At 72.2% G+C, this 115343-nt stretch carries 106 protein-coding genes (2 of these 106 cut by a window edge); 63 read left to right on the forward strand and 43 right to left on the reverse strand.

Going from position 1 to position 115343, the window contains the following annotated elements:
• Positions 1 to 379, reverse strand: partial view of a LacI family DNA-binding transcriptional regulator gene (locus tag AC5L30_RS01665; protein ID WP_494864760.1) — the 5' end (the start) only. It extends 680 nt beyond the left edge of the window; the window shows 379 of its 1059 coding nt (coding positions 1-379); the start codon lies at positions 377 to 379; its stop codon lies beyond the left edge, outside the window.
• Between the two features lie 109 nt (positions 380 to 488).
• On the opposite strand from AC5L30_RS01665, the gene AC5L30_RS01670 reads away from it, so the two are divergent.
• From AC5L30_RS01670 to AC5L30_RS01695, 6 genes are all read left to right on the forward strand, one after another.
• Positions 489 to 1436 carry a LamG-like jellyroll fold domain-containing protein gene (locus AC5L30_RS01670; protein ID WP_494864762.1) on the forward strand — a complete coding sequence of 316 codons (948 nt, stop codon included), beginning with the start codon at positions 489 to 491 and terminating at the stop codon, positions 1434 to 1436.
• Positions 1437 to 1473: 37 nt separating this feature from the next.
• Positions 1474 to 3576, forward strand: a complete 2103-nt coding sequence (locus AC5L30_RS01675; protein ID WP_494864764.1) for a PQQ-dependent sugar dehydrogenase — start codon at positions 1474 to 1476, stop codon at positions 3574 to 3576.
• Between the two features lie 102 nt (positions 3577 to 3678).
• Complete coding sequence (locus AC5L30_RS01680; protein WP_494864766.1) at positions 3679 to 4149, forward strand: molybdenum cofactor biosysynthesis protein; 471 nt, start codon at positions 3679 to 3681, stop codon at positions 4147 to 4149.
• 94 nt (positions 4150 to 4243) lie between these two features.
• Positions 4244 to 4942, forward strand: coding sequence for a nucleotidyltransferase domain-containing protein (locus AC5L30_RS01685; RefSeq protein ID WP_494864768.1), 699 nt, complete (start codon positions 4244 to 4246; stop codon positions 4940 to 4942).
• 20 nt (positions 4943 to 4962) lie between these two features.
• The gene (locus AC5L30_RS01690) at positions 4963 to 5721 is read left to right on the forward strand and encodes a nucleotidyltransferase domain-containing protein (protein ID WP_494865304.1); all 759 of its coding nucleotides are present in this window, start codon (positions 4963 to 4965) and stop codon (positions 5719 to 5721) included.
• Between the two features lie 92 nt (positions 5722 to 5813).
• The gene (locus tag AC5L30_RS01695) at positions 5814 to 6341 is read left to right on the forward strand and encodes an SUKH-4 family immunity protein (protein ID WP_494864769.1); all 528 of its coding nucleotides are present in this window, start codon (positions 5814 to 5816) and stop codon (positions 6339 to 6341) included.
• A 1-nt stretch (position 6342) separates the two neighbouring features.
• Here the strand turns inward: AC5L30_RS01695 and AC5L30_RS01700 are convergent, their stop codons facing one another.
• From AC5L30_RS01700 to AC5L30_RS01710, 3 genes are all read right to left on the reverse strand, one after another.
• A complete protein-coding gene (locus AC5L30_RS01700; RefSeq protein ID WP_366633930.1) occupies positions 6343 to 6720 on the reverse strand; it encodes a nuclear transport factor 2 family protein in 378 nt (125 codons plus the stop codon).
• A gap of 104 nt (positions 6721 to 6824) precedes the next feature.
• Positions 6825 to 7244, reverse strand: coding sequence for an ATP-binding protein (locus tag AC5L30_RS01705; RefSeq protein ID WP_494864770.1), 420 nt, complete (start codon positions 7242 to 7244; stop codon positions 6825 to 6827).
• 228 nt (positions 7245 to 7472) lie between these two features.
• Entirely contained in the window at positions 7473 to 7805 is a 333-nt protein-coding gene (locus tag AC5L30_RS01710) for a nuclear transport factor 2 family protein (protein WP_494864771.1), read from the reverse strand.
• Positions 7806 to 7988: 183 nt separating this feature from the next.
• Between AC5L30_RS01710 and AC5L30_RS01715 the strand changes: the two genes are divergently transcribed.
• Positions 7989 to 8375, forward strand: coding sequence for a DUF2267 domain-containing protein (locus tag AC5L30_RS01715; RefSeq protein WP_494864772.1), 387 nt, complete (start codon positions 7989 to 7991; stop codon positions 8373 to 8375).
• A 56-nt stretch (positions 8376 to 8431) separates the two neighbouring features.
• Here AC5L30_RS01715 and AC5L30_RS01720 read toward each other — a convergent pair whose 3' ends face one another.
• Positions 8432 to 10837: a ricin-type beta-trefoil lectin domain protein gene (locus tag AC5L30_RS01720; protein WP_494864774.1), complete on the reverse strand. Its 2406-nt coding sequence runs from the start codon at positions 10835 to 10837 to the stop codon at positions 8432 to 8434.
• A gap of 246 nt (positions 10838 to 11083) precedes the next feature.
• Complete coding sequence (locus AC5L30_RS01725) at positions 11084 to 11929, reverse strand: copper resistance CopC family protein (RefSeq protein ID WP_494864775.1); 846 nt, start codon at positions 11927 to 11929, stop codon at positions 11084 to 11086.
• Between the two features lie 124 nt (positions 11930 to 12053).
• Between AC5L30_RS01725 and AC5L30_RS01730 the strand changes: the two genes are divergently transcribed.
• Genes AC5L30_RS01730 through AC5L30_RS01740 form a run of 3 tightly spaced genes read left to right on the forward strand, consistent with a single transcriptional unit; the run spans position 12054 to position 14681 of the window.
• Entirely contained in the window at positions 12054 to 12530 is a 477-nt protein-coding gene (locus AC5L30_RS01730) for a cupredoxin domain-containing protein (protein WP_494864776.1), read from the forward strand.
• A gap of 5 nt (positions 12531 to 12535) precedes the next feature.
• Entirely contained in the window at positions 12536 to 13876 is a 1341-nt protein-coding gene (locus AC5L30_RS01735) for a hypothetical protein (protein ID WP_494864777.1), read from the forward strand.
• Positions 13877 to 13913: 37 nt separating this feature from the next.
• On the forward strand, positions 13914 to 14681 hold the full coding sequence (locus AC5L30_RS01740) for a nucleotidyltransferase domain-containing protein (protein WP_494864779.1): 768 nt from the start codon (positions 13914 to 13916) through the stop codon (positions 14679 to 14681).
• Positions 14682 to 14708: 27 nt separating this feature from the next.
• Here the strand turns inward: AC5L30_RS01740 and AC5L30_RS01745 are convergent, their stop codons facing one another.
• Together AC5L30_RS01745 and AC5L30_RS01750 are read right to left on the reverse strand one after the other, a co-directional pair.
• The gene (locus tag AC5L30_RS01745) at positions 14709 to 15245 is read right to left on the reverse strand and encodes a GNAT family N-acetyltransferase (protein WP_494864781.1); all 537 of its coding nucleotides are present in this window, start codon (positions 15243 to 15245) and stop codon (positions 14709 to 14711) included.
• A 9-nt stretch (positions 15246 to 15254) separates the two neighbouring features.
• A complete protein-coding gene (locus AC5L30_RS01750; RefSeq protein WP_494864783.1) occupies positions 15255 to 16472 on the reverse strand; it encodes a helix-turn-helix domain-containing protein in 1218 nt (405 codons plus the stop codon).
• 221 nt (positions 16473 to 16693) lie between these two features.
• On the opposite strand from AC5L30_RS01750, the gene AC5L30_RS01755 reads away from it, so the two are divergent.
• Positions 16694 to 16981 (forward strand): hypothetical protein, encoded by a 288-nt coding sequence (locus AC5L30_RS01755; protein WP_494864785.1) that lies wholly within the window; start codon positions 16694 to 16696, stop codon positions 16979 to 16981.
• A gap of 312 nt (positions 16982 to 17293) precedes the next feature.
• Here the strand turns inward: AC5L30_RS01755 and AC5L30_RS01760 are convergent, their stop codons facing one another.
• The 3 genes from AC5L30_RS01760 to AC5L30_RS01770 form a co-directional block, all read right to left on the reverse strand.
• Positions 17294 to 18688: a dihydrolipoyl dehydrogenase family protein gene (locus tag AC5L30_RS01760; RefSeq protein WP_494864787.1), complete on the reverse strand. Its 1395-nt coding sequence runs from the start codon at positions 18686 to 18688 to the stop codon at positions 17294 to 17296.
• Positions 18689 to 18947: 259 nt separating this feature from the next.
• Positions 18948 to 20660, reverse strand: a complete 1713-nt coding sequence (locus AC5L30_RS01765; protein WP_494864789.1) for a coiled-coil domain-containing protein — start codon at positions 20658 to 20660, stop codon at positions 18948 to 18950.
• A gap of 236 nt (positions 20661 to 20896) precedes the next feature.
• Positions 20897 to 22471 carry an FAD-dependent oxidoreductase gene (locus AC5L30_RS01770; RefSeq protein WP_494864791.1) on the reverse strand — a complete coding sequence of 525 codons (1575 nt, stop codon included), beginning with the start codon at positions 22469 to 22471 and terminating at the stop codon, positions 20897 to 20899.
• Between the two features lie 76 nt (positions 22472 to 22547).
• Here AC5L30_RS01770 and AC5L30_RS01775 point away from each other — a divergent pair, with 76 nt between their 5' ends.
• The 13 genes from AC5L30_RS01775 (at position 22548) to AC5L30_RS01835 (ending at position 34525) form a co-directional block, all read left to right on the forward strand.
• Positions 22548 to 23144: a helix-turn-helix domain-containing protein gene (locus tag AC5L30_RS01775; protein WP_112589922.1), complete on the forward strand. Its 597-nt coding sequence runs from the start codon at positions 22548 to 22550 to the stop codon at positions 23142 to 23144.
• A gap of 216 nt (positions 23145 to 23360) precedes the next feature.
• Positions 23361 to 24344 (forward strand): zinc-dependent alcohol dehydrogenase, encoded by a 984-nt coding sequence (locus AC5L30_RS01780; protein WP_494864793.1) that lies wholly within the window; start codon positions 23361 to 23363, stop codon positions 24342 to 24344.
• A 2-nt stretch (positions 24345 to 24346) separates the two neighbouring features.
• Complete coding sequence (locus AC5L30_RS01785; protein WP_494864795.1) at positions 24347 to 24745, forward strand: 6-pyruvoyl trahydropterin synthase family protein; 399 nt, start codon at positions 24347 to 24349, stop codon at positions 24743 to 24745.
• Positions 24742 to 25788, forward strand: a complete 1047-nt coding sequence (locus AC5L30_RS01790) for a glycosyltransferase family 4 protein (RefSeq protein ID WP_494864796.1) — start codon at positions 24742 to 24744, stop codon at positions 25786 to 25788. The genes AC5L30_RS01785 and AC5L30_RS01790 overlap by 4 nt, the downstream gene beginning before the upstream one ends.
• Complete coding sequence (locus tag AC5L30_RS01795) at positions 25785 to 26603, forward strand: class I SAM-dependent methyltransferase (protein WP_494864797.1); 819 nt, start codon at positions 25785 to 25787, stop codon at positions 26601 to 26603. Before AC5L30_RS01790 ends, AC5L30_RS01795 begins: the two co-directional genes overlap by 4 nt.
• Positions 26604 to 26670: 67 nt before the next feature.
• A complete protein-coding gene (locus AC5L30_RS01800; RefSeq protein WP_494864798.1) occupies positions 26671 to 27609 on the forward strand; it encodes a lysylphosphatidylglycerol synthase transmembrane domain-containing protein in 939 nt (312 codons plus the stop codon).
• Between the two features lie 59 nt (positions 27610 to 27668).
• On the forward strand, positions 27669 to 28361 hold the full coding sequence (locus AC5L30_RS01805; protein WP_494864800.1) for a GTP cyclohydrolase II: 693 nt from the start codon (positions 27669 to 27671) through the stop codon (positions 28359 to 28361).
• On the forward strand, positions 28358 to 29116 hold the full coding sequence (locus AC5L30_RS01810) for a RibD family protein (protein ID WP_494864801.1): 759 nt from the start codon (positions 28358 to 28360) through the stop codon (positions 29114 to 29116). Before AC5L30_RS01805 ends, AC5L30_RS01810 begins: the two co-directional genes overlap by 4 nt.
• A gap of 90 nt (positions 29117 to 29206) precedes the next feature.
• A complete protein-coding gene (locus tag AC5L30_RS01815) occupies positions 29207 to 29749 on the forward strand; it encodes a DinB family protein (protein ID WP_494864803.1) in 543 nt (180 codons plus the stop codon).
• 42 nt (positions 29750 to 29791) lie between these two features.
• A complete protein-coding gene (locus AC5L30_RS01820; RefSeq protein WP_494864805.1) occupies positions 29792 to 30604 on the forward strand; it encodes a TetR/AcrR family transcriptional regulator in 813 nt (270 codons plus the stop codon).
• 10 nt (positions 30605 to 30614) lie between these two features.
• A complete protein-coding gene (locus AC5L30_RS01825) occupies positions 30615 to 31073 on the forward strand; it encodes a GNAT family N-acetyltransferase (protein ID WP_494864807.1) in 459 nt (152 codons plus the stop codon).
• 103 nt (positions 31074 to 31176) lie between these two features.
• Positions 31177 to 33915 carry an Hsp70 family protein gene (locus AC5L30_RS01830; protein WP_494864809.1) on the forward strand — a complete coding sequence of 913 codons (2739 nt, stop codon included), beginning with the start codon at positions 31177 to 31179 and terminating at the stop codon, positions 33913 to 33915.
• A gap of 37 nt (positions 33916 to 33952) precedes the next feature.
• On the forward strand, positions 33953 to 34525 hold the full coding sequence (locus tag AC5L30_RS01835; protein ID WP_494864811.1) for a nucleosidase: 573 nt from the start codon (positions 33953 to 33955) through the stop codon (positions 34523 to 34525).
• 2 nt (positions 34526 to 34527) lie between these two features.
• Here the strand turns inward: AC5L30_RS01835 and AC5L30_RS01840 are convergent, their stop codons facing one another.
• Positions 34528 to 35712 carry a low temperature requirement protein A gene (locus AC5L30_RS01840; RefSeq protein ID WP_494864813.1) on the reverse strand — a complete coding sequence of 395 codons (1185 nt, stop codon included), beginning with the start codon at positions 35710 to 35712 and terminating at the stop codon, positions 34528 to 34530.
• A gap of 172 nt (positions 35713 to 35884) precedes the next feature.
• Between AC5L30_RS01840 and AC5L30_RS01845 the strand changes: the two genes are divergently transcribed.
• The 4 genes from AC5L30_RS01845 to AC5L30_RS01860 all read left to right on the forward strand — a co-directional run bounded on the left by AC5L30_RS01845 (position 35885) and on the right by AC5L30_RS01860 (position 42538).
• A complete protein-coding gene (locus AC5L30_RS01845; protein WP_494864815.1) occupies positions 35885 to 36736 on the forward strand; it encodes a S1 family peptidase in 852 nt (283 codons plus the stop codon).
• 94 nt (positions 36737 to 36830) lie between these two features.
• On the forward strand, positions 36831 to 37853 hold the full coding sequence (locus AC5L30_RS01850; protein WP_494864816.1) for a sugar kinase: 1023 nt from the start codon (positions 36831 to 36833) through the stop codon (positions 37851 to 37853).
• Between the two features lie 67 nt (positions 37854 to 37920).
• The gene (locus AC5L30_RS01855) at positions 37921 to 38538 is read left to right on the forward strand and encodes a bifunctional 4-hydroxy-2-oxoglutarate aldolase/2-dehydro-3-deoxy-phosphogluconate aldolase (RefSeq protein ID WP_494864818.1); all 618 of its coding nucleotides are present in this window, start codon (positions 37921 to 37923) and stop codon (positions 38536 to 38538) included.
• A gap of 286 nt (positions 38539 to 38824) precedes the next feature.
• Positions 38825 to 42538, forward strand: a complete 3714-nt coding sequence (locus tag AC5L30_RS01860; protein WP_494864820.1) for a S8 family serine peptidase — start codon at positions 38825 to 38827, stop codon at positions 42536 to 42538.
• Positions 42539 to 42635: 97 nt separating this feature from the next.
• Here AC5L30_RS01860 and AC5L30_RS01865 read toward each other — a convergent pair whose 3' ends face one another.
• From AC5L30_RS01865 to AC5L30_RS01885, 5 genes are all read right to left on the reverse strand, one after another.
• Positions 42636 to 43193: a GNAT family N-acetyltransferase gene (locus tag AC5L30_RS01865; RefSeq protein WP_494864822.1), complete on the reverse strand. Its 558-nt coding sequence runs from the start codon at positions 43191 to 43193 to the stop codon at positions 42636 to 42638.
• Positions 43183 to 45201, reverse strand: a complete 2019-nt coding sequence (locus tag AC5L30_RS01870; RefSeq protein ID WP_494865306.1) for a penicillin acylase family protein — start codon at positions 45199 to 45201, stop codon at positions 43183 to 43185. The genes AC5L30_RS01865 and AC5L30_RS01870 overlap by 11 nt, the downstream gene beginning before the upstream one ends.
• A 95-nt stretch (positions 45202 to 45296) precedes the next feature.
• Positions 45297 to 46121 carry an ABC transporter ATP-binding protein gene (locus AC5L30_RS01875; protein ID WP_091398778.1) on the reverse strand — a complete coding sequence of 275 codons (825 nt, stop codon included), beginning with the start codon at positions 46119 to 46121 and terminating at the stop codon, positions 45297 to 45299.
• A gap of 29 nt (positions 46122 to 46150) precedes the next feature.
• A complete protein-coding gene (locus AC5L30_RS01880; protein ID WP_494864825.1) occupies positions 46151 to 47179 on the reverse strand; it encodes a FecCD family ABC transporter permease in 1029 nt (342 codons plus the stop codon).
• Complete coding sequence (locus AC5L30_RS01885) at positions 47176 to 48288, reverse strand: FecCD family ABC transporter permease (protein ID WP_494864827.1); 1113 nt, start codon at positions 48286 to 48288, stop codon at positions 47176 to 47178. The genes AC5L30_RS01880 and AC5L30_RS01885 overlap by 4 nt, the downstream gene beginning before the upstream one ends.
• Positions 48289 to 48361: 73 nt before the next feature.
• On the opposite strand from AC5L30_RS01885, the gene AC5L30_RS01890 reads away from it, so the two are divergent.
• The 7 genes from AC5L30_RS01890 (at position 48362) to AC5L30_RS01920 (ending at position 56222) form a co-directional block, all read left to right on the forward strand.
• A complete protein-coding gene (locus tag AC5L30_RS01890) occupies positions 48362 to 49393 on the forward strand; it encodes an ABC transporter substrate-binding protein (protein ID WP_494864829.1) in 1032 nt (343 codons plus the stop codon).
• Between the two features lie 4 nt (positions 49394 to 49397).
• Positions 49398 to 50258 (forward strand): siderophore-interacting protein, encoded by an 861-nt coding sequence (locus tag AC5L30_RS01895; protein WP_494864831.1) that lies wholly within the window; start codon positions 49398 to 49400, stop codon positions 50256 to 50258.
• A gap of 99 nt (positions 50259 to 50357) precedes the next feature.
• Complete coding sequence (locus tag AC5L30_RS01900) at positions 50358 to 51896, forward strand: pyridoxal phosphate-dependent decarboxylase family protein (protein WP_494864833.1); 1539 nt, start codon at positions 50358 to 50360, stop codon at positions 51894 to 51896.
• A 35-nt stretch (positions 51897 to 51931) separates the two neighbouring features.
• A complete protein-coding gene (locus AC5L30_RS01905; RefSeq protein ID WP_494865308.1) occupies positions 51932 to 53209 on the forward strand; it encodes a lysine N(6)-hydroxylase/L-ornithine N(5)-oxygenase family protein in 1278 nt (425 codons plus the stop codon).
• The gene (locus AC5L30_RS01910; RefSeq protein ID WP_494864834.1) at positions 53206 to 53829 is read left to right on the forward strand and encodes a GNAT family N-acetyltransferase; all 624 of its coding nucleotides are present in this window, start codon (positions 53206 to 53208) and stop codon (positions 53827 to 53829) included. Before AC5L30_RS01905 ends, AC5L30_RS01910 begins: the two co-directional genes overlap by 4 nt.
• Positions 53826 to 55673, forward strand: a complete 1848-nt coding sequence (locus tag AC5L30_RS01915) for an IucA/IucC family protein (protein ID WP_494864836.1) — start codon at positions 53826 to 53828, stop codon at positions 55671 to 55673. The genes AC5L30_RS01910 and AC5L30_RS01915 overlap by 4 nt, the downstream gene beginning before the upstream one ends.
• A gap of 48 nt (positions 55674 to 55721) precedes the next feature.
• Complete coding sequence (locus AC5L30_RS01920) at positions 55722 to 56222, forward strand: anthrone oxygenase family protein (protein WP_494864838.1); 501 nt, start codon at positions 55722 to 55724, stop codon at positions 56220 to 56222.
• A 33-nt stretch (positions 56223 to 56255) separates the two neighbouring features.
• Here AC5L30_RS01920 and AC5L30_RS01925 read toward each other — a convergent pair whose 3' ends face one another.
• Positions 56256 to 56729, reverse strand: a complete 474-nt coding sequence (locus AC5L30_RS01925) for a MarR family winged helix-turn-helix transcriptional regulator (protein ID WP_494864840.1) — start codon at positions 56727 to 56729, stop codon at positions 56256 to 56258.
• 138 nt (positions 56730 to 56867) lie between these two features.
• Here AC5L30_RS01925 and AC5L30_RS01930 point away from each other — a divergent pair, with 138 nt between their 5' ends.
• Positions 56868 to 57428, forward strand: a complete 561-nt coding sequence (locus AC5L30_RS01930) for an NADPH-dependent FMN reductase (protein WP_494864842.1) — start codon at positions 56868 to 56870, stop codon at positions 57426 to 57428.
• Positions 57429 to 57484: 56 nt separating this feature from the next.
• Here AC5L30_RS01930 and AC5L30_RS01935 read toward each other — a convergent pair whose 3' ends face one another.
• Positions 57485 to 58423 (reverse strand): SDR family NAD(P)-dependent oxidoreductase, encoded by a 939-nt coding sequence (locus tag AC5L30_RS01935; protein ID WP_494864844.1) that lies wholly within the window; start codon positions 58421 to 58423, stop codon positions 57485 to 57487.
• Positions 58424 to 58573: 150 nt separating this feature from the next.
• On the opposite strand from AC5L30_RS01935, the gene AC5L30_RS01940 reads away from it, so the two are divergent.
• Positions 58574 to 59479: a LysR family transcriptional regulator gene (locus tag AC5L30_RS01940; protein ID WP_494864846.1), complete on the forward strand. Its 906-nt coding sequence runs from the start codon at positions 58574 to 58576 to the stop codon at positions 59477 to 59479.
• A 116-nt stretch (positions 59480 to 59595) separates the two neighbouring features.
• Complete coding sequence (locus tag AC5L30_RS01945) at positions 59596 to 60876, forward strand: MFS transporter (protein ID WP_494864848.1); 1281 nt, start codon at positions 59596 to 59598, stop codon at positions 60874 to 60876.
• A gap of 48 nt (positions 60877 to 60924) precedes the next feature.
• On the opposite strand, the gene AC5L30_RS01950 is transcribed toward AC5L30_RS01945, so the two are convergent.
• Positions 60925 to 61410 (reverse strand): GNAT family N-acetyltransferase, encoded by a 486-nt coding sequence (locus tag AC5L30_RS01950; RefSeq protein ID WP_494864850.1) that lies wholly within the window; start codon positions 61408 to 61410, stop codon positions 60925 to 60927.
• A gap of 132 nt (positions 61411 to 61542) precedes the next feature.
• Here AC5L30_RS01950 and AC5L30_RS01955 point away from each other — a divergent pair, with 132 nt between their 5' ends.
• Positions 61543 to 62205 carry a fasciclin domain-containing protein gene (locus AC5L30_RS01955; protein ID WP_494864852.1) on the forward strand — a complete coding sequence of 221 codons (663 nt, stop codon included), beginning with the start codon at positions 61543 to 61545 and terminating at the stop codon, positions 62203 to 62205.
• Between the two features lie 53 nt (positions 62206 to 62258).
• Here AC5L30_RS01955 and AC5L30_RS01960 read toward each other — a convergent pair whose 3' ends face one another.
• Both AC5L30_RS01960 and AC5L30_RS01965 read right to left on the reverse strand, forming a co-directional pair.
• The gene (locus AC5L30_RS01960) at positions 62259 to 63278 is read right to left on the reverse strand and encodes a phosphotransferase family protein (RefSeq protein WP_494864854.1); all 1020 of its coding nucleotides are present in this window, start codon (positions 63276 to 63278) and stop codon (positions 62259 to 62261) included.
• Positions 63275 to 64348: a LacI family DNA-binding transcriptional regulator gene (locus AC5L30_RS01965; protein WP_494864855.1), complete on the reverse strand. Its 1074-nt coding sequence runs from the start codon at positions 64346 to 64348 to the stop codon at positions 63275 to 63277. Before AC5L30_RS01965 ends, AC5L30_RS01960 begins: the two co-directional genes overlap by 4 nt.
• Positions 64349 to 64441: 93 nt before the next feature.
• On the opposite strand from AC5L30_RS01965, the gene AC5L30_RS01970 reads away from it, so the two are divergent.
• The 13 genes from AC5L30_RS01970 (at position 64442) to AC5L30_RS02030 (ending at position 78534) form a co-directional block, all read left to right on the forward strand.
• Positions 64442 to 64786, forward strand: a complete 345-nt coding sequence (locus AC5L30_RS01970) for a cupin domain-containing protein (protein ID WP_091398731.1) — start codon at positions 64442 to 64444, stop codon at positions 64784 to 64786.
• Complete coding sequence (locus tag AC5L30_RS01975) at positions 64779 to 65495, forward strand: cupin domain-containing protein (protein WP_494864857.1); 717 nt, start codon at positions 64779 to 64781, stop codon at positions 65493 to 65495. The genes AC5L30_RS01970 and AC5L30_RS01975 overlap by 8 nt, the downstream gene beginning before the upstream one ends.
• Before the next feature lie 165 nt (positions 65496 to 65660).
• A complete protein-coding gene (locus AC5L30_RS01980) occupies positions 65661 to 66632 on the forward strand; it encodes an ABC transporter permease (protein WP_494864859.1) in 972 nt (323 codons plus the stop codon).
• A 23-nt stretch (positions 66633 to 66655) separates the two neighbouring features.
• Positions 66656 to 67660 carry an ABC transporter substrate-binding protein gene (locus AC5L30_RS01985; protein ID WP_494864861.1) on the forward strand — a complete coding sequence of 335 codons (1005 nt, stop codon included), beginning with the start codon at positions 66656 to 66658 and terminating at the stop codon, positions 67658 to 67660.
• Between the two features lie 43 nt (positions 67661 to 67703).
• Positions 67704 to 68459, forward strand: coding sequence for an ABC transporter ATP-binding protein (locus tag AC5L30_RS01990; protein ID WP_231394252.1), 756 nt, complete (start codon positions 67704 to 67706; stop codon positions 68457 to 68459).
• A gap of 38 nt (positions 68460 to 68497) precedes the next feature.
• Entirely contained in the window at positions 68498 to 69649 is a 1152-nt protein-coding gene (locus AC5L30_RS01995; protein WP_494864863.1) for a Gfo/Idh/MocA family protein, read from the forward strand.
• Positions 69646 to 70797 carry a dihydrodipicolinate synthase family protein gene (locus AC5L30_RS02000; RefSeq protein ID WP_494864864.1) on the forward strand — a complete coding sequence of 384 codons (1152 nt, stop codon included), beginning with the start codon at positions 69646 to 69648 and terminating at the stop codon, positions 70795 to 70797. Before AC5L30_RS01995 ends, AC5L30_RS02000 begins: the two co-directional genes overlap by 4 nt.
• On the forward strand, positions 70794 to 71597 hold the full coding sequence (locus tag AC5L30_RS02005; RefSeq protein ID WP_494864866.1) for a sugar phosphate isomerase/epimerase family protein: 804 nt from the start codon (positions 70794 to 70796) through the stop codon (positions 71595 to 71597). Before AC5L30_RS02000 ends, AC5L30_RS02005 begins: the two co-directional genes overlap by 4 nt.
• The gene (locus AC5L30_RS02010) at positions 71590 to 72774 is read left to right on the forward strand and encodes a purine-cytosine permease family protein (protein WP_494864867.1); all 1185 of its coding nucleotides are present in this window, start codon (positions 71590 to 71592) and stop codon (positions 72772 to 72774) included. Before AC5L30_RS02005 ends, AC5L30_RS02010 begins: the two co-directional genes overlap by 8 nt.
• A 357-nt stretch (positions 72775 to 73131) precedes the next feature.
• Positions 73132 to 76203, forward strand: coding sequence for a S8 family serine peptidase (locus AC5L30_RS02015; protein WP_494864869.1), 3072 nt, complete (start codon positions 73132 to 73134; stop codon positions 76201 to 76203).
• Between the two features lie 152 nt (positions 76204 to 76355).
• A complete protein-coding gene (locus AC5L30_RS02020; protein WP_494864870.1) occupies positions 76356 to 76592 on the forward strand; it encodes a hypothetical protein in 237 nt (78 codons plus the stop codon).
• Between the two features lie 28 nt (positions 76593 to 76620).
• Entirely contained in the window at positions 76621 to 77583 is a 963-nt protein-coding gene (locus AC5L30_RS02025) for a hypothetical protein (RefSeq protein ID WP_494864872.1), read from the forward strand.
• Between the two features lie 12 nt (positions 77584 to 77595).
• Positions 77596 to 78534, forward strand: coding sequence for a hypothetical protein (locus tag AC5L30_RS02030; protein ID WP_494864874.1), 939 nt, complete (start codon positions 77596 to 77598; stop codon positions 78532 to 78534).
• Positions 78535 to 78627: 93 nt separating this feature from the next.
• Here the strand turns inward: AC5L30_RS02030 and AC5L30_RS02035 are convergent, their stop codons facing one another.
• A complete protein-coding gene (locus tag AC5L30_RS02035) occupies positions 78628 to 82092 on the reverse strand; it encodes a ThuA domain-containing protein (RefSeq protein ID WP_494864876.1) in 3465 nt (1154 codons plus the stop codon).
• Between the two features lie 197 nt (positions 82093 to 82289).
• Between AC5L30_RS02035 and AC5L30_RS02040 the strand changes: the two genes are divergently transcribed.
• On the forward strand, positions 82290 to 83168 hold the full coding sequence (locus tag AC5L30_RS02040) for an SAM-dependent methyltransferase (RefSeq protein WP_494865310.1): 879 nt from the start codon (positions 82290 to 82292) through the stop codon (positions 83166 to 83168).
• Positions 83169 to 83189: 21 nt separating this feature from the next.
• On the opposite strand, the gene AC5L30_RS02045 is transcribed toward AC5L30_RS02040, so the two are convergent.
• Complete coding sequence (locus AC5L30_RS02045) at positions 83190 to 83663, reverse strand: hypothetical protein (protein WP_494864878.1); 474 nt, start codon at positions 83661 to 83663, stop codon at positions 83190 to 83192.
• 321 nt (positions 83664 to 83984) lie between these two features.
• Here AC5L30_RS02045 and AC5L30_RS02050 point away from each other — a divergent pair, with 321 nt between their 5' ends.
• Complete coding sequence (locus tag AC5L30_RS02050) at positions 83985 to 84803, forward strand: hypothetical protein (protein WP_494864880.1); 819 nt, start codon at positions 83985 to 83987, stop codon at positions 84801 to 84803.
• A 31-nt stretch (positions 84804 to 84834) separates the two neighbouring features.
• Here AC5L30_RS02050 and AC5L30_RS02055 read toward each other — a convergent pair whose 3' ends face one another.
• Complete coding sequence (locus tag AC5L30_RS02055; RefSeq protein ID WP_494864882.1) at positions 84835 to 86388, reverse strand: NAD(P)/FAD-dependent oxidoreductase; 1554 nt, start codon at positions 86386 to 86388, stop codon at positions 84835 to 84837.
• 175 nt (positions 86389 to 86563) lie between these two features.
• Here AC5L30_RS02055 and AC5L30_RS02060 point away from each other — a divergent pair, with 175 nt between their 5' ends.
• The 4 genes from AC5L30_RS02060 to AC5L30_RS02075 all read left to right on the forward strand — a co-directional run bounded on the left by AC5L30_RS02060 (position 86564) and on the right by AC5L30_RS02075 (position 89362).
• Positions 86564 to 87790: a hypothetical protein gene (locus AC5L30_RS02060; RefSeq protein ID WP_494864884.1), complete on the forward strand. Its 1227-nt coding sequence runs from the start codon at positions 86564 to 86566 to the stop codon at positions 87788 to 87790.
• 34 nt (positions 87791 to 87824) lie between these two features.
• Positions 87825 to 88265, forward strand: coding sequence for a hypothetical protein (locus AC5L30_RS02065; RefSeq protein WP_494864886.1), 441 nt, complete (start codon positions 87825 to 87827; stop codon positions 88263 to 88265).
• Between the two features lie 80 nt (positions 88266 to 88345).
• Positions 88346 to 88906, forward strand: coding sequence for a GNAT family N-acetyltransferase (locus tag AC5L30_RS02070; protein ID WP_494864888.1), 561 nt, complete (start codon positions 88346 to 88348; stop codon positions 88904 to 88906).
• A gap of 42 nt (positions 88907 to 88948) precedes the next feature.
• Positions 88949 to 89362: a type II toxin-antitoxin system Phd/YefM family antitoxin gene (locus AC5L30_RS02075; protein WP_494864890.1), complete on the forward strand. Its 414-nt coding sequence runs from the start codon at positions 88949 to 88951 to the stop codon at positions 89360 to 89362.
• Positions 89363 to 89374: 12 nt separating this feature from the next.
• Here the strand turns inward: AC5L30_RS02075 and AC5L30_RS02080 are convergent, their stop codons facing one another.
• The 6 genes from AC5L30_RS02080 to AC5L30_RS02105 form a co-directional block, all read right to left on the reverse strand.
• Positions 89375 to 90442: an ABC transporter ATP-binding protein gene (locus AC5L30_RS02080; RefSeq protein ID WP_494864891.1), complete on the reverse strand. Its 1068-nt coding sequence runs from the start codon at positions 90440 to 90442 to the stop codon at positions 89375 to 89377.
• Positions 90439 to 91254: an ABC transporter permease gene (locus AC5L30_RS02085; protein ID WP_494864892.1), complete on the reverse strand. Its 816-nt coding sequence runs from the start codon at positions 91252 to 91254 to the stop codon at positions 90439 to 90441. The genes AC5L30_RS02080 and AC5L30_RS02085 overlap by 4 nt, the downstream gene beginning before the upstream one ends.
• On the reverse strand, positions 91251 to 92066 hold the full coding sequence (gene modA / locus AC5L30_RS02090) for a molybdate ABC transporter substrate-binding protein (protein WP_494864894.1): 816 nt from the start codon (positions 92064 to 92066) through the stop codon (positions 91251 to 91253). The genes AC5L30_RS02085 and modA overlap by 4 nt, the downstream gene beginning before the upstream one ends.
• Positions 92063 to 92482, reverse strand: coding sequence for a TOBE domain-containing protein (locus AC5L30_RS02095; protein WP_494864896.1), 420 nt, complete (start codon positions 92480 to 92482; stop codon positions 92063 to 92065). Before AC5L30_RS02095 ends, modA begins: the two co-directional genes overlap by 4 nt.
• 232 nt (positions 92483 to 92714) lie before the next feature.
• Complete coding sequence (gene smpB / locus AC5L30_RS02100; protein ID WP_494864897.1) at positions 92715 to 93206, reverse strand: SsrA-binding protein SmpB; 492 nt, start codon at positions 93204 to 93206, stop codon at positions 92715 to 92717.
• A 25-nt stretch (positions 93207 to 93231) separates the two neighbouring features.
• Positions 93232 to 95472: a hypothetical protein gene (locus AC5L30_RS02105; protein WP_494864899.1), complete on the reverse strand. Its 2241-nt coding sequence runs from the start codon at positions 95470 to 95472 to the stop codon at positions 93232 to 93234.
• 152 nt (positions 95473 to 95624) lie between these two features.
• Between AC5L30_RS02105 and AC5L30_RS02110 the strand changes: the two genes are divergently transcribed.
• On the forward strand, positions 95625 to 97283 hold the full coding sequence (locus AC5L30_RS02110) for an NAD(P)/FAD-dependent oxidoreductase (RefSeq protein ID WP_494864900.1): 1659 nt from the start codon (positions 95625 to 95627) through the stop codon (positions 97281 to 97283).
• Between the two features lie 30 nt (positions 97284 to 97313).
• Positions 97314 to 98768 carry an ATP-binding protein gene (locus AC5L30_RS02115; RefSeq protein WP_494864901.1) on the forward strand — a complete coding sequence of 485 codons (1455 nt, stop codon included), beginning with the start codon at positions 97314 to 97316 and terminating at the stop codon, positions 98766 to 98768.
• Here AC5L30_RS02115 and AC5L30_RS02120 read toward each other — a convergent pair.
• The 6 genes from AC5L30_RS02120 to AC5L30_RS02145 form a co-directional block, all read right to left on the reverse strand.
• A complete protein-coding gene (locus tag AC5L30_RS02120; protein ID WP_494864902.1) occupies positions 98752 to 99261 on the reverse strand; it encodes an NUDIX domain-containing protein in 510 nt (169 codons plus the stop codon). The two genes, AC5L30_RS02115 and AC5L30_RS02120, sit on opposite strands and share 17 nt — an antisense overlap.
• 99 nt (positions 99262 to 99360) lie before the next feature.
• Positions 99361 to 100002 (reverse strand): SRPBCC family protein, encoded by a 642-nt coding sequence (locus AC5L30_RS02125; protein ID WP_494864903.1) that lies wholly within the window; start codon positions 100000 to 100002, stop codon positions 99361 to 99363.
• On the reverse strand, positions 100002 to 100367 hold the full coding sequence (locus tag AC5L30_RS02130; protein WP_494864904.1) for an ArsR/SmtB family transcription factor: 366 nt from the start codon (positions 100365 to 100367) through the stop codon (positions 100002 to 100004). The genes AC5L30_RS02125 and AC5L30_RS02130 overlap by 1 nt, the downstream gene beginning before the upstream one ends.
• A 28-nt stretch (positions 100368 to 100395) precedes the next feature.
• Complete coding sequence (locus AC5L30_RS02135; RefSeq protein ID WP_494864905.1) at positions 100396 to 102492, reverse strand: xanthine dehydrogenase family protein molybdopterin-binding subunit; 2097 nt, start codon at positions 102490 to 102492, stop codon at positions 100396 to 100398.
• Positions 102489 to 103472, reverse strand: a complete 984-nt coding sequence (locus AC5L30_RS02140) for an FAD binding domain-containing protein (RefSeq protein WP_494864906.1) — start codon at positions 103470 to 103472, stop codon at positions 102489 to 102491. The genes AC5L30_RS02135 and AC5L30_RS02140 overlap by 4 nt, the downstream gene beginning before the upstream one ends.
• Complete coding sequence (locus tag AC5L30_RS02145; protein ID WP_494865312.1) at positions 103469 to 103966, reverse strand: 2Fe-2S iron-sulfur cluster-binding protein; 498 nt, start codon at positions 103964 to 103966, stop codon at positions 103469 to 103471. Before AC5L30_RS02145 ends, AC5L30_RS02140 begins: the two co-directional genes overlap by 4 nt.
• Positions 103967 to 104091: 125 nt before the next feature.
• On the opposite strand from AC5L30_RS02145, the gene AC5L30_RS02150 reads away from it, so the two are divergent.
• Positions 104092 to 104700, forward strand: coding sequence for a nucleotidyltransferase family protein (locus tag AC5L30_RS02150; RefSeq protein WP_494864907.1), 609 nt, complete (start codon positions 104092 to 104094; stop codon positions 104698 to 104700).
• Here the strand turns inward: AC5L30_RS02150 and AC5L30_RS02155 are convergent.
• From AC5L30_RS02155 to AC5L30_RS02175, 5 genes are all read right to left on the reverse strand, one after another.
• Positions 104660 to 105328, reverse strand: a complete 669-nt coding sequence (locus tag AC5L30_RS02155; protein WP_494864908.1) for a TMEM175 family protein — start codon at positions 105326 to 105328, stop codon at positions 104660 to 104662. The two genes, AC5L30_RS02150 and AC5L30_RS02155, sit on opposite strands and share 41 nt — an antisense overlap.
• A 109-nt stretch (positions 105329 to 105437) precedes the next feature.
• Positions 105438 to 106814, reverse strand: a complete 1377-nt coding sequence (locus tag AC5L30_RS02160; RefSeq protein ID WP_494864909.1) for a GH1 family beta-glucosidase — start codon at positions 106812 to 106814, stop codon at positions 105438 to 105440.
• A gap of 29 nt (positions 106815 to 106843) precedes the next feature.
• Positions 106844 to 107683, reverse strand: coding sequence for a carbohydrate ABC transporter permease (locus AC5L30_RS02165; protein ID WP_203122170.1), 840 nt, complete (start codon positions 107681 to 107683; stop codon positions 106844 to 106846).
• A complete protein-coding gene (locus AC5L30_RS02170; protein WP_494864911.1) occupies positions 107676 to 108668 on the reverse strand; it encodes a carbohydrate ABC transporter permease in 993 nt (330 codons plus the stop codon). The genes AC5L30_RS02165 and AC5L30_RS02170 overlap by 8 nt, the downstream gene beginning before the upstream one ends.
• A 70-nt stretch (positions 108669 to 108738) precedes the next feature.
• Positions 108739 to 110037, reverse strand: a complete 1299-nt coding sequence (locus tag AC5L30_RS02175) for a sugar ABC transporter substrate-binding protein (RefSeq protein WP_494864912.1) — start codon at positions 110035 to 110037, stop codon at positions 108739 to 108741.
• A gap of 237 nt (positions 110038 to 110274) precedes the next feature.
• On the opposite strand from AC5L30_RS02175, the gene AC5L30_RS02180 reads away from it, so the two are divergent.
• Positions 110275 to 111474: an ROK family transcriptional regulator gene (locus tag AC5L30_RS02180; protein WP_494864913.1), complete on the forward strand. Its 1200-nt coding sequence runs from the start codon at positions 110275 to 110277 to the stop codon at positions 111472 to 111474.
• A gap of 228 nt (positions 111475 to 111702) precedes the next feature.
• Positions 111703 to 114336, forward strand: a complete 2634-nt coding sequence (locus tag AC5L30_RS02185; protein WP_494864914.1) for a pectate lyase-like domain-containing protein — start codon at positions 111703 to 111705, stop codon at positions 114334 to 114336.
• 109 nt (positions 114337 to 114445) lie between these two features.
• Here AC5L30_RS02185 and AC5L30_RS02190 read toward each other — a convergent pair whose 3' ends face one another.
• Positions 114446 to 115343: the 3' portion of a flavin monoamine oxidase family protein gene (locus AC5L30_RS02190; protein ID WP_494864915.1), read on the reverse strand. Its footprint extends 407 nt past the window's final position; only the last 898 of its 1305 coding nucleotides appear in the window; its start codon lies off the right edge, out of view — the gene reads right to left on this strand; its stop codon occupies positions 114446 to 114448.

Here is a 115343-nt window from a genome sequence, read left to right on the forward strand (position 1 = left end):
CGATCAGGTGGCGCAGCTGTTGCAGTTCGTAGCCGGGGTCGCGGCCGGACTGGCAGATCTGCACCAGCAGCCCCTGCTCGGCGGCGAGCTGGATGACCCCGGCGGCGATCTCGGAGAAGTACGGGTCGTCGACCTGATGGACGATCAGCCCCACCGTGGAGATGGCCCCGCTGGCCAGGGTGCGGGCGTACGGGTTGGCCACGTAGCCCAGCTCGCGGGCGATCCGCCGGATCCGGTCGGCCACCTCGGCGCTGACCCCGGCCCGGCCGGCGAGCGCGCGGGAGGCGGTCGCCAGCGAGACGGCGGCGTGTTCGGCGACGTCCACGAGGCGCGGCCGCTGGCTGGCCCTGGGCATCCGCAACCCTCCGGAAACATCCATGTCTCCCGATCTATTGCGAGCGACATTGATCGAAGCCTAGGGTACGTAAGCGCTTTCGTAAGCGCTCACGTGACCGGCATCCGGCATGCCGCGAAACGAGGTGACAGCCATGTCCAGGGCCCGACGAGCGGCCGTCTCCCTCCTGGCGATCGGCGCACTGACCGGCGCCGGTACGCCACCGGCGCAGGCGGATCGAAGCCCCACGCACGACGTCCACCCGGCGCTGCGCGCGCACCTGGTCGCCGCGTACGACTTCGACCATCCGGTGCCCGGCGACCCCGCCCTGGAACGCGACCAGGGACGTTCCGGCACCGAGATCGAGCTGATCAACGGCGGTGCCGCCATGCGGGTGCCGGACCGCGCCTACCGGGGCAGCCGCAACGCGGTGCAGACCCGGCAGGTCGCCCCCACCGTCGCCGGCAACGACGACTGGAAGGCCGGCACCTGGTCGGCCAGCGGGGTGCGGACGCTGCGCGCCTTCAACGCCACCGCGGGCACCACCGTCATGGGCTGGTTCAAGCTGAACATGGACAGCCCGTTGCCCAACTCCACCACCGCCGACCCGGACGACCGCTACAACGCCATCGGGCTGGCCGGAGTGCTGACCGGTGACTCCGACGGCCACGGCGTCCGCGCCCTGCTGGAGCTGATCGACGTCGACGGGGAGTTGCGTCTCGTCGCGCTCGGCCGGCGGCTCGACGGCGGCAACTCGCAGACCTTCGCCGCCACCCAGGACTGGCGCGAACTGCTGCCGGTGGGGGAGTGGGTGCACCTGGCCGCCACCTTCGACTTCGGCACCGGCGCGCTCGCCCTCTACCGCAACGGCGAACCGGTGGACGGCTTCTACACCCGTACCGACGACCCGTGGCTGGTGTCCGGGCCCGGCCCGCACGTCACCACGGCGTCCGACCCCCGGGGCATCAAGATCGGCGGCAGCTTTCCCCAGGACACCCTGGAACGCAACCCGTGTGACTGCCGGATGGACGGCCTGATGTTCCTCGACAGTGTGGTCTCCGCGAACGACGTGCGGAGGCAGTACCGCCACCTTGCCCGCTGACCACCCTCGGCACCGTCCCACCGAGAAGGAGACACGCGTGCGCACCCTGCACCGCCGCGCCGGCACAGTCCGCCGGCCCGCCCTGAGGGCCGGCCTCACCGCCCTCGTGCTGATCCTGTCCGCCCTGGTCGCCACGCCCGCGCGGGCCGCCGACGCGGTCGACGACCCGATCCCCGACATGCCGACCCAGTCCCGCCTCGGGCTGGTCCTCAGCGAGTACGCCAGCTTCCCGCAGTCGTACCCCACGCCGGCGCCGACCGATCCGCGGCTCATGCGTACCGCACGGATCAACACCATCATGGAGGTGCCCGACGGCTCCGGCCGGCGGGCGGTGCCCGACCTCAACGGCAGCCTCTACCTGGTCGAGGGCGGCGTGCCGCACGTCTACCTGGACGTGGCCGCGACGTTCGCGCCGCGGTTCTTCTCCGGTCGTGGGCTCGGCCAGGGCTTCGGGTACGTCGCGTTCCACCCGGAGTTCGGGGTGAACGGCCGGTTCTACACCATCCACACCGAGTTGGCGTCGACGACGACCGTCACACCGGACTACGCCCAGCCCAACACGCTCTTCCACGGTGTCATCACCGAGTGGACGGCGACCGATCCGGCCGCCGCCACCTTCGCCGGCACGCACCGGGAGGTGCTGCGCATCGGCTTCGGCGGCCAGGTGCACGGCATCCAGGAGATCAACTTCAACCCCACGGCCAAGCGCCACGACCGCGACTACGGCCTGCTGTACCTCGCCGTCGGCGACGGTGGCCAGGGCGCCCGCAACACCGACCCGCAGAACCTGGCCCTGCCGCACGGCAAGCTGCTGCGGATCGACCCCCGGGGCACCAACTCCGCGAACGGGCGTTACGGCATCCCACCCACGAACCCGTTCGTCGGCCGGGCCGGCGCGTTGGGCGAGCTCTACGCCGTGGGTCTCCGGGACCCGCACCGGTTCAGCTGGGACCGGGCGACCGGCCGGATGTACCTGGGGCACATCGGTGAACACGCCGTCGAGGCGATCTACGAGGTCCGCGCCGGGGATAACTTCGGCTGGAGCGAGCGCGAGGGCTCGTTCGTCTTCGACAAGTCGGCCACGAACCCCTGCGACCGGCTGCTCCCGCTGCCCGCTGACGACGACAGGTACGGCTACACCTACCCGGTCGCCGCGTACGACCACGACCCCGCCGCCGGCTGGAACTGCACCGACGACGTCGGTGTCGCGGTGGCCGGCGGCTTCGTCTACCGGGGGCGGGCGCTGCCCGCGCTGCGGGGCAAGTACGTCTTCGGCGACCTGGTCGACGGCCGGGTGCTCTACACCGAGGCGAACGAGATGCGCCGGGGCCGGGAGCTGGCCACGATCCACCAGTTCGCACTCTTCGACGCGGCGGGCACCCCGGTCCGGATGCGCGACCTGTCCGCACCGGGTGCGCCCGGTGATCCCAACCGCGTGGACCTGCGCTTCGGCACCGACGCCGCCGGTGAGCTGTACGTTGTCGCGAAGGCCAACGGGAAGGTCTGGAAGGTGACCGGTACCAGGGAGTTCGCCAGCGGTGACGTCGGGGACGTCACCCTGCGTCGCACCGCGGGGGCCGCGAACTGGGCGCCGGTGACGCCGGCGAAGTGGCAGTTCACCCGCGACCAGGTCGTCCTGGCCGAGGCCGGGGAGAGCCGGCCGGGCCCGCGCCGGCCCTTCGAGTACGCCGTGCTGACCGCCGGCCCGGCGTGGTCGTCGGTGCAGGTCGACGCTCAGGTACGACTCGACACACCGGTGGAGGTCACCAACCGGGACGTGATCATCGTCTTCGGCTGGCGTTCGGACACCGAGTTCTACTACGCCCACCTCTCCACCGACAACACGATCTATCCGCACAACGGCATCTTCAAGGTCGACAACGCCGACCGGGAGCGCATCGACCACCAGTGGAACGGCCGGTCCCGGGGCGCCAACCCGGCGATCACGGATGACAAGTGGCACCGGGTCCGGGTGGTGCACCTGCCGGCGACCGGCGAGATCGCCGTCTACGTCGACGGGCACCGGGATCCGCTGCTGACCGCGAAGGACACCACGTTCGGCTCGGGACGCGTCGGCTTCGGCTCGTTCGACAACGTGGGCCGCCTGCGCAACCTGACCGTTGCCGGCACGCCGGCCTGAACCGGGCCGCGGTGGGGACGGCGGCGGTCACGCCGACGTCCCCACCGAGTCATCCCTCGACCTGCCCCCGGAGGACCCGGTCCGGTTCGTAGAATTCCTGCCATGCCGGAGATCGTCGAGTTGCTGGCCTCGCCCGTGCACCGCTTCCTGGGCCGGCCCGCGGACGGCCCGGCCCCGGCCCCGCCCGGTGAGCTGGTCGACGCGGTCCGGATCCGAGCCGGCCTCGGCATCGTCGGCGACCGGTACTTCGGCCAACAGGCACACCGCGACGCCAGCGTCACCGTCATCGCCCAGGAGTCGCTGCCGGTCGGCATCGGCCTGGCCGAGGTGCGGCGCAACATCCTCACCACCGGGATCGCCGTGGACGAGCTGATCGGCAGGGTGCTGGTGCTGGACTCCGGCGACGGCCCGGTCAGCCTGCGGGTCAACCGGGCGGCCCGGCCGTGCGCCTGGATGGACGTCACCGTCGGGCCGGGGGCGTGGAAGGCGCTGCGCACCACCGGCGGCATCCGCTGCACACCCCTCAACGACGGCACCCTACGCATCGGCCCGATCGACGCCGTCGTGAGCTGAGGAAAGGGCTCGACGTCAGCACTCCCGGACCGGCATGGTGTGCACCGGACAACGGCCGCCCGGGCGGCCGGCGCAACGCTCGGGGGAGGCAGCGGTGGAGCACACACTGACGGATCAGCTGGTCAACGACCACACGATCTTGCAGGTGGTCGTCGGTTCCCGCGCGTTCGGGCTGTCCAGCGCGGCATCGGACACCGACCGACGTGGGGTGTACGCCCTGCCGGCCTCGGCGTTCTGGGGGCTACGGAAACCTGCGCGCCACCACGACGGCCCGCTCGACGAGCAGGTGCGGTGGGAGGTGGAGCGGGTCTGCACACTCGGGTTGGCGGCGAATCCCACCGTGCTGGAAGTGCTGCACTCTCCGCTGGTCGAGACGTGCACCCCGCTGGGCGCGGAACTCCGGGAGCTCACGTCGGCCTTCCTGTCCCGGCGGGTGGCCGACACCTACCTGCGGTACGCCACCGCCCAGTTTGGAAAGGCCGAGCGGGGGATAGCCCGCACTGGCGTTCCGGCGTGGCGGCACGTGATGCACCTGATCCGACTGCTGACCGCCGGGGGTGACCTGGTCCGCACCGGCCGCCTGATGCTGGACGTGGGAGCCGACCGAGACCGTCTGCTGGCGATCAAGGCGGGTGAGGTGCCCTGGGGCGAGATCGTCGCCTGGCGGGACCGGCTGGTGAGCCGGATGACCGCAGACCTGGCCACCAGCCCGTTACCCGACCAGCCCGACGAGGCAAGGGTCGAGCAGTGGTTGATCTCGGTCCGGGAACGCTCCGTGCGGTGCTCCGCGTGACGGCCTGGGAGGCTGCGGGTCTGCCGGTCGGCGTCGACCTGACCGGCATCGTCGCCGAGCAGCCGCACCCGCTGGTGTTCGCCACCGTTTCCGGCGCCCACCTGTACGGGTTCCCGTCCACCGACTCGGATGTCGACCTGCGCGGCGCGCATCTACTTCCGGTCGAGGACCTGATCGGGCTGGCGCAGCCGACCGAGACCCGTACGGTTATGACCGACCGCGAGGGCGTGGAGCTGGACCTGGTCACCCACGACCTGCGCAAGTTCGTACGGCTGATGCTGCGGCGTAACGGCTACGTGCTCGAACAGCTGCTGTCACCGCTGGTGGTGCACACCACCGCGGTGCACGCCGCCTTGGTCGAGTTGGCACCGCTGGTGCTGACACGGCACCACGCGCACCACTACCGCGGTTTCGCCGCCACCCAACGGCGGCTGTTCGACACCACCGGCGAGCTGAAACCACTGCTCTACACCTTCCGGGCGCTGCTTACCGGCGTTCACCTGATGCACACCGGCCGGATGCTGGCGCACCTGCCGAGCCTGCTGCTCGCCGAGGCGGCGCCGGCGTACCTTCCTGAGCTGATCGCGGCCAAGCGGTCCGCCGAACACGGCGGGCTGGACGGCCTGGTCGCGGGCCCGGTCCTGGGCCGGGACCTCGCCGAGCTGGCGTCGCGGCTCGACGAGGCGCACCAGGACAGCCGGCTCCCGGAGCAACCCACCGGGTCGGCCCAGCTCGACGAGCTGGTGGTGACGGCCCGGCTGGCGAATTCGGCGAGGTGACGTCCCGACGGGCCGGCGCGTGGTAGAACCAAACCGCGCATCGGCAGCCGGGGCATTGCCGGACGGGACCTCATCCGAACAGAGGTGGTGCAGTGAACCTCGAGCTGCGGCAGCTCATCGAGGAGCTGCGGGCTGAGCTGGCCGATCTGCCGGAGAGCCTGGCGTACGCCGAGTTCGGCGAGGGGGCGGCCCTCGACGCCGTACCGGCGGGGATCCCGGCTGACCTGCGGGATCTCCTGCTGGTGGCCGACGGGCTGCGGGCGGGTCGGGTCGAGCTGGCGTCCTCGTCGACCCTCGCCGGGCTCCAGTACCACCTGGACTACGCGCCGGACTTCTCGTCCATCCCGCAGGACCGGGCGGGCTGGCTGGTGGTCGGCGTCCGCAGCGACGAGCCGATCTTCATGGATCGCGGCACGGGAGCGATCTGGTACTTCCCACCGACCGGCACCGAGTGGTTCATGTCCGACGCGTTCGAGGAGCTCGCCCCCGACGTGGAATCCTTCGTGGACTACTACCTGCTCGGGCCGGGCTACGCCGACCTGACCCCCGCCGACGACCGGTGGTTCGCGTTCCTCGACGAGCAGGGCCTGCTCGACGAGGACGACGAGGAGGAGAGCTGAGTCAGACCGGGCTGATGTGTGCGGCCAGGACCCGCCAACCGTGCCGGTCGTCGTGGACCCACGTCCGGGTGTAGCGCAGCCGCGCCGCGAACGGCGCGCCCTCGAAGACGCCGGACACCCGGCCCAGGAAGAACGTCACCCCCGTGGCACCGACGACGAGCAGGTCCAGCTCCTCCTCCACCAACTCCTCAACGACCGAGCGGCGGTCCCGGTGGGCGGCCAGGTCATCCTGCTTGGTGTGGGTACGCCCGTCCGGGCCGATGGCGATCAGCTGGTCGACCAGCAGCTGATCGAGAGCGGCGACGTCGCCGGCCCGTTGGGCGGCCTGCAGGGTGCGCTCGGCGTCGAGCAGCTCAGCCTCGCGTGCGCTGTCCGGCATCGTGCCGTCCTCCCGTTCCGGTCCGACCCGGTGTCACCGTCGCCCGGGCTGTCCGCATTGTGGCAGCCAACGTGGCCCGGTCGGGCAAGGATCGCCGCCGAGGTTCACAGACTCAGGCGAATCCGTACGACGGTCTCGCCGGGACTGGTGAGCACCGCCACCTCGTCACAGACCTGCTCCACGATGGCCAGCCCGCGACCCCGTACCGAGTCGGCGGCCGGCATACTCCGGCCGAACGCCCGCGTCGGCCCCTGGTCGACCACGTCGCAGAACAGCTGACCCGGCTCGGCCCAGAGCCGGACCCAGCCGCCGCCGGTGGTGTGCTGCAACGTGTTGGTGGCCAGCTCGCTGACGGCTAGGGTCAACAGCTCCACCCGCTCGGTCGACAGACCTCGGGCCAACGCCCCGGCGCTGACGAACGCGCGCAGCGCTCGAACGTCGGTCGCGACCTGATACGCCATGGTGTCCGCGGCGTGGTTGGGAACACCCTGCTCGGCCACGGTTTCTCGTCGCTCGCCCGGCATCAGCCCACCCGGTGCGGCTGGCCGGTCAGCGGCACCGCGATCCACGCGGGTGTCGTGGACGTGCCAGCCTCGAAGTGCGCCATCGGGCAGCGGGAACCCTTCTCGTAGCGACAGCTGTGGTCGCCACATCATGTCACCCGCCGACCTCTTGACTGTCTCGTCCGTTCGGCGGTTGATCACCTGCGCGCCGGCCCGACCAGCCTCGCCGCTCGGCAGCGGAAATCGCCGTCAGGGACGGATGTCCAGGGCGCCGATCAGCCCGTCGCGCAGCGTGAACCGGTACCGCAGCTCGATCGGGCTGCCGGGAAAGTCGCCAGACACCCGGGTGAGCGCCAGGTACGAATCGCCCGCCTGGGGTGTGACCTGGACCGGTTCGGCGGTGTACGAGTAGGCGTCCATCGTCTTCTGCCGCCACGCGCGGATCGAGGCCCGCCCGTCGTACAGCCGGTCCTCGTCGGCGACGCTCGCGGTGTCCGCGAAGCAGGCGACGAAGGCGTCCAGGTCCCGGTCGTTGACGGCCCGGAAGTACCGGTCGATCACGTCGGGCAGGTCGAGGGCCATCTGCTCCTCCTGCGGCACGGGCCGCCGTCGGGCAGCCGTCGGGTTCCCGGTCCGCCCCCACCGTACGAGAAGCGGACGGCTCCGCGCGGAGCAACGAGCAGAACCATCCCGCCCCGGCGGCCGGGGTTTGCTGCCGGTCAGCCCGGGTAGCCACGCGTTTTCCGACAGCCGAAGGGCGGGACCATGGCCGAGCTGGGGTTCGTCGACAAGGTGGCGGCACGGGCGGGTGTCTCGCCGGAGCAGGCCCGCCCACTGACCGAGGCGGTTCTGCGGACCCTCACCGAGCGGCTCTCCGGCGGTGAGGCGGGCGCGTTGGCCCCCCACCTGGCCGACGAGTTGAGCCCGCTGCTGATCAAGGCGGCCGAGCCGCCGGAGGCGTTCGGCTACGACGAGTTCCTGCGCCGGGTGGCCGACCGCGCCGGGATCGACCGGCGGGCCGCCGAGCGGGGCACCCGCGCGGTGCTCCAGACGATGCACCGGGTGGTCGGGCACCGGGAGTTCGAGGACGCACTGGCCCAGCTCCCGGCGGACCTGCGGACACTGGCGCAGCCGCTGCCACACGGCCCCTGACCGACGCCGGGGCGTGGTCTGACCTGTCGGTCGGACCACGCCCCCCTCGTCCGAGGTCAGCCGGTTACCCCGCTACTGACCACCCACTTCTGGTGTGCGCCGCCGGCGTACGTGCCGAGCTGGATCTGGGTGCCGTCGGCGGTGCTACCGCCGGCGGCCTCCATGATCTTGCCGGACTGCGGGTTGCGGATCGACCCGTCGCTCTGCGGCTGCCAAACCTGAGCGCCGGTGCCGTTGCAGGTCCAGAGCTGGATCTTCGTGCCGTTCGCGGTGCCGGCATTGTCCACGTCCAGGCACTTGCCGAGCACGCGGTACGTGTCGCCGACCCGCGTCCAGGACTGCGCGGCGGTGCTGTTGCAGGTCCAGAGCTGGATCTTCGTGCCGTCCGCGACGCCCGAGTTGTCGACGTCCAGGCACTTGCCGCCGACGCCGGTGATGGTGCCGCCGGTCGGCGGTGGGGGACTGCCCGGGATGGAGTTGAGCGTGTACCACGCCTCGGTGCTCCACAGTGACTGGCCGCTGGTGGAGGTGAACGGGCGCGGCGAGCGCAGGTGCACCACCCGGCCGGCCTTGCGACCGGCCACCGCGAGGTTGACCTTCTTCCCGTCCGCCGAGAGGGTGGCCGAGGTGACGGTCAACGTCTCCTCGTCGACCTTCGGCCCGCCGTAGTTCGACGTCGCCACGTACCGCCATTGCTTGATCTTGTAGCGCGCGGCCAGCTCGACGGCGGTGGCCGCCGAGACGGGCTGGGTGTACTCCACCTCGAAGCCGGTCGTGGTGGCCCGCATCGCGAGCATCTCGAACGTGGTGGCGGTGTTCGGGGTGAGCTTCTGCAGGCCGTACGACAGTTTGCCGGTCTGGCCCCAGTTGCCGCCCGCGCCGAGCCCGCCGACGTAGATCGCGCCGTCCGGGCCGACGTTGACCTCGGAGACGCCCGCCTCCAGGCCCTGGGTGAGCCGGAACAGCGCGCCCTGGTACTCGCCGTTGACCTTCTCCACATTCGCCCGTTGCAGGCCGCCGTACGTCACGTCACCGATGACGAACTGGCCGGCGTAGCGACCACTGGTCAGGTACATCGGCGTGCTGGGCGAGTTGGCGATCTCGTTCTGCGGCATCCAGAGCACCGGCTGGGTGACCAGAGCGGTGTCGAACGGCCCCGCCGGGTTCGTGAAGTGGTTGAAGAACCGGCCCTGCTTGACGTGCACCAGCTTCGACGAGGGCAGCCAGCCGCCCTGGTTGTCGGTGACGAAGATGCCGCCCTCCGGGCCCCAGCCGATGCCGTGTGGCGTACGCAGGCCGCCGGCGACGTAGCTGACCGCGCCGGTGTCCTTGTTGACCTTGAGGGTGGTGCCCCGGTTGGTGGCGGGCTGCGGGTTGGTGGTGGCGCCGCCGGAGTTGATCGACACCGACAGGTTCAGGTAGAAGTACCCGTCCTGGTAGAGCAGGCCGAACGCGAACTCGTGGAAGTTGCCGCCGTACGGCCAGGTGGCCACCGTCTCCAGGCGCTCGGCCACCTCGTCACCGCCGGTGTTCACCAGTCGGGTCAACCGTTGCTTCTCCGTCACGTAGACCACCCCGTCGACGACCTTGAGCCCCATCGGCTCCTTCAGGCCGCCGGCGATCTTCTTGGTGGTCACGGCGCCCGGCGTGGTCGATCCGCCGGTGTTGCCGAGGAGCCAGACCTCGCCGTCCTGGGAGGTACCGGACTGGTCGCTGCCGCCCCAGGTGCTGATGACCAGCCGGCCGTCGGCCAGCCAGTCCATGCCGGTGACCTTCGGCTGGAAGCCGCTGGGCCGCAGGTTGGTCAGCGTGTAACCGGGGTGCACGCCGGTCAGCGGCAGGCCGTCACCGGGGGTGTCGGCGACCCCCTCGCACTCCTTGCGCCCGGGTGCGGTCACCCGGACCACGCCGGCGTCGGTGCTCAGCGCCGAGTTCGGTACGACCGCGAAGGTCGACGAACCGGGGGTCTTCCACTCCAGGGTGATCTGCTGCCCGCCCCCGCGCTCGAAGTGGTCGATGCGCAGCGGGTGCAGGCCGGCGGTGAGGGTGACCGTGCCCTCCTTGGGCGGGGTCGCGCCGTGCAGACCGTCGTGGTTGATGACCACGGCGTTGTCGATCGACAGCTTGGAGCCGTCGTCACTGCTGAGTCGGAACGTGTAGCTGCCGGCCTGGGTGGTGGTGATGTTGCCGAGCACCTGCGAGACGAAGTTGTCCTCGAACCCGAAGTCGGCCGCCGAGGTCCAGTTGATGGTGGACATGAGCTTGTCCACGTTCGGGGTCTGGGCGGGCTTGAGCGTGCACAGCTCGGACAGCGGCACCTGCACGTCGAAGACGCGCAGCGTGACACCCGGTTCCTGCGCGGGGGCGGCGGTGGCGGGGACGGCCCAGAGGCCGGTGGCGAGGACGAGTGCCAGCGCACCCAGGACGGGATGGTGGAGTCGGCGTAGCAGGCGTGTGCCCATCGTTCCTCCAGGAGGCAGTGGAGTGTCCGACGGCCGGCGTGGATCAGCGGTGAGGATGACCGTCGGCCCGGCTCCGTAACGTCCTCGACGCCGACGAGTGACGTTGCGGAAACACCGGGTGGATGGGTCGGAACATTAAGGGGTTTCGATTGGGCTGTCCATGGCTTCGCCTCGATACATCAAAAGTTCCCTATGTCCGTGCGAAAGTTCGAGGCGGTACGCGGAGAATGCCCGGTCCTGCGGGGGCTACCGCCGTCCGCGCCGCGCCGGACCGCCGGTCCGATTGCCGGTCTTCCGAGTCGGTTTGGCGGACGTGCGTGTTGCGGCGCCGCCTCGGCCCGCTGCGCCGGCGGACCGGCGGTCCGCAGTGGATGCTCCGCGCGCCGCAGGCCGACGGCGAGCCGCCACCAGCACGATCGCCGACACCACCACGACGATCAGGGCCGGAACCAGCCAGGCCGGGAAACCCCCACCGGATTGCTCCTCCGTGGCGCCGGCCGGATTACTCGCCGGAGCGCCGGTAGGGGCGACCGGGCTGCCTGTGGCCCCGGGGTTGGTCGAGCCCTCGCTCTCAGCCTGCGCGACCAGCGCCGGATCCGGCCCCGCCGTGGGCGCCGACCAGCCGGCCGGCGCCGCCGTGCCCGGCCCCTGGTAGTCGAAGGTCACGGTGCCCCGCACCGCCTCACCGTCGGAGGCGACGGAGAGATAGCTGGCGGTGTAGCGGCCCTTCGCCGGCCAGTGCGCGACGGTCACCATGGCCGGGAAGCCGGTGTGGTACAACCGCGGCTCGAACACGCCGTTGACCATGAAGTACTCGGTGACCGGCTTGTCCAGTCGCTTCGGCTCACCGTAGGACCAGCCATTGTCCACTCGCGACCCGCTCGGCCCGGTGATGGCGAAGTGCGCGTTCGAGGCCGGCTTCTCGGTGAAGTACAACGCCAGTTGGGTCAGCGGCTCGCGGACGACGGTCCCGGTCAGCGGGGTGGAGGTCGCCAGCTGACCGTGCGCGGACGCCGGGGCGACCGGCAGCAGCAGACTCACCACCAGGGTCGCCGCCAGCGCCGCGGCGGCACGACTCAGGACCTTACGCACAGTGACCAGCCTCGATCGCATCCGTTCATCATGGTCATTTCCCCGGCACCGAACAAGACGTAGAGTTCTCCTCCCCGACGATCAACCCGACACCCGCCCCCCTCGCGTCGTTCGGAGTCCGCCCGTGTTCGTCCGTACCCCCGCCGCCCGCACCTCCGCCGCCCTCGCCGCCGCCGCTCTCGCCGCCCTGCTTCTCGCCGGTTGCGGGCAGGACGAGGACCCCTCCGTGGCCACCCCCTCGACGGCGCCCACGTCCGCCGCCCTGCCAAGCGCCACCACCACCGCGCCGACCCCGACGGCCACCAGCACACCCAGCGCCTCCGCCAGCACCGCGGCGGTGGACCAACAGATCACCGTGACGATCACGAAGAAGCGGGTCGATCCGCCGACCGGACGGGTCACCGTCAGTAAGGGCCAGCTGGTCCGAGTCACGGTCACCTCCGACGTGGCAGACGAGTTGCACGTGCACGGCTACGACCTGGGCGCTCGACTGCCGGCCGGCACGCCCGGCTCGGTGGAGTTCCGGGCCGACAAGACCGGGCTGTTCGAGGTGGAGACGCACGAGTCCGAGCTGGTGCTCTTCCAGCTCGTCGTCCGCTGAGCGGCATGACGGCCGCTCCCACGCTGCTGGCACACGGCGTCGGTGGTCGTCAGGACCTGCCGATCACCCTGCCGCAGCTCGTCGTCGCCGCCGCGCTGACCCTCGTCGTCACGTTCGTGGCGCTGGGTCTGCTCTGGCGCGAACCCCGGCTCGACCGGGACGCCACCGGCGGTCGCCCGGTGCCGCGCTGGCTCGCCCAACTCGTCGACGCGCCCGCGTTCCGGTGGGCGCTGCGCGGGTTCGGCCTGCTCGCCGCCGCCTGGTTCTGCCTCGGTCTGCTGGGTGGGCCGGACACCGCGGACAACCCGACCGCCGGCGCGCTCTACGTGCTGCTCTGGGTCGGGCTGGCCCCACTGTCGCTACTGCTCGGCCCGATCTGGCGGGCGGTCAACCCGCTGCGCACGGTGCACCTGATCGCGGCGCTGGCAGCGCGACGCGACCCCAACCGTGGGCTCCGTGAGCTGCCCGACGGCGTCGGCTGGTGGCCGGCCGCCGCCACCCTGTTCGGGTTCGTCTGGCTGGAACTGGTCGCCCCCGACCGGGCCACCCTGCCGGTCATCACCGCCTGGCTGGCCGGGTACGCGGTGGTCCTGCTGGTCGGCGCGGTGGTGTTCGGCGCCGGCTGGTTCGACCACGCCGACCCGTTCGAGGCGTACAGCACCCTGATCGGTCAGCTCGCCCCGCTCGGCCGGGCCGCGGACGGCGTGCTGGTGTGGCGCAACCCGCTCGACGGGATCGCCGGCCTGCGACCCCGCCCCGGGCTGGTCGCCGTGGTGATCGTGCTGCTCGGCTCGACCATGTACGACAGTCTCTCCAACGCGCCGGCCTGGTTGCGCTTCAGCCAGGAGAACGGCCTAGACCCGGCCGCCACCGGCAGCGCCGGTTTGAGTCTCGTCATCGCCGCCGTCGCGGTGGCGTACCTCGCCGCCACTGGCGCCGCCGCGCGCATCGGTCGCGCCGACGCGGCCGACGCCCGTGCGGTGCCGGGCGAAATAGCCCACTCCATCGTGCCGATCGCGGTGGGGTACGTGGTGGCGCACTACTACTCGCTGCTGATCCTGGAGGGCCAGCGCACCGTCGCGTTGCTCTCCGACCCCCGGGGCACCGGCGCCAACTGGCTCGGCACCGCCGACTGGGAGCCGCACACCGGGCTGGTCACACCCTCCGGGGTGGCGACCCTCCAGGTCACCGTCATCATCCTCGGGCACCTGCTCGGCACGCTGCTCGCCCACGACCGCGCCCTGTACCTGTTCCCGCGGGCCCGAGCGGTGGCCGGCCAACTACCCCTGCTGGCACTGATGGTCGCGTACACCGTCGCCGGTCTGCTGCTGCTCTACGCGGGGTAGTCGCGCCTGGCTCCGACCCCGTGCGCCATGATGGCCCGTGGACTCCGATCTTCAGCGCTACCTCGATGACCTCGTCAGCACAGCCCGGGACGTGCTCGGCACCGACCTGGTCGGCGCGTACGCGGCCGGCTCGGTGGGGCTCGGGGCGTACCAGCCCGGCCGCAGCGACGTGGACGTGGCGCTGCTCAGCGCCGGGCCGCTCACCGAGGCCGCCAAGCGGACGTTGGTCGCCCGGCTGCGACACGAGGCGCTGCCCTGCCCCGCACGCGGACTGGAACTGGTCGTCTACGACCGGGCGGTGGCCGCCTCCGGCACCCCCGAGCCCGGCTTCGAGGTCGAACTGAACACCGGGGCCGACATGCCGTTCCGGCGTACCCTCGACCCCGCCGACCGCCCGGTAGCCGACGGCCGATTCTGGTACGGCCTCGATCGCAGCATCCTGCACCAGAGTGGACTCCCACTGCTCGGGCCGCCAGCGGGGGATGCCTTCGCCGACCTCGCCCCGGCCGACCTGCGCCGGCTGCTCATCGAGGCGCTCTCCTGGTGGCTGGCCCTGCCCACACCGCCGGCCGACCAACCCGCGCCCGGCACCGAGGACGCCGTACTCGGCGCCTGCCGGTCGCTGGTGCGCCACCGCGACGGCGTCTGGCTGGCGAAGGTGGCGGCCGGTGAGCGGCTGATCGACGCCGGCGACCGCGCCGAGGTGATCCGTCAGGCGGTCGCCGCGCGGCACGGCGGGCCGCCGCCCACCGGGGCGCAGGCCCGCGCCTTCCAACAACGGGTACGCGACGAGATCGCCGGATAGCGGTCGCCTGGGCGGGCCCTGCGGCGCTCAGCGGACCGGCTTCGGACCAAGGTCGAGGAGGAGGAGGTCCATGGGCGGACCCCAGGGCAGGACTGATGCGCCGACCTGCCGCCACCCGTTGCGCGCGTACACTTTCCGTGCCCGGGAGCGTGGGTCCGAGGCGAGAGTCGCGTACCGCTCCGACCGGTCGGCGAGCAGGCGGCGCATCAGCTCCGCGCCGACGCCCTCGCCGCGGCGGTGAGGGTGGACGATCCACTCCATCACGGCCAGTTTCGCCGCCGCACGGATCTCGGCGGGCGGGTCGGCGTCGGCCCGGGACCACCAGTCGCCGGCCGACATGGTCCACCCGTAGGCGGCACCTACCAGCGACGAGTCCACGGCGACGGTGACGAGAGTGAAACCGGGTCGGTCGGCCTCCCCGGCAAGGCGGTCGCGGAAACGGACCACCTGGTCGGGGCCTTCCTCGTACGGCGGCTCGGCGTACACGCACTCGTACAAGTCGACAAGCGGTCCGAAGAAGCGGGCCGCGTCCCGGCCGTGGCTGGTGGTGTAGATCAAGCCCATGCCCGGATGCTAGACGCGTACCCGATCTACCAAATCGCCGTAAACCGGCCGGTGTCGCTCGGCGTCGGGAACTGCGGCGGCAACCTGCCGGGCTACTGCCCGTACGAGTTCGTTGTGCTGTTCGGCGGGTAGCTGGTCGAGCAGGTCCGCGGCGAGGCGTAACCCGTCGGGGATGTACCCGGTGCGGCACAATGCCGCCGCCCGGTGCAGCTGCACCTGCGTTCGTAGCCGCTGCTGCGACGGCGGGTACAGCTCCAGGGCGCGCTGCTGTGCGGCCTCGGCGGCGTGCTCGTCACCGGCGTGGGCATACACCCACGACTCGGTGTGCCGTAGCCGGTGCTCTGGCCATCCCCACAGCGACTCCACGTCGGCGGTCACCGTGGCGGGCAGCTCCTCCACCCGGTCGGCGAGGGCGCGCACGCAGGCCACCGCCTCGGCGTGTCGGCCGCCAAGCGATAGTGCCTGCGCCCGGCCCGCGAGCAGCCCGCACGTCGCCGCCGAAGGCGTACCGTCGGTCAGCGGCAGCACCTGGTCGGCCAGCGCTATCACCGTGGTCGGTGCCCGACCGTCGTAGCAGCCGTTCACCACGTCCCACGCCCGGGTGAGCACCCGCGTGTTTGCGTCACCGGATTCGTCGGCGATGCGCTTCGCGCTGGCCCGCCACCTGCCGGCCAGCACGGTCTGCCCGCACGCGTTCAGGCTGAGCGCCACGATGACCGACAGGCGGCCAGCGGCGCGTAGCAGCAATGGACGATGGTGCTCGTCGTCGGCGGCGATCTGGTGCTGCAACACGGCCAGGTCCCGCCCGAGTTGGGCCATGAGTTGGTCGTGCGGTTGGCGGTAGTAGCCACGTCCGTAGTCCGCGACTATTTCGGTCCACTCATCGAAGTCGATATCGACGGCGGCGCCGAGCCCATGCCGCAGGGCCTCCCATCCCACCAGCCGATCCACTGCGGGCACCGCAGCGAGCGCGCCCATTGCCTGGAGTATCGACCGTCTGCGCACGTCCTTGTCGCCTGCCTGCTTGCTTCCGTACGCCGTCTCCAACGCACCGCCAGCCGACAACGCGCGGTCGTAGGCGGCCACCACCGCTGGGTTGGTGGGGCGGTCGCCCCGTTCGATCTGCCCGAGGTAGCCGAAGTCGTACGCCGTCAGCTCGGCGAACTTCCGCAGCGACCAGCCGGCGGCTTTGCGGTGCAGTCTGAGTGTGTTCCCGAAACCGTCCATCTCACCCCCGGCCTGTGGGCTCTCGTGTGGGCCCACTGCTCACGGCTGTCACACTCCGCAGCGTAGCGGCCACGCTACCCATGTCGGTCGATCTCGGGCGGCGTGAATAGGCGCGGCGGATCGCTGCCGGACGGCGTGGTCTGTCGTAGCCGCTGGTTGTGGTGGCCGACCGGAATATCGCTCTTGTCGGCCATCACGCACAAGCCTTGGGGGTGGCCGTCATGAACTGGATCGGGAGAGCGTCGGCCGTGGATGTCGACGTGGAGGTCCCCGCCGGAACCAAGCTGCTCCTCCTGGCCGGGGAGTGGCTGTGCGAGCCCACCGTGCCCGCCCGACGGGACGAGGTGGTGATCGTCGTGGCCATCTGTCAGGGGGCGACCAGCGGCTGGGTGTGGGTGAGAGGGCACGTGTGCCGCCGGCAGGACCCTCCGGACTGCGGCACCGGGTCCTGCTTCGAGCACCAGGTGCTCGCCTCGGCGATCCGCCTGAACCTGGCCGGCCAGCGGTGAGCGCGGATCAGCCCCTGGAGGTTGACACGGAGCGGCACGGACTCACGGCCCACCCGGTGCACGACGGCGAGAGCCACACCCCGCTGCGCCCGGTGGCGTTGCCGGGTGGACGGCCAGCAGTGGCCCTGCCACGACGCATAGCTGCTGCTCAGGGCGGAGTTCGATGACAACCCGTCGGGATTGACCATCTACCTGGCAGGCATGTTCTATGAGGCCACCCAGGATCTTCACTACCTCAACCCCTACGACGGACCCAGCCCGCGCGAGTTGTACGACCGCTTCGTGGCCTGGGGTCGGCGGGCCTCGCGGCGCTCAGCGGACCGGGCGGGACTCCAGCGAGGCGAAGAGCAGGTTGAGACCTTCGGTCATGGTCGGGTGCGTGATGACCGCGTCCCGCAGTGCGGTCCACGGCATCCCGGCGAGCATGGCCAGCTGCACCGAGGTGATCACCTCACCGGCCTCGGCGCCGAGCAACGACGCACCGAGGATCCGGTCGGTGCTGGTGTCGATGACCGCCTTCCACATGCCCTGGGTCTGGCGCAGGGTGCGTGCCCGGGGAATGGCGGCGACCGGCAGGTGGGCGACCTGGATGTCGTACCCGGCGCGGCGCGCCTCCGTCTCGGTCAGCCCGACTCGCGCCAGTTCCGGGGTGGTGAAGACGGTGTACGGGATGAGCCGGTCGGCGGTGCTGCGCCGGCCTCCGGCGAGGTTCGCCCGGATGATCCGGTAGTCGTCCAGCGAGACGTGGGTGAACTGTGGGCTGCCGGCGACGTCCCCGGCCGCCCAGGTGCGCTCGGCGCTGGTGCGCAGGTGATCGTCGACCTCCACGAAGCCCCGCTCGCTGAGCCGCACGCCGGCCACGTCCAGGCCGAGCCCGTCGGTGACCGGTTCCCGGCCGGCCGCCACCAGCACGTCGTCCCCGACCACCACGCTGCCGTCGTCCAGCGTCACCCGCAGCGAACCGTCGGGCTCCCGGTCGACCCGCGCGACCGCGACACCCACCCGTACGTCGATGCCGTCATCGAGGAAGACGCGCATCACCGCGTCGCTGATGTCGGGATCCTCGCGGGTGAGCAGCCGTGGACCACCCTCGACCAGGGTCACCGCGCTGCCGAACAGCGCGAACATCTGCGCGAACTCCACCCCGACGGTGCCGCCGCCGAGCACCACCAGCCGGGCCGGCAGCCGGTCCAGGTGCAGCAACTCGTCGCTGGTGAGCACCCCGGCCTCGGCCATCCCGGGCACCGACGGCAGATGGGGGCGGGTGCCCGTGTTGATCACCACGTCGCTGCCGCGCAGCAGTCGCTCGCCGCCGTCGGCGAGGGCCACCCGTACGGTTCGTGGGCCGACGAACCGGGCCTCGCCGATCACCAGGTGCAGACCGGAGTCGAGGAACTGCTGCCGGTTGGCGGCGACCATTCCCTCGACCACGTCCTGCTTGTGCGCGCGCAACAGGTCGATGTCGACCCGGCCGCCCTGCACCGTCAGGCCGAGCGCCGACGCGTCCCGCAGTTGGCGGGCGGCTCGCGCGCTGGTCACCAGCGCCTTCGTCGGGATGCACGCGACGTTGATGCAGCTGCCGCCGATCATGCCGCGCTCCACCATGGCGACTCGCTGACCGGATCGGGCGACGTCCATGCTCAACGTCTTGCCGGCCTTGCCGCCACCGACGACGAGCAGGTCGAACTCCTCCGGTTGGTCGGTCACCGGGCGCTCCTCTCGGTCACCGGTCAGGCCGGCGGCCACCGCTGGTGCGCGGCGGCCAGCCCAGCCTGCCAGCTCAACCGGGTACGGCGACCCGGTTCCGCGCAGAATCCGCCCCGGCCACCACCCGTCCCTTGATCAGGTGATGAGAAGTAGGTCTGCGGACTTTCTACGACCTACTTCTCCTCGCCTGATCACCGCCGGACGGTCGGCCCGGGCCCGTGCGGATCCGCGCCGGGCCCGGGTGCAACCGCGGCTGAGGTCAGTGTCGGGCGGCGCCGTTCTCGCTGACCGGCTGCCCGAAGGCCAGGAACGGTACGGGCGTCGGTGCGTCCGTGCCGATGTGCCGAGGGAAGGTCCGCTCGGCGTCGTCGGCGCCAACCTCCCGGGCCGCCGTACGGTCGGACGTCGTCGACTCGTCCGCCACCGCCGGTGCGTCGGCGTGCTCGTCGTTCGCCCGCTCCGCCGCGGCACTGTCGCCATTGGCCTGTTCCACCGGGGTCAGGTCGGCGTAGCCGTTCTCGACCGGGCTCCGGTCGGCGGGTGCGGCGTTGAGCGGGGCGCGGTCGGAAGTGGCGCGGTTGGCGTCCGCATCGTCCACGGCGGGACGCTCCGCGGAGAGCCGGTCGACACCGACGCGGTCGACGGTGAGCCGCTCGACGCCTACCCGCTCGGGAGCGGGCCGGTCGGCGCTGGGGCGGGAACCCACCATCGGGTATTCGGCGGTCTCCGTACCGCCGGCTGCCGCGGCCATGACCGCGGCGGCGGCGAGGTCGGCCACTCGCTTCGCCTCCCGCTGTACGCGGGCGCGGACCTCCTTGGCGTGCCGCTCGGCGGAGTCCCCAGCCCGGCGGGCCTCGTCCAGCCGGGCGCTTTCGGCGGTCAGGTCCCGGCGGACCTCGTTGAGCCGCTGCTGCATCCGGGACAGCTCGTTCTCCAGCGTCTCGCCCTCCTGGCGGATCTCGGCGAGCTGTTGGCGGCCGGTGTCCAGCTCGGCGTGCAGCTCGGTGGCCTCCTGCCGGCGCTCCTCGAGCTCCTTCTGCAAGGCGGCCAGCTGCTGCTGATGGCTGGCGGCCTGCTCGTCGGCGCGGTTGCGCAGCTCGGTCACGTGCTGCTGCGCCTCGGCCAGCAGCGCGGCGATCTGCTGCTCGGTGGCGCTGCGCTCCTCGGCCAGCTCCTGCTCTGCGGCAGCCTGCTGTTCGGCGATGTCCTGCTCGGCGGCGGTACGCCGTTCGTTGACCTCTCGCTCCACGTTGGCCTGCCACTGGGCCATCTCCTGCTGGTGCTTGGAGCGGGCCGACTGGAGTTCCTGCTGGATCTGGGTACGAGCCGACTTCATCAGCGCGTCGGCGGCGACCCGGGTCTGGTTGAGCTGCTGCGCGCTCTGCTCGGTGATCCGCTTGGCCTCGTGCTGAGCGCGCTCGTGCGCGGCCTCACCGTCGGCCCGCAACTGCTCGGCGTGCTCGCGGATCGCGCTCAACTCGGCCTCGGCGAGGGCGCGCCGTTCCTCGTGCGCCTGCTCCTGCTCGGCCCGCCGGGCGGCCAACTCCTCGGCCAGGTCCTGACGCGCCTGCGCGGCACGCTCACGGGTGTCGGCGAGGATCCGCTCGGACTCGCTGCGCAGCTCGTTCGCCCGGTCGGTGGCCGACTCGGTGATGATGCCAGCCTGCTTTTCGGCGAGTGCCATGATCTCGCCGACCATCGGGCCGAGATCGTGGAACGAGGCGCGGTCCACCTGCACGGGTTGCTCCTGAAGTTCAGCCAGTTCGGCACGCAGCCGCTGCACCTCGGCGGTCAGTTCACGGACGCGGACGGCGGAGCGGCCGTGCTCCCCGCTGAGCATGGCGATCTGACCGTCGAGCTGCTCCAGGTGCCGGTCCACCTGGCGTTTGTCGTATCCGCGCAGGGCGAGCTCGAAGCTCGGCCGGGAGGCCGCATCGTCGCGTGCTGCGTGCGGCTCAGCGCCGATGGACATGCACCATCCTCCGTACGATCGGGGCGTCAGGGTCGGCGGTCGCCTGCCCCACGGGCCGTCAGTGTGGCGCAACGCTACCGCCGAGCGGACCTCATGCGAAGTCCTGCCCCACCACCTCTCACGTTGCCGCCCCGCGTTCCCCCGTTCCCGCGCCGATCGTGGACTCGTGCTTCAGCACAACTCCATGATCGACGCAGGTCAACGTGGGGGACGCGGGGCAACGTGGAACGCGGGGGTCAGCGCCGGCGGGCGACCAGGACCGCGTCGTGGAAGGTGCTGTCCTCACCGTTCGGGTTGGTGGCCTGGCGGGAGCGTTCCTCCGCCGTCAGCACCTCCCAGTGGGCAGGTTCCAGCTCGGCGGCCACGTCCTGCGCGGTGTACATCGCGTCCGGCATGTGCATCCGGTGCGCCGACCTCCACAGATCCGACGGGTGGTGCCCGACGATCAGCAGGACGCCGCCGGGTGCCACCGCCGCGGCCAGCCGGCCGAACAACTCCCGCCGCTCCGCCTGTGGCAGGTGCATGAACTGCGCGGACACCAGGTCGTACGCCTCCTCGGTGGGCGGCTTGTCCCGCAGGTCGGCGTGGGTGAACTCGATCCGGTCGCCCACGCCGGCGGCCTCGGCGTGCGCGGCGGCCCGGCTCAACGCCGTGGTGGAGATGTCCACCGCCGTCACCTGCCAGCCGCGCTCGGCCAACCACACCGCGTCGGCGCCCTCGCCGCTGCCCACGTCCAGCGCGCGCCCCGGGGCCAGGTCGGCGACCTCGGCGACCAGCTGCGGGTTCGGCCGGCCACTCCACACCGAGGGCCGGGACTGGTAGCGCTCCTCCCACGCCGGCTCCTCGAACGTCGTGGCCACCAACTGCCGGTACGCGGCCACCGCGTCGCGGGTTTCCTCGGCGATGAGATCAGCGTTGATCGCCGCCGCCGCGGTCAGGCCGGCCCCGGCGGACGTGATCACCTGGCCGCGGATGTCGGCCACGTTGCCCGCCACCCAGACACCAGGGACGGTCGTCGCACCGGTGGCGTCGGTCGGGATCTGGGCGCCGATGACGTGCTCACCCATCATCACCTCCTCCGGAGCCAGACCCAGCCCCACCAGCACGTCGGCGCGGGGCGTCAGCCGCGTCGCCACCACGATCGCGTCGAGCGCCACCACCCGGCCGTCGGCGAGCCGTACGCCGGTCAGCGCGTCGTCGGTCACCTCCACCGCGGCGACCGAACCGGGCACCACCGCGATGCTCCGGGCGGCGAGCCGCTCGGCGGTCTCCGCGTCCGGCGCCGGGGCGTCGTGCAGCAGGAGCAGCACGCTGGGGCTCCACTGTCGCCACATCTCGGCCTGGTGCACGCTCAGCGGGCTGGTCGCCAGGACGCCGATCCGGCGGTCCCGAACCTCCCAGCCGTGGCAGTACGGGCAGTGCAGCACGTCGCGGCCCCACCGCTGCGCCAGGCCGGGCACGTCGGGCAGCTCGTCGGTCAGACCGGTGGTCACCAGCAACCGCCGGGCCCGCACCGACTCCCCGCCGTCGAGGCTCAGCCGGAACCCGTCGTCGTCGCGGGTCGCGGCCTGCACCCGCCCGGTGCGGAACTGCCCGCCGTATTCGGCCACCTCGGCCCGCCCGATCGCGAGCAACTCGCCCGGCGGCGTCCCCTCCCGGCCGAGGTAGTTGTGAATCCGGTCGGCCGGCGCGTTGCGCGGCTCACCGGAGTCGATCACCAGCACCGACCGTCGGGCCCGGCTCAGCGCCAAAGCTCCGCTGAGCCCTGCGGCGCCGCCGCCCACCACCACCACGTCGTATGTCTCGTCCACCGGAATCCCCCTCGTGCTCTGTCGGCTGCGCCCACCATCCGTCGCCGCCGGCAAGGTGGCAACTATCCTTGCCGTTATGGCAAACGAGGACAGCGCCGCGCTGGCGGCCGTCGGCCCCCGGCTGCGTGCCCTGCGTCACCAACGCGGGACCACGCTGACCCAGCTCGCCGACCTGACCGGCATCTCGGTGAGCACCCTGTCCCGGCTGGAGTCCGGTAGCCGTCGGCCCACCCTGGAGCTGCTGCTCCCGCTGGCGAGGGCCTACCAGGTGGCGCTGGACGAGCTGGTCGACGCCCCCGCCACCGGCGACCCCCGGGTACGCCCCAAACCGATCGTCATCCACGGCGTGACGTACCTGCCGCTGACCCGCCGACCGGGCGGTGTCCAGGCGTTCAAGCAGATCTTCCCGCCGGACCCGTCCGCCGGGGGCCGAATCCCGCAGGCCCACGAGGGGTACGAGTGGCTCTACGTGCTCTCCGGCCGGCTACGCCTGCTGCTCGGCGACCGTGACCTGACGCTGACCCCGGGCGAGGTGGCCGAGTTCGACACCCGCATTCCGCACCTCTTCTTCAACCCCGGCCCCGGCACCGCCGAAGCCCTCAGTCTCTTCGGGCCGCAGGGGGAGCGGCTGCACGTCCGGGCCCGCCCGGCCACGCCCGACAAGCAGCAGTGATCAACTCGGCTTCCATGACGTCGGGCCGTCCCGCCACCGGGACACCCCGAGTTCGCTGACCTCGTAGCCGCAGGTGCCGCGAGGGTCGACAGCGGTCCTGCCGGGCGGGCTTCGAACTGTGCGCGCCGTACCTCCGTGTTTATGATCGACAACCCCGACCGGGGGACCCCGACATGGCCGATCGGTTGGCCCGGAGCAGAGGTGAGGTGCGCGACGGTGATCCGCGAGGCGTACGCCTGCTGGGTGCGTGAACCCGGCGCGGCCGAGATCCGGCCGGTGGCGCTGACCGCCCCGGGCCCCGACGAGGTGCTGGTCCGGGCCAGTTACTCCGGGGTCAGCCGGGGCACCGAGACGCTGGTCTTCGCCGGCCGGGTGCCCACCGACCAGTACGCCGCGATGCGCGCGCCGTTTCAGGAGGGCGACTTCCCCGGCCCGGTGAAGTACGGCTACCTCAGCGTCGGTGTGGTCGAGCAGGGCCCGCCGGAGCTGCTCGGGCGCACGGTGTTCTGCTTGCACCCGCACCAGAGCGCGTACGTCGTGCCGGCGAGTGCCGTGGTGCCGGTGCCCGAGGGGGTGCCGGCCGCCCGAGCGGTGCTGGCCGGCACGGTGGAGACCGCCGTCAACGCGTTGTGGGACGCGGCGCCGCTGGTCGGTGACCGGGTCACCGTGATCGGCGCGGGCATGGTGGGCTGCTGCGTCGCGGCGCTGCTCGCCCGGTTCCCCGGCGTTCAGGTCGAGCTGGTCGACACCGACGCGCGGCGGGCCGGCGTGGCCGGGGCGCTCGGCGTCGACTTCGCCAACCCGGCCGACGCCCGCGGTGACCGGGACCTGGTCGTGCACGCCAGCGCCACCGCCGCCGGCCTGCAACAGTCGCTGGACCTGCTCGCGCCGGAGGGCACCGTCATCGAGCTGAGTTGGTACGGCGACCGCCCGGTGCAGGTGTCGCTCGGCGGCGCGTTCCACTCCGGTCGACTCACCCTGCGCAGCAGTCAGGTCGGCATGGTGGCGCCCGCCCGACGGGGACGGCGCAGTTACGCCGATCGGCTGGCGCTCGCCCTGGACCTGCTCGACGACCCGGCCTTCGACGCCCTGATCACCGGCGCGTCCCGCTTCACGGAGCTGCCCGACGTGCTCGCCAGACTGAGCTCGGGTGACCTGCCCGCCCTCTGCCACCTCATCACCTACGACGACGGGGAGTGACAGTGTTCAGCGTGACCGTTCGGGACCACATGATGATTGCCCACAGTTTCCGAGGCGAGGTGTTCGGGCCCGCCCAACGCCTGCACGGCGCGACATTCGTGGTGGACGCGACGTTCCGCCGGCCCGACCTGGACGCCGACGGGATCGTGGTGGACATCGGCCTGGCCACCGAGCAGCTGCGGGCCGTGCTGGGCGAGCTGACCTACCGCAACCTCGACGACGAGGCGGCCTTCGCCGGGATGAACACCACCACGGAGGTGCTGGCCCGGACGATCGCGGACCGCCTGGTCGAGCGGGTGCACGCCGGTGAGCTGGGCGCGGGGGCGCGCGACCTGACCGGCATCACGGTCACCCTGCACGAGTCGCACATCGCCTGGGCGAGCTACGAGCGGTCGCTGTGACCGATGCGGGCCGGGCGGTGCACGTCGTCCTGCCCGGTGACATCGACGACCCGACCACACCCAGCGGCGGTAACTCCTACGACCGGCGGATCTGCGACGGGCTCGTCGAGCGCGGCTGGTCGGTGCACGAGCACCCGGTGCCGGGCGCGTGGCCGCACCCCGACCCGGCCGACCGGGCGAGGCTGGGTGGGGTGCTCGCCGCCGCGCCGGACGACGCCGTGGTGCTGATCGACGGCCTGATCGCCTCGACCGTGCCGGACCTGCTCGGCCCGCACGCCCGTCGGCTGCGCCTGGTGGTCCTGGTGCACCTGCCGCTGGACGACGAGCGGGAGGCCCGCGCGCTGGCCACCGCCCGGGCCGTCGTCACCACCAGCCTGTGGACCCGCCAGGCCCTGCTGGCGCGTCACCCGGCGCTCGCCGACCGGATCCGGGCCGCGCCGCCCGGGGTGCGGCCCGCGCCGCCCGCAGCCGGCTCGGCGGCCGGCGACCGGTTGCTCTGCGTCGCGGCGGTCACTCACCACAAGGGGTACGACGTGCTCTTCGACGCGTTGGCCACGCTGGTCGGCCGGCCCTGGACGATGGTCTGTGCGGGCACGCTGGCCCGGGAACCGGACCTCGTGCACCGGCTGCGCGACCGGTTGACCGGAGCGGGCCTCACCGAGCGGGTGCGGCTGGCCGGCCCGCTGACCGGCGCGGCGTTGGACGATGCCTACGCCGCCGCCGATCTGCTGGTGCTGCCGTCGAGGGGCGAGACGTACGGCATGGTCGTCACCGAGGCGCTGGCCCGCGGCCTGCCGGTGTTGACCACCGAGGTGGGCGGGCTGCCGGAGGCGCTCGGCCACGCGCCCGGCGGCGACCGCCCGGGACTGCTGGTCCCGCCCGGCGACCCGGCGGCGCTGGCCGCCGCGCTGATCCGCTGGCTGGACGACGACGCGCTGCGCGCCCGGCTGCGGCGTGCCGCTCTCGCCCGGCGCGACACCCTGACCGACTGGCCAGTGACCACCGCGCTGCTGGCCGGCGTGCTGAAGGAGGTGGCGGAATGACCGTCGAGGAGACCCTGCCGTTCGCCGACTGGCTGCGGTTGCGTGAGCCGGCCGACGCGGCGGCGCGCGCCGAGGACCTGCTGGACGCCGTTCGAGCCCGGCTGACCGGGGACGCCCCGACGGTGATCCACGACCTGGGCAGCGGCACCGGCTCGATGAGCCGTTGGCTGGCCTCCCGGCTGCCCGGACCACAGCACTGGGTGCTGCACGACCGGGACGCCGACCTGCTGGCCCGCGCCGCCGAGGGCATGACCGGGGTGACCGCCGCCGACGGGGCCCCGGTCACCGTGCGCACCCGCTGCGGCGACCTCACCCGGCTGACCGCCGCCGACCTCGCCGACGGTTGCCTGGTCACCGCGTCTGCGCTGCTGGACATGCTCACCGCGGATGAGATCGAACGGGTGGTGACCGCCTGCGTCGGCCGGCCCGCCCTGTTCGCCATCTCGGTGACCGGTCGGGTCCGGTTCACCCCGACCGACCCGCTCGACGAGGCGGTCGAAGCAGCATTCAACGACCACCAGCGGCGTACCGTCGAGGGCCGGCGGCTGCTCGGCCCGGATGCCGTCGCCGCCACCGCCGCCGCGTTCACCCGGCGCGGCATCGACGTGCGGGAACGGCGCAGCCCGTGGCGTCTCGGCCCGGAGCAGGCCGACCTGGCCGCCGAGTGGTTCCGCGGGTGGCTCGGGGCGGCCTGCGAACAGCGCCCCGACCTGGCCGGTCCCGCCCAGGCGTACGCCCGCCGTCGGTTGGCCGACGCGGCGGCCGGCCGACTCACCGTGCTGGTCGAACACACTGACCTCCTCGCCGGTGGATGAACCGTTCACGCCCTGGGTACGTGCACTAGGGCAAGTGGACGATCTTCAAAGGGGAGGGCCGGCGCCGATGTTCTGGGCCTGGGCACGAGTGGTCGGCGGGGTGGGTCTGCTCGCCGTCCTGCTGTGGCAGGTGGGCAGCGGCCCGTTCCTCGCCGGAGTACGACTGATCGACGCGCCGGCGTTGGCTGCGGCGCTGGTCATCGGGGTGCTCACCACGGTCTGCGCGGCGTGGCGGTGGAGCCTGGTCGCCGGCGGCCTCGGCGTACGCCTGCCACTGGCGACCGCGGTGGCGCACTGCTACCGGGCCGTGTTCCTCAACGCCACCCTGCCCGGCGGGATGCTCGGCGACGTGCACCGGGCGGTACGCCACGGCCGCGACGCCGGTGACGTCAGCCGGGGCATCCGCGCGGTGGTCTGGGAGCGTACCGCCGGGCAGGTGGTGCTGCTCGGGGTCGCGCTGGTGGTGCTCGCGGCCTTCCCGTCGCCGGTTCGGCCGTACCTGCCGGTCGCCGCCGCGCTGCTCGTCGCCGGCGGACTGGTCGCCGTGCTACTGGCCCGGGTCCTTCCCAACGGCGGCGAGTCGCGCTGGGCGACGGCACTGCGTACCGCCGTGGCGGACGTGCGGTCGGGGCTGCTGGCCCGGCGCACCTGGTTCGGTGTGCTGGTCGCCTCGGCCGTGATGGTCGCCGGTCACCTGGCCACCTTCCTGGTGGCGGCGCGCACCGCCGGGTCGGACGCCCCGCTGTCCCGACTGCTGCCGTTGACGCTGCTCGCCCTGCTCGCCATGGGGCTGCCGTTGAACGTGGCCGGCTTCGGGCCGCGCGAGGGGGTGGCGGCGTGGGTGTTCGGCGCGGCTGGCCTCAGCGCGGCCGAGGGTGTCGCCACCGCCACCGTCTACGGTGCCCTGGTGTTGGTGGCCAGCCTGCCCGGCGCCGCCGTGCTGCTGGCCCGTCGACGTCGAATTCCGGTCGCCGCCCGGGAAGCCGCCTCCGGCGGCGGCTGTTGAAGTCGGTTGTGAGACGGTACACGTCGCCGGACGGCGGTGACGCCGGACGAAGGAGTCCCATGCCCGAAGCATTGCCGGTTGCCACGATCCGCACACAGGTCACGGTGCCGCTGGCGTTTCCCGATGGCTACACCACGACCGCCCGGGTCTTCACCTTCAAGGGCCTGGTGGACGGTCGGGAGCACCTGGCCCTCGGCCTCGGCGACTGGGCGGGCGCTTTGGACCGGCTCGCCACCGGGGGAGAGGCCCCGCTGGTCCGTCCGCACAGCGAGTGCCTGACCGGCGACGTGTTCGGCAGTCAACGCTGCGACTGCGGGCCGCAACTGCGCGAGGCGGTGCAGCGGATCGCCGAGACCGGAGGTTTCCTGCTCTACCTCCGCCAGGAGGGCCGGGGCATCGGCCTGTACGCCAAACTGGACGCGTACGCGTTGCAGGACGCCGGGTTGGACACCTACCAGGCCAACGTCGCGCTGGGCCGGGGCGAGGACGAGCGGGACTACACCGCCGCCGCGCAGATGCTGGTCACGTTGGGCGTGCCCCGCATCCGACTGCTGAGCAGCAACCCGGACAAGTCCGAGCAGTTGACCCGGTTGGGCGTGGAGGTGGCCGAACGGGTGCTCACCAGCGTCTTCCTCTCGCCGGCCAACGCGGACTACCTGGCGGCGAAGGCGGCCAAGGCGGCGGAGGTCGAGGCAGCCGAGGCGGCGGACGTGCTCGCGGGTCGTACTCCTGAGCGGCCCCTTACCCGATGAGTTGGCGGCCGGAACCGACGCGGCCGTACGTGCTGCTGAGCTGTGCCGCTTCCATTGACGGCTACATCGACGACGCCTCCGAGCAGCGGTTACTGCTGTCCAACGAGGAGGACCTGGACCGGGTCGACGCGGTCCGGGCCAGCTGCGATGCCATCCTGGTCGGCGCCGGCACCGTCCGACGTGACGACCCTCGGTTGCTGGTGCGCTCCCCGAGCCGCCGGGCCGAACGGGTGGCAGCCGGTCGACCCGCCTCGCCCACCAAGGTCACCCTGACCGCCCAGGGTGACCTCGACCCGACGGCCCGCTTCTTCACCGCCGGTGATCCGGCCCGGCTCGTCTACTGCGCCACCGGTGCGCTGGAGAAGACCCGGGAACGGGTCGGCCAACTGGCCACCGTGATCGACGCGGGTGAGCCCGTCGACCCGGGCTGGCTGCTGACCGACCTGGCCGGGCGGGGCGTACAGCGGTTGATGGTGGAGGGCGGCGGGACGGTGCACGCCCAGTTCCTCGCCGCCGGTCTCGCCGACGAACTGCACCTGGTGGTCGCCCCGTTCTTTGTCGGCGACGGCCGGGCGCCCCGGTTCGTCGGCGAGGGCCGCTTCCCCTGGCACCCGGGTCGCCGCGCCCGCCTGGCCGAGGCCCGCCAGATCGGCGACGTGGTCCTGCTCCGCTACGCCCTCTCCACCCGCTGCCCCGCCGACCCTGCTGCCGCCGACCGTGCCGCCGCCGACCTCGCCGGCCGCTCGGGAGGGTGACGGGACGCACCGAGCCGCGGAGCAGTGGTCACGAGCCATCGAGTGGTTATTCTGTCGACGGCGGCGCCGGCGCCCCGACAGAATCTGCGGATGTCCGTAGCTCCTTTTGCCCTCCTGCGCTGGCAGTTCGACCTGACGTGGTCGCTGTTCGAGTACCACCTTGAGCGACTCGACCCCGCGGACTTCCACTGGGAGCCGGCCACCCACTGCTGGTCGGTGCGGCAGAGCACGGACGGCACCTGGACCCCGGACTGGGCCGACACCGAACCCGACCCGATCCCGGTGCCGACGATCGGCTGGCTCACCTGGCACATCGGCTGGTGGTGGACCGTGACGATGGACCATCTGCGGGGTGGATCAGCGCGGCAACGGACGGCCGTTGCCTGGCCGGGCTCGGGCGAGCCGACTGTCGCCTGGCTGCGTGGCCTGCGCACCGAATGGCTGGGTCTGCTCGACCAGCTCAGCGCCAGCGATCTCGATCGCGCCGCGACGTTCCCCTGGCCGGACCAGACCGACCACACCGTCACGCACACGATCGGTTGGGTCAACTCCGAGCTGATGAAGAACGTCGCGGAGATCGGTCAGCTGCGGCTGCTTCGCGCCGCACGGACCGATCGGGACGCTCGACCGTAGTAGTTTCGACACACGGGGTGCCGTGACGAAACTGGAGGCGGCGTGCTCAGTGTCCGGTGTGTCGAGTGCGAGGCGGAACTGCCCGGCGGCTCCGGCCGGGGACGCCCGCGCCGCTACTGCTCTCGGCGCTGCCAGGCCCGCGCGTACCGCAGGCGTCGCGAGCACGGTCCCACCAGCACGCCGCGTCGGGTGCCGGAACTGCCCGCGCCGGCCGGCGGCGATCCGCGCCACCGGTTGGTCAGCCTCGCGGTCGAGCTGGCCGACTCCGGCGGCCTGGACGCCGTCTCCATGCGGGTCCTCGCCCAACACGCCGCCGTGCCCGCCCACGCCGTGTACCGGCACGTCCGCAACCGGGCCGACCTCCTCGCCGCGATGGCCGAGCAGATCACCGCCACCCGCGCCTTCGGCACCGGGCCACTACCGCGTGATCCACGCCAACGGCTCGAACGGCTGGCGGGGGACGAGTGGGCGATGTACCGCCGCCACCCCTGGCTGCTGGCCGTCCTCGCCACCGACCGGCCGCCGACCGGGCCGGCGGTCCTCGCCATGGTCGACCGGGTGGTGGCGGCGTTCAGCAGCGCCGGGTACGACCCGGCCGAGGCGTTCCGCGCCTACCTGGTGCTCAGCGGCTACGTCCAGGGCATGGCCCTGCTCATCCGGCGCGATCCGGCCGACACCACCTACCACGCCTGGTGGTCGGCGACCCGCACCCGGCTGGAGCGGACCGGCCGTACCCGGGAGCGACCCTGGCTGGCCGCGGCCGGGCAGAGCACACCCGACACCGACCTCGACCTCTGGTTCCAGTTCGGCCTGCGCGGGCTGCTCGACGGCCTGTTACGCGGCCCCGCTCGGTAGGGTGGCCGACGTGCCGCGACTGGTGAAAATCACTCCAGACAATGTGGAGGCCGCGTGCCGGGTGAGCGTGCGGCCCGACCAGGAGAAGTTCTCGTCTCCGGTTGCCTGGTCCCTCGCCGAGGCGTACGCCCAGCCCGAGATCGCGTGGCCGCGTCTGATCGTTGACGACGACCAGATCGTCGGCTTCCTGATGGGCTTCTTCGACATCGTGTGGGATCCGGCCCAGCCGGACGACCTGCGCTCGGGGCTGTGGCGGCTGAACATCGCCGCCGAGCACCAGGGCCGGGGGTACGGGCGCTTCGCCGTGCAGGCCGTCCGCGACGAGGCCCGTCGACGTGGGCACGACCGCGTCTACACGACGTGGCACCCGGGCCCGGACGGCCCGGAGCAGTTCTACCTGAAGCTCGGCTTCCAGCTGACCGGTGAGACCAGCGGGGACGAGGTGGTGGGCGTCCACTCCACCCACTGACCGGACGCCACCGACCACCTCCGGACCGAGTGATCAGCAGTGCGGCGGGGCCTGCGTACGATGCGGGGTCGAGTTCCCCTCGTCGCGGCGGAGGTATCGGGCAATGGCAGGCCAGCACGAGGGTTTCGCGCTCGGCGTCGACCTCGGCACGTCCAACACGGTCGCGGTGCTGCGCTGGCCCGACGGGCGGACCCGTCCGCTGCTGATGGACGGCCAACCGCTCAGTCCGTCCGCCGTCTACGCCGACCCGGACGGCACCCTGCACACCGGCTGGGACGCCCGACGGTTGGCGCAGGCCGACCCGGCCCGGTTCGAGGCGAACCCGAAGCGTCGGGTGGACGAGCCGACCGTGCGGCTCGGCGACCGCGCGTACCCACCGGCCGATCTGCTCGCCGCGGTGCTGGCGGCGGTCGCGCGGGCCGCGGTGGGCGCGGTGGGTTTCCTGCCGCCGGCCGTGGTCACCTGCCCGGCCGCCTGGGACGCGACACGACGGCAGGTCCTCGCGGACGCGCTGCTGCGGGCGGGCTGGCCGCAGGCGGCCGAGCACACCCTCGCCGGGCCGACGCCGCCGGGCACCCGGCTGCTGCGGGAGCCGGTGGCCGCCGCCCGCTACTACACGCAGGTGCTGCACCGTCCGGTGCCGGTCGGCGAGGCGATCGCGGTGTTCGACTTCGGTGGCGGGACGCTCGACGTCGCGGTGCTGCGCAACGAGGGTGCGGACCCCTGGGGTGACTCCGGCTTCAGCGTGGTCGCCGACGGTGGCCTGCCCGACCTGGGTGGCCTGGACCTCGACGCCGCGCTGGTGCGGCGCGTCGGTGAGTTGGTTGGCGAGCGGCACGCCGCGCAGTGGGCCCGGCTCATGAGGCCGGCGGATCCGGCGCAGCGCCGCGACCAGGTCCGGCTCTGGGACGAGGTACGAGGCGCGAAGGAGACCCTGTCCCGGTCTGCTGTCGCCCCGGTCGCGGTGCCGGGGGTGGCCGAGACGATCCAGCTGACCCGGGCGGACGTCGAGCGGGTGGCCACACCGCTGCTGCGTCGGGCGGTGCAGCGGGCCCGGGAGGTGATCGCCGCCGCCGGCCTCAGCCCCGATCAGCTCACCGGGCTGTTTCTGGTGGGCGGGTCGTCGCGGATCCCGCTGGTGGCCCGGATGCTGCACGCCGAGCTGGGGATCGCGCCGACGGTGCTGGACCAGCCGGAGTTACCGGTGGCCGAGGGTGCCCTGACCGACCTGCCGCTGCGGAAGGCGCTACCCGCCCCGGCGTACGCGGGACCGTCACTCGCGCCGCCCGCGCCGAGCCCCGGTAGCTCGCCCCCGCCGGGCCTTGCGGGCTCGCCCGCACCGAGTCCGGTGAGCCGGCCCGCGCCGGCCGGAGCCGCCGCGCCGGTCGTACCGTCGCAGCCCTGGCCGGGGCCGACCCCGCCGGCCGGTCCGCCCCCCGGGCCGGGCCTGGCCGGCGCCACCCCGACCCCGCCGGGCGGCGGGACCCGCTGGCGGCGGGCGCGCTGGGTGGTGCTCGGCGCGGTGCTGGCCCTGGCCGGGGTGGCCACCGCGGCGACGCTCTACCTGATCCGGGACCGCTACCCGGATCTGGAGTTCGCCTCGCTGCACGAGCTGTCCCGGCCGTCGGCCGGCGCCGAGCATCCGGCCGACATGTGGACGGCGGTGCTCGACGACCGGGCCTACCTCGCGTTCCCGCTGCCGGACGACCGGCTGGAGGTGGTGGCCGTCGACGCCAGCACCGGCGACCAGTTGTGGCGCAAGCCGACCGACGTGCGGGCCGACGACTGGGGGGCGATCATCGCCATCCCCGGGGCGGTCGCGGTCCTCGCCGACGCACCGGGCGACAGCACCCCCCGACCGCTGGCCGTCCTCGACGGGCGTAGCGGCGAGCAGCGCTGGCAGCGCGTTCTCCGTGGTGACGACGACGTCTACTTCGCCGACGACACGGCGGTGCTGGTGGACCGGGCCGCGGACGAACTGGTCGGCCTGCGCCTGACCGACGGCTCGGCGAAGTGGACCCAACCCAACCCCCGCGGCCAGTACGCCGGTGGCCGTACCGTGGTCCGGCCGGTCGGCACCGACGCGGCGGCGGGCGGGCCGGCCTTCCTCGACGGCACGCCCCGCAACCCGTGGACGAGCAAGGGTCGGCGACTGGTCCAGGTGGGTGCGGACCGGTCGGTGCGGCTGCTCGACATGGCATCCGGCGCGGTGCTGCGCCAGTGGGGCAGCGTCGCCGACGTCGACGACCTGGTGGTCGCCCACGAGGACCGCCTGTACGTGGCCGCCAACGAGGGTGGTTACCAGCTGCTCGCGTACGACCTGGGTTCCGACGCCGAGCCGGTGGTGCTGCACCGGTCCGGGAACGACGAGTACCGCCCGAAGGAGCTGGTGGCCTGCGGTGAGCGGCGGGCGTGCCTGTTGCAGGTGCCGAACAATGACGTCGCGCGCACCGAGGTGGTGGCGGCCACCGAGGGTGAGCGCATGATCAGCTGGTCTGCGCCGGGGGTGACCGGCCTGGTTGCGTTGGGCGAGCAGGTGCTGGCTCAGCGGGAGTTCCCCGAGCCGACCGTCACCGTCTTCGACGCCGCCGGCAAGCCGGTGCTGCGGGACCGGGGCGGGGTGGCGGTCCGCCTGGACGCGGGCAACCTGCTGGTCTTCGCCAAGGCGCACAGCACGGTCGCCGACAACCGGGTGCTGGCCGGGGTGTGGGCCGAGTCCGGGGAGGTCGACGAGTTGGGTGAGCTGAAGGACGTGCGCAGCTCGTCCTGCTCGTGGAACACCCACGTGATCGCCTGTGGCGCGGAGAAGGACTTCGTGCTGTACCGCTTCACCGACGACTGACGTCCACGGCCCTCCGGCCGGCTCGTACGATGCTCCGGTGAATCTTCGAGGTACGGTCCGCGCCGATCGTCCGTTGGTGGTGCTCGCCGTCGGGGAGGAGGCCCGCTACCTGCCGCCCGAGCTGCCGGTCCTGCTCACCGGCATGGGCAAGGTGAACGCCGCCAGCGCGGTGGCCGCGGTGCTGGCCGCCGGGCCACGCCCCACCCTGCTGCTCAACCTGGGCACGGCCGGCGCGTTGCGCCCGGGGTTGGTGGGCATCCACGAGGTGGCCACCGTGCTCCAGCACGACCTGGACACCGACCTGCTGCGCACGCTGACCGGTGAGACCTACGGGGCGCCGCTGTCGCTGGCCGCCGAGGGCGCGGTGCTGGCCACCGGTGACACCTTCGTGGCCGACGACGCGGAGCGGGACCGGTTGGCGCAGCGCGCCGACCTGGTCGACATGGAGGGGTACGCGGTGGCCTGGGCCGCCGCGCAGGCCGGCGTGCCGTGCCGGCTGGTCAAGCAGGTCAGCGACGAGGCGGGGGAGGGCGCGGCCCGGACCTGGCAGGAGTCGGTGGACGCGTGCGCCCGGGACCTCGCCGAGTGGGCCGGCCGACACCTCGCCTGAGGTCAGTAGTCGGATCGCCGCACGTCCAGCCCCGGCCTGGTCTCCCGGTCGGCGCCCGGGGGGATCAGGACGTGACCGGCCAGCCCGAGCGCCACGACGGCGGTGACCAGCAGTGGTGGCCAGCCGCCGGCCCACGGCAGCACCAGCAGTGGCGTGAGCTGCCAGGCCACTCGCCGCCACGGCACGGCCCAGGACACCAGCAGGGCGAACAGGACGCGGCCGAGGACGAACAGCGCCGGGCCGCCGATGATCAGCATGAGCCACCGGGTCGGCGTCGTTCCGGTCGGATGTTCGACGACTATCTCGAACGAGGCCGCCGTGGCGACCACACCGGCCAGCAGCACCAGATGGCTGTACGGAGCCAGCCGCGCCGGCCGGCCCCTGTTGGACCCGGCAGCCTGCAACAACTCGCCGGCGCGGAAGGCGTAGATCTGCCAGAGCAGCAGCATGGTGGCGAACCCGCAGAGCAGGGCGGCGAGCCGGAGCGAGTCGAGCCCGCTCCGGCTGACCTGCAGGGTCGGCAACAGGATGATGTCGCCGAGGGCCAGGATGACGAACTGCTGGTACCTCTCGCCCAGGTGCTCGGTGATCCGCGTGTACTGGGCGATGGGCACCTGGCCCAGCCGGGGCGTGGGGTAGCGGGCCGCCGAGGCGACCAGGTCGATCGTGATGGCGACGGTCCAGAGCCCCCAATTCGGAGATTCTGACAGCGCGCCGGTGACCCAGAAGACGCCGGACACCGTGAACCAGAAGAGGAACCGGGTGGCCCGCTCCCGGGCCGTCTGGTGCCCCTGCCGGTGCAGGGCGGCGACCAGGATGATGCAGCGAATCAGGTGCGTGCCGACGTACGAGATCACGAAGAGCAGCAGGTGCGAGATGGTGACCATCGGCAGAGCCACCGCCATCCCCACCGAACCGACCATGGCGATCATCAGGATGGCCTGGATCGGGCGTCGCTGCGGGTCGTAGAACTCGGTCGTGGTCGCGGTGAGCGACCAGGTCCACCAGATGGCTGTCAACATCAGCAGCACCTTGGCGGTGCCGGACCAGGTGTGCTCCTCGGTCAACAGTGTCGACGTCAGCGCGAGGGCGGCCACGAAGACCACGTCGAAGAGCAACTCCAGCAGCGTGGCCCGGGTCGACCCCTCCAGCCGGCGTACCAGCGCCGCATTCCCTTCGGTGGTCATGCCCGGCCTCCCGCCGCATCTCCCGAGGAATTATCGGCGGCCCCGCCACGGGCCGTCCCCGGATCGGCGATTCCCGCCGGTCGGGGAAGAGAGCGGCCGGAGGTTGCCACGGCGTCGGACACCGGGCGATGCTTGACGGCATCCATCAATCTCGATCTCTTCGGAGGTTCGGATGCGCCGCTCCCCGCTGGCCGCCCTCGTCCTGACCATCCTGCTGCTCGTCGCCCCCGGCGCGGCGCAGGCCGCCGTCCCCGACCGGGCCGCCGACCCGGCGGCCACGCTGACCGGGGTACGCACCCCGGGCACCGCCTGGGGTCTCGACCCCGCCACCGGCCGGATGACCCTCACCGTCGACGACACCGTGGCCCCCGGCGAGCTGGCCGCACTGCGGGCGGTGACCGACCGGGCCGGCGTGCTGCTGCGCCGCGAACCCGGAACGCTGCGCCCCCTGATCGCCGGCGGGCAGGGCATCTACGGCGGCGGTGGCGCACGCTGCTCGCTCGGCGCGAACGCGCGCAGCGGCAGCACCTACTACGTGATCACCGCTGGGCACTGCACCACCGCCGCCGCCACCTGGTACGCCGACAGCGCCCGGACCACAGTGCTCGGCACCCGCACCGCCACCAGCTACCCCACCAACGACTACGGGCTGATCCGCTACACCGGTCCGATCGCCCACCCGAGCGCGGTCTACACCTACCCCGGCCTGCTGACCATCAACGGCCCCGGCAACGCGTACATCGGTCAGGCGGTGTGCCGCAGCGGTAGCACCACCGGGGTGCGCTGCGGCACCGTCACCGGGCTCAACCAGACCGTCAACTACGCCACCGGCGTGATCTACGGCCTGATCCGTACCAACATCTGCGCCGAGCCAGGGGACAGCGGCGGACCGCTCTACGTGGCCTCCACCGGTAGGATCCTCGGCATCCTCTCCGGCGGCACCGGCAACTGCACCGCCGGCGGCACCACCTACTACCAGCCGATCGCGGAGGTGCTGGCCGCGTACGGGCTGACGTTGCCCTGAGCGTCGAGGTGTGACGTGCGACGGGTTGCCCGTCCCGCGCGGGACACCTAGGCTCGGCGACGCCCAGCACCCCCGCCGCGAGGACGTGTGCCCGATGCCGACCCCCCGACCTGACCAGGCGAGCGTCCCGGCCAACCTTCCGTCGGTCGAGGTGGCGGCGGTGGGGGAGACGATGGTGGTGCTCTGCCCCGCGCCGGGTGAGCCGCTGGAGCATGCCGAGCGGGTCGCCGTGTCGGTCGGTGGCGCGGAGTCCAACGTGGCCGGTTACCTGGCCCGCCTGGGACACCGGACGAGCTGGGTGAGCCGGGTCGGCGACGACCCCTTCGGTCGGGCCGTCATCCGGCACGTCGCCGCCGCCGGCGTCCGCGTCGACCAGGTGTGCGTGGACCCGGGCGCCCCCACCGGCCTGTACGTCAAGGACCCGGGCCCGGAGGGTACGGCCGTGCACTACTACCGGGCCGGGTCGGCGGCCGCCCGGATGGACCCCGCCACGCTGGCCGACCCGGCGCTGGCCGGTGCCCGGGTGCTGCACCTGTCCGGGATCACCCCGGCGCTCTCCGCCTCCTGCCGAGCGCTGGTCGAGCACGCGGTGACCGACCGACCGCTGGCGCGGGCGTTGGTCAGCTTCGACGTCAACCACCGGGCCCGGCTGTGGCCCGCCGAGCAGGCCGCGCCGGTGCTGCGCGACCTCGCCAACCGCTGCGACCTCGTCTTCGTCGGGCAGGACGAGGCGGAGACCCTCTGGGGCGCCACCGACCCGGCGGCCGTACGCGAGCTGTTGCCCGCTCCGGAGACGGTGGTGGTCAAGGACGGCGCGGTGGGCGCCACCGCACTGGTCCGCGACGCCGAACCGGTCTTCGTGCCCGCTCCCCGGGTGACGGTGGTGGAGCCGGTCGGCGCCGGAGACGCCTTCGCCGCCGGCTACCTGGCCGGGCTGCTACGCGACCTCGACCCCGTGCGGCGGTTGCGCCTCGGCCACCTCGTCGCGGCGCAGGCGTTGACCAGCAGCGGCGACAACGCCCCCGTCCCGCCGTGGGCCTGGTTCGAGACACTCGTCGACGCCCCCGCCGACGCCTGGTCGCCGCTCGACCTGACCGACCTGGGGGCGACGACCTGAGTCCGGCCGTCGGGTTGCGACCCGGCCAGCAGCAACAGTTTCACCGCGACCTCGGATGGAGTGCACCATGACCACACCGGACTTCGACCACATCTTCGGCGGCGCTCGGGTGATGGCGATCCTGCGCGGCCTGCCGGTCGCCGAGACCGTTCGGCTCGCCGAGCGTGCCTGGGACCTCGGCATCGACGTGGTGGAGGTTCCGGTGGCCACCGCCGACGCGGTGCCGGCGCTGCGGGCCGCCGTCGAGGCGGGGGCCGAGCGCGACCGGATCGTCGGTGCCGGCACCGTGCTCGACGTCGAACAGGTCGCCGCGGCGGCCGACGCGGGCGCCCGGTTCACCGTCGCGCCCGGCCTGGACCTCGCGGTCGCCGACGCCGCCGCCGCGCGTGGTCTGCCGCACCTGCCCGGCGTGGCCACCCCCACGGAGGCCCAGCAGGCGTTGCGGCACGGTCTCACCTGGCTCAAGGCGTTCCCCGCGGTCTCCCTCGGGCCGGCCTGGTTCAAGGCCGTGGCCGGCCCACTGCCGCAGTTGCGCTTCGTCGCGACCGGCGGCCTCGACGCCGGCAACGCGGGAGCGTTCCTGCAAGCGGGCGTACGCGTGGTGGCCGTCGGCTCCGCCCTCTCCGACCCCACCCAACTAGACGCCCTGGCCAACCTAACCACCCTCAAGCCGCTGACAAGCTGACCCCTCCCGCGCCCCCAACCGCCCGCCCCGCTCCCGCCCTCTTGTGCGCCGTCGATCATGGAGTTGTGGTGGGGTCCGAAAGGCAAATTCGGCCTGATTCCGGGCACCACAACTCCATGATCGACGGGCCCGAGGCGGGACGAGGGCGGGGCGTGGGCCGCGGGGGTGTGGGGGCGGGTGGCGGGGTTGCGCCATGGCGTAAGTGCGTCGGGGTGCAGGGCGGGTGTGGGGCGGGGCTTGCGTCGATGCTGTGGTGCGTACCACTTCTCGACACAAAGAGGTCATCTTGGCTCTGTCTCACCGGCGCCGCCGATCCGGGCTGATCGCCCTCGGCGCCGCCCTCACCCTGGCGGCCGGGTTCACCCCACCCGGCGCGGGAGCGTCCGCCGCCCCGCCGAGCAATCCCGACCGCCCGGCGGGCCAACCCCCGGCCGCCGCCGGACGCGCGTCCACCGTCACCCTGATCACCGGTGACAGGGTCACGGTCACCACCGCGGCGGACGGCAGCACGGTGTCGACCGTGCGCCGGCCGGACGGCAGCACCCCGAGCGTCCACCGCACGGTGCGCGACGGCGACACCTACGTCTACCCGGACGCCGCGCTGTCCTATGTGACCAGTGGCGTGCTGGACCGCCAACTGTTCAACGTCACCGACCTCATCGCCGACGGCTACGACGACGCGCACACCGACGCGCTTCCGCTGATCGTCACGATGACCGACGCGGCGGCCCGTAACCGCACCCGCCCCGCCGTCGACGGCGCCGAACTGGTCCGCCCGTTGGACAGCGTGCAGGGCGCGGCGCTGACCCGCCAGCGCGCCGCCGCCGACCGGTTCTGGACCGCGCTGACCGCCGGCTCGACCCGCCGTACCGGCGACGCCCCGACCCTGGCCAACGGCATCGCGAAGGTCTGGTTGGACGGCCGGGTGCACGCGGACCTGGCCGAGTCCACCGCGCAGATCGGCGCGCCGAAGCTGTGGGCCGAGGGGAACACCGCTGCCGGTGTCGACGTCGCGGTGCTCGACTCGGGGGCGGACGCCGAACACCCGGACCTGGTCGGCCAGATCGCCGAGTCCAGCAGTTTCGTGCCCGAAGAGCCCGACATCCTCGACTACAAGGGCCACGGCACGCACGTCGCCTCGACGATCGCCGGCACCGGCGCCGCGTCCGGTGGCGCCGAGCGGGGCGTCGCCCCCGGCGCCCGGCTGCACATCGGCAAGGTGCTCAACAGCGAGGGCAGCGGACAGAACTCGTGGATCATCGCCGGCATGGAGTGGGCGGCCCGCGAGCAGAAGGCCCGGGTGGTCAGCATGAGCCTGGGCGGTGAGGCCACCGACGGCAGCGACCCGATGAGCCAGGCGGTCGACCGACTCAGCGCCGAGACCGGCGCCCTCTTCGTGATCGCCGGCGGCAACAGCGGGCCGGCCAGCATCGGCAGCCCGGGCGCCGCCGACTCCGCGCTCACCGTGGGGGCCGTCGACAACACCGACCACCTCGCCGACTTCTCCAGCCAGGGCCCACGCGCCGGCGACGGCGGGCTCAAGCCCGAGATCACCGCCCCCGGCGTGGACATCCTGGCGGCCCGCTCCCACCTCGTGCGGGGCGGCTCCGGGGACTACACGCTGATGAGTGGCACGTCGATGGCCACCCCACACGTGGCCGGCACGGCCGCGCTGGTCGCCGCCGCGCACCCGGACTGGACCGGTCAGCGGATCAAGGAAGCGCTGGTCAGCACGGTCAAGGCCACCCCCGAGTACACCCCGTACCAGGCGGGTGCCGGCCGGGTGGACGCGGTCGCCGCCGCGCACGCCACCGTCTTCGCCACCCCGAGCGCCTACTCCGGCTTCCAGGCGTGGCCGCAGCAGCCGGGCATGACCGTCGACCGTACGGTCACCTACACCAACGTGGGCAGCGCACCGGTCGCTCTGAAGCTTGCCCTCGACGCGGCCACCGCGCCGGCCGGCCTGTTCGCGCTCTCCGCCGACCGGGTCACCGTGCCCGCGGGCGGCACCGCCACCGTGACGGTGACCGCCGCGTACGACAAACTGCCGGTGGAGAAGCAGGTCAGCGGCATGATCGTCGCCACCGACGACGCCGGTACGGTACGCGGTCGCACCCTGATCGGGGCCGGCAAGGAGGGCCAGCGGCAGAACCTGACGCTGGTCGCCAAGGACCGCGACGGCAAGCCGCTCGTCGGCAAGGTCATCCTCACCGCCGACACCCTGTTCACCGCCGTGGACCTGCCCGAGAGCGGCACCGCCACGCTGCGGCTGCCGGTGGCGAGCTGGAACGGTTGGATCTCCGCCGACGTGCGCGGCGTGCACGGCCCGCACTCCAAGGGCATGGCGATGCTCAGCTTCACCGATGTGAACCTGGACCGCGACCGCACCGTCACCCTGGACGCGCGCGCCGCCCGACAGGTCCAGGCCCGGGTGCCGCAGGAGGCCACCGCCAGCGCGCTGCGGATGGACATCCACCGGTCCACGAAGAACGGTCTCACCGAGAGTCAGGTGCTGCCCGACGACTCGTACGACAGCATGTGGGCGTTGCCGACGAGCCGTCCGGTGACCGACGGCGAGTTCGAGTTCGGCGCCCGGTGGCGGCTGGAGCAGCCGGCCCTGACCGTCTCGGCGGGCGGACGCTCGTACGACGATCTGTTGGTGAAGCGGGCGACCCCGGCGCTGCCGGCCGGTCGTCGCCAACTGGACGCGGTCTACGTCGCCGACGCGTCGGCGGCGGGGCTGGCCAAGCGGCCGGTCCGGGACCGGGCCGTGGTGGTGCGCCGCAGTGACAGTGTGGACATCGCCACCCAGGCGCAGGCCGTCGCGGCGGCCGGAGCCAAGCTGCTGCTCGTGGTGAACGACGGCGTCGGTCGGCTCCAGCCCTGGGACGAGGCGCCGTGGAGCCCGGAGAGCCCGGCCCCGGTGACCGTGGCCACGCTCGGCGCCGACGAGGGTGGGCAGCTCATCGCCGCGCTGGAGCGCGGCGCGGTGCGGCTCACCGTCGAGTCGCACCCGGAGACCAGCTACCTGTACGACGTGGCGCACCACTGGACCGGCACGGTGCCGGCCGACCCCACCTACCGGCCCACCAAGCGGCAGTTGGCCCGGGTCGACGTGGAGTTCCGCAACTACCGGCAGGGCAAGGCGCTGGAGTTCCGCACCGACGTCTGGCGCGGCTGGGCGTCGAGCAACCAGGAACCGGCCCCGGCGCAGGGCCGGCGTACCGACTGGGTGAGCGCCGACCAGCGGTGGATCGACGACGCGTTCATCGCCGGCGAGACCGGTCAGCACCTCCAGGCGGTGACCACCTACCCGGCCGGCAAGCCGAGCAGCGTCGAGTGGTTCGGGCCGATCCAGCGACCCCGGATGGGCGGGAGCTACGTGCCGGTCCGGTACCTGGACACCGTCTACCTGCCGGCGCCCGGTTGGGGCGACGGGGGCGGGCACATCGGTGAGGCGTACGCGAACTTCGACATGGTCAACCGGACCACCCTCTACCAGGGTGACAAGGAGCTGGACTGGGGCAACGCCGAGTACCTGCAGGTCTCCGGGCTGGCGCAGCAGCGGTTGCCGTACCGGCTGGTGGTGGAGAACGATCGGGCCGCCTGGACCAACCCGTACTCCCGGCAGACCCGCACCGAGTGGGGCTTCCACTCGGCGGTCACCGGGGAGGAGTCGGCCGAGGCGCTCCCGATGATCCAGCTGGACTACCAGGTGGCCATCGACTCCGCCGGCACGGCGTCGCGGCGGGCACCGCTGACCGTGGTCGCCTCCCACCTGCCCGACGTCACGGGCACGATCGGCGCGGTGACCGTCGAGGTGTCCTACGACGACGGGGCGACCTGGCAGAAGCAGCGGTTGACCCGGCACGGCGACGGCTGGCGTACCTCGTTGGCCGCACCGGCGAAGGCCGGCTTCGTGAGCCTGCGCACCACCGCGCGGGACACCGCCGGCAACACCGTGAGCCAGCGCATCAACCGGGCGTTCGGCCTGCGCTGACGGTGAGCCTGGCCGCTGCCGGGGTGCCTCGCGCACCCCGGCGGCGGCCGGTGCCGTGCCAATCGTCAGCCGTTGGCGGTCGGTGCTGTGCCGGCCGTCAGCCCGTTGTCGCCGGTCGGTCGAGGAAGAGCAGGCGGGCCTGCTTGTCCGGCAGGTCGATCAGCGGCCCGAGCCGGAACCCGGTGCGCAGCAATCGGTTGACGGCCCGGGCGTTGCGGGCGTCGGGCTCCATCACGACCCGCAGCCGGCGCGGATCGGCGAGGACGAAGCCGAGGATCGCGTCGAACAGCGCGCCGGTGAACCCGCGCTGGACCGTCACCGGTGGCCCGATGAGCAGGTGGACGCCGATGTCACCGGGGCGTACGTGGTAGCACTCGCCGACCGGGTCGGCCTCGGGCTGGTACGTCTGGGCCAGCGCGACCGGCACGCCGTCCCGGTGCACCAGGTACGCGTGATGGGTGCTCAGCGAGTCCAGGTACGCGTAGATCTCCCGCACCCGTTCGCGGCTCGCCTCCCGCATCCCCCAGAACCGGGCCCGATCCTGGGTGACCCACCCGTGCAGCAGGTCAACATCCTGGTCCGGTCGCACGGCGCGGATGGTGACCACCCCGAACCCGGCGACGTCGCTGCGGTAGAGCTGCTGATCAGTGTTCACTCGGCTCCTCAACGAGGCGGTCCCAGTCCGTCACCACCGGTAGCAGCTCGCCGACCAGCCAGGCGGCGCTCTGGTCGTCGTGGTGCGGGTCACCGGGCACCCCGCAGGCGCCCAGCGGGACCACCCAGCGGCTGTCCGCGCGGCGGGCCAGGTCCCAGACGAAGCGTGCCGCCGGCCCCCGGAAGCACCAGTGGGTGACCCCGGGCACGCTGGAGGTGGCCAACACGCAGTCGTGGTCACCGTCGAGCCGGGGGCCCGGCCCGGTGTCCGGGCCGGGCAGGGCCCGCCACGGCGCCAGCCGGTGCAGGTCCCCCCAGGGCACCTGCCCGGCCGCGTCACCGACCTCCTCGGCCGCCGCGCGTACCAGCGCGGTGATGTCCACACCGGGCAGCGGGGCCGCGCCGAGCAGGTGCTCCAGCGCGTAACCAACCCGTGGCGTCAGCGCCAGCCAGGGCGCGAACACCTCGGGGTACGCGGGCGGGTCGGCCAGCGTGGCCAGCGCCGGGTGGGCGGCGATCCGGCGTACGACAGCCGCCCGCAGGATGGCGTAGGCCGCCGCGTCCGTGCTGTCGGCGGCCATCCGGCGATCCCAGCGCAGCAGTCGTTCACGCAGCGCGGCGGCGGCCGGACCGAGCCCCGTCGACTCGGCGAGGACCGCCAGCAGCGGCCCGGCCGCGCCCAGGTAGGTGTCGGTGTGCACCGTGGCCATCTCGTCGGCCGTCCAGGCCGAACGGGCGTCGAGCAGCTCGGCGATGCGATGCGCCCGGTGCGGCGGGGCGAACTCCACCCCGAGTGGCGCCGCCAGCCCGCGCTCGTTGGCCATCACCGACCGACCGATCACCTCGGCGCGGGGCATCGGCGCGTACCAGCCCTGCCAGGCGTGCGCGGCGTCCCATCCGGGGACGACCCGCCGGCCGTTCTCCGGGTGCCGTACCGGCACCGCCCCGGCGACCCGGTGCAGCAGCCCGCCAGCGGTGTCCGCCGCCTGCACCACGTTGACCGGCTCCACCCAGTGCCGCAGCGCGTGGTCAACATCGGCCACGGTACGGGCGCGCAAGAGCTCCGGCAGCGTCGCGAAACCGAGGTCACCCCGGACCCGGGGCGGGTAGCGCAGGCTGAGCGCCGTCTCGTCGTCCGGCCCGCCGGCGATCACCGGACCACGGTCGGTCTCCACCACCTCGACCTCGACCGGCTCGGCCCCGGCCACCTCGATCGTCTCGACGTGGCGGTGCGCCGAACGCCAGCCGTCCGGGCCGAGTGCCTGCACCCGGGGGCCGTCGCGGCGTAGCCGCTCCGCGTACACGTCCTGGTAGTCGGCCATCGCGTTGGTGATCGCCCAGGCCACCGCACCGGTGTGCCCGAAGTGCGCGATGCCCGGCACACCCGGCACCGCCAGCCCGACCACGTCGTACTCCGGGCAGGCCAGCCGGATCTGCTGGTAGACGCCGGGATCCTCGATGAACCGGTGGGGGTCGCCGGCGAGCAGTGCGGCCCCGGTGCCGGTGCGCTCGGCGGCGAGCAGCCACCCGTTGCTACCGGCCACGGCCGGCCCATCGGTGGCGAACAGGTCGACCGCGTCCGGCCCGAGCCGCTGCGCCACGTGCTCGCGCCAGAGCTTGCCGGGGAACCCCGCGAACAGGATGTGGTGACCCAGCCACACCGCGAGTGGCGTCCACGGTTCCCACCGGCCCGGGCGCAGCCCGGTGGCGGCGAACTCCGGCGACCGGGCCGCCCCGGCGGCGAGACCGGCGTTGACGCCGTCCACGTAGGCGCCCACCCACTCGGCGGTCGCCGGGTCCAGCGCCGCGTGGCAGCGGCGTGCGGTGTCGTCGAGCCGGACCTGCCGGACGAACCGGTCCCAGCCCAGCGCTTCCGGGCCGAGGAACGCCGCGCTGGTGCCCCGGGCCCGGTGCCGTTCCACCTCGATCTGCCAGGCCCGGTCGTACGCGGTCACCCGGCCCTGCGCCGCCGCCAACGCGAGCGGGTCGGCGGCCCGCAGGTGCGGCACCCCCCACGGGTCGCGGAAACGCTGGGCGGTGCCGGGCCTACCGGTTGGCTCGCTCCGGGCGCTGCTGTGCTCGCTGGTTCCCTCGCTGTGCTCGCTCACGCCGGCTCCGGGGCCAGGGTGGTGGCGCGGCGTCGGGCCGCGGGGACGACCAGCGGGGTGCCCGTCTCCGGGTCGTCGATCACCCGGCAGGGCAGCCCGAACACCTCCGCCACCAGGTCGGCGGTGACCACCGACGCCGGCTCCCCGGCGGCCACCACCCGTCCGTCACGCATGGCGATCAGGTGGGTGGCGTAGCGGGCCGCGTGGTTCAGGTCGTGCAGCACCGCGACAAGGGTGCGGCCCTGCTCCTCGTGCAGCCGGGCGCAGAGGTCCAGGATCTCGATCTGGTGGGCGATGTCGAGGTACGTGGTCGGCTCGTCGAGCAGCAGCAGGGGCGTCTGCTGGGCCAGCGCCATGGCGATCCAGACCCGCTGCCGCTGCCCGCCGGACAACTCGTCCACCGCCCGGTCGGCGAGGTCGTCGACCCCGGTCGCGGCCATCGACTCCTCGACCACCCGTTCGTCCTCGCGTGACCACTGCCGCAGCAGCCCCTGGTGGGGGTAGCGACCCCGGGCGACCAGCTCGGCGACGCTGATGCCGTCCGGTGCGATCGACGACTGCGGCAGCAGGCCCAGCGTACGCGCCACCTTGCGGGCCGGCAGGTCGTGAATGTCCCGTCCGTCCAACAGCACCGCGCCGGCGCTGGGGCGCAGCATCCGGGACAGGGCGCGCAGCAGCGTCGACTTGCCGCACGCGTTCGGGCCGATGATCACCGTGAAGGACCGGTCGGGCACCGCCACGGTCAGGTTCTCGGCGATGGTGCGCTGGTCGTAGGCGAGGGTCAGCGCGGTGCCGCCGAGCCGGGAATCGCCGGGTCGCATGGGTGCTCCTTCGAGGGCGTCACGGGTGTTCACAGCCGGCCCGCCCGGCGTTCCATCGCCAGCAGCCAGACCAGGTAACCGCCGCCGATCACGCCGGTCACCACGCCGACCGGGAGTTGGTGCCCGGCGAACGCGCGCTGCGCCACCAGGTCCGCCCCGACCAGCAGCGCCGCGCCGACGGCCATCGACGGCAGCAGGTTCGGGCCCGGTGCCCGGGTCAGTCGTTTCGCCAGGTGCGGGGCGACGAGCGCCACGAACGACACCGGCCCGGCGGCCGCCGCCGCGAACGAGACCAGCAGCACGGCGGCGGCGAGCAGCACCAGGCGCAGCCGGCGTACCGGCACGCCCAGGGCGCTGGCCGCGTCGTCGCCCAACTCCATCATCCGCAGCGCCGGGGCGCATCCGACGAGCACCAGCGGCGCCAACACGACCAGGACGGCGAGCAGCGGCCCGGCGTTGGCCCAACCCCGCCCGTCCAGGCTGCCGGTGAGCCAGAGCACCGCGCGGGCGGCGTCCATCAGCGGCGCCCGGGTCAGCAGGTAGCCGTTGACACCGGTCAGGATCGCGGCCACCCCGATGCCGACCAGGATGAGCCGGAAGCCGTGCACTCCGCGCCGCCAGGCGAGCGCGTAGATCACCAGGCCGGTGCCGAGACCACCGACGACCGCCGCTCCGGCCAACGCCAGGCTGCTGCCGCCGAGAACCACCACCACCAGCGCCCCGGTCGACGCGCCCTGGGTGAAGCCCAGGATGTCCGGGCTGCCCAGCGGATTGCGGACCAGCGACTGGAACACCGCGCCGGCGAGAGCCAGCGCCGCGCCGACCAACAGGGCGGTGACCAGCCGGGGCAGGCGCAGGTCGAACACGATGAACTGCTCGGCCAGGGTGCCACCGCCGGTCAGCGTGCGCAGCACGTCCGCCGGCTCCATCGGGTAGTCACCGCTGCCCAGGGCCACCAGGCCGAACCCGGCCGCGAGCAACGCCGCGCCCGCACCGACACCCAACCCGCGGGGCCGGAACCGCAGCGACAACCCCCAGGAGGTACGCAGAACTGTCACGGCTGCGCCACCCGTCGGCGGGTGACCAGCCACAGGAAGAGCGGGCCGCCCAGCACGGCGGTCACCATGCCGACCTGGAGTTCTCCGGGCCGACCCAGCACCCGGCCGAACACGTCGGCGCCGAGCAGCAACGCGGGCGAGAGCACCGCGCAGTACGGCAGCAGCCAGCGCAGATCCGGGCCGGTCAGGGCGCGGACCAGGTGCGGCACCAGCAGCCCGACGAAGACGATCGGGCCGCACGCGGCGGTCGCCGCGCCGCAGAGCAGGGTGACCGCGACGATCACGGCGGCGCGGATCAGTGCCGGTCGAGCGCCGAGGGCTCGTGCCGCGTCGTCGCCGAGCGCGAGCGCGTTCAGCGGACGGGCCGCACCGAGCGCGACCAGCAGCCCGACCAGGATGAACGGCAGCACCCGGGTCACGGTCGCGGCGTCCGCGCTGGCCAGTGAGCCGACCGTCCAGAATCGCAGCCGCTCCAGCGAGGCGGTGTCCAGCAGCATCACCGCGCTCACGTACGAGTAGAGGGTGGCGTTGAGCGCCGCCCCGGCCAGCGCGAGGCGGGCCGGGGTGGCGCCGCGTCCGCCGCCGACGGCGTAGACGAGTGCGGTCACCGCCGCCGCGCCGAGCAGCGCGAACCAGACGTACCCGCCGACGGCGGTGACGCCCAGGAACGCGGCGGCGGTGGCGACGGCCGCGGAGGCGCCGGCGTTGATGCCGAGCAGCCCGGGGTCAGCGAGGGGGTTGCGGGTGAGGGCCTGCATGACCGCGCCCGCCACACCGAGGGCGGCGCCGGCGAGCAGGCCGAGCAGGGTCCGGGGCAGGCGCATCCGGTGCACCACGGCGTACTCGGTGGCGTCTCGGTGCAGCAACCCGGACCAGACGTCGGCGAGCGGCATGGCCTTCGCGCCGACCGCGATGCTGAGCACCACGATCACCGCGAGCAGCGCCACGGCGGCGACCAGGCCGGCGGCGCGGGCCGCCCGACGGCCACGCCGGCTCGGGGGTGTGGCCGTATCCCTGGCCGGCACGGTCGGTGCCGGTCGGGTGACGGTGGGTGTGGCGTCCAGTGTGGGCTCCGGGATGGTGGCGACACGGCGAACCGCTGTTGACAATGACCGAGGTTAGGCTAACCTAACCCCGCTGCCCTGGTCGAGTCCGGCCAACCCTTGATCGAAAGACAACACCATGCCCGATGCCCTGTCCGCCCGCCGCCTCTCCCGCCGTGGCCTGCTGGCCGCCGGTGGCGCTGCCACGCTGGCCACCCTGCTCGCCGCCTGTGGCAAGGACGACGCCGCGAAACCCGCCGCCGGCAACGGAAGTGGCCCCTGGTCGTTCACCGATGACCGTGGCACGAAGGTCGAGGCGGCGGCCCGTCCGACCCGCGTGGTGGCCTTCACCGGCGTGGCGGCGGCCCTGGTCGATTTCGGTCTCGACAAGCAACTCGTGGGCGTGTTCGGTGAGACCAAGCGCTCCGACGGCACGGCCGACCCGCAGGCCGGCGACCTGAACGTCGAGGGCGTCGAGATCCTCGGCAACGTGTGGGGCGAGTTCAGCCTGGAGAAGTACGCGGCACTGCGCCCCGAACTGCTGGTCACCCACATGTACGACCCGGACGCGCTCTGGTACGTGCCGGACGAGAGCAAGGCCAAGATCTTCCCGCTGGCGCCCAGTGTGGCGATCACCACCGCCCGGGTGCCGATGACCAAGCCGATCGAACGGTACGCGGCGCTGGCCGAGTCGCTCGGCGCGGACCTGTCGGCGAAAAAGGTCACCGACGCGAAGGCCCGCTTCGACGCCGCCGCCGAGGCGGTCCGGCAGGCGGTCAAGGCCAACCCCGGCATCAAGGTGATGGCCTGCTCCGGCAGCCCTGACCTCTTCTACGTCTCCAACCCGAAGGTCAGCACCGACCTGATGTACTTCGCCGAGTTGGGCGTCGACATCGTGGTCCCCACCAAGCTCGAAGCCGGCGACTACTTCGAGGCACTGAGCTGGGAAAGCGCCGGCAAGTTCCCGGCCGACCTGATCCTGCTGGACAACCGCAACACCGCGCTGCAGGCCAAGGACCTCACCGCCAAGCCCACCTGGCAGCAACTGCCGGCGGTCAAGGCCAACCAGGTGAGCCCGTGGGACGCGGTACCCCGCTTCTCGTACGCCGGCTCCGCGCCGCTGCTGGAGAACCTCGCCACCGCCATCCGGAACGCGAAGAAGGTCAGCTGACGCCATGAGTACGAGCGCCACCGCACCGATCGCCTCGCAGTACCGCTTCTACGCCGCGCACGTCGTCCGGGCCCGCCGGGTCGGCGCCTCGCTGATCCGGGTCACCTTCGGTGGCGCGGAGCTGGCCGACTTCGCCGGCGGCGGCCGGGACCAGAGCGTCTCGCTGTTCCTGCCGCACCCCGGGCAGGACGCCCCGGTGGTCCCGGTCGAGCAGGGCGAGGACTGGTTCGGCGGCTGGCGGGCACTGCCGGCGGACGTCCGCGCGGTGCTGCGCTCGTACACCATCCGGGAGTACCGCCCGGCCGACACCGAGGTCGACATCGACTTCGTCAGCCACGGCGACACCGGCCCCGCCTCCCGCTGGGCGGCCCTCGCCGCCCCCGGCGACCGGGTGCTGCTGCTCGGCCCGGCGGTGCCCGACAACCGTAGCGTCTGCTTCCGCCCGCCGGACGGCACGGACCTCGTGCTGCTCGCCGCCGACGAGACCGCGCTGCCGGCCACCGAGGGCATCCTGGCCTGGCTGCCCGCCGGCACCCGGGTCCGCGCCTGGATCGAGGTGCCCGACGCCGCCGACATCACCGACCTGCCCACCGCGGCCGACGCCGAGATCAGGTGGATCGTGCGGGGCAGCACCCCGCCCGGCAGTGATCTGCTGGTCAGCTCCGTCCGTGCCGCCCGGCTTCCCACCGGCGGCACCCCGTACGCCTGGATCGCCGGTGAGTCCGGCGTGGTGCGGGCGCTGCGCCGGCACCTCGTCGACGAGCGCGGCCTCGACCGCCGGAGGGTGACCTTCGCCGGCTACTGGCGACGTGGCCTCTCCGAAGAGGACCTGCGTGCCGAGGCGCTGGCCGGCGCCACCGCCTGACTGACGACCCCAACCGATCGGCAGCACTGCCCCGAGGCGCACCGCCGCGCCGGGGGAAGGTTCCGGCTGCCCCTCGTCGAGAACGTGGAAGGACATTCCGTGACCGTGCCGACGTACCCCGTCGAGACCACCACGCCGCCAGCGGCGTCAACCGCCGCGCGGGCCCAGCTGCTGCACGGCGGCTCGGTCGAGCAGTACCGCCGGACGATCGCCGACGGCGTCGACCGGGTCGCCCGCCGAGTGGCCACCGTGGACCGTCCCGGCACCGGAATCACGCCGGCCGAGTTGGCCCCCCTGGTCGACCGGGTCGACCTGGACCGTCCGCTGGGTGACGCCGGCGCCGCACTTGACGAGTTGGAAACCGTCTACCTGCGCGACGCCGTCTGGTTCCACCACCCCCGCTACCTCGCCCACCTCAACTGCCCGGTGGCCATCCCGGCGCTGCTCGGTGAGGCGGTGCTCACCGCCGTGAACTCCTCACTGGACACCTGGGACCAGAGCGCCGGGGCCACCCTCATCGAGCGCCGGCTGATCGACTGGACCGCCGAGCGGGTCGGCCTCGGCCCCCGCGCCGACGGCATCTTCACCAGCGGCGGCAGCCAGTCCAACCTCCAGGCGCTGCTGCTGGCCCGGGAGGAGGCGTGTGTCGACGCCATCGGCCCGGCGGCGCGCGCCGAGTTGCTGCCCCGGCTGCGCGTGCTCACCTCCGCCGCCGGTCATTTCAGCGTCCAGAAGTCGGCCAAACTGCTCGGCCTCGCCCCGGACGCGGTGATCGCGGTACCCACCGACGCCCGGCGACGGATCCGGCCGGCCGCCGTGCGCGAGGAGATCGCCCGGTGCCGCCAGGCCGGGCTGGTGGTGATGGCCGTCGTCGGCACCGCCGGCACCACCGACTTCGGCTCCATCGACCCGCTCATCGACCTGGCCGGAATCTGCGCGGCAGCCGGCGTCTGGTTGCACGTGGACGCCGCGTACGGCTGCGGTCTGCTCGTCTCGCCGACGCGCCGGCACCTGCTCGACGGCATCGAGCGGGCCGACTCGGTGACCGTCGACTTCCACAAGTCGTTCTTCCAGCCGGTCAGCTCCAGCGCGCTGCTGGTCCGCGATCGGCGGACGCTGCGGCACGTCACCTACCACGCCGACTACCTCAACCCGGCCCGGATGGTGGAGCAGCGCATCCCCAACCAGGTCGACAAGAGCCTGCAGACCACCCGCCGCTTCGACGCGCTGAAGCTCTGGCTCACCCTGCGGGTGATGGGCCCGGACGCCCTCGGCGGGCTCTTCGACGAGGTCGTCGACCGGGCCGCCGACGCCTGGCAACTGGTCAGTGAGGACCCGCGCTTCGAGGTGGTGACGCGCTCCGAGCTGAGTACGGTGGTGTTCCGCTACCTGCCCACCGGCCCCGGTCGGGAGTTGGCCGACGCCGCCAACCTGCACGCCCGGGAGGCCCTCGCGGCGTCCGGTCTCGCCGTGGTCGCCGGGACCCGGGTGGACGGCCGGCACTTCCTGAAGTTCACCCTGCTCAACCCGGCCACCACCGTCGACGACGTCGGGTACGTGCTCGACCTGATCGCCACCCACGCCGGCCGGTACGTGCACGACCACGTCGCCGCCGACCTGACCTGCCACGTCGGCTGACGCCGGTGACCACGAACCCGCGCCTGGAGACCCCGATGTCCACCCACGACTTCATCGCCATCGGGTTGGGCCCGTACAACCTGGGCCTGGCCTGCCTCACCGCGCCGATCGACGAACTCGACGGGGTGTTCCTGGAGGCCCGGCCGAGCCTCGCCTGGCACCCCGGCATGCTGCTGGAGTCGGCCCGGTTGCAGACCCCGTTCATCGCCGACCTGGTCAGCCTCGCCGACCCGACGTCGCCGTACTCCTTCCTCAACTACCTCAAGGAGATCGGCCGCCTCTACCCGTTCTACATCCGGGAGAGCTTCTACCCGCTGCGCAGCGAGTACGACGCGTACTGCCGGTGGGCGGCGGCGAAGCTGCCGAACCTGCGCTTCGGTCAGAGCGTGACCACAGTGGAGTACGACCCCGCCGACGATCGGTACGTGGTGCGGGCCAGCACCGGCACGGGGGAGAGCGTGGAATACCGGGCGCGGCACCTGGTGCTCGGCACCGGTACGCCGCCGCACCTGCCCCCGGCCGTCGCCGAGCTGCCCGGCGACGCCGTGCACAACTCGCACTACCTGGAGCACCGCGCCGCGCTGCGCACCAAGCGCAGCATCACCGTGGTGGGCAGCGGGCAGAGCGCCGCCGAGATCTACCACGACCTGCTCGGCGACATCGACCGGTACGGCTACCAGCTCAACTGGGTGACCCGGTCGCCGCGGTTCTTCCCGCTGGAATACACCAAGCTGACACTGGAGATGACCTCACCGGACTACGTGGACTACTTCCACGCGCTGCCCGAGGCGACCCGCTACCGGCTGGAGTCCGAGCAGAAGGGCCTGTTCAAGGGGATCAACGCCGATCTGATCAACGACATCTTCGACCTGCTCTACGCGCACAGCGTCGACGGACCGGTGAACACCCGCCTGCTCACCAACACCGAGCTGGTCAGCGCCGACCACCAGGACGGGGAGTACACGCTGGGGTTGCGTCAGGTGGAGCAGGAGCGCGACTTCGCCCTGCGTACCGAGGGGTTGGTGCTGGCCACCGGCTACCACTACCGGGTGCCGGAGTTCCTGGCGCCGGTGCGGGACCGGATCCGCTGGGACGCGCACGGCCGCTTCGACGTGGCCCGCAACTACAGCATCGACCACAGCGGGCGGGGCATCTTCCTGCAGAACGCGGGCACCCACACGCACAGCATCACCTCACCGGACCTGGGCATGGGCGCCTACCGCAACTCCTGGATCATCAGTGAGCTGCTCGGCCGGGAGCACTACCCGATCGAGAAGAGCATCACCTTCCAGGAGTTCGGGGTGTCGTCGTGACCACCGTCTTCACCCACGTCGACGGAGGGCTCGGTGAGTTCGCGCTGCGGCCGCTCGACCCGGATGCCGACGCGGCGCTGCTGCACACCTGGGTCACCCACCCGAAGGCGGCGTTCTGGATGATGCAGGACGCCGACCTGGCCCAGGTGGCCGAGGAGTACCGGCGCATCGCCGAGCACCCGCACCATGGCGCGTACCTCGGCCTGTGGCGGGGGAGTCCGGCCTTCCTCGCGGAGCGCTACGACCCGGCCCACGTCGAGCTGGTCGGCCTGTACGACCACCAGCCCGGTGACGTGGGCATGCACTTTCTCTGCGCGCCGGTCGACGCGCCCGTGCACGGCTTCACCCGGGCGGTGATCGGCACCGTCATGGCGTGGCTCTTCGACGACCCGACGACCCGGCGGGTGGTGGTCGAACCGGACGTGCGCAACACCGCCGTGCACGCGCTGAACGCCGCCGTCGGCTTCACGGTCGTCGGCCCGATCGCCAAGCCCGAGAAGGACGCGCTGCTCAGCGTCTGCACCCGAGCCCAGTTCCAGGCCGCCGCCGACCGCGCTGCCACTGACCGCGCTGCCACCACCCGCGCTGCCGCCACCCGAACCGAAGGAGCCCCGGCGTGACCACCACCGCCGTCCCCACCCACCCGCCCGTCGCCACCGCGCACAACGCCGCAGGCGACCCGGTCGGGCACCTCACCCCGCAACGCTGGGCCCGGGCCAACCGGCTGCTGGTCCGCAAGGCGCTCGCCGAGTTCACCCACGAGCGGCTGCTCAGCCCGGAAGCCGTGGCCGGGCTCGACGACCGGCAGTGGTACGAGGTCCGCAGCGACGACGGCACTGTCACCTACCGCTTCGCGGCCCGGGTGCTCGCCCTGGCGCACTGGCAGATCGACGCGGACAGCATCACCCGACACCGCGACGGCACGTCCCTGGCACCGGACGCGGTGGACCTCATCGTCGAACTTCGCGACACCCTCGGACTCTCCGCCCGGGTCCTCCCGGTCTACCTGGAGGAGATCACCTCCACGCTGGCGGGTACGGCGTACAAGCTGGCCCAGGCCGCGCCGAGCGCGGCCGAGCTGGCCGAGGCGGACTTCCAGACCATCGAGACCTCGATGACCGAGGGCCACCCCTGCTTCGTGGCGAACAACGGCCGGCTCGGCTTCGGCGTCGACGAGTACCACCGGTACGCCCCGGAGGCCGCCGCGCCGGTGCGGCTGGAGTGGCTGGCCGCGCACCGGGACCACTCGACGTTCAGCAGCGCCGCCGACCTCGACTACGACACGCTCATCGAGAGCGAGCTGGACGCCGAGACCCGGGCCCGGTTCGCGGCCGCGATGGCCGATCTCGGGCTGGACCTCGCCGACTACCACCTGATTCCGGCGCACCCGTGGCAGTGGTGGAACAAGCTCGCGGTCACCTTCGCCGGGGAGCTGGCCGAGCGGCGGCTGGTGCACCTCGGCCCCGGGCCGGACGTGTACCTCGCCCAGCAGTCCATCCGTACCTTCTTCAACGTCAGTGAGCCGGGGCGGCACTACGTCAAGACCGCGCTGTCGGTGCTGAACATGGGCTTCATGCGGGGGTTGTCGGCTGCGTACATGGCGGCCACCCCGGCGATCAACGACTGGCTGGCCGACCTGATCGCCGCCGACGAGGTGCTGACCGGCACCGGCCTGACCGTCATCCGGGAGCGGGCCGCTGTGGGTTACCGGCACCGGCAGTACGAGGCGGCGACCGACCGCACCTCCCCGTACCGCAAGATGTTGGCCGCCCTGTGGCGGGAGAGCCCGGTGCCCGACCTGGCGCCGGGGCGGCGACTGTCCACCATGGCCGCGTTGTTGCACGTCGACGACGAGGGCGGCTCGCTGGCGGCGGCGCTGATCGCCCGGTCCGGCCTGGCGCCCGAGGCGTGGCTGCGCCGCTACCTGGACGCCTACCTGACTCCGCTGCTGCACAGCTTCTACGCCCACGACCTGGCCTTCATGCCGCACGGCGAGAACGTCATCCTGGTCCTGGACGAGCAGGACACGGTCCAGCGGGTGATCTTCAAGGACATCGCCGAGGAGATCGCGGTGATGAGCGACAGGGTGGAACTGCCGGCGGCGGTGGAGCGGATCCGCGTCGAGGTGCCCGACGACACCAAGCTGCTGACCATTTTCACCGACGTGGTGGACTGCTTCCTGCGGCACCTCAACGCGGTCCTGGTCGAGGCCGGTGTGCTCGCCGAGGACGACTTCTGGCGTACGGTCGCGGCCTGTGCCGCCGACTACTTCGACCGGGTGCCGCACCTGGCCGAGCGGGTCCGCCACTACGACCTGTTCGCCCCGGAGTTCACGCTGTCCTGCCTCAACCGGCTTCAGCTGCGCAACAACCAGCAGATGATCGACCTGGCCGACCCGTCGGCGGCGCTCCAGTTCGTCGGCACCCTCACCAACCCGCTCGCCGCCCACGCTCCGGCCCGGTGACCGCGATCGCGTTTGGTCAGCGCGCATGCCAGCGGGTGGAATAGGCGGATGGGAGTTCTGAGTACCGCTAGCCTGTTCGCCGCCACCCTGACCACCGGCCTGACCGCCGGGCTGTTCGCCGCCTTCGCGTACGCGGTCATGCCGGGCCTGGCCCGCACCGACGACCGGACGCTGGTGCTCGCCATGCGGCGGATCAACGAGTCGATCCTCAACGGGTGGTTCGCGGTGTGCTTCGGCGGCGCGCTGCTGTTCACGCTGCTGGCGGCGGCGCTGCACCTGGGGGCCGGGCGTCGGGCGGTGCTGCCGTGGATCGTCGCCGGGCTGCTGCTGTACCTGGTGGTGCTCGGCGTCACCGCCGTGGTCAACGTGCCGCTCAACAACGTGCTGGCCCGCGCCGGCGACCTTGACGATGCCACCGACCTCGCGGCGCTGCGGGCGCGCTTCGAGGTCACCTGGGTACGCGGCAACGTGGTCCGTGCCGTCGCGTCGACCGGCGCCTTCGGGCTGCTGGCGTGGGCGCTGGTGGCCGAGGGCCGGCTGCCCGGCTGAGCCGAGCGAACGACCGACCGGGCCGGCGCAGGCTCAGTCGGTCGTTTCCGCCGTGCCGGCCCGCTGGAACGCGCGGGCCAGCTGGGCGAGGTCGATGCCCTCGAAGTGCTGGAGGAACCGGCGGCGTACGGCAGCCAGGTGGCTGGGCCAGGATTCCTGTAGGCGGGCGAAGCCCGCGTCGGTGAGGACGGCGTTCCAGCCGCGCGCGTCCTCCTCGCACCGTTCCCGCCGGACCAGGCCCTGCGTCTCCAGTCGGATGATCGTGCGGGTCATGCCGCTCAGCGAGAGGTAGCAGAGCGCGGCGAGCTCGTTCATGCGCATCCGCCGGTCCGGTGTCTCGGAGAGGTTCATCAGCGCGGTGTACTCGGTGAGTGGTAGCTGACGGTCACCGACCATGTCAGCGTCGATCGCGCGGGGCAGGACGTGCATGACCTGGCCCAGGGCGCGGACCAGGGCTTCCTCGTCCGGGGTGAGAGGTTGCGGAGTCGGTGCAGCGGGGTTGGACATCCTCATATCATACTTGCTTGACTGAGCAAATGCTGACCCTCCGTGTGATCACGCCCATAGGCGAGTTATTTGCTTGACCAATCAAGCACCGGTTAGCGTTCCGGTCGTCAGGCAATGACCCTCTGAAAGGCGCCACACATGACCAGGATCGGGATCATCCTCGGAAGCACCCGCCCGGGGCGTAACGGCGAGGCCGTAGCCCGCTGGGTGCTCGAGATCGCCAAGCAGCGTTCCGACGCGGAGTACGAGCTGATCGACCTGCTGGACTACCAGCTGCCGCACCTCGACGAGGCGTACCCGCCCTCGATGGGCCAGTACAGCCAGCCGCACACCAAGCGGTGGGCCGAGACGATCGCCTCGTTCGACGGGTTCATCATGGTCACCCCCGAGTACAACCACTCGACCTCGGGCGCCCTGAAGAACGCGATCGACTTCCTCTACGCCGAGTGGAACAACAAGGCCATCGGCTTTGTCAGCTACGGCTCGGTCGGCGGCACGCGCGCCGTGGAGCACCTTCGTCTGATCTCCGGTGAGCTGCAGATGGCCGACGTGCGCTCGCAGGTCGCGCTGTCGCTCTTCACCGACTTCGAGAACTTCAGCGTCTTCAAGCCCAACAAGTTCCACCAGGACTCGCTGACCGCCACGCTCGACCAGGTGGTCGCCTGGAGCGCGGCGCTCGCTCCGCTGCGCCAGGGCTGAGCGTTTCGCGTCATTCGGAAACGGCCGTGGGGGATCCCACGGCCGTTTCCGGACGTTCAGGCACGGTCTGCGTCGGCGAGCAGGTCCAGCGATAGCTGCCACAGTCGCGCCGCCGCCACGGGGTCGATCGCATGGTCGGCGACCCCGCGCAGCGGCGTACCCGGGTCGTGGCGCACCGCCTGCTCGCAGTCCTCGAAGTACCGCCCGCCGATGCCCTCCAGCTGCGGCCCTGCGGCGAGCAGCACGGAGGTCGCGGCCCCCTGCTGCGGGGTCTTGAAGTCGTACGCCGGAAGGTTCGCGTAGTCCTCCTCGGTGAGGTGCCGTCCCAGGTTGGTGGTGACCGCGCCCGGGTTGGCCGCGTTGACGGTGATGCCGTCGTCGACCCAGCGCCGGTTCCCCTCGACCGCGAACAGCGCGGTGGCGGTCTTCGACTCGCCGTAGGCGAGCAGACGGTCATAGGGGCGTTGCCGGAAGTTGACGTCCTCGAAGACCATCGGGGCCCTCACGTGGGCGATGGAACTCAGCGACACCACCCGGGCCCGACCGGCCCCGGCGAGTGCCCGGTGCAGCCCGTTGGCGAGTGCGAAGTGACCGAGGTGGTTGGTGGCGAACTGCAACTCCCAACCCTGCGCGGTGCGCATCTCCGGGGTCGCCGACACCCCGGCGTTGTTGACCAGGATGTGCAGGGGCCCGTCCCAGGCGGCCACGAAGGCGGCGACCGACCGTTGGTCGGACAGGTCCAACGGCGCGACCCGGAGCAGCCGGTTCGCGATCCCGGCGCCGATCTCCCGCGCCGTCCGCTCTCCGGCCCCCACGTCCCGTACCGCCAGGGTCACCTCGGCCCCCGCCATGGCCAGGGCCCGGGCGGTCTCCACCCCGATGCCCGAAGAGGCGCCGGTGACGATGGCGCGCCGCCCGGTCAGGTCGACACCGGCCACCACGTCGGCGGCGGTGGACCGGGCGTCGAACGGCGTGGTGATGCGTGTTTCCGACATGATCGACTTCCTTCGTGGTGTCCTCACGTGGCCGTGCCGGCTCGCCGTACAGGCGTACGGTGTGCCGGCACCGCCCCTCGCACCGATCGTGCGCGGAGGTCTGTGCGGACGGCCAACACGCTCTTCCTGGCGTGGCTACAGTCTGTTGCTGTGGCTACGCCTGAGCTGCGACAACTGCGGTACTTCCTGGTCCTCGCCGAGGAGCTGAGCTTCACCCGGGCCGCCGCCCGCCTGATGATCGCCCAGCAGTCGCTGTCGCAGCAGATCACCGCCCTGGAACGCGCACTCGGGGCGAAGCTGTTCGACCGCGACAGCCGCGGCACCACCCTCACCGACATCGGCGCCCTGTTCGTGCCCGAGGCGCGCGCCGTGACCGACCGCGCCGAGCAGGCCGTCGCCGTCGTGGGACGGGCCCTGCGGGGTGAGGTGGGCACCCTCCGGCTCGCATTCCTGACCACCGTCGCCAACCACCTGCTGCCCCCGGTGGTCCGGGCGGTCCGCCACCGCCTTCCCGACCTGCGCCTGGCCACCGAGACCACCAGCATCGCGCCCCTGGTGCAGGGCGTCCTCGACGGGAGGTTCGACGTCGCCTTCACCCGGACCCCGCTCGTTCCCGGCCTGGAGTCCAGGAGACTGACGACCGAACCGGTCTGCGCGGTGCTGCCCGAGGGGCACCCGCTCGCCGGGCGAGACGAGTTGACGCTCGTCGACCTGGCGAACGAACCGTGGGTCATGACGCCGCGCACCTCCTGGGAACCCTGGCACCGCGCCTATGAGGAGCAGTTCCGGGAGGCGGGCTTCGTCCCGACCGTCGTTCAGGAGGAGGCCGGCGTGCAGAGCCTCCTCGGCCTGGTCGCCGCCGGACTCGGCGTCACCCGGCTGGCCTGCTCGGCGGCGAGCCTTCGCCGCACCGGCGTGGTGTTCGTCCCGCTGGCCGGCGCCTACGCGTACACCGAGATGGTGTGGTTGGCGGGCAACACCGCACCCGCGCTGAACCGGTTCCTGGATGTGGTCACCGAACTTGCGGCGACGACAGACCTCACCAGCACCGGCTGACGGTGCGGCGGCCGGCTCACCGAGTCGAGAGGTGGTGGGTGGCGCATCGGTTGTCGCAGCGATGTGACGCCCGCCACGGCCAGCGTCGGACAGCCGCGTTCACTACCCTTGGCGCGATGAGCCGATCCGCCGCCGCTGGTCGGGCTCCGCTCTGGCGGGACCGGACCTTCGGCACGTACTGGGTCGCGCAGTCGCTCTCGGCGGCCGGCGACTCGTTCGCCTACCTGGCGGTGCCGCTGCTGGTGCTCCAGGCGACCGGGTCGGTGGCGCGGATGGGCCTGCTCACCGCCGTCGCGGGTGCGGCGTCCGTCGTCGCCGGGATCTTCGGCGGGGTGCTGGTCGACCGGTACGACCGCCGCACCCTGATGATCGTGGCGGATCTGACCCGGCTGGTGCTCTACGCCCTGGTGCCACTGGCGTGGCTCGCCGGCCCCCAGGTCTGGCTGCTCTTCGTCGTGCTGCCGATCTGCGAGGCGGCCGGCATGCTGTTCCAGGTCGCCGCGGTGACCGCGGTCCGCAACCTCGTCGACTCCGACCGGATCACCGAGGCCAACGGCCGGTTGCAGGCGACGTACGCGGCGGCGGCCGTCCTCGGGCCGCTGCTCGCCGGGGTGGTGGCGGCCCGCTTCGGTCCGGCGACCGCCATCGCCGTCAACGCGGCGAGTTTCGCGCTCTCAGCGGCCGGCCTGTGGCTGATCCGCCTGCGTCCCGTTCAGGTGGACGAGGGGGTGGTCCGGCAGCGCCCGCTGGTCGAGTTCCTGGCCGGGGCGCGGTTCCTGTGGCGACAGCCCGTGCTGCGCGCGCTGACCGTCCTGTTGTCGGTCTTCATCTTTCTCACCTACGGCTTCGTCGATGTGCTGATCTACCACGTCACGCACGACCTCGGCGGCTCCGAGGGCACCGTCGGCACGGTGCTCGGCCTGGCGGCGCTGGGCACGGTCGCCGGCGCGCTGCTGGTGGCCCCGCTGCGCCGTCGTCGCGGCTTCGGTGCCACCTGGATCGGCGCGCACGCGGTCTGCGGTTTCGCCGTGGCGGGGGTCGGCATGGCCACGAGCGTGCCCGCGGTCACCGCGCTGACGGCGGTGTACCTGTGCTGCCTCAGCGTCGGCGGGATCTGCTCGATGTCGCTGCGGCAGGAGATCACCCCCGATCACCTGCTGGGCCGGGTCACGTCGGCGTTCTGGAGCACGCACTACGCCCTCGGCCCGGCCGGCGCTGTGGTGCTGACCTGGGCCGCAGGCCGGTACGGCGTGCCGGTGGTCACGCTCGCGGCGGGCGCGGGGTGTCTGCTGGTCGCGGTCGGTGGCCTCTTCACGCCGATCCGCCGCGCCGGCGCGGAGCCAGCCGCCGGGCAGCCCGGACTGCGCCCGGCCCCGGCCGGCGGCACCGTTAGTTGAGACGCGCCGACCACCACTGTGGCCTGCTGAGCGAGCGGAGCAGGCCCGTCAGAACTCCTGGTACATCACGTGCAGGCCGACCCGGCCGAGGGTGGGGTGACGGAACGCGCCCGGCACGGTGCCGACCACCTCGAAGCCCTCCCGCCGGTACAGTCGCACCGCCGACCTGTTGCTCTCCACCACGGCGTTGAACTGCATGCCGACGTACCCCTGCCCGCGGGCCCAGGTCAGGGCCTCGCGGCACAGCGCGGTGCCCACGCCCCGGCCCCGCGCGTCGGCGGCGACCATGAAGCTCGCGGTGGACACGTGCACGCCCGGCCCGGGCCGGTTGGTGCCCATCTTCGCGGTGCCGAACACCCGCTCGCCGTCGACCGCCACGACGGTCCGCCCCGGCTTCGCCTCGACCCACACGCCGTATGACTGTTCGGCGGTCATCGCCGGGTCGTAGGGGAACGTCTCCTGTGCCCGGATCACCTCCTCGATGATCGGCCACACCTGCGACCAGTCCTGGTCGACGAGCTCCCGAATCTGCACCCGGGGAGGTTAGGCCGGGCAGGAGCCCCGGACAATCCGTTATCGGCAGGTGCATCTGCGCGGCGTACCCGGTGCGAAGCATGGATCGTGACGAGACGTCACGGATCCGGTCGCTTCGACGAAGGCCCGCTGATGAAGATCGCACGACTCGCCGCCCGGATGGCGGTGGGTGCCGTGGCCACCGCGCTGGTCACCACCGCCGTCGCCGTTCCGGCCGCTCAGGCGACCAGCAAGCCCACGCCGCTCGGCACGACGTCGCTCGCCCAGGTGCTCACCCGGGACAGCGGCGGCTTCGACCGCAACTCGCGGGACTTCGACGTGCTGACGGCGGCCGTGCTGGCCGTGCTGGAGGCCAAGCCGAACTCTCCGGTCAAGGTGCTCACCGACGGCACCGTGGCGCTGACCGCGTTCATCCCCACCGACGCCGCCTTCCAGCAGTTGGTCCGCGAGATCACGCAGGCCCGGAAGCTGCCGAGTGAGAGGGCTGCCTTCACCGCCGTGGCCGGGCTGGGCATCGACACCGTCGAGTCGGTGCTGCTCTACCACGTGGTCCCGGGCGCCACCATCGATCGCAAGACGGCGGTCCGGGCCGACGGCACGGACCTGACCACGGCGCTCGGCTCGTCCGTCGAGGTCGGCGTCCGCACCTACCTGTACCTCTGCCGCCAGGTGCGGCTGGTCGACGCCGACACCGACGACCGGGACGCCCGCGTCGTCTCCTACGACGTCAACAGGGGCAACCGGCAGATCGCGCACGCCGTGGACCGGGTGCTGCGCCCGATCGACCTGCCCTGACCCGGGGGCGGGTGGCGTCCGACCACGCGTTGGGCGCCACCCGCGCCGGGGCGTCAGTCGGAGGCGAGTGCGGTGAGCTCCTCGTCGAGCAGGGCCGCCAGCCGGGCGTGCCGGCCGGGATGGCTCCGCGCGGTCATTCCGCGGCTGGGCATCTCCACCGTCATCAGCAGGTACAGGTGCAACCGGTAGAGACCGAGCCGGCGGCGCGCCGAAGCGTCCAGCACCAGTGGTTCGGGTGCGCCGGCCTGGTAGCCGCGCAGCAGGGGGTGCTCCGGCTCGTCCTCGACGCGTCGGAAGAGCAGCGGCGAGACCAGGTCCAACAGCGGGTCGCCGTAGAGGAACCGCTCGCCGTCCACCAGGCCACGCAGCCGCAGCCGGCCGTCCCGGTCGGGTGCGGCCAGCACGTTGCCGTCCCAGCAGTCGAAGTGCAGCAGCGCCGGACGGCGTACCTCGTCGAGCACGTCGGCGTGCCGCCCCACCAGCGCGTGCAGGTGCTCCGGGGTCACCGGTAGGCGGACGTCCCAGTCGGCCGCGTCGGCCAGGAGGTCGTCGAGCATCGCGGTGAACGCCGCCCGCCAGGTCGGCCCGGCGGCCCGGTCGCCGTCGTACCCGAACCGCTCGCCGGTCACCCGGTGCAACGCGGCGAGGGTCACCCCGAGGTCGTAGCGCGCCGGGCCGTCGTCGACCGCGACCCCGACCTCGGCCAGGTCGGACAGCGACCGGCCGGGCAGCATCGCGGTGACCAACCACTCGCCGTACGCCGGGTCGGCGCCGCGCCGCAGCACCGGGGGAACGGGCACCTGCGGCGCCCGCTCCGCGACGAGCCGGAAGTACCGCGCCTCGGCGGCGCAGAGCCCGCGCTCGTAGCGCAGCAGCGGTGTTCCGGCCGGCGGCGCCAGCTTCAGCACCACCCGACGGCCGTCGTCGAGCAGCGCCCACCAGACCGTCGCGTACCCGCCGCCGGCCAGCGGACCGGCGTCCCCGACCCGGGTGTGCGGCCCGAACGATGCCCCGACCAGGTACGCCACATCGGCGCGCGTGAGGGGCCGCTGGGTGGGGTTGGCGCCGGTCACGACGTGGTGTCACCTCGCCGTGCCTGTGGCACGGAACCCGCGGTGGCGCGGGTGGACGGTGGGACGGGACCGGCGGTGTCGCGGCGGACCAGCTCGGCGGGGAGCACCTCGACCCGGGGCGTCGGTGCCTCGCCGCCGAGCACCAGGGACATCGCCCGCACTCCCATGTCGACCAGGGGTAGTCGCACGGTGGTCAGCGCCGGGGTCACGTCCCGGGCGATCGGCATGTCGTCGAAGCCCAGCACCGAGATCTGCTGCGGCACGGCCAGCCCTCGCGCGCGCAGGGTGGCGAGCGCGCCGATGGCCATCGAGTCGTTGAGCGCCACGATCGCGGTCAGCTCCGGGTCGGCGTCGAGCAGTCGGGCGGTGGCCTCGGCGCCACCGTCGCGGTCGAACTCCGCGTACCGGATGCGCCGTTCGGGCAGCTCGCGGCCCTGCTCGGTGAGGGCCTGCCGGAGGCCGGCCAGCCGGTCGGTGGTGGTGGTCAGGATGCGCGGGCCGGCGACCACGCCGATCGCCCGGTGCCCCAGCCCGCACAGCTCCCGCCCGGCGAGGTAACCGCCGGCCCGGTTGTCCGGCATCACCGCGTCGCCGGAGTGCTCGTGCCGGCCGATCACCGCCACCCGCCCACCGGTGGCCTCGTACGCGGCGAGCTTCTCGTTGAGCTGTCGGGTGAACGCCTCGTCGTGGTAGCCCGAGCCGGCCAGGATCAGCGCCGCCACCTGGTGGCCGCGCAGCAGTTCCACGTACTCCAACTCGCGGTCCGGGTCCCGGTAGCTGTTGCAGATCATCAGCAGCCGGCCCTGGTCGGTGGCGACCCGCTGCAGCCCTCGGGTGATCTCGGCGAAGTACGGGTCGGAGACGTCGTGCACGATCACGCCGACCGCGCTGCGGTGCGAGCGGGCCAACAGTTGGGCGTGCGCGTTCGGCACGTACTGCAGCTCGGCGACCGCGGCGAGCACGCGCTCGCGCAGCTCGTCGGTGACCGGCTTGCTGCTGCCGTTGATGACGCGGGAGGCGGTGGCGGGTGAGACGCCCGCTCGGCGGGCCACATCGGACAGGGTCGCCATGGCCCGCCCCCTCGATCTGTTGACGGCGTTTCGTCGTGCCGGCTAGCGTCACCGTACCGCAGAGAAAGCCCTTTCCCGCAGGGAGGCCCGGCCGTGTCCGATCGCTTCGCGGTACTTCAACTCGATGACCTACCCGCCCGGCGCTGCTCGTGTGGGACCACCCGCCGAGGCTTCATCGCCGAGAGCGAGGGGCAGGCCAGCGTGCATCTGCTCCAGGTGCAGGACGCGGTGACCCACCACCACCGGATCGCCACCGAGTACTACGTCGTGCTCGCCGGTGAGGGCGAGATCGAGCTGGACGGCGTCCGTCACCCCGCCCGGCCGATGTCCGCGTTCCTGATCAAGCCGGGCTGCCGGCACCGGGCCATCGGCGACCTCACCGTGCTGCTGGTGTCCCTGCCGGCCGCGGACGACACCGACGAGTACTTCGATGCCTGACCGGCCGGCACCGCTGCCCGGCGGCATCGGGGTGTCCCGGCTGCGTGTCTACGACACTGTCACCTCGGACGGCCTGGTCGGCGGCACCCCGCACGTGCACCTGTGCTGCACCGAGGGGTACGTGGTGACCGACGGCGAGGGCGCCGTGCAGACCCTGACCACCGCCGGCTTCCGGGAGACGCCGCTGCGGCCCGGGGTGGTGGTCTGGTTCGAGCCGGGCACCGTGCACCGCCTGGTCAACGGCGGTGGGCTGAGCATCGTGGTGCTCATGCAGAACAGCGGCCTGCCCGAGGCCGGCGACGCGGTGCTGACCTTCCCACCCGAGGTGCTGGCCGACCCGGCCGCGTACGCCGCGGCGGCGGCGTTGCCCGACGGGGGAGCGCCGGGCGCGGACGTGCACGCCGCGTACCGTCGACGGGATCTGGCGGTGACCGGCTTCCAGGCGCTGCGGTCCGGTGGGCCGGCGGCGCTGGGCGCGTTCCACGCCGCCGCCGTCGCGCTGCGCCAGCCGTTGCTGACCCGGTGGCGGCAGCGGTGGGAGGCCGGTGCGGGCCGTGCCGCCGCCGACACCGCCGCGCAGCTCGACGCCTTGGAGCGGGGGGATCCCGGGCACCTGGGCGACGCCGGGGTGTACGCGGCGGATGAGCCGGTCGAGCGCGGACGGTTGGGCATGTGCGGCCTCCTCGACACCTACCCGGCGGCCGGCTGACGGTCCCTTCGGGACAGCTGTCGGGCTGCCGGGCATCGGTGGAAACAGATCGAGGAAAGGCCTTGCCCGGCGTGAGGGTGCCGCCTACGCTCCAGGAAAGCGTTTGCCTGATCCGCCGACCGGCCCGGTCCACGAGTGCCGTGCCGGGCCCCGAGGAGGTTCCGCGTGACCGAGAACTCTTTGGACACGGCGGGCCAGCAGGCCGCCGCCGACAAGGCGAGCGGTGCGCGGGCAGCCGCTTCCACCCCCGACGGCGTCGCTGCGTCGGAAGCCGACGACGGCGCGATCTCGTCCACGGTGGTGAGACCGTCACCCGGCGGCGGCCGGCCGCCACGCCCGACGCTCGGTCGCCGGGCGGTGGTCTTCGCCGACTCGCTCTGGCGCCCGGCGCTGGTGCTCGCGGTCTTCTTCGCCGCCTGGTGGTTCGTGGCGGCCCGGGAGTACGTCCCGAACTACCTGGTGCCGACCCCCGGCCAGGTCTGGGAGACCATGACCAGTCAGTGGTCCGAGCTGGCCCGGCACACCCTCGTCACCCTCTACGAGACGGTGCTCGGCTTCGTGCTGGCCGCCGCGTTGGGTCTGGTCACCGCGGTCGCCATCGCCTACTCCCGCACCCTGGACAAGGCGCTCTACCCGATCGTCCTGTTCGCACAGGTCATCCCGAAGATCGCCATCGCGCCGTTGCTGGTGGTCTGGTTCGGCCTCGGCCTCACCCCGAAGATCATCCTGGCGGTGCTCATCGCGTTCTTCCCGGTGGTCATCTCCGGCGTGGCCGGGCTGCGCTCCACCGACCCGGAGCTGCTCGACCTCGCTGCCACGATGGGCGCCGGGCCGTGGCGCACCTTCCGCAAGATCCGCTTTCCGAACGCGTTGCCGCACCTGATGGCCGGCCTCAAGGTGGCCGTCACCCTCGCCGTGGTCGGCGCCGTGGTCGGCGAGTTCGTCGGCGCCAGCGAAGGGCTCGGCTACGTCCTGTTGCTGGCCAACGGCAACCTCGACGCCCCACTGCTGTTCGCCGACCTGATCCTGATGTCCGCCATCGGCATCGTCCTGTTCGTCCTGGTCGAGATCGCCGAGGCACTGCTCATTCCGTGGCACGCCAGCCGCCGGGCCGGCGTGTCCCTCACCACCTCCTGACCGACCCCATCACGGAGGCACCGATGAAGCGCACCGCCACCACCATCCTGGCCACCGCCGCCCTGCTCCTCGCCGCGACCGGCTGCGGTGGGGACGACTCCGCCGGCAGCACCAACGCCGACGGCAGCAAGCAGGTCACCCTCACCCTCAACTGGGTGCCCTACGGCGAGCACGCGCCCTTCTACTACGGCCTGCAGAAGGGCTACTACTCCGCCGAGGGCATCGACCTGAAGATCCTGCCCGGCAACGGCTCCGGCAACACGGTCAAGCAGGTCGCCCAGAAGCAGACCGACTTCGGCTGGGCGGACAGCCCGGTGCTGCTCAAGTCGGTGGCCAGCGGGATGCCGGTGCGCAGCCTCGGCGCGTACCTGGAGAAGGGACCCTCCTCGGTGGAGTTCTTCACCGAGGAGAACATCAAGACCCCGGCCGACCTCAAGGGCAAGACCGTCGGCGGCACCCCCGGCGACGCCCTCTACGCGACCTTCCCGGCGTGGCTGGAGAAGAACGGCCTCAAGAAAGACGACGTCAAGGTGGTCAACGTCGACGCCGCCGGCAAGATCGCGGCCCTGGCCGAGGGCAAGGTCGACGCCATCATGGGCTTCTTCCACGACCAGGCGCCCACCATCGAGAGCAAGACCGGCAAGAAGGTCGACGTGCTGCTCTTCGCCGACTACGGGATGAACCTGCTCGGCACCGGCCTGATCGCCAACACCCAGACCCTGCAAAAGGACCCGGAGCTGGTCCGCAAGTTCGTCCGGGCCACCCAGAAGTCCTGGGCCGACGCCGCCCGGGACCCGGCCGGCGCGGTGAGCGCGATGACGGCTCTGGCCGAGAACGAGCCGGCGCCCGAGGTGCTCACCAAGCAGCTCACCCTCAACATGCCGCTGATCGGCGCGGACGGCCCGCCCGGGGTGAACACCGAGGCCCAGTGGACCGAGACCATCGACCTGATGTCCCGCTACGCCGAGCTGAAGGACCCGGGGGCGCCCAGCGCGTACTGGGACTCCTCGTACGCGGCGCAGGGGTGACCCGGTGACCGCCGCGCCGGCAGCCACCGGCACCGCCATCGGGATGTCCGGGCTGACCGTCCGGTTCACCACCCGACGGTCACAGACCACCGCGTTGGACGACGTGTCGCTCGACATTGAGCCGGGCGAGTTCGTCACGATCGTCGGCCCGTCCGGCTGTGGCAAATCCACCCTCCTGAAGATCGTCGCGGGGTTGGTCAAGCCGACCAGCGGCGAGGTGTCGCTGCTGGAGCGCCCGGTGCGCGGCCCGCAGAAGGAGATCGGGTTCGTCTTCCAGAAGGCCGCGCTGCTGGAGTGGCGCGGCGCCCGAGCCAACATCCTGCTCCAGGCCGAGATGCGCGGCATGGACCGGGCGCAGGCGGCTCGTCGCGCCGACGAGCTGATCGAGATGACCGGCCTGACCGGCTTCGAGAAGGCGCTGCCACACGAGCTGTCCGGTGGCATGCAGCAGCGGGTGGCGCTCTGCCGCGCGCTGCTGCACTCCCCGCCGGTGCTGCTCATGGACGAACCGTTCGGCGCCCTGGATGCGCTGACCCGCGAGCAGATGAACGCCGAGCTGCACCGGATCTGGCGGGAGACCGGGACCACGGTGGTGCTGGTCACCCACTCCATCGCCGAGGCGGTCTTCCTCGGTACCCGGGTCGTGGTGATGAGTCCCCGGCCCGGCCGGATCATCCGCACCTTCCCGGTCGAGCTGCCGGCGCACCGCGACTACGCGCAGGTGATGTCGGATCCCCGCTTCGACCGGCTCGCCACCGACCTGCGTGGGTTGCTCGGCAGCGCGGCCGCCAACCACTGAGCGCGGATCGGCACGACCAGCACGACGGAAGGAACACCATGACCCGCAGGTCGATCGGCATCATCGTCAACGGCGTGACCGGACGGATGGGCTACCGGCAGCATCTCGTCCGGTCGCTGCTGGCCATCCGCGAATCCGGCGGTGTGGCGTTGGCCGACGGCACCACCATCTGGCCGGAACCGGTCCTGGTCGGGCGCAACGAGACGAAGCTCCGGGAGCTCGCCGAGCGGCACGGGCTGACCGACTGGACCACCGACCTGACCTCGGCGCTGGCCCGCGACGACGTCGAGATCTACTTCGACGCGCAGGTCACCCAGCAGCGGGAGAAGGCGATCCGGCAGGCCATCGAGGCCGGCAAGCACATCTACACGGAGAAGCCGCTGGCCGAGGACACCGCGGCCGCGCTCGACCTGGCCCGGGCGGCGGACGCGGCCGGTGTACGGACCGGTGTCGTGCAGGACAAGCTCTTTCTGCCCGGTCTGCGCAAGCTCAAGCGCCTCATTGACGGCGGCTTCTTCGGCCGGATCCTCTCGGTGCGCGGCGAGTTCGGGTACTGGGTCTTCGAGGGCGACTGGCAGCCCGCCCAGCGGCCGTCGTGGAACTACCGGAGCGAGGACGGCGGCGGCATCGTGGTCGACATGTTCCCGCACTGGCACTACGTGCTGGAGGAGCTGTTCGGCCGGGTCACGGCCGTCTCCTGTGTGACCGCCACCCACGTGCCCGAACGGGTCGACGAGGCGGCTCACCCGTACGCGGCCACCGCCGACGACGCCGCGTACGCCACCTTCGAACTCGACGGCGGGGTGATCGCGCAGATCAACTCGTCCTGGGCCGTGCGGGTGTACCGCGACGAGCTGGTGGAGTTCCAGGTCGACGGCACGGAGGGCAGCGCGATCGCCGGCCTGCGCAACTGCCGGGTGCAGCACCGGGCGGTCACCCCGAAGCCGGTGTGGAACCCGGACCTGCCGGCCACCGAGGACTTCCGCGCCCAGTGGGCCGAGGTGCCGGACAACGAGGAGTTCGACAATGGCTTCAAGGTGCAGTGGGAGGCGTACCTGCGGCACGTGGTGGCCGGCGAGCCGTTCCGGTGGGACTTCCTGGCCGGCGCGCGCGGCGTGCAGCTCGCCGAGCTGGGACTGCGCTCCGCCCGCGAGGGTGGTCGCATCGAGGTGCCGGAGCTGCGCTCATGAGCGCCGAGGTGGTGCTGCCCGGTGGGCGGCGGCACCGACTCGCCGGAGGCAGCGGCTTCGCCCGACCGGACGCGCCGGCGACCAGCCGGATCGCGTACGCCGCCGCACACGTGGTCGCTGACCCGGGCGCGGAGAACGTGCCGGGTGCCCCGGCGGCGGTGGACTGGGACACCACCCTCGCCTTCCGGCGGCACCTGTGGTCGTACGGGTTGGGGGTCGCCGAGGCGATGGACACCGCCCAGCGGGGGATGGGGCTGGACTATCCGGCCACCCGGGAGCTGATCCGGCGTAGCGCCGCCGAGGCCCGCGCCGTCGGTGGCCGGATCGTCGCCGGAGTCGGCACCGACCAACTGCCGGTCGGCCCGGCCACCCTGGCGGCGGTCACCGCCGCGTACGCCGAGCAGCTCGACGACGTCCGCGCCGCCGGCGCCCGGCCGGTGCTGATGTGCAGCCGGCACCTGGCCGCCGCCGCGCGCGGCCCGGAGGACTACCTGCGGGTGTACGACGAACTGCTGAGCGCCGCCGACGAACCGGTGGTGCTGCACTGGTTGGGCCCGATGTTCGACCCGGCGTTGACCGGCTACTGGGGTGCGGTCGACCTCGACCTGGCCGCCGACACGGTGATCGAGCTGATCAAGGCACACCAGTCCAGGGTGGACGGCATCAAGGTCTCGCTGCTGGACGCCGACCGGGAGATCGCGTTGCGTCGCCGCCTGCCGGCCGGGGTACGCCTCTACACCGGTGACGACTTCCACTACCCGGAGCTGATCCGGGGTGACGAGGTGGGTCACTCCGACGCGCTGCTCGGGGTGTTCGCGGCCATCGCGCCGGCCGCCGCCGCCGCGCTGGCCGCCCTGGACCGGGGCGACCTGACGGCGTACGACGAGATCTTCGGGCCCACCGTGCCGCTGGCCCGGCACCTGTTCGCGGCGCCGACCTGGCACTACAAGACGGGGATCGTGTTCCTGGCCTGGTTGGCCGGGCACCAGGACCACTTCACGATGGTCGGTGGCGCCCAGTCCGGTCGGTCTCCGGCGCACCTGGCCACCCTGCTCACCCTGGCCGACGCCGCCGGGCTGCTGCCCGACGCCGACCTGGCCGCCGCCCGCGCCCGCGCCCTGTTCACGGTGGCGGGGGTGGCCCAGTGAGCCTCGCGCGGTTCTCGTTCAACCAGGCGACCGCCCAGCGCTGGCCGCTGCCCGAGGTGGTGGCCGGGTGCGTGGCGGCCGGCGTGCCGGGCATCGGCCTGTGGCGGGAGCCGGTGGCCGAGTACGGGTTGGCCCGCTCGGCGAAACTGGTCCGCGACGCTGGCCTCGCCGTCACGTCGCTGTGCCGGGGCGGGTTCTTCTCCGCCGACGACTGGCGCGCGGAGAACCTGCGGGCCATCGAGGAGGCCGCCGCCCTCGGGGCCCCGGAGCTGGTGCTGGTCTCCGGTGGGCTGCCGGCCGGCAGCCGTGACGTCGACGGGGCCCGGCGTCGGGTCGCCGACGCGATCAGCGAGCTGGCCCCGCACGCCGAGGCCGCCGGGGTCCGGCTTGCCATCGAGCCGCTGCACCCGATGTTCGCCGCCGACCGGTGCGTGATCGCCACCCTCGCCCAGGCGCTGGACATCGCCGAGCGGTTCGACCCGGCGGTGGTCGGCGTGGTCGTCGACGCGTACCACGTCTGGTGGGACGACACGGTGTACGCGCAGATCGCCCGGGCCGCCGCCCGGATCGCCGCGTTCCAGGTGTGCGACTGGGTGACCCCGCTGCCGGAGGGCGTGTTGCTCGGCCGGGCGTTGCCCGGCGACGGCTGCATCGAGCTGCGCCGGCTGCGCGAGGCGGTCGACGCGGCCGGTTACGTGGGCCCGATCGAGGTGGAGGTCTTCTCCGCCGAGGTGTGGGCGCGTCCGGGCGCGGAGGTGCTCGACGCGGCGATCGCCGGCTACCTGCGCCACGTTGTCTGACCTTCCCGAACGGCGCTGGCCGGCGGCGGTCGGCGCCTGGCTGGGCATCGGCACCGCACCCGCCACGCTGGTGCTCGGCGCGGCGATGGCCGCCCGGCACGGCGGCGCGGTGCCGGTGGCCGGGCTGCTGGTCGGCGGGGCGGTGATGGCGGCGCTGCTCTGGGGGCAGGGGCGGATCGGCCTGCGCCGGCCACTCGGCGACGGCGGGACGCTGACCGCGGTGTTGCCCGCGTACCTGGGCGACACCTCGCGGTTGCTGCTGGCGGCGGTGCTGGCCGTGTCGATGGTCGGGTGGAACGGGTTCAACGTCGGGCTCGGTGGGGCCTCGCTGGCCGCGCTGACCCACCTGCCGGGCTGGGCCGGGCCGGTGCTGCTGGAGGTGGCGGTCCTCGCCGTCTCCTGGGCGCCGGCCCGGCTCGGCAACCGGGTCGCGGTGGCCACCACGCTCAGCGCCGTGGTGCTGGTCGGCTGGTGCCTGACGGTGCTGCCACCACCCGGTGCGCCGGTCCGCCTGGCCGCCGGTGGGCTCGCCGACGCCGCCGCGCTGATCGGGTACGCGGCCGTGTTCGCGCTGCGCGCGCCGGACTTCAGCGTTGGCCTCACCCGGCGGCGGGACCTGGCCTGGTGCGTGGGGCTGCTGATCGGGCCGGCGCTGCTCGGGGTGCTCGCCGGTGCCGGCCTGTGGCTGCGGACCGGCTCGGCCGACGTGGTCGCGTTGCTCGCCGCCGGCTCGGGGCTGGCCGCGTACGCGAATCTGTTCGTCGCGGTGGCGGTCTTCGCGGCGGCGCTGACCACCACGTACTCCGGTTCCTTGGCGTTGCGTGGCCTGGCTCCCCGCCTGCCGGCGCGGGCGGCGATGCTGCTCGTCGCGGTGCTCGGCGGGGTGCTGGCGGTGGCGCGGTTCGACCGTCTGGTGCTGCCCTGGCTGACCCTGCTGGCCGCAGCGTTGCCGGTGCTGGTGGTGCCGATGGCCGTGGAGGCGGCGGCCCGTCGGCGCGGCCGTGTCCCGCGTACCGTGCCCGCCTGGTGTTGGGTGCCGCCGGCGTCGCTTGCGGTGGCCTGCACCCTCGCCGGGGTGGGCGTCGCCCCGCTGCTCGGGCTGGCCCTGGCCGCGGCGTGCACCCTGCTCTGGCGCCGCCGAGGAGGCGCGGGCCAGATGGCCCATGGCGGCGCCTAGCGGGTGGCGTGCGGGCCGTGGTCGCTGACCTGGGCGTCGAACCAGTGGTGCAGGGCGTCACGAAGCCCGGCGTCGTTCGTGGTGTGGGTGGCGCGTGCGCCGTCGGGGATGGCCTCGTACTCGATGGCCGTGCGGTCACCGTCCTCCGGACGCCAGGACGGCCAACGGTTATCCGCTTTCGATCATGGTATTGACGGCACACCACCTACCGCGCGTACGGTGATCTTGCCAGTACCGGCGTTCCGTAACACCGCGCAAATCCTCCATTAACCGGTGTGGACTTGGGTGGGGGAGCGCTCCCAATGGCGGATCGCGATCACTGACATGCTCCACAAGGGAGCAACCGAAAGGAGCCTCGTGGCTACAGGCACGAGCGGAAACAGGCTGCGAAGACTGGCGATACCTACGCTGGTCGTCGCCCTGATCACCGGTACCACCGGTGTCGCGGGAACGGCGTCGGCGGCACCCGCGGGGCCGTCGGGTAACGGCGGTGGCGCCGGCTACTTCACCGCCGGTTCCGACCGGAAGATCACCCTGACCGACGGGGCCGACCGCCGACCCGGCGGCAACCGTGCGGCCACGCCGAAGGCAGCCGTCGACGAGGCCGGCTCCGGCATGTACGTCGTCGAGTTGGCCGAGGACCCGTTGACCACGTACACCGGTGGGGTGTCCGGTCTGGCGCGGACCCGCCCGGCGGCGGGTAACCGGCTGGACGTGACGTCGACGCCGTCGCAGGCGTACCGCCGGCACCTCGACGCGCAGCGGGCCGCCGTCGCCGCCGCGGCCGGGGTCAAGGTCACCGCCGTCTACACGACCGCGTTCAACGGGTTTTCGGCGACGCTGACCGCCCAGCAGGTGAGCACGTTGCGGGCGGACAAGCGCGTCCGCACCGTCACCGCCTCGCGGGCTCTCGGCACCCCCTCGACGCCGCCCACCGCGACCACGGCGACCGCCGCCAACCCGACGCCCGCCACCTCAAGTGGCGCGGACCCGTCGGCGCCGACGGACCGCTCCGGCCGCCCGGCCAAGCCCGGCCCCGGCACGGGCGCGGGCATGGTGATCGGCGTCCTGGACACCGGCATCTGGCCGGAGAGCGCGTCGTTCGCCAAGAAGATGCCCGCTCCCGCGAACTGGCGTGGCACCTGCCAGACCGGTGTGGCCTTCGTGGCCGAGCACTGCAACGGCAAGATCGTCGGAGCCCGGTACTTCGCCGACTCGTGGCTCGCCGGCGGTGGTTCGGTGCCCGAGGGCGAGTTCCTGTCCCCCCGCGACGCGTCCGGGCACGGCACCCACACCGCCTCTACGGCCGCCGGCCTGCCGATCTCGAACGTCACCATCGACGGTCGCCAGTTCGGCCCGGTCTCCGGAATGGCGCCGGATGCTCAGATCGCCGTCTACAAGGTGCTCTGGGGCGGCATGGGCTACGACGCCGACATCATCGCCGGCATCGACGCGGCCGTCGCCGACGGCGTGCAGGTGCTGAACTTCTCGATCGGCTCGCAGCTCGGCGACTGGGAGGCCAACACCCCCATCGGCATCGCCTTCCTCAACGCCACCCTGGCCGGGGTCTTCGTCGCGGCGTCGGCCGGCAACACCGGCATCGTGAGTGGAGCGATCAGCAACGCGGCGCCCTGGGTGACCACGGTCGGCGCGGCGGTGACCAAGCTCGACGAGGCCACCGCCAAGCTGGGCGACGGTACGAAGCTGGTCGGCGGTTCACTGGACGCCCTGCCCGGCGGCGGCGCACGGCCGCTGGTCTTCGGTGACCAGGCCGGCTCGCCGGATCTGGGCGCGGTCTACTGCGAGCCCGGAAGCCTGGACCCTGCCAAGATCAAGGGCAAGGTGGTCGCCTGCGCGCTGTCCGACATGTTCGGCTCCGCCGCCGAGATCAAGGCCAAGGGCGGGGCGGCGATGATGGTGTTCGACCCGGTCGGCAACTACCGGATCAACTCCATCTTCAACTTCCCGGTGGTCTACCTGCCGACGGAGAAGCAGGCCGGCACGCTGTTCAACTACCTGATGCGCCACCCCACCGACGCGACCGTTTCGTTGCGCACCGGCGGTGACGGCTCCAGCGTGCCGGGCATACCGAGCGTGGCGGACTTCTCCTCCACCGGCCCGGACAAGGTGACCCTCGGCGTCTTCAAGCCGGACCTGGTCGCGCCCGGGTCGAACATCATCGCCGCGGTCTCACCGGCCGGAAACTTCGGGCGACAGTACGACGCCTACTCCGGCACCTCGATGGCCTCGCCGTACGTGGCCGGGGCGGCGGCGATCCTGCGCGCCACGCACCCGGACTGGTCACCCGGCGCGGTCGCCTCCGCGCTGCGCACCACCGCCACCGACACCGTCGGCACCAGCAGCCCTCTCGACCAGGGCAGCGGATTCATCAATCTGCCCCGAGCCACCGACCCGGGACTGGTCATCGAGCCGACGGCGGCGGAGCTGATCGAGTTCAGCGAGACGGCCGAACCCGACGGCAAGGCACTCAACCTGCCGGCCATCTCGTTGCGCGAGTACGACGGGACCCGCCCGGTGACCGTCACCCGCACCCTGACCAATGTGGGCAAGGCGCGGGAGACCTACCGTTCGTCGGTGTCCGGTCTGCCCGGCATGAAGGCCACCGTGTCGCCGGCGTCGGTGACCCTGGCACCCGGCAAGTCCGCGACGGTCACCATCACGTTGCGTCGGGGCAGCGCGCCCTGGGACCGGTACGTGACCGGGTCGATCACCTGGCGCGGCAAGGCCCACAGCGCCCGGATCCCGGTCGCCGCCCGTCCGTGGGGCATCTCGGCCCGGCCGTACGCGGACGACGGGGAGGAGTTCGCCCGGATGACCAACGGTGCCTTCGGCATGGTCCAGCCGGGCTTCACCGGCCCGCTCGTCGGTCGCAGCACCGGTTACACCCCGATGCGGCGCACGTCGTACTCGATGCCGGCCGGCGTCTACGGGGGCGTGTTCGACCCGAGCGCCACCGGAGTGAAGAAGGTCGACTTTACGGTGCCGGCGAACACCGCCGGCATTGTCGTCGAGGCCAACACCGCCGATCCGAACACGAACCTTGATCTCTACCTGTACAAGGGCGACACCCTCGTCTACAGCAGTGACAGGTTCTGGACCAGCGCCGAGCAGGCGTACAAGTTCCTGCCCGAGCCGGGGCGCTACACCGCCTACGTGTTCGCGCAGCTGCCCGGTGGCCCGGTCGTCGACTTCGATCTGAGTCACGCCATCATCGGCCGTAACGCCACCTATGCGGGTGCCACCCTCACGCTGCCCTCCACCTCGGAGCGCGGTCAGGGCTTCAACTTCACGCTGAAGCCGAACAAGCCGCTGGCCGAGGGTGATTTCTGGGCGTACACCGAGTACAGCACCAACGGCACGGTGGTTCCCGGCAACCTCGTCTACACCCAACAGAGTTCCTGGCAGTAATCCCGTTAGCCGAGCGTGGGGCGGTGTCGAGCGCACCGCCCCATGCTCTTTCCCCGCTCGGCGCTGACGTAGCGACCTATATATGCCGATTTGCGACTCTCCTCCGCTCCGTTGCGGTAGACCTGTACGGGTAACTCACGGTTGAGAGCCGGGTGCCCCGCAATGCGCCGACTCCTGACCAGGACATCGGCGCGGCCGCCGGCAGGCTGCGCGAGGCGGGGGTTCTGATGGCCAACGAGATTCCTGCCGTCGACCCTGCCCAGTTCGAGGTGGGGGCCGTCGGCTACGCGATCAGCGCCGGCAACAGCATCGAGTGGGCGTGCTCGGTGCCTTCGTCGGCTACCGCGATCTCCGGTACGCCACCTGACCCGATTCCATCCGCCCCCTGATCGGGGCTGCACCCCGTAGAGGAGAGACGTGGCCCATCTCAGTGTCCGCACTCAGGCGATGCCCGACGCGAACCCGTTCGCCTCGCCGGTGGTGTTCGATTTCAGCGCGGACATCGACAGCGGCGAGCAGATCCTGGCGTACGCCGTCGCGATGAGCGGCTTCGTCCTGAACTACCAGACCAACTCGCTCTGGTGGGCGGAGGACGCGGGCGCGGTCGGGGTGTCACTCACCCCCAATCTGATCGGCGCCGTCGTCGCCGTCGGCGGCAACGTCATGCTCACCGACTATGACGGCGACAGCGCCATCGACCCGCCCGACTCCGACAGCGGCCCGGGCAGCGTCGCGCAGGTCAGCGTGCTGGCGGTGATCGATACGCCGTACACGTCGGGTCCGGTCTGTGCCACAGCCTTCGGCCTGACCTCCGGCCAGGACTCGTCGGTCGTCCCGGTCGGGGACAACACCACAAGCCTGGCCTTCCTCTCCGGGTTTTCCGTCGCCGCGAGCGACGGCACCGGCGAGATCGGCGGGCTCACCCTCGCGTCGAGCGTGGCTTCTCCCATGGGCAACCAGGTGACGGTCAACGGCAGCGTCGGCCTGACGAATTTCTCGACGACTGGCACGGTCGACGTCGGGCTCCTCTCCTACGGCACCAATCTCGTCGGATTCGACGTGCAGCCGGCGGCCGTGATCTGGCTCGCTCCGGAGGGGCAGCAGGGCATGACCGGAGTGTTCTTCGTGGACTTCACCATTCCGTCCGGCTACTCGTCCGTCGCCCAAGCCGCGCTGCTGCTGCAGGACGTCAGCATCGTCTACGACGACACCGCCGAGTTCCAACTGATCCAGGTGATGCAGGCGGGCGACCTGAGCATCAACTCCTGCACCGTCTCCGGAAGCGTCGTGCTCAACCTGTTCAACCCGGATTCCGGTGCCCACCACTACATCTGCTCGGACAGCAGCGCAACGCTGTCCGTGATCGCCCAGTTCGCCTGACCGGAGGAAATCGTGTCGATCGCCATCCAGACCAGCATGATCACCGGCAACGGCTCGGCGACATTCACGTTCCCGAGCACGATCGGTGCCTACGCGTACGCGTTGCAGCAGTTCAACCTGCAGACCCTGCAACTGGGGACGGTCATCCAGCGGATCGGCCTCGCGCTGCGCCCGCGCGACGGCACCGGCGTCGGCACCACGTCGCTCATCATCGACCAGCAGATGCTCCTCGACCAGGTCGACCTTGACGGGTCGTGGGCCGAGGTCGCGGTCATCGCGTGGCTCGGCTCCACCAACCCGCCCGGCCTGTTCCTGCAGAACCAGAACGGCATCATCGTCGACCAGATGTCGTCTGGCACGTCGTCGTCATCGGTGTCCACCGGCGGCCCCCCGATGTACGCCAGCGCGGCGATCGCCGGCTTCTCGTACCAGTTCGCCGAGGACAACTCGGACTTCCTCGGCATCGGCGCCGGGGTGGGCGCCACACCCGACCCGTACGCATCCACTCCCAGCGTGTCGGTGGTCGGGTCCGGCATCTGGACCGGTGACTCGGCCTTCACCGGTGTCGTTGACGCCGCCCTCATCGCGACGACGGGAAACGATCTCGGCCTCGGCCTCGGATACCTGCCCAACCCGGCATGGGGTACGAACGTCGTCGACCAGTTGCCGGGCCTCGGCGGCGCGCCGGTGGGCGCGGCGGCCTTCCTGATCCAGTCGTTCTTCTGCCAGTTCTGCATCAACGCCATCGGGCACGACACCCCCGACTTCTCGCAGCTGACGACCGGGGTCCCGTCGAACGTGGTGCAGCTGAACGTCCCGTCGGACGGCAATGTCAGCTTCCGGTCCGTGCAGCAGCTCTGCGGCTGCGCCATCGTCGACGAGGGGCCGGTCATCTTCTCGGCCGAGAACCTGGTCGCCAACTACCTGGTCACTGAAACCGCTTCCTGCTGAGCTGGGCACCACGTCCGTGATCGACTAGCGCCCCGACGGCGCACTGTCGGCGGTGACGGGCGGGTTTGATCCCCGCCCGCCAGCGCGCGACGGTCAGGTGACCGTGATGGTCAGGTTGAGCGAGCGGGTCTCCCCGCTGGTGTAGGTGACCGTCACCCGGGCGGTGAAGGTCCCCTTGCGGGGGTAGCTGTGGGCCGTCGACCGTAGTGTCGCCCCGTGCGTGATGGCGCTGTTGTCGCCGAAGTCCCACGCGTAGTCGGTGATGCTCTGCCCGGACGGCGCGGTCGCCGTGGCGGTGAGCGTGGTGGTCAGCGGTGCGGCGCCGCCGGTCGGGTTGGCGGCCAGGGACAGCGTCCCGCCCGGCTCCTGCTTGACCCCGGCGCCGTTGAACCGCAGCCAGTCCAGGGCGAGCAGGTCCGGGGTGCCATTGACCTGGGCGGCGTTGACGAACTTCGCGTACAGGGTGGTGGTGCCGGTGGGCTTGTTGGTCAGCGTGACGGTGGGGGAGACCAGGTTGTCCCAGCCGCCGGTCGACCCGATGGTGGCCGTGCCGATCAGCGTGCCGGTGGGCGAGCCGGTCCGCAGCTCGATGGTGCCGCCGAGCCCACCGTTGGTGACCCCAAGCGTCACCGAACCGACGTTGCGCAGGTCCGCCGGCCCGAACGCCACCCAGTCGTTGTGGTCGACCTCGCCGAGTCGCTTGCCGGCGCGGGCGGTGGCCCGGTCGTTGACCGTGACGCCGGACTGGGCGCTGAAGTGCTCAGCCTCCTTGCTCTTGGGCTGCAACTGGACGCGGGTCGAGCCGGTCAACGCCGGTACGCCGCCGGCCGCGCCGCCGTCGGTGTACTGCGCGGTGATCAGGGTGTAGAGGTTCTGCCCCGGTCCGTGGCCGTCACCGGCGTCCGCCTCGGTGGCGAGCAGCCCGGAGCAGCCGGTGTACACGTCCAGCGGGTGGGCGTGCTGGTCGTGGCCGAGCTGCGTCTGCACGGTAACCTTGGCGCAGTCGATGCTGGTTTCCTCCGGGTCGGTGACCGTCACCGTGTACGGGATCTTGTCACCGAAGTCGAAGAACCCGCCGTTGGGCACGGTGATGGTCACCGTGGGTCGGGTGTTGCCGACCACCACCTCGGTGACCGCGGTGGCGGTCAACCCGTTACCGCTGTTGCGGACGGTCAGCCGGGCGGTGTGCTTCCCGGCCGTCGAGTAGGTGTGGCTCGGGTTGGCGGCGGTGGAGTCGGTGCTGCCGTCGTTGGTGAAGTCCCAGGCGTAGCTGAGCGCCGACCCGTCACCGGCGGACGACCCGGCCGAGGAGAACGTCACCGCGAGCGGTGTACGCCCGCTGTCCGGGGTGGCGGCGATCTTCGCGGTCGGTGGCCGCCCGTTGGCGACGTAGTCGATCCGGTAGATGCCCGCGCCGGCGTTGCTGCCGCCGCGACCGCTGCCGGTGCCCTCGCCGAAGTCGATGACGTAGAGCGAACCGTCCGGGCCGAACTCCGCCTCGAAGGGCTGGATCCAGCTCATGTTGCCGAAGACCCCGTTGATCGACTGGAGGTCACCAACGGCCGTCGGGCCGAAGCGTGCGTTGCTGAAGGTCTGCGCCGTCTTGTGGATCGAGAGCGTCTTGAACCACCTGCGGGTCAGCTCGTAGGTGATCCACTTGCCCTCGAAGTACTCCGGGAACTTCGTCGTGCGGGTGTTGGCCGGGTCGTAGTCGTAGACCGGACCGCTCATCGGCCCGCCACCGCCGGTGCCCAGCTCCGGGAACTGGGTGGAGGCGGAGTACGCGTACCAGACCAGCGCGGACTTCGCCGTTGGCAGGGTGGTCAGGCCGGTGTTGTTGGGTGAGTTGTTGACCGGCGCGGCGCAGTTGAACTTCGCCCCCGAGGTGTTGGTGGCGAAGTTGTAGTCGTTGAACGGAATGTTGTTGCCCACGCAGTACGGCCAGCCGAAGTTGCCGGCGCTGGTGATCCGGTTGAACTCGACAGTCCCTTCCGGACCCCGGTTGGGGTCGGCGGCGCGGGCGTCCGGGCCGTAGTCGGCCACCAGCACCGCGTTGGTCTGCGGCTCGACGGTGATCCGGAACGGGTTGCGCATGCCCATCGCGTAGATCTCCGGCCGGGTCCTCGCGGTGCCGGCCGGGAAGAGGTTGCCGCTCGGCACGGTGTACGTACCATCGGCCTGTGGGGTGATCCGCAGGATCTTGCCGCGCAGGTCGTTGGTGTTGCCGGCGGTGCCCTGGGCGTCCCAGGCGGCACGGCCGGCGCGCTCGTCGACCGGGGTGTAGCCGCTGGAGGCGAACGGGTCGGTGTTGTCACCGATCGCCGCGTAGAGCCGTCCGGCCCCGTCCATGGCCAGCGACCCGCCCATGTGCGAGTTGGCCCGGCCCTCACCCCGGTAGGTGGGGACGGTCAGCAGGCGTTTCTCCGAGGAGAGCGCGACGCTGTTGTTGGCGACCGTGAACCGGGACAGGTTGAGCTGTTTGAGGGTCTTGTCCGACCAGAGCAGGTAGATCCAGCCGTTGCTGGCGAAGTTACGGTCCAGGGTCATCCCGAGCAGCCCGTCGGACTGGTCGGTCATCGCCGAGGTGTACGCGAAGTCCAGCAGCGTGGTGACCTGGAGGGTGTCGGAGTTGACCACCTTCAGCGCGCCGGTGCGCTGGATGTAGTAGACCTTCCGGTCCGGGGCCACGGCCAGCTCGAACGGGTCGGCCAGGTTCTCGGTGACCAGCCCCACCCGTTCGAAGTTGCTGGTCTTGGTGGCCGAGCAGTCACCGGCGACCGCGCCGGCCGCCCACTCGATGCCGTAGCGCAGGTGCTCCAGGAACGTCGGCGTGCTGAACTGGGAGCTGGCGTGCCCACCGGCGGTGAACCAGGACCGGCCGCCGTCGTAGCGCTGACACCAGGAGTACGCGTGGTCGACGCCCTCGTCCAGGCCGTTGATCCCGTCGCGCACCTTGATCTGGGCGAGGGTGTGCACGTTGCCGGTCGGGTTGGTCCGCCAGTTGTACCACTCCTCGCTCTGCTCCCAGAGCTCCGGCAGGTTGCGCGTCGAGGGGTGCGCCCGGTCGAGCACCTTGACCCGGCCGGGGAAGGTGCCGCCGGTGGACGAGAAGTCCGGGTGGTAGTCGAAGATCGTGCCGACCAGGCCCTCGTACCAGGGCCAGTCGCGTTCGCTCGCCGAGGCGGCGTGCAGGCCGGCCCAACCACCGCCGTTGCGGATGAACGTCTGCAACGCGGCCCGCTGGCTGGCGTTGAGCAGATCACCCGAGGTCGGGAGCGAGTTGGTGTTGTTGAAGACGAGAGCGTCGAAGGTGGCGAGGTTGGCGTCGGTGAAGGCCGCCGCGTCGGTGGTGGCGACGACCTCGAAGTTGTGTGCGGCGCCGAGCTGCTGGATCGCGGCGATGCCGGCCGGGATCGAGTCGTGGTAGAAGTTGGTGATTTTGGAGAAGACCAGCACTCGGAAGCGCGGGGCGGCCTCGGCGGGCAGGGCGGTGGTGGTGCTCACCACGGTGGCGATGGCGAGCAGGATCAGGCAGAACGCGCGGAGGTGTCGGGGCATGGGGGCGCTCCCTGTCGGACGGTGAGGGGCGGAAAGCGCTTTCTCGCTGCCCGCATCACGGTACTGACAGCCAGTGACGACCGTCAATAGCGTCTGGTAAGCGTTTTCCCGCCGTGCGGCGTCCGTGCGTTGGCGGCCCCCACGAGCCCATGGGTACGGCTTAAGCTGTCCTCTGGATACGTCCCGTGACGCTACGGATGCGGCGTGTCCCGTCGACCTGGGGAGGTCTCGTGACGGTGCCGTCCACGTCGGAATTGCCCGAGGGCCGGGGTGCCGACCGGATCGACACCACGACGGTGCATCCGGCTCGCCGCTACAACTACTGGCTCGGCGGCAAGGACAACTTCGCCGTCGACCGGCAGTCCGGCGACCAGATCGCGGCCGTCTACCCGGGGGTGCGCACGCTCGCCCGGGAAAACCGGGCCTTCCTCGGCCGGGCGGTCCGGTTCCTCACCGAGGTGGTCGGCGTCCGGCAGTTCCTCGACATCGGCACCGGCATCCCGAGCGCCGACAACACCCACGAGGTGGCCCAGTCCGTCGCCCCCGACTCCCGGGTGGTCTACGTCGACAACGACCCGATGGTGCTGGTCCACGCCCGAGCGCTGCTGACCAGCGACCCGGCCGGGGCCACCGCCTACCTCGACGCCGACCTGCGCGACCCGGAGAAGATCCTCGCCGACCCGGTGTTGCACGCCACTCTGGACCTGTCCCAACCGGTGGCCCTGGTGCTGATCGCCGTGACGCACTTCCTCACCGACGACGACCGTCCCCACGAGCAGGTCGCCCGCCTGCTCGACGCGCTGCCGTCGGGCAGCTGGCTGGCGCTGACCCACTTCACCACCGACCACATCCCCGCCGAGATCGTCAGGCGGATGGAGGCCGAGTTCGCCGCCGGCCGGATGAAGCAGGACGCCGTACCCCGCGACCGCGCCGAGTTCGCCCGTTTCTTCACCGGCCTGGAGTTGGCCGAACCAGGCATCGCCCCGGTCACCGAGTGGCGGCCGCAGGTGCCGCCGGAGCAGCGTCCGCCCCTGGCCGACGCCTCCATCTACGGCGCGGTGGCTCGCAAACCCTGACCGGTCGGGCCCGTCCCGCGGTCAGGCGAACGGCTGCGGGTCGAAGCTGATACCACCCCGCTCGGCCATCCGGAGCACCCGATTGCCGTAGCGCGGGGGTTGGCGCAGGTACAGGGTGTAGTCCGACGCCTGGAACCTCAGGTCCAGGTCGCGCCCCTCAAGGTGCCAGCAGCGTTCCCCCGAACGGGACCGGGCCTCCTGGCGTAGGTTCTTCAACTCGAACGGCAGGCACACGGAGCGCAAGCCGCCGACGATGTCCCACACGCTGTGAAAGATCAGCGTGGCTGGCGCGACCCAGAAGCGGACGTCTCGCATGGGCCCCGGATCGACCCGGCGCACGATGTAGTCGAGGTCGAGATGCAGCCGCAAGGCCGACGGTGCGGTGGGGTCGAGGTCGTCGTCCTCCCGGTAGTCCAGGGTCGGGTCCTCAGGCGGGCCCTCGTCGTCGGTCACGGCGAGCGCGTGAATCCGGCAGTAGTCCCACGACGTCTCCATCAAATCCTGATCCGTCAGGGTGGCCTTCCGGAGACCGGACTCAGGGTGCACAACCGTCGTCATAAGACGATTATCGCCACCCGCGTCGACAGCGCTAGATGTCTATCGGCAGGTGAGAACCCGCCTTGGCTCGCCGACGGGACGTGTCTCGTCGAGCGACATACCTCTGAGTCATAGATATACCCCTGAGGTAGTTCGCTCTTCACCAACCCGGCTGCTCGGCCGCGACCAGGTCAGCGGCTCGTGGAGATCAGCTCTGCGGCGCGAGGACCGCGTACCTCAAACTGTCGGTACGAGTCTCACCCGGACAGGAGCCCACGAGTGCACGTCAGCCTGGCGACGAGCGCCGGCAGGGCCGAGCGGCCGAACGAGGACTTCGTCGGTGCGGTTCCCGGCTCTGTCGTCCTACTCGACGGTGCCGGCATTTTGGGAGCAGAGTCGCTCTGCTTCCACGGCGTCGCCTGGTACACGCACCGCCTCGGCGGCGCGCTGCTCGGACACCTGTCGCGCGGCGACGGGCGAGACCTCGCCGCGATCCTCGCCACCACCATCGCTGAGATCGCCGCCGAGCACGGTGACACCTGCGCCATCGCGGACCCCAGCAGCCCGCAGGCCACGGTCGCGATGGTGCGCGCCCGCCAGGGCCACTTGGAGTGGCTCCTCCTCGCGGATTCCGTCCTCGTCCTGGACCGGGCCGACGCCGGGCCGCTGGTGGTCACCGACGAGCGTGAGATGACTGCCCGGCGCGAATGCTCGGCGCCGCTGGCCGGCGTTGTCCTCGGAACACCGGAGTACGACCGGGTGCGAGCGTCTTGCGTGAGCGCGCTACGTGCCCTTCGGAACCGGCCGGGCGGCTACTGGATCGCCAAGGATGACCCACGCGCGGCGCGGGAGGCGGTGACCGGGAACCGACCCCTCGCCGGCCTGAACGGCGTCGCACTGCTCAGCAACGGTGCCAGCCGCATCGTCAGCCCGTACGGCCAGACCGACTGGCCGGGCGTGCTGGACCTGCTCCGCGCCAGCGGGCCGGCCGGCGTCATCGCCCGCGTCCGGCAAGTCGAGGCGCAGGGTGCCGGCGGCACCGATGAGCAGGTCCCAGACGACGCCACCGTGGCCCACTGCGCGTACCCGCCGCGTTGACCTGTCCGTCTTCGCGAGACCGTGCTCGACGTCATGCGTGAGACGGGGGAGCTGGGACGGAAGCGCGGTCGTCCGACCCCTCCGGCGCGGTGATCGGGGCCGTGATGATCCGGCTGGGCAGCACCGGCGCGTCCCGGCCGGTGCCCCGCCGACTGTCGCCGCCGGAGGATTCCTCGTGGTAGTCCTGTTCCACGTTGACCGACCAGACGTCGTGGGTACTCCCGGTGGCGATGTTCTCGGCGGTGAGCATCGCGGTCAGCATCGAGTGGTCCTGGTTGTTGTAGCGGTGCATGCCGTTGCGGCCCACCGGGTGAACGTTCGGCACCGCCTCGGTCAGCCAGGTCCGGATCACGTCCACGTTGTGCTGGTAGCGCTCGTCGTACACCGGGTAGGCCTTGGGCATGCGCACGACGTAGCCGGCCTCCACCACGCCGGGTCGAACCAACCCCAACCGCTCCAGCTCCGCGGTGGCGAGGGCCACGAGGTCGGCATCCGGGGTACGCCACATGTCGTCGTCCTCGAACACGAAGTACTCCAGGCCCAGGCAGGTGCGACCGTCCTTGACGAGGTACGGCGACCAGGAACCGAAGTTCTGGATCCGGCCCACCCGCACCCCCGGGTCGTGCACGTAGATCCAGTTGTCCGGGAACGAGAACTCCGCCGGCACGACCAGGGCGACCGTCAGGAAGTCGCGGTAGCGCAGGTCGGCCGCGCAAGCCAGCACCTCCGGCGGGGGCGGCGGGTGAAGCGCGGTCACCAGCTCCGAGATCGGCATGGACGAGATCACATGGTCGGCCGCCTCGGTACGCTGCCCGCCCGCGCCGTTGACCGTCACGCTGATCGCCCGTCGGCGGGCCGGGTCGCGGTGCACGGCGGTGACCCAACTGCCGGTGGACAGCTGCCCGCCCCGCTCGCGGACCTGCTCGGCGCAGCGCTCCCACATCATCCCGGGCCCGTACTTCGGGTACTGGAACTCCTCGATCAGGCTGGTCACGTCGGTGCGTCGACGTCGGGGCAGCAACGCGTTGCGGATCGCCGTGGCCAGCGACAGGTTCTTGATCCGTTGTGCCGCCCAGTCGGCCTGCAACCGGTCCGCCGGCATACCCCAGACCTTCTCGGTGTACGTCTTGAAGAAGATCGAGTACAGCCGCCAGCCGAACCGGGCCGACACCCAGCCCTCGAAGTGTGACTGGTCCCGCGGTGGCCGCAGCCGGGCGCGGGCGTACGAGCCGAGGCAGCGGGCGGCCTCCGGCAGACCCAGGTTGCGCAGCGCGTTCATGGCGCTGAGCGGGTAGTTGAACAGGGCGCCGCGGTAGAAGATGCGGCTCATCCGGGGTCGGGTCAGGAAGTCCTCGTCCGGCAGGATCTCGTGCCAGAACGCCTCCACCCGCGGCACCTTGGTGAAGAACCGGTGCCCGCCGATGTCGAACCGCCACCCGTCGCGCTCCACGGTGCGGCTGATCCCGCCGACCACCTCGTCGGCCTCGAACACCTGGACCGACCGGCCGTGTCGGAGCAGCTCGTACGCCGCCGTGAGCCCGGCCGGCCCCGCCCCGATGACCACCGTGCCGTTCTGCTCGCTCATGTTGGCGCGCTCCCTGCTCACCGCCGTGATTGCGGCGCGGCGTCTACCCGTTATGGGCAGAATGTCACACTTGGCGATAGCTGGTCCTGACTTCGGCGGGGCGGGCGGCGGCGTACCACGAGAAGAGCGACTCCCCACACGGGCGGCGGACCGGGGGAGCGGGGAAGCGGGGCGAATGGACCGGTGGCGGAGCGGCGCGGCGGCGCTGGCCGCCCGGGCGGTCGCGGCGGGCCGCGGCGGAGCGCGCCTGGCCCGACGGGTGCCGGCGCCCTGGCCGTACGTCATCGGCCTCTTCCTCGGCGCGAAGCTGCTGCTCACCCTGCTCGGGCTCCTGGTCCTGCACGCCTGGGACGGCGTGCCCGGGGCCCCGCCGCCGGACGAGGCGTTGATGTGGGCGCAACAGCGGGAGATCTCCGGGCACCGGTGGATCTCCTTCTGGTTCGCCTGGGACTCGCTGCTCTACCTGCGGCTGAGCACCCTGCCCCTGACCGGACCGTGGGCGGACTTCGGCTTCCCCCTGCTGTACCCGTTCCTGGCCCGGCCGGTCGGCGTACTGTTCGGCGGCGACAACGCCCTGGCCCTGTTGCTGATCAGCAACGTCGCGTTCCTGCTGGCGCTCTGGTACGGCTACCGGCTGGCGGAGTTGCTACTCGGCGACGCGTACGCGGCCCGCCGGTTCACCCGGTACCTGGTGCTGCTGCCGACCGCGTTCCTGTTCCAGGCCGCGCTGACCGAGTCGCTCTTCGTCTGCCTCGCGTTGGCCGCCTTCTACCACGCTGAGCGACGCCAGTGGCTGCTGGTCGGCGTGCTCGGCTACTTCCTGGCGATGAGCCGCTCCGTCGGCCTGCTCGTGGCGCTGCCGCTGGCCCTGGTGCTGCTCCGACAGCACGACTGGCGGCTCGGCCCGCGCGCCCTGCTCGGCTACCTCCGGATCGGCTGGCCGTTGCTGCTGCTCCCCGCCGGGTGGTTCACCTTCATGGCGTACTGCCGCTGGCGGGGTGGGGACTGGTTCGCCTACCAGCACGCCCAGCAGACCGGCTGGGGGATCGAGGTGCAGAACCCCGTCCCGGTGCTGCTGAACGGGTTGACCGGGCAGCCGTTCGACGCCGCTCGCGGGTGGTTCGCCGTGGCCGTCCTGGCCGTGCTGGTCGCCGGGTTCCGCCGCCGGGAACTGGCCTACCTGGTGTACGGCGTCCTCATGGTGCTGGTGCCGCTGTCGATGGGCCCGCCGGTGTACAAGAGCCTGCTGCGCTATCTGCTCGCCGCCTTCCCGGTGGCCCTGGTGCTGGCCCGCTGGGCCCGGCACGCCGGCGTCGACGTGTGGCTGACCGCGACGCTCGCCCTGGTGCAGGGCGTGCTGTTCGTGCTCTGGCTCAGCTACTGGACCCACACGATCATCTGATTGGACCTGCCATCGGGCGGGCAACAGGTACGCGATGACGGAGCCACGGGTACGCCTCGACGACCTGGGCGCCTGGTTGATCAAGGGCAACGCGGACCTGGTCGACCTCGCCGCCCGGTTCGCCCGTGAGCCGCTGGTGACGAGCTGGTGCGTGCGCCCCGGCTACCGGGCGCGGTTGATGTGCGCCGGGCAGCCGGTGGTCTTCTGGGCCAGCGGCAGCCGGCGTCGACTGCCGTACGGGGTGTGGGGCGTCGGACGGGTCACCGGAGCGGCCGAGCCAGGCCCACCGGGGCAGCCGTGGTCGGTGCCGCTGGATCTGCCCATCCTCGCCGAACGGGACCGGGTATCCCGGCAGCTGTTGCGCGCCGATGACCGGCTCGCCGCCCTGGAGGTGTTCCGTCAGCCGCAGGCCGCCAACCCCTCCTACCTGACCGTGGCCCAGTTCGCCGCGTTGCGGACCCACCTGCCGGCGTGAGCGCGAGGGCGGCCGTGTCGCGACCGAGGTACGTGTGCGAGCCTGCTACCGATGTTCGAAGCGCACTGAGTGGAGGCCCGGTGTTCGCCCTGCCGCTGACCGAGGACGTGGAGCTGCGTCCGCTGGACCCGTGGCGGGCCGAGGAGTTCCTCGCCCACCTCGATCGGGCTCGCGAGCACATCCAGCCCTGGGTGTCGCCGTCCTTCGTCGCCACCGACCTGTCGTCGGCGCGCGCGGTGTTGCAGCGGTACGCCGACCGCTGGGCCAGCGACAGCGGCGGCATCTGGGGGCTGTGGTGGCGGGGCACGCTCGTCGGTGGGGTCATGTTCGTGTCGTTCGACGTGACCCGGGGCGTCTGCGAGGTCGGTTGCTGGGTCGAGCCGGCGGCGCAGGGCCGGGGCATGGTCGCCCCGGCGGTCCGCCGGGTCGTCGACTGGGCGGTGCGCGAGCGCGGCATCCAGCGGGTGGAGTGGCGTACCAACGCCGACAACACCCGCAGCAGGGCCCTCGCCAACCGGCTCGGCCTGCGCCTCGACGGCACGCTGCGCCAGGTCAGCCCGGGTCCGCACGGTCGCATCGACCTTGAGGTCTGGTCGGTGCTGGCCGACGAGTGGCCTGCCGCGCCACTCACCGTCCACTGACGACCGCGAATAGTTGTCATACCCGCGCGGCACCATGCATCCATGGCCGTCCCCGCGCTCACCCCTCATCCCGACCCGCCGCGTTCCGTGCCGCTGCGTGAGGCGCGCACCCGGTTCAGCCAGCTCGTCGCGCTGGCCGAGCTGACCGACGCGGTCACCGTCGTCACCCGCGACGGCGATCCTCGCCCGGTCGCCGCGATCGTCCCCGCCGCAGCCGCCCGCAGCGGCGCGCAGGCCCGCGCCGACGCCGACCGGCTCGCCACGGTCACCGCGGGCTGGGCCCGCCGCCTCGAGGAGCAGCACCGACGCAGCAGTCAGCGGCACGCCGCCGAGCTGGGCGCGGTCCGCGCGGCGTTGGCCGAGGCGTGGGCCGAGCTGGACCGTCGGGTCGTTCCGGGCAGCGACCCGGCGTTGGCCCGGCTGCGCGCCGCACACACCGACCTGCTCGCCGGCTGATCGCGCCCGAGGTCAGCCGGTGGCGGGGTACGCGTGGGTCTCGGTCGCCTTGACCGCCACCCAAACCCGTTGACCGGGGATCAGCCGCAACTGGGCGGCGGCGCTCGGCGTGACGTCCGCGGCCACCCCGATAAGCCCGTCGACCTGCACTCGCACGTTGTCGCCGTGGCGTTGAACGCCGGCCACGACGCCCGCCCAGGTGTTGCGCGGGCTGCCCTCGGGCCGGGTCGGGTGCAGAGCCACCGCCACCGGACGGAACGCCACGAAGGCTTCGCCGTCCACCCGGTCCGCGACCGTGAGGGTCAGCTCGGGCGCAACCCGTACCCTGTGCCCGTCGGCGCGGCCCCGGTAGAGGTTCAACCCGACCAGCCGGGCCACGTAGTCGGTGCGCGGGCGCGCGGTGACGCTCGGCCCGTCGCCCTCCTGCACCACCCGACCGCCCTCGACGATGATCAGTCGGTCGGCCAGCGCGAGGGCGTCCAGCGGGTCGTGGGTGACCAGCACCGTCGCCCCCGGGTGCGCGGACAGGTGCCGGTGCAGCTCCGCGCGGGTGTCCAGTCGGGTGCGGGCGTCGAGCGCGGCGAGCGGCTCGTCCAGCAGCAGCAGCGCCGGCGCGACGGCCAGCGCGCGGGCCAGCGCCACCCGCTGCGCCTGACCGCCGGAGAGCTGCCGGGGCCGGCGCTGCGCCTGCGCCTCGAGCCCCACCCGACCGAGCCAGTCCCGGGCCGTGGCGCGGGCGGCCTTCCGATCGACGCCGTGCCGGCGCGGCCCGAAGGCCACGTTGTCCAGCGCGCTGAGGTGCGGAAAGAGCAGGTAGTCCTGGAAGACCACGCCGATCGACCGGCGTTCGGTGGGCACCCAGCCCCGTGCTGCCGGGCGATCGAGGTCGATGCCGTCGAGGATGACGTGCCCGTCGGTGAGGGGGTGCAGCCCAGCGAGCGCGCGCAGCGCCGTGGTCTTGCCGGCGCCGTTCGGGCCGAGCAGCGCGACCACCTCGCCCGGCGCGACCCGCAGCGGCACGTCGAGGTGGAAGGCGCCCCGGTCGACGACGAGCCGGGCGTCGAGCAGTGGACCGCTCATGCGCTGCTCATCCAGCGGTCCCGCAGGGCGACCAGGATGCCCACCGACACGACGAGCAGCACCAGGCTGAGCACGATCGCGGACTCCAGGTCGGTCTCCAGGGCCAGGTAGACGGCGAGCGGCATGGTCTGCGTCCGGCCGGGGTAGTTGCCGGCGAAGGTGATGGTGGCACCGAACTCGCCGAGCGCCCGCGCCCAGCAGAGCACCGCGCCGGCGGCCAGACCGGGTGCCACCAGCGGCAACGTGACGTGGGTGAAGGTGGTCCATCGGCTGGCGCCCAACGTCGCCGCGGCCTCCTCGTAGCGGTGGTCGGCGGCGCGTAGCGCGCCCTCCACGGCGATCACCAGGAACGGCATGGCGACGAACGACTCGGCCAACACCACACCCGCGGTGGTGAAGGGCAGGGTGATGCCGAAGGTGGCATCGAGCCAGCCGCCGAGCAGCCCCCGCCTGCCGAAGACCAGCAACAGCGCCACCCCACCAACCACCGGCGGCAGCACCAGCGGCACGGTGACCAGCGCGCGTACCAGCCGGCGGCCGGGGAACTCAACCCGGGCCAGCACCCAGGCGAGCGGCACCCCGAGCAGCAGGCACAGCGCGGTGGCCAGGGTCGCGGTCTGCACCGACAGCCGCAGCGCGGTCAGCGCGCCCGGTTCGGTGAGCCGCTGCGGCAGGGTCGTCCACGGTGCCCGGATCACGAGCCCGGCCAACGGCAGGACGAGGAACAGCAGCCCCACGCCGGCCGGGATCAGCAGCGCCGCCGGCACCCGCCCCCGCCGTCGGGACGCGGTCTGGTCGCGGACCTGACTCACGGAGCCTGGAACCCCGCCTCGGCGAGGACCGCCTGCGCCGGCGCCGAGCGGACGTACGCGACGAAGGCCCGCGCGCCGGCCGGATTCGGCGCGTCCTTCAGCGCGACGATCGGGTAGTCGTTGACCGCCCGCGCCGACTCGGGAAACTCGACGCCGGTCACGTCGGCGTTCGCCGCCCGCGCGTCCGTGCGGTAGACCAACGCCGCGTCGACCTCACCGAGCTTCACCTTGGCGAGCGCGCCCTTGACGTCCTGCTCCAGGGTGACCGGCGTCAGCGCGACGCCGGCCGCGGCCAGGGCGGTGCGGGCCGCCGCGCCGCAGGGCACCTGACTCGCGCAGAGCGCCACCTTCATCCCCGGCCCGGTCAGGTCGGCCAGGCTGGCCACTGCCTTCGGGTTGCCCCGGGGCACCGCGATCACCAACTGGTTGCGGGCGAAGACGCTCGGTGCGCCGTCGGCGTCGCCGGCCTCGGTGACCGTGGTCATGTTCGCCGGTGCGGCCGAGGCGAACACGTCCGCCGGCGCGCCCTGGGTGATCTGGTTGGCCAGGGCGGAACTGCCGGCGACGTTGAGAATCACGCTGCTACCCGGGTTGGCGGCCTCGAAGTCCTTCCCGATGCGGGTGAACGACTCGGTCAGCGAGGCGGCCGCGAACACTGTCACCGCGCCGGTCACCCGGCCATCGCCGCTGCCGCCGGTCGCCCGGTCGTCGCCCGTACCGCAGCCAGCCACCGCCAGGCCGGCCGCCACCAGGACAGCCACCGCCGTACGCCTGCGCCGCGCGTTCGTCCGCCCGGTCGTCCCCGCGCTCATCCGGCCGACCGTCCCCGCGCCGGGGCGGGTGCGGCCCGCTCCACCACCACCGTCGTCGACTTGATCACCGCGACGGCCACCGACCCGACTCGCAGGTCGAGCTCGTCGACGGCCTCCCGGCTCATCAGCGACACGACCCGGAACGGGCCGGCCTGGATGTCGACCTGGGCCATCACGGTGTCCTTACGGACGTCGACGACGATGCCGCGCAACCGGTTGCGAGCCGAGGAGAACTCGGCGCCCGCATCCGGGTCAGCGGCCTGAGCGCGAGCGAACGCCGCCAGGTCGACGCCGTCGACGATCCGGTGGCCGTGCTCGTCACGCCCGGCCGTCAAGCGTCCGGCGTCCACCCAGCGGCGAATGGTGTCGGCGCTGACGCCGAGCAGGTCGGCGGCCTCCCCGATCCGATACGTCATCACCTCGTCACCTTAACGCCCGCATTTGCTAGGGCGGAAGGCCGGTATGGGGAGCATCCGCTTGAACAATTGGGCGTTCCCGCCAGCAGACGCGCCTACCTGCCCTTGCCTCCGGACGCCGACGGCTTCCTTGGGCGCGTCCGCATGATCGTGCTGCAACCAGGAAGTAGTGGTGTCGGCGGATCGATGAGGCCACTACACCCTGGTTCGAGCACGATCTTGGCGCGACGGATCAGGGCCTGCGGGGATGGCCCTTGAGGTGCCGGCCCAACTCGCGGGCGATCTCCCGGTTGGCGTCGCGCTCGGCCAGCGTCTGCCGCTTGTCGTAGGAGCGCTTGCCCTTGGCGAGGGCCAACTCGACCTTGGCGAAGCCGTTCTCGAAGTACATCGACAGCGGGACCAGGGTCACCCCGCCCTCGCGTACCTTGTCCAGGATCCGGTCGATCTCGGCCCGGTGCAGCAGCAGCTTGCGATTGCGGCGGGGGGTGTGGTTGGTCCACGTGCCGTAGGCGTACTCGGCGATGTGCAGGCCGTACAGCACGATCTCGCCGTCGCGCTCGTGCGCGAACGCGTCCACCAGCGAGGCCCGCCCCTCGCGCAGCGACTTGACCTCGGTGCCGACCAGCACGATGCCCGCCTCGTACGTGCGCAAAACGGTGTACTCGTGCCGGGCCTTCTTGTTCGAGGCGATCAGCCGACGCTCGGGCTGCTTGGAGGCGGTCACCCGACGACGATATCCGGACGCCCACTCAACCAGCCCGCCGCCGGTCCGCGCGCAGCCGCTCGGTCAGCTCCCGTTCCGCAGCCGCGAACGTCTCGTCCGACTCACACGGCCAGTGCCCGAGGATGGGCGGCGGCACGCTGTCGTACGGCGGTGGCACCACGTCGCGCGGGTCGGTCAACCGGCGGTCCACCGTCGCCGCCGGTCCGGTCAGCGTCGCGCGCTCCCCGGGGCGGTGCGGGGCGAAGATCCAACCGCCGATGGCATCGGTGTCCCGCCACAGGTTCACCCAGCGCCAGCCGATCCGCTCGCCGATCTCGCGCAGCACCTCGTCGTCGACGTACGCGGGGAACAGCGACGAGTACATCCGTTGCAGCGGCGACCCATAGGTCAGCAGGGCGATCCGCTCGGTGATCCGGGGCGGCAGTTGCAGAACCGTGGCGGCGAGCAGCACCGAGCCGTGGCTGTGCCCGGCCAGCAGCACGCTCTCGCCCCGCTCGACCAGGTAGGTGATCCGCCGTGTCAGCTCCGGTACGGCCCGCTCCGCGTAGCAGGGCGGGGCGAAGGGATGCGCGGCCCGGGGCCAAAAGGTGCCCAGGTCCCACAGCACGCCCACGTACCGCCGGAACTGCGCCGTCCGGTACGCGAAGATGCCGCCGATCACCAGCCCGAGGATGATCGCGGCGATCGCGTAGCTGCCCATCCCGATCAGGAAGTTGACCATGTCGGCGGGCACCCCGACGTAGCGCTGAATTATGTCGCCGGGATAGAGCTTCAGCAGGCCGAGCACGCTGGTGGCCAGGCCGAGGGCGGCGAGCCCGGCGTAGACCACGGTGAGTGGCTCCAACCGTTCGGTGAACCGGGCACGGGCAATCGTCCGCTCGACCTGGCGTAGCCGCTCCGCTGCCTCCGGCGGTGCGTGCGGGAAGTCGGCGGCCACGATCGCCTTCGCCGCCCGCCACCGCTCGCGTCGGGTCAGGACCGTGACCACGCCAGCGACCAGCGCCGCGCTCAGGATCGCGATGAAGAACCCGAAGATCGCCCACTTGTACGGCAGCGGCGGACTCGTGACCAGTCGGTCCGCGGTGTTCCCGCCGCGGTCCAGTACATCCGCCACCCGGTAGTCCAGCTCGGCGGAGAACGCCACGGCGAGCCCGGCGGCCACCGTGACGAAGACCGGCGCACCCAGCGCGCGCAGCGGTGAGCTCCCCGGCGGCCCGCCCCGCAGCCAGATCACCAGCGCTGCAAGCACAATCAGCAGCGCGGTCTGGCTGGCGAACAGCCAGGCCACGATCGCGCCGTACCCGGGCAGTTCACCGCCCTGCGGCCAGGGGTGCGGGCTGATGATCGTATGCACGATCACCAGGATGGTCAGGCCGCACGCGATCGTGCGCAGCCAGCGCGTCAGCCCGTCGACCCGGGCCGATGGGCCGGGCCGGTCGATGTTTCGCACCGCGGCGAGTAGGACCAGGCAGGCGAGCAGCACCGCCCCGGTGGCCGCCAGCAGCACCACCATCACCCACGTCGCGCCCTGGCTGGCCCGGGCAGCCAGGAGGCTGCCGTCCAGGGTGGCGAACGCGGCAGCGACGTGCACCGAGCGCAGCCGGCTCACCAGCGGGGCGCCGTCCCACTGGCCGATCGCGCTCAACCGGGGGTGCCCCAACGCTGCCGCTTCCCCGCTCCGAAACGCGTCGAACAGGTGGCCGGGACGCGCGCCCAACCACCAGACGATTCCGATGGCGGCGATCGGTATCAGCGCCAGCACCCCGAGGCGCAACCCGGGCGGCCGCCCGCCGAGCCAGGACAGCCAGTTCCGCCCGGCGGTGCAGGACGGGATGCCCATGCAGCGCCAGGCGATCAGGTCCAGCGCCACCCCGACGATGGAGAGCACATAGAGCATGGTGAGGGTGAGCGCGAGAACCCGGCACAGCGCGACGACGCCGTGCTTCGAGACGCGGCTCGCCGGGCGCATCCAGAGCGCCACGTTGCAGAGCATGAACGGCAGCAGGAACACCAGCGACAGCGTCCGCACGGCCGTTCCGGACGGCAGGTCGCTCCAGCGGTACGCCTCCAGCGTCACCCCGTCCGTCCCGGTCGAGTCCGGATAGCCGGGACGCGGTCGGTAGAATCCGCCGCTGCGGTCCCCGGCGACCTGATAGACGTGCGGCCGGTCCAGCACCTGGTCGGCTCCCGCGCCGGACACGCCGTGCACCCGCAACTCCACGACCCGTTCCGAGGCCGTCGGTACGGTCGGCGACACGTCCGCCATGGGCCCCCCGAGGTGTGCGCGGCAGTCAGGCGGGTCGTCGGCGTACGGCCACCCGCGCGGCTTCCCGGCTTACCCAACTCCAACACGGTCAACCGTGCGTCGGCGCTCACGCGATGGTGCGGTCGACCCGCGGCAGGTGATTTCATGGCGCCATGGCGAACCCGGTGATCCTGACCGTCGACGACGACCCCGTGGTGTCCCGGGCGGTGGCCCGGGACATCCGGCGCCGCTACGGCGACCGCTACCGGGTGTTGCGAGCATCCTCCGGGCCGGAGGCGCTGGACGCGCTGCGGGAGGTCAAACTGCGCGGCGAGCAGGTGGCGCTGCTGCTGGCCGACCACCGGATGCCGGAGATGACCGGTGTCGAATTCCTCGAAGCGGCCATGGACATCTTCCCGGCCGCCCGCCGGGTGCTGCTCACCGCGTACGCGGACACCGACGCCGCGATCGAGGCCATCAACGTGGTCGACCTGGACCACTACCTGCTCAAGCCCTGGCATCCGCCGGAGGAGAAGCTGTACCCGGTGGTCGACGGGCTGCTGGAGGCGTGGGCGGTCACCCCGGACGCGGCGAGCGCGGAGATCCGGGTGGTCGGGCACCGCTGGTCGGCGCCGTCGTTCAAGGTCCGCGACTTCCTGGCCCGCAACCTGGTGCCGTACCGGTGGCTGTTGTCCGACGACCCGGAGGGCGTCCGGTTGCTCGACGCCGCCGGGGCCACCGAGGCGGACGTGCCGCTGGTGGTGACGCCCGAGGGTAAGGCGTTGGTCGCCCCGAGCGAGGCCGAGTTGGCCGCGCTGGCCGGGTTGACCGTGGTGCCGGCGTGCGACTTCTACGACCTGGTGGTGATCGGTGGTGGTCCTGCCGGTCTCGGCTCGGCGGTGTACGGCGCGTCGGAGGGGTTGCGCACCGTGCTCGTGGAGCGACGGGCGACCGGCGGCCAGGCCGGGCAGAGCAGCCGGATCGAGAACTACCTGGGCTTCCCGGACGGTGTCTCCGGCGCGCAGTTGACCGACCGGGCCCGGCGGCAGGCGGTCAAGTTCGGCGCCGAGCTGCTCAGCGCCCGGGAGGTGGTCGGTCTCAGCGAGGCCGGCGGCGCCCGGCTGCTGCGCTTCGGTGACGGCACCGAGATCGCCGCGCACACCGTGGTGCTGGCCACCGGCGTGTCGTACCGGGTGCTCGACGCCCCGGGGTTGGCCGACTTCACCGGCCGGGGGGTGTTCTACGGCGCCGCCGCGACCGAGGCGCCGAGCTGCGTCGAGCAGGATGTCTACATCGTCGGCGGGGCCAACTCCGCCGGCCAGGCGGCGGTCCACTTCTCCCGGTACGCGTCGAGGGTGCACCTGCTCATCCGTGGCGCGGACCTGACCGCCTCGATGTCGCGTTACCTGATCGACCAGCTGGAACGGATCGACCGGATCACCGTGCATCCGCACACCGCCGTGGTCGGCGGGGCGGGGGAGGGCCACCTGGAGCGGCTCACCCTCTGCGACACCCGCACCGGTGAGGCCCGCTCGGTCGACACCTCCTGGCTGTTCATCTTCATCGGCGCGGAGCCGCGCACCGACTGGTTGGACGGGGTGCTGGTCCGTGACGAGCGTGGTTTCATCGTGACCGGTCCGGATCTGCTCGCCGGGGGGCGGCGCCCGGCCGGCTGGTCGCTGTCGCGCGACCCGTACCACCTGGAGACCAGCGTGCCGGGCGTGTTCGCCGCCGGCGACGTGCGGGCCGAGTCGGTCAAGCGGGTCGCGTCGGCCGTCGGCGAGGGCGCGATGGCGGTGTCGCTGGTGCACCGCTACCTGGAAGCCCAATGAGCGAGCGCAGTCGCGAGCGGAGGAGTCCCAGTGACCATCGAGTCTGACCGGCTGACACCGGCGCAGTTGCGCACTCTGTTCCTGTTCGAGGCGCTGGACGACGGGCAGCTCGACTGGCTGGCCGAGCACGGCCGGGTCGAGCAGCGCGCCGGCGGCACCCTCGTGTACGGCGAGGGCGAGCCCGCGACCTGCTTCTTCGTGCTGGTGCGCGGGGCGGTGGCGTTGAGTCGCCTGGTGCGCGGCGACGACGTCGAGGTCAGCCGGACCGACCAGCGCGGGGTGTACGGCGGGGCCACTCAGGCGTACCTGGGTGAGCAGGTCGAGCAGGTCTACCGCAACAGCCTGCGGGCGGTGACCGACGCGGACTTCTTCGTGCTGCCGGCGGAGGACTTCGCGGACGCCTTGCGGTCCTGGTTCCCGATGCCCATGCACCTGTTGGAGGGGCTGTTCTTCGGGATGCGGGACAGTCAGGCCATCGTCGGCGAGCGCGAGCGGCTGCTGGCCCTCGGCTCGCTCTCGGCGGGCCTGACCCACGAGCTGAACAACCCGGCCGCGGCGGCGGTGCGGGCCACGTCGGTGCTGCGGGACCGGGTCGCCGGGATGCGGCACAAGCTCGCCATGATCGCCGACGGGCGGCTCGACGGCAGCGCCCTGCACGGCCTGGTCGCGTTGCAGGAGGAGGCGGTGGCCCGGGTGGCCACCGCGCCGAAGTTGACGCCGATGGCCACCGCCGACGCCGAGGACACCCTCACCGACTGGCTGGAGGAGCACGGGGTCGGCGGGGCCTGGGACCTGGCGCCGATCCTGGTCGGCGGTGGGCTCGACGCGGCCTGGTTGGCGCAGGTGAAGGCGGCGGTCGGGGCCGCGGACCTGGAGGCGGCGGTGCGCTGGCTCACCTACACGGTCGACACCGAGCTGCTGATGCGTGAGATCGGCGACGCGGTCACCCGGATCTCCGGGCTGGTCGGCGCCGCCAAGCAGTACTCGCAGCTGGACCGCGCGCCGCACCGGGTGGTGGACGTGCACGACCTGCTCGACGCCACCCTGGTGATGTTCAAGGGCAAGATCCCCGCCGAGGTCAAGCTGGTCCGCGAGTACGACCGGGGCCTGCCACCGGTTCCGGCGTACGCGGCCGAGCTGAACCAGGTGTGGACCAACCTGATCGACAACGCGCTGGGCGCGATGGGGGAGAAGGGTGTGCTGACCGTCCGCACCGGGCGGTTCGGCGACCTGCTGGCGGTGGAGATCACCGACACCGGGCCGGGCATCCCGCCGGAGGTGCGTCCGCGCATCTTCGAGCCGTTCTTCACCACGAAGCCGGTCGGCGCGGGCACCGGCCTGGGGCTGGACATCTCGTACCGGATCGTGGTGCACAAGCACCACGGCGACATCCGGGTGGAGACCGAGCCGGGCCGCACCACCTTCCGGGTCCTGCTGCCGATCACCGAGGGTGCACCGGACGAGGCAGTTACCGAGCGGGGGTGAGGAAGTCGGCGAGTACCCGGGTGTGGGTGGAGAACGCCAGCTCGACCGGGTCGGTGAGGACCAGCCACTCGGTCGCCTCCTCGGTCGGCGCCGACGGGGGCAGGTCCTCGGCCGCCCGCTCGGGCAGCACTCCGAAGACCATCATCGTGCCGCCCGCCGGTGCGCCGTGCACCGCGAACAGGCGGGCGTCCTCGGCCGCCGCGATCAGGCCGGTCTCCTCCCGCAGCTCACGGACGAGCGCGTCGGACCACTCCTCGCCGTACTCGATGAAGCCGCCGGGCAGCGCGAGCAGGCCGCGGGCCGGCTCGATGTCCCGGCGGACCACCACCACACCCAGGCCCTCGGCCGTGCGGACCGGCAGCACCGCGACCGCCACCGGCAGTGGGTTGCGCCAGACGGTCTCGCCGCAGACCGCGCAGAGTCGCGGCCATCCGGCGGCCACCGGGTAGGCGGCGCCGCAGTAGGAGCAGTGCGAGTACGGCGTGCCGGTCATGCCGCAGCACGTTACTCCGATCTCCGCTCAGGCCGTCGCGCCGCCGCCTTCGGCGCCCGGGCACCGTGCCCGGGTCGCCGCCGGCGCTGCCCGTCCCGCTCAGGCCGCCGGGTCGCCCGTGTAGAAGGCGGTGGTGCGTTCGGCGGCGGCCTTCGCCTCGTCGGCGTCGGTGCCGGCGGCGATGCTCGCCTCGCACCACAGCTGGCTGCTCAGCTCCATGGCCCGTCGTCCCTCGGCGGAGGCGGTCCACTCGGCGCCCTGTTCCGGGGTGATTCCGCTGCCGTCGCCGGCCAGGTGCGAGGCGAGGCCGAGCAGCCCGAGGTCCCACCCGACGCCGACCGCGCCCGGCCCGAACTGGGCCCACCGGTCCTGGTCGACGTGCGCGATGTGGTCCAGATCGAGACGGGCCCGCTCGTCGCCGACCGGGGTGACCCGCACCTCGATCCAGCTCACCTCGCCGCCCATCTCCCAGGTGGCGGCGAAGCGGTGCGGCGGCTCGCAGCTCTCGATGGTGCCGTGGGCGTTGCCCTGGAGCTGGTACGTGCCGCCCAGCCGCAGCTCGCCGGAGATCGGCAGGAACCAGCGCGGGATGCGCTCGGCGCTGGTGCAGGCGTCCCACAGGTCCTCGACCGTCGCCTGGTAGGTCTGGCTGATCGTGGTGACCCGCGCCTCGCCGGCTTCCAGGGTGCGGCTGCCGACCTTCCGCTGGACGGCGTTGATCTGCTCGGTGGCGTCGAACATCAGGTGTTCCTCTCGTCGGGTGGGTCGGCGGGGCCGCGTAGCCGACGCTCACGTCGGCCCCGGGCCAGCTCGGTGGCGAGTGCCGCCAGGGGTGGGGCCCAGAACCGGCGGAAGTGCTCCAGCCAGCCGTCGACCTCGCGCAGTGGGCGTGGGTCGACCGCGTAGAGCCGCCGGGTGCCCTCCGGCCGCACGGTGGCGAAGCCGTTGTCGCGCAGCACCTTGAGGTGCTGGGACACGGCGGGCTGGGAGATGCCGAACTCCTCGCGGATGACCGTGCTGACCGCACCGGCGGTCTGCTCGCCGTCGGCGAGCAGCTCCAGGATGCGGCGCCGGACCGGATCGCCCAGCACGTCGAAGGCGTGCACGAGGACAGTTGTATCACCGACAGCTTATTTAAGCCAAGTCCGATACTCCGATGAGCTTGTCCAGCCGGATCGGCAGGTCCCGGATCCGTACGCCGGTCGCGTGGTGTACCGCGTTGGCCACCGCCGCCGCGGCGCCGACGATGCCGATCTCACCGATGCCCTTCACCCCGGCCGGGTTCAGCTCGTCGTCCCGCTCGTCCAGCCAGTACGCCTCGATGGACTCCACGTCCGCGCAGCCGGTGATGTGGTAGGTGGCCAGGTCGTGGTTGACCCAGTCGCCGTACCGCTCGTCGAGCACGCCCTCCTCGTGCAGCGCCATCGACAACCCCATCGTCATGCCGCCGATGAGCTGGCTGCGCGCCGTCGTCGGGTTCACCACCCGCCCCGCCGCGAACACCCCGAGCATCCGGCTCAGCCGGACCTCGCCGGTGTCCGCGTCCACCCGCACCTCGACGAACTGCGCCCCGTACGCGTACCGGGGCAGCGCGGGCTGCCCACCCACCTCGTCGGTGGTATCGGCCTCGGCGGTCACCTCGTCCATCGGCGCTGCGCCCGGGGCGTCCCGCAGCTTCTCGCGCAGCGCCTCAGCGGCCCGGATCACCGCCCAGCTCCAACTGGAGGTGCCCATCGAGCCCCCGGCCACCGGCGCGGTCGGCAGGGCGCTGTCGCCGATGCGGATCTCCACCCGTTCCGGCGGCGCCCCGAGCGCGTCGGCGGCCACCTGCCAGATCGCCGTCCGCGCACCGGTGCCGATGTCGGTGGCGTTGACCTGCACCAGGAAGCTCCCGTCGGGCCGGGCGGTGGCCCTGGCGGACGACGGCCTGGCCCGGGCCGGGTAGCTCGACCCGGCCACCCCCGTGCCGATCAGCCAGCGCCCGTCGCGGCGAGCGCGGGGCGTCGGGTCCCGGTCCGTCCAGCCGAACCGCTGCGCACCCTCACGTAGGCAGGCCACCAGGTTGCGGCTGGTGAACGGCCGCCCCTGGTCGGGGTCGACCTCCGTGTCGTTGCGGATGCGCAGCTCCACCGGGTCGATACCGACGGCGATGGCCAGCTCGTCCATCGCCGACTCCAGGGCGTACGCGCCGGGGCACTCGCCGGGTGCGCGCATCCAGAACGGCGTGGGCACGTCGAGGCGGACCAGCCGGTGCGTGGTGCGGCGGTGCGGTGCGGCGTACATGCTGCGGGTGTAGACGGCGGTCTGCTCGGCGAACTCCCGGATGGTCGAGGTCTGGCTGATCGCGTCGTGGCAGATGGCGGTGAGTCGCCCGTCGGCATCGGTGGCGAGACGGACCCGTTGGATGGTGGGGGTGCGGTACCCGATCGGCCCGAACAACTGCTGACGGGTCAGCGCCAGCCTGACCGGTCGGTCCACGTGCCGGGCCGCGAGCGCGGCCAGCACCACCGCGGCCTTGGCGTACCCCTTGCTGCCGAAGCCGCCACCGACGTGCTGCGCGACGACCCGGACCGACTCCGGGGGCACCTCGAACAGCTCGGCCAGGGTGGCCCGTACCGACGACGCGCCCTGGTTGGAGTCGTGCACCAGCAGCCGCCCGTCGCGCCACTGCGCCGTCGTGGCGTGCGGCTCCATCGGGTTGTTGTGGTAGGCCGGGGTGCGGTAGGTGGCGTCCACCCGCACCGGGGCGGCCGCGTACCCGGCGTCGAAGTCACCGTCGGCGGTGTCCGTCGGATAGTTGGGGTTGACGTGATCCGGTTGGTACAGGCCGGGGTGGTGATCGGTGAGCACGGTGCTGTGCGGGCCGGCGTCGTAGTCGATCCCAACCAGCCGGGCGCCCTCGCGGGCCGCCTCCAGGCTGGTCGCCACCACCACGGCGATGTACTGCCCCCGGTAGTGCACCGCCGGCTCCTGCAACAGCCACAGCTCCGGCTCCGGGCCGGGCGCGAGGCGGGGCGCGTTGCCGTGGTGCAGGACGGCCAGCACGCCCGGCACCGCGAGCGCCGCCGTGGTGTCGACCCGGGTGATCCGGCCCCGTACCACCGCAGACGGCACCGCCCAGCCGTAGCTGATCCCGTCCACCGGGTACTCCACCGCGTAGCGGGCCGTGCCGGTGACCTTCTCGCGTCCCTCCAACCGGGGGTACGCGCGGCCGACCGCGTCGGTGCTCACGACGACGCCAGCTCGCTGAGCGCCCGCACGGTGATGGCCCGGGTCAGCGGCAGCTTGAAGCCGTTGTGCCGCAGCGGGCGCGCCTCGGCCAGCTCCGCGTCGGCGGCCCGTGCCGCCAGCTCCGGGCTGAACGGACGGCCGCGCAGCTCCTCCTCGGCCCGGTACGCCCGCCACGGACGATGCGCCACCGCCCCGTACGCCAACCGCACGTCGCGGACCACGTCCCCGTCGAGGTCCAACACCGCGGCCACCGAGCCGACGGCGAAGGCGAACGAGGCCCGGTCGCGCACCTTCAGGTACGTCGAGCGGCGCGCGGCCGGTAGTGGCGGTAGCCGGACGGCGGTGATCAGCGCGCCCCGGGCCAGGGTGGTCTCCCGTTCCGGGTGGGTGCCGGGGGAGCGGTAGAGGTCGGCGATCGGAAGGTCGCGGGGCCCGTCGGACTCGTGCACCTCCACCACGGTGTCGAGGGCGGCCAGCGCGACGGCCAGGTCGGACGGGTGGGTGGCCACGCACTGTTCGGACCAGTCCAGCACCGCCAGGTCGCGGTTCTGCCCGTGCAGGGCGGCGCAACCGCTGCCCGGCTCCCGTTTGTTGCACGCCTTGCCGGTGTCCTGGAAGTAGACGCAGCGGGTGCGCTGCAACAGGTTGCCGCCGGTGGTGGCCATGTTGCGCAGCTGCCCGGAGGCGGCGGCGAGCAGCGCGCGGGCCAGCACCGGGTAGTCGCGGCGCACCGCCGGGTGGGCCGCGAGGTCGCTGTTGCGGACGGTCGCGCCGATCCGCAGCCCGCCGTCGGGCAGCTCCTCGACGGTGTCCAGCGGGAGCCGGGTCACGTCCACCAGCACGTCGGGGCGCTGCACCCCGAGCTTCATGAGGTCGACCAGGTTGGTGCCGCCGCCCAGGTAGGCAGCCTGCGGTTCGGCCGCCAGCACGGCGACCGCGTCGGCCACGTCGGCGGGCCGGTGGTAGCGGAACGCCCTCACGAGGTCGCCGCCGTCTCGCGCACGGCCGCGACGATGTGCGGGTACGCGGCGCAGCGGCACAGGTTGCCGGCCATCCGCTCGCGGATCTCCGCGTCGGTCAGCTCGGCGGGCATGGTCAGGTCCTCGGTGACGGCGCTGGGCCAACCCTGGGAGACCTCGTCGAGCATGCCGCGGGCGGAGCAGAGCTGCCCGGGCGTGCAGTACCCGCACTGGAACGCGTCGTGCGCGATGAAGGCGGCCTGCATCGGGGACAGCTCGTCGGGTCCGGCCAGCCCCTCGACGGTCAGCACCGACCGACCGTCCACGGTGACCGCGAAGACCAGGCAGCTTTTCACCCGGCGGCCGTCCAGCAGCACCGTGCAGGAGCCGCACTGGCCGTGGTCGCAGCCCTTCTTCGCCCCGGTCAGATCGAGGTGCTCGCGCAGCGCGTCCAGCAGGGTGGTGCGGTTGTCCAGGGTCACCTCGCGGGACGCGCCGTTGACCTCGACCGTCACCCGGGACGAGTGGCGCTCGTCGATCGTCGTCGCGTTCTCCGGTCCGCGCTGCACCGGCCCAGACTAGCTTTGTCGGTATATCTCAGGGCGAATAACGCAAAGCACTTGTACGGGAGGTGACGCCGGTGACCGCCGGGCTGCTGCTGGCCGCCGGCGCCGGGCGGCGCTACGGCCGGCCGAAGGCGCTGGTCGAGCTGGACGGCGAGCCGCTGGTGCGGCGCGCGATCCGGCTGCTCGGCGACGGTGGCTGCGCACCCGTGCACGTGGTGCTCGGCGCGGGTGCCGACGACGTGCCCGACCTGCCCGGCGCGGTGCCGGTCCGGCACGACCACTGGCCCGACGGGCTGGGTTCGTCGCTGCTGCGGGGCCTGGCCTCGCTGCCGGCCGACGTACCGGCCGCCGTCGTCGTCCTCGTCGACCAGCCGCTGCTCAGCCCGGTCGCGGTGCGCCGGGTGCGCGCGGCGTACGCCGACGGCGCGGTCATCGCGGTCGCCACCTACGGCGGCCGGCCCGGGCACCCGATCCTGCTGGGCCGGCGGACCTGGCCGCTGCTGAGCGGGTACGCCGTCGGCGACCGGGGTGCCCGCGAACTGCTGCACGACCGGCCGGACCTGGTGGTCGAGGTGCCCTGCGACGATGTCGGCTCCCCGGTCGACGTGGACACCCCGGCCGAGCTGCTCCGACTGTGCCCGGTCAGCGACGGGTCAGCCAGCGGGGCAGCCCCTCGCTGGTGACCGCGTGATAGGCGATCATGACGATGACGCCGATCAGGCCCAGCAGCGGGCTGACGAACCAGCCGAGCAGACCACTGAGCCCGTACAGGATCAGGCCGGTGACCGGTCGCAGCCGCTGCATCCGCACGTACTCGGGGTTGACCCGCCGCTCCAGCAGCGCCGGGTGGCGGTGCAGGTAGCCGAAGAACACCAGCCAGGGGGCCGACATCAGGGCGGCGGCCAGCGCGTACAGGGCGACAGCCGCGCGCTGGTCGTCGGTGTCGCCGTGGGTGAACGCCGACGCCAGCACCGCGGTGGGGAACGGAATGATCACCGCGCCGAAGAGCACGCCGAGGTTGATCCAGCTCAGCGCGAGCGTCGTGCCGCGGATCAGCCGCAGCAGCGCGTGGTGGTTGAGCCAGAGCACCCCGATGTAGACGAAGGACACCACGAAGGCCAGGTAGGAGGCGCCCTCGCCGAGCAGGCCCGTGAGCAGCTCGCCCTCGTGGTATTCGGGTACCCGCAACTCGATGACCAGCAGCGTGATGACGATGGCGAAGACGCCGTCGCTGAAGGCCGTCATCCGGTCGGTGGCGGACACTCGCCCCGTGGGATCGGGCTGTTCGACCTCGTCAGGTGCTGCGGACATTGCCGCAGGCTAGCCACTCGGCAACGCGGTCGGTGGCGGTTTCGTCCGATTGGGACGGGAACGGCCGCCCGGGGTCGACACCCCGGGCGGCCGCTCGCACCGCCCCCGTTCAGGCCACCGGCGTCGCGGTGCCGGTGGTGCGGGCGAGCCGCTGGTGGGCACGGATCAGCTCGGCGTAGCGCAGACCGCTCGCCTTCACCGTCCGGCGCTGGGTGGCGTAGTCGACGTGCACCAGCCCGAAGCGCTTGTCGTAGCCGTACGCCCACTCGAAGTTGTCCAGCAGCGACCAGACGAAGTAGCCGTCCAGGGGAACCCCCCGGGCCACCGCCGACGCGCACGCGGCCAGGTGCTGCTCCAGGTGGTCGGTGCGCTCCTTGTCCTCCACCGTGCCGTCCGGGGTGACCTCGTCCGGCCACGCCGAGCCGCTCTCGGTGACGATGATCCGACCCGGCCGGTACTCCTCGTGCACGTCGACGAGCAGCCGCTCCAGGCCCGCCGGGTACATCTCCCAGCCCATCGCGGTCTCCACCGAGCCGGGCACCGGCACCTGCCGGGCGTACGGCGCGGCGCCGGTCGGGTCGTCGACCACCAGCTGACGGAAGTAGTAGTTCACCCCGAGGAAGTCCGTCGGCGTGGCGATCACCGCCAGGTCGTCGCCGCGCACCGGCGGCTCGACCCCGTAGGTGGCGATCATGTCGGCGGGGTAGCCGCGCCCGTGGATCGGGTCCAGCCACCACCGGTTGACGTGCCCGTCGGCCCGGCGGGCCGCCGCGACGTCCTCGGGTCGGTCGGTCGCCGCCTCGATCGGGCTGAGGTTGACCACCAGACCCACCGAGGCCGGCCGGGCGGCGTTGGCGCGGATCGCCTGGGTGGCCAGCCCGTGCCCGAGCAGCACGTGGTGCGAGGCGTGCACCGCCCGGGTGAGGTCCCGCTCGCCGGGGGCCATGTTGCCCTCCAGGTGCCCGATCCAGCACACGCAGAGCGGCTCGTTGACGGTGCACCAGTCGGCGACCCGGTCACCGAGGCGGGCGGCCACCACCGCCGCGTAGTCGGCGAACGCCTCGGCGGTGGCGCGCTCCGGCCAACCGCCCCGGTCCTGGAGGAGCTGCGGCAGATCCCAGTGGTACAGCGTGACGAACGGCCGGATCCCGTCGGTGAGCAACGTGTCGACGAGCCGATCGTAGAAGTCCAGCCCGGGGGCGTTGACCCGTCCGACGCCGTCGGGCATGACCCGGGGCCAGGCCACCGAGAAACGGTACGCGTCCACGCCGAGTCGGCGCAGCAGCGCCAGGTCCTCCGGCCACCGGTGGTAGTGGTCGCACGCCACCGCGCCGGTGTCGCCGTTGTCGACGTTGCCGGGGGTCGCCGAGAAGGTGTCCCAGATGGACGGTGCCCGGCCGTCGACGTCGACGGCCCCCTCGATCTGGTACGCCGCCGTGGCGACACCCCAGAGGAAGTCGGGTGGCAGCTTGGACAGGTCGGGCACGGGTCGGTTCTCCTCTGGGGTTGGATGACTCACTTGACCGCGCCGGCGGTGAGGCCGGCGACGAAGTAGCGCTGTAGGGCCAGGAACCCGACGACGACCGGGATGCTGACCACCAGCGAAGCGGCCATGATCTGGTTCCAGTAGACGTTGAACTGGGTGGAGTAGCCCTGCAGGCCGACGGCCAGGGTGCGACTGCCCTCGTCGGTCATCACCGAGGCGAAGAGCACCTCACCCCACGCGGTCATGAACGCGTACACGGTGACCGCGACGACGCCGGGCACGGCGGCCGGCAGGATGACCTGGAACAGGGTGCGCAGCGGACCGGCCCCGTCGACCTGCGCCGCCTCGTCCAGACCCCGGGGGATCGAGTCGAAGTAGCCGACCAGCATCCAGATCGAGAACGGCAACGAGAAGGTCAGGTACGTGATGACCAGGCCGGTACGGCTGGCGTACAGCTCGATGCCGGTGGCGTTGCCCAGGTTGACGTAGATGAGGAACAGCGGCAGCAGGAACAGGATGCCGGGGAACATCTGGGTGGACAGCACCGTCACCGAGAAGACACCCCGACCGCGGAACCGGTACCGGCTCACCGCGAACGCGGCGAAGATGGCCACCGCCACCGAGCAGACCGCCGCGATGCTCGACACCACCAGGCTGTTCACCAGGTACCGGGCCAGCGGCACGGTGCTCCACATGTCGATGAACGGTTGCAGGGTGGGCCGGCTGGGCCACCAGGTGAAGCCGTTCTGCACGTCCTGCAACGGCTTGGCTGCCGAGGTGACCATCACGTAGAGCGGGATGACGACGAAGAGGGCGAGCAGGGTCAGCACGATGCGCCGGCCCCAGCGCTCACCGGCGGTCTCACGCATGGTCGTCCCTCCGACGGTTGGTGATCAGCAGGTACGCGGCCGAGACGACCAGCAGGAACAGCAGCAGCGCCACCGACATCGCCGACCCGGAGCCGAAGTCCCAGGTCTTGAAGGAGCTGCGGTAGATGTGGATGGAGATCAGGTCGGCCTGCTCCGGCGCGGAGCCGCCGAACAGCACGAACGGGGTGTTGAAGTCGTTGAACGTCCACAGGAACAGCACCAGCAGCAGCACCAGGTTGACCGGCCGCAGCATCGGCAGGGTGACCGAGCGCAGCCGACGCCAGAACCCGGCGCCGTCGATCGCGGCGGCCTCGTACAGCTCACCGGGCACGTTCTGCAACCCGGCCATCAGGCACAGGAACGCGAACGGCCAGTTACGCCAGACGGACACCACCAGCAGCGACCAGAAGCTGTTGTCGCCGATCAACCAGAACGGTCGCTCGTTCATCAGCCCGAGCTGGTCCACGAGCACGTGGTTGACCAGGCCGGTGTCGCGTTGCAGCAGGAAGCTCCAGGTGATCACTGCGGCGTAGACCGGCAGCGCGTACGGGGTGAGGAAGAGCGCCCGCAGGATGGCCCGTCCACGGAACGGCCGTTGCAGGACGACCGCCGCCGAGATGCCGAGCAGCCAGGCGAACCCGACCGAGAGCAGGCTATAGGCCAGGGTGACCCAGAACGAGTGCAGCAGTTCCTTGCCGGCGGCGCTGTTCAGGTCGAGCGTCGCCCGGTAGTTCTCCAGCCCGATGAAGGGCGCGGTGGACCAGTCGCGGATGTGGAACTGGGTCAGCTCCAGCAGGCTCATCCAGACCCCGACCACCATCGGGATCACGTGGATGGCGAGTTCCAGCACGATGGCCGGTGCGAGCAGCAGATACGGCAGGAGCGAGCGGCGGGGGCCGCGGGGCCGGCGGGCCGGCCCCCGGGCCGGTGACCCGGCCCGGGGTTCGCGCCGGTCGGCGTCCGGCGCGGTGGTGCTGGTTGCCATCGGGGTCCTCTCGGAGGCGGTGGCCGTGGCCGGGCTCAGCGCCCGACCACGGCCACCGGTGACGCCTGGGTCAGCGCATCTTCTGCTGCGCGTCGGTCAGCTTGGCCTTCACCGACTCCTCGGTGACCGGCTTGCCGCTGGCCGCGTCGGCGAACAACTCCTTCATCGCGGTGCCGACCAGGGTCTCGAAGGTGCTCTCCTCGGGCACCTGCGGCAGTGGGGCCGCGGTGGTGACGAGGGTCTCCTGGATGGTCTTCTGCTCCGGGGCGCTGAACGCCGGGTCGGAGGCCGCCGTCTTCACCGCCGGCAGCGATCCGTACGTCTTGTTGAGGAGCGTCTGCTCCTCGTCGCTGGTCATGAACTTCACGAAGCTCAGCGCGCCGTCGCGGTTCTTGGTGTGCTTGAAGACCGCCATGTTGATCCCGGCGACCATGCTGTTGACCTTCTTGCCGCCGGCCGGCGGGCTGGCCAGGAACGGCACCGGGGCCACCCCGTACGCGTCTGCGGGCATGTTCTGCGTCTTCAGGTTCGACCCGGCGGACTGCCACAGCAGCATGGCGGCCTTGCCGTTGGCGAAGTCGGAGACCGACTGGTTCTGCGCGTACTCGGCGTTGCTCGGGTTGGTGATCTTGTCGGCGGCCATGAAGTCGATGTACCGCTTGATCGCCGAGACGTTCTGCGGGGTGTCGAAGGTCGGCTTGCCGGCCGAGTCGAACCACTCACCGCCGTACTGCTGGCTGAAGGTGAAGGCGTGGTGGGCGTTCTCCGACGGGTTGGCACCCTCGATCGCCAGGCCCCACTTGCCGCCGGTGCTCAACTTCTTGCCGTACTCGGCGAGCTGCTCCCAGGTGGTCGGCGGCGCGGTGAGGCCGGCGTCGGCGAACGACTTCTTGTTGTAGTACAGGCTGTACGCCATGCTGTAGAGCGGCACGGCGGCCGGCGGCTTGCCGGGGGCGCCGGCGGCGGCGAGCGCGGCGGGCACGATCCGGTCCTTGCCGCCGACGGCCTGCAGGGTGGCGTCGTCGAACTCGACCAGCGCGCCGGTGGCCTGCAACGACGCCGACCAGGTGTTGCCGATGTTGACCACGTCCGGGCCCTTGCCGGAGGCGGCGGCGGCCAGCAGGCGGTTGAGCAGATCCGACCAGGGGACCACCTCGACGGTGACCTTGATCCCGGTCTGCTTCTCGAACTTGTCCAGCTCGGGCTGGAGGATGGTCTTGTCGGCCTCCAGGCTGGCGCCCTGGTTGCTGGCCCAGTAGGTGAGCGTCTTGGGTGATGCGGCGGAGTCGTCGCCGGAGCCACCGCAGGCGGTGAGCGAGGCGGCCGCCAGTACGGCGGCGGTGAATATCCCGAGGTGTCGTCTCGACACGGGTCAGCCCTTCCGGTGCGTGGTGGGGGTCCACCGACCTTCGTCGCCGATAGGGGTCGGGGCGACGGGCGGCCGGCTTCGGACAGGGTTCGGGGGTGCGCCGTCGGGGTCCGTCGGCGTTTCCCGGGAGTTACATCACGGCTTAATTTATGTCGTCATTAAAGTTGCTGGCTGGTGGGTCGTCAAGCACGAGGCGGTTACAGTCGCCTCGAACGGCCGACGGGAACGAGGTGACGAGTGGAGCTGGCGCGTGCCACCAACCGCAGTGTGCGGTTGCGCAACCGGTCCGCCCTGCTGACCAAGCTCTTCCTGGACGGCCCGCTCACCCGGCAGGACCTGGTGCGCAGCACCGGGCTGAGCCAGCCCGCGGTCAGCAACGTGGTGGCCGACATGATCGACGAGGGGCTGGTCGCCGAGGCCGGTGCCGCCGAGTCCGACGGCGGCCGGCCCAGCATGCTGCTGCGGATCGCGCCCCGCTTCGCCTTCGTGATCGGCGTGGACGTCGGCGAGACCCGGGTCCGGGTGGAGCTGTTCGACTTCGCGATGACCCTGCTGGCCAGCATCGAGTACCCGCTCGACCCGGCCCGAACCGAGCCCGACCTGGTGGCCGGGCACGTGCTGGCCGGCATCGACGCGGTCACCGGCCAGGCCGGGGTGGCCCCCGCCGACGTGCTCGGCGTCGGCATCGGCGTCTCCGGCGTGGTCGAGCAGGGCGCCGAGGCCGTCGTGCACGCCCAGGCCCTCGGCTGGGACCGGGTGCCGTTGGAGCGGCTGATCGGCGCCGGCACCGACCTGCCGCTGCACATCGACAACGGCGCGAAGACCCTCGGCCAGGCCGAAATGTGGTTCGGCGCCGGCCGGGGCGCCCGGCACGCCGTCTTCGCGCTGGTCGGCTCCGGGGTGGGCGCGTCGGTGGTGACCAACGGCGCCACCTACCGCGGCGCGTCCAGCAGCGCGGGGGAGTGGGGGCACACCACCCTGGTGTACGGGGGCCGGGCCTGCCGGTGCGGCGCGCGCGGCTGCCTGGAGGCGTACGTCGGGGCGGAGGCGATCATCGACCGCTACCGGGAGGCGCGCCGGGGCCGACCGGTGCCGGGCGAGGACGAGGAGTCCCAGATCGCCGCGTTGGTCGCCGCCGCCGAGACCTCGGCCACCGCCCGACGGGTGCTGGACGACACCGCCGGCTACCTCGGTGCCGGCGTGGCCAACCTGATCAACCTGTTCAACCCGGAGCGCGTGGTGCTCGGCGGCTGGGCCGCGATGGCCCTCGGCGACCTGCTGCCGGCCGTGCGGGAGGCGGCCGGCCGGCAGGCGCTGCGCCAGCCGTACGAGCAGGCGTCGATCGAGCTGTGCCGGCTCGGGGTGGACGCGGTGGCGCTGGGCGCGGCCACCCTCCCGATCGCCCGCTTCCTCACCGAGGGTGGCGTCCGCCGCTGAGCGGGGACGACGGCAGCGGCGTCGGCAAATTACCCAAAAAGAATCCTCGGGATAAATAACAGTCTTATAGATCGATGTCTTGACGCCGCCGCAATCTCGCCGCAACACTCCTACGAGAGCGCTCTCCGACCCGCGACGCCGCATCGGCGGCACCACCCACGGCGCCACGGGGCGAGCCGATCCCATCCGCGCGGCACCCCCCGTAACCCCCTAGCGACAGGCGATGTCATGACATCTCGTGCAACATCCGTACGCCCGCGTCCTCGGCGGACCGTCCGGCACCTGCTCGTCGGGCTCACCGTGGCCCTGGTCGCGGCGCTCACCCCGACCGGCGCCACCACGCCCGCGCAGGCCGCGCCCACCCTGCTGTCCCAGGGCCGCCCCGCCACCGCCTCGTCCAGCGAGAACGCCGGCACCCCGGCCTCCGCCGCCGTCGACGGCAACACCGGCACCCGCTGGGCCAGCGCGTTCAGCGACCCGCAGTGGCTCCAGGTCGACCTGGGTGCCCGGGCCACCATCAGCCAGGTGAACCTGCTCTGGGAGGGCGCCTACGGCCGCGCCTTCCAGCTCCAGACCTCCGACGACGGGGCCACCTGGACGACGATCTACTCCACCACCACCGGCACCGGCGGCACCCAGAACCTCACCGTCACCGGCGCCGGCCGCTACGTACGGATGAACGGCACCGCCCGGGGCACCGGCTACGGCTACTCGCTCTGGGAGTTCCAGGTGTACGGCGAGACCGGCGGCACCACGCCGACCTGCGGCAGCACCAACGTCGCGCAGGGCAGCCCGGCGACCGCCTCGTCCGCTCAGGACGCCGGCCTCGCGGCATCCGCCGCGGTCGACGGCAACCCGGGCACCCGCTGGGCCAGCGCCGCCAGCGACCCCCAGTGGCTGCGCGTCGACCTCGGCAGCACCCGCACCATCTGCCGGGTGGTGCTCACCTGGGAGGCCGCGTACGCCCGGGCCTTCCAGCTGCAGACCTCGGCCGACGGGACCACCTGGACCACCATCTACTCCACCACCACGGCCGCCGGCGGCACGCAGTCCCTCACCGTCACCGGCAGCGGGCGCTACCTGCGGATGTACGGCACCGCCCGGGGCACCGCCTACGGCTACTCGCTGTGGGAGCTGGCGGTGAACACCACCGGCGGCACCAGTGAGCCACCGGTCGGCACGACCGACCCGTACAACCCCAACCTCGGGCCGAACACCTTCGTCTTCGACCCGAGCACGCCGACGTCGACCATCCAGAGTCGACTGAACACCCTCTTCACCCAGCAGGAGACCAACCAGTTCGGCCCGCAGCGCTACGCGGTGTTGTTCAAGCCCGGCAACTACACCGCCGACGTCAACCTCGGCTTCTTCACCCAGGTCGCCGGCCTCGGCATGAGCCCCGACGACGTCAACCTCAACGGCCACGTCCGCACCGAGGCGTTCTGGTTCGGCGGCAACGCCACCCAGAACTTCTGGCGGGCCGCCGAGAACCTGTCGGTCACCCTGCCCGCCGGGCAGACCGTGGAGCGGTGGGCGGTGTCCCAGGCCGCGCCGTACCGGCGGATGCACCTGCGCGGCGCGCAAAACCAGATCCAGCTCTGGAACGGTGGCGACGGCTGGTCCAGCGGCGGCCTGATGGCCGACACCCGCATCGACGGCCTGGTCGTCTCCGGCTCGCAGCAGCAGTGGTACTCGCGCAACAGCGAGTTCGGCAACGGCTGGACCGGCTCGGTGTGGAACATGGTCTTCCAGGGCGTCAACGGCGCCCCCGCGCCGAGCTTCCCCAACCCGTCGCACACCGTCATCCCGCAGACCCCCCAGGTACGGGAGAAGCCGTTCCTCTACGTCGACGGCACCGGTGAGTACCGGGTCTTCGTGCCGGCGCTGCGGACCAACTCCACCGGTACCAGCTGGTACAACAAGACCCCGGCCGGCTCGTCCATCTCGCTGTCGCAGTTCTACGTCGTCCAGCCCGGCACCAGCGCGGCCACCATCAACGCGGCCCTCGCCCAGGGCCGGCACCTGCTCTTCACCCCGGGCGTGCACCACGTCACCGAGCCGATCCAGGTCAACCGGGCCGACACCGTCGTCCTCGGCCTCGGTCTGGCCACCATCCAGGCCGACAACGGCAGCGTCGGGATGCGAGTGGCCGACGTGGACGGCGTCAAGGTGGCCGGCATCATGTTCGAGGCCGGCACGACGAACTCGCCGGTGCTGATGGAGGTCGGTCCGTCCGGCTCGTCCGCGAGCCACGCCAGCAACCCCACCTCGCTGCACGACGTGTTCTTCCGCATCGGCGGGCCGCACGTCGGCAAGGCCACCAACACGCTGACCGTCAACAGCGACCACGTGATCGGCGACCACATGTGGCTGTGGCGGGCCGACCACGCGGCCAGCGGCGTGCCGACCGGGTGGACGCTGAACACCGCCGACACCGGGCTCATCGTCAACGGCGACAACGTCACCATGTACGGGCTCTTCGTCGAGCACTACCAGAAGTACCAGACCATCTGGAACGGCAACGGCGGGCGGACGTACTTCTACCAGAACGAGCTGCCGTACGACGTACCGAACCAGGCGGCCTGGATGAACGGGTCGACCCGCGGCTACGCCGCGTACAAGGTGGCCGATTCGGTGACCAGTCACCAGGCGTGGGGGCTGGGCAGCTACAGCTACTTCAACGTCAATCCCGCCGTCGTGGAGGAGCGGGCGTTCGAGGTGCCCAACAACCCGAACGTGCGCTTCACCAACATGGTCACCGTCTCGCTCGGTGGCGTCGGCACCATCAACCGGGTGATCAACAACGCCGGTGGCACCGCGAACGCGGCCAACCAGCAGGTGTACCTGACCACCTACCCCTGACCGGGGCGCCCGTGCCGGCCCGGTCCTTCGAGACCGGGTCGGCCGGGTCGTACCCAGGGCCGTGGCCGGCCCGGTCCCGCCGAGACCGGGCCGGCTCGGTCGTGCCGGCTCAGCCGGCCAGCACCTCGGTCGCCGCCCGCTCACCGGCGCGCACCGCGCCCTCCAGGTAGCCACTCCAGCGGGTGGCCGTCTCGGTGCCTGCCCAGTACACCCGCTCCACCGGCGCCCGCAGGTGCGGACCATACGTCCGCCAGGTGCCCGGGGCGAGCGCGCCGGAGAAGCAGCCTCGGGTCCACTCGTCGGCCGACCAGTCGTACTCGACGAGGTCCACCGGGTTTTTGGCGCGCGGCCCGACCACGTTGGCGAACGCTTCCAGCAGGCCCTGCCGACGTCGCGCGGGGGACATGCCGCGAAGCGCGGCGGCGTCCGTGGCGTAGCTGAACCCGGTCAGCACCCCGAGCGGCGAGGTGGGGGTGGAGTTGTCGACTGTCTCGGTGAGCGGACCGGCGGTGCTGGTGGCCACCCCGGAGCGCCCGTCGGCCCGCCAGAACGGCTCCGGATAGACGGCGTGCACCTTCAGCGCCGACCCCATCGGCATGCGCTGGGTGAGCCCGTCACGCAGCGGGGGCAGCGGCGGGTCGTACCGGATCCGGCTGGCCAGTGCCGGGGCCAGCGCGACCACCACGGCGTCGCCGTCAACGCGCCCGGTGTCGGTCCACGCGGTCGCGCCGTCGACGCTCTGTTCGATGGCTCGCACCGGCGCGGCCAGCGTCAGCGTGCCCGGCGGCAGGGCGGTGGCCATCCGCTCCGCCAGCGCAGCCGGCCCGCCCACGATCCGGTCCTGCTGCGCGCCGCCGGCCATCCCCAGCAACGGCCCGGTCCCGCCGGCGCTGCGCAGGTAGAACAGCATGTGCAACAGGGACAGCTCGTCCGCGCCGGTGGCCAGCAGCCCGCCGGCGAGCACCCGCCCCAGGTAGTCGGCGGTGTCGTCGTCCCCGGCCGTGGTG

The organism is Micromonospora sp. BQ32 (genome assembly GCF_059358895.1).

Excerpts from the sequence above, each read along its gene's own strand:
- AC5L30_RS02125 (WP_494864903.1), bottom strand. The coding sequence starts at position 100,002 with ATGTTCGACGCCACCGAGCAGATCAACGCCGTCCAGCGGAAGGTCGGC.
- AC5L30_RS02120 (WP_494864902.1), bottom strand. The coding sequence starts at position 99,261 with ATGACCGGCACGCCGTACTCGCACTGCTCCTACTGCGGCGCCGCCTAC.
- AC5L30_RS01895 (WP_494864831.1), top strand. The coding sequence starts at position 49,398 with ATGAGTACGAGCGCCACCGCACCGATCGCCTCGCAGTACCGCTTCTAC.
- AC5L30_RS01930 (WP_494864842.1), top strand. The coding sequence starts at position 56,868 with ATGACCAGGATCGGGATCATCCTCGGAAGCACCCGCCCGGGGCGTAAC.
- AC5L30_RS01815 (WP_494864803.1), top strand. The coding sequence starts at position 29,207 with ATGTCCGTAGCTCCTTTTGCCCTCCTGCGCTGGCAGTTCGACCTGACG.
- AC5L30_RS01705 (WP_494864770.1), bottom strand. The coding sequence starts at position 7,244 with ATGCCGGGCGAGCGACGAGAAACCGTGGCCGAGCAGGGTGTTCCCAAC.
- AC5L30_RS01735 (WP_494864777.1), top strand. The coding sequence starts at position 12,536 with ATGACGGCCGCTCCCACGCTGCTGGCACACGGCGTCGGTGGTCGTCAG.
- AC5L30_RS02105 (WP_494864899.1), bottom strand. The coding sequence starts at position 95,472 with ATGGCGGACGTGTCGCCGACCGTACCGACGGCCTCGGAACGGGTCGTG.
- AC5L30_RS02155 (WP_494864908.1), bottom strand. The coding sequence starts at position 105,328 with ATGTCCGCAGCACCTGACGAGGTCGAACAGCCCGATCCCACGGGGCGA.
- AC5L30_RS01800 (WP_494864798.1), top strand. The coding sequence starts at position 26,671 with ATGTTCTGGGCCTGGGCACGAGTGGTCGGCGGGGTGGGTCTGCTCGCC.
- AC5L30_RS02170 (WP_494864911.1), bottom strand. The coding sequence starts at position 108,668 with ATGGCAACCAGCACCACCGCGCCGGACGCCGACCGGCGCGAACCCCGG.
- AC5L30_RS01995 (WP_494864863.1), top strand. The coding sequence starts at position 68,498 with ATGACCCGCAGGTCGATCGGCATCATCGTCAACGGCGTGACCGGACGG.
- AC5L30_RS01700 (WP_366633930.1), bottom strand. The coding sequence starts at position 6,720 with ATGCCGGACAGCGCACGCGAGGCTGAGCTGCTCGACGCCGAGCGCACC.
- AC5L30_RS01920 (WP_494864838.1), top strand. The coding sequence starts at position 55,722 with ATGGGAGTTCTGAGTACCGCTAGCCTGTTCGCCGCCACCCTGACCACC.
- AC5L30_RS01975 (WP_494864857.1), top strand. The coding sequence starts at position 64,779 with ATGCCTGACCGGCCGGCACCGCTGCCCGGCGGCATCGGGGTGTCCCGG.
- AC5L30_RS01830 (WP_494864809.1), top strand. The coding sequence starts at position 31,177 with ATGGCAGGCCAGCACGAGGGTTTCGCGCTCGGCGTCGACCTCGGCACG.
- AC5L30_RS02095 (WP_494864896.1), bottom strand. The coding sequence starts at position 92,482 with ATGACGTATCGGATCGGGGAGGCCGCCGACCTGCTCGGCGTCAGCGCC.
- AC5L30_RS02080 (WP_494864891.1), bottom strand. The coding sequence starts at position 90,442 with ATGAGCGGTCCACTGCTCGACGCCCGGCTCGTCGTCGACCGGGGCGCC.
- AC5L30_RS01765 (WP_494864789.1), bottom strand. The coding sequence starts at position 20,660 with ATGTCCATCGGCGCTGAGCCGCACGCAGCACGCGACGATGCGGCCTCC.
- AC5L30_RS01985 (WP_494864861.1), top strand. The coding sequence starts at position 66,656 with ATGAAGCGCACCGCCACCACCATCCTGGCCACCGCCGCCCTGCTCCTC.
- AC5L30_RS02065 (WP_494864886.1), top strand. The coding sequence starts at position 87,825 with ATGACGGAGCCACGGGTACGCCTCGACGACCTGGGCGCCTGGTTGATC.
- AC5L30_RS01715 (WP_494864772.1), top strand. The coding sequence starts at position 7,989 with ATGGCCGAGCTGGGGTTCGTCGACAAGGTGGCGGCACGGGCGGGTGTC.
- AC5L30_RS01775 (WP_112589922.1), top strand. The coding sequence starts at position 22,548 with ATGGCAAACGAGGACAGCGCCGCGCTGGCGGCCGTCGGCCCCCGGCTG.
- AC5L30_RS01845 (WP_494864815.1), top strand. The coding sequence starts at position 35,885 with ATGCGCCGCTCCCCGCTGGCCGCCCTCGTCCTGACCATCCTGCTGCTC.
- AC5L30_RS02185 (WP_494864914.1), top strand. The coding sequence starts at position 111,703 with ATGACATCTCGTGCAACATCCGTACGCCCGCGTCCTCGGCGGACCGTC.
- AC5L30_RS01795 (WP_494864797.1), top strand. The coding sequence starts at position 25,785 with ATGACCGTCGAGGAGACCCTGCCGTTCGCCGACTGGCTGCGGTTGCGT.
- AC5L30_RS01850 (WP_494864816.1), top strand. The coding sequence starts at position 36,831 with ATGCCGACCCCCCGACCTGACCAGGCGAGCGTCCCGGCCAACCTTCCG.
- AC5L30_RS01840 (WP_494864813.1), bottom strand. The coding sequence starts at position 35,712 with ATGACCACCGAAGGGAATGCGGCGCTGGTACGCCGGCTGGAGGGGTCG.
- AC5L30_RS01805 (WP_494864800.1), top strand. The coding sequence starts at position 27,669 with ATGCCCGAAGCATTGCCGGTTGCCACGATCCGCACACAGGTCACGGTG.
- AC5L30_RS02000 (WP_494864864.1), top strand. The coding sequence starts at position 69,646 with ATGAGCGCCGAGGTGGTGCTGCCCGGTGGGCGGCGGCACCGACTCGCC.
- AC5L30_RS01875 (WP_091398778.1), bottom strand. The coding sequence starts at position 46,121 with ATGCGACCCGGCGATTCCCGGCTCGGCGGCACCGCGCTGACCCTCGCC.
- AC5L30_RS02040 (WP_494865310.1), top strand. The coding sequence starts at position 82,290 with ATGCGGCGTGTCCCGTCGACCTGGGGAGGTCTCGTGACGGTGCCGTCC.
- AC5L30_RS01720 (WP_494864774.1), bottom strand. The coding sequence starts at position 10,837 with ATGGGCACACGCCTGCTACGCCGACTCCACCATCCCGTCCTGGGTGCG.
- AC5L30_RS02165 (WP_203122170.1), bottom strand. The coding sequence starts at position 107,683 with ATGCGTGAGACCGCCGGTGAGCGCTGGGGCCGGCGCATCGTGCTGACC.
- AC5L30_RS01925 (WP_494864840.1), bottom strand. The coding sequence starts at position 56,729 with ATGTCCAACCCCGCTGCACCGACTCCGCAACCTCTCACCCCGGACGAG.
- AC5L30_RS02055 (WP_494864882.1), bottom strand. The coding sequence starts at position 86,388 with ATGAGCGAGCAGAACGGCACGGTGGTCATCGGGGCGGGGCCGGCCGGG.
- AC5L30_RS01890 (WP_494864829.1), top strand. The coding sequence starts at position 48,362 with ATGCCCGATGCCCTGTCCGCCCGCCGCCTCTCCCGCCGTGGCCTGCTG.
- AC5L30_RS02045 (WP_494864878.1), bottom strand. The coding sequence starts at position 83,663 with ATGGAGACGTCGTGGGACTACTGCCGGATTCACGCGCTCGCCGTGACC.
- AC5L30_RS02060 (WP_494864884.1), top strand. The coding sequence starts at position 86,564 with ATGGACCGGTGGCGGAGCGGCGCGGCGGCGCTGGCCGCCCGGGCGGTC.
- AC5L30_RS01745 (WP_494864781.1), bottom strand. The coding sequence starts at position 15,245 with ATGGGCTTGATCTACACCACCAGCCACGGCCGGGACGCGGCCCGCTTC.
- AC5L30_RS02075 (WP_494864890.1), top strand. The coding sequence starts at position 88,949 with ATGGCCGTCCCCGCGCTCACCCCTCATCCCGACCCGCCGCGTTCCGTG.
- AC5L30_RS01955 (WP_494864852.1), top strand. The coding sequence starts at position 61,543 with ATGAAGATCGCACGACTCGCCGCCCGGATGGCGGTGGGTGCCGTGGCC.
- AC5L30_RS01945 (WP_494864848.1), top strand. The coding sequence starts at position 59,596 with ATGAGCCGATCCGCCGCCGCTGGTCGGGCTCCGCTCTGGCGGGACCGG.
- AC5L30_RS01755 (WP_494864785.1), top strand. The coding sequence starts at position 16,694 with ATGAACTGGATCGGGAGAGCGTCGGCCGTGGATGTCGACGTGGAGGTC.
- AC5L30_RS02035 (WP_494864876.1), bottom strand. The coding sequence starts at position 82,092 with ATGCCCCGACACCTCCGCGCGTTCTGCCTGATCCTGCTCGCCATCGCC.
- AC5L30_RS02110 (WP_494864900.1), top strand. The coding sequence starts at position 95,625 with ATGGCGAACCCGGTGATCCTGACCGTCGACGACGACCCCGTGGTGTCC.
- AC5L30_RS01905 (WP_494865308.1), top strand. The coding sequence starts at position 51,932 with ATGTCCACCCACGACTTCATCGCCATCGGGTTGGGCCCGTACAACCTG.
- AC5L30_RS01810 (WP_494864801.1), top strand. The coding sequence starts at position 28,358 with ATGAGTTGGCGGCCGGAACCGACGCGGCCGTACGTGCTGCTGAGCTGT.
- AC5L30_RS01680 (WP_494864766.1), top strand. The coding sequence starts at position 3,679 with ATGCCGGAGATCGTCGAGTTGCTGGCCTCGCCCGTGCACCGCTTCCTG.
- AC5L30_RS01710 (WP_494864771.1), bottom strand. The coding sequence starts at position 7,805 with ATGGCCCTCGACCTGCCCGACGTGATCGACCGGTACTTCCGGGCCGTC.
- AC5L30_RS01670 (WP_494864762.1), top strand. The coding sequence starts at position 489 with ATGTCCAGGGCCCGACGAGCGGCCGTCTCCCTCCTGGCGATCGGCGCA.
- AC5L30_RS01855 (WP_494864818.1), top strand. The coding sequence starts at position 37,921 with ATGACCACACCGGACTTCGACCACATCTTCGGCGGCGCTCGGGTGATG.
- modA (WP_494864894.1), bottom strand. The coding sequence starts at position 92,066 with ATGAGCGCGGGGACGACCGGGCGGACGAACGCGCGGCGCAGGCGTACG.
- AC5L30_RS01965 (WP_494864855.1), bottom strand. The coding sequence starts at position 64,348 with ATGGCGACCCTGTCCGATGTGGCCCGCCGAGCGGGCGTCTCACCCGCC.
- AC5L30_RS01935 (WP_494864844.1), bottom strand. The coding sequence starts at position 58,423 with ATGTCGGAAACACGCATCACCACGCCGTTCGACGCCCGGTCCACCGCC.
- AC5L30_RS01750 (WP_494864783.1), bottom strand. The coding sequence starts at position 16,472 with ATGGACGGTTTCGGGAACACACTCAGACTGCACCGCAAAGCCGCCGGC.
- AC5L30_RS01990 (WP_231394252.1), top strand. The coding sequence starts at position 67,704 with ATGTCCGGGCTGACCGTCCGGTTCACCACCCGACGGTCACAGACCACC.